The 94,964-nt window shown below is 41.7% G+C and carries 94 protein-coding genes, 1 pseudogene and 2 riboswitches; of the genes and pseudogenes, 68 read left to right on the forward strand and 27 right to left on the reverse strand.

Annotation, left to right across the window (positions count from 1 at the left end):
- Nucleotides 1-17 precede the first annotated feature (17 nt).
- Nucleotides 18-137, reverse strand: coding sequence for an anti-repressor SinI family protein (locus PQ511_RS09895; RefSeq protein ID WP_273851719.1), 120 nt, complete (start codon nucleotides 135-137; stop codon nucleotides 18-20).
- A gap of 22 nt (nucleotides 138-159) precedes the next feature.
- Nucleotides 160-257, reverse strand: a riboswitch (cyclic di-GMP riboswitch).
- Between the two features lie 230 nt (nucleotides 258-487).
- Between PQ511_RS09895 and PQ511_RS09900 the strand changes: the two genes are divergently transcribed.
- The 16 genes from PQ511_RS09900 (at nucleotide 488) to PQ511_RS09975 (ending at nucleotide 28,091) form a co-directional block, all read left to right on the forward strand.
- Nucleotides 488-781 carry a hypothetical protein gene (locus tag PQ511_RS09900; protein ID WP_273851720.1) on the forward strand — a complete coding sequence of 98 codons (294 nt, stop codon included), beginning with the start codon at nucleotides 488-490 and terminating at the stop codon, nucleotides 779-781.
- Nucleotides 782-869: 88 nt separating this feature from the next.
- The gene (locus PQ511_RS09905) at nucleotides 870-1,637 is read left to right on the forward strand and encodes an SDR family oxidoreductase (protein WP_273851721.1); all 768 of its coding nucleotides are present in this window, start codon (nucleotides 870-872) and stop codon (nucleotides 1,635-1,637) included.
- 70 nt (nucleotides 1,638-1,707) lie between these two features.
- On the forward strand, nucleotides 1,708-2,094 hold the full coding sequence (gene gloA2, locus PQ511_RS09910) for an SMU1112c/YaeR family gloxylase I-like metalloprotein (protein WP_273851722.1): 387 nt from the start codon (nucleotides 1,708-1,710) through the stop codon (nucleotides 2,092-2,094).
- A gap of 171 nt (nucleotides 2,095-2,265) precedes the next feature.
- Nucleotides 2,266-7,776 (forward strand): alpha amylase N-terminal ig-like domain-containing protein, encoded by a 5,511-nt coding sequence (locus PQ511_RS09915; RefSeq protein ID WP_273851723.1) that lies wholly within the window; start codon nucleotides 2,266-2,268, stop codon nucleotides 7,774-7,776.
- Between the two features lie 347 nt (nucleotides 7,777-8,123).
- A complete protein-coding gene (locus tag PQ511_RS09920; protein WP_273851724.1) occupies nucleotides 8,124-8,699 on the forward strand; it encodes a transposase in 576 nt (191 codons plus the stop codon).
- A 36-nt stretch (nucleotides 8,700-8,735) separates the two neighbouring features.
- Entirely contained in the window at nucleotides 8,736-9,593 is an 858-nt protein-coding gene (dprA, locus tag PQ511_RS09925; RefSeq protein WP_273851725.1) for a DNA-processing protein DprA, read from the forward strand.
- A 537-nt stretch (nucleotides 9,594-10,130) separates the two neighbouring features.
- On the forward strand, nucleotides 10,131-14,120 hold the full coding sequence (locus tag PQ511_RS09930) for a cell wall-binding repeat-containing protein (RefSeq protein ID WP_273851726.1): 3,990 nt from the start codon (nucleotides 10,131-10,133) through the stop codon (nucleotides 14,118-14,120).
- Nucleotides 14,121-14,303: 183 nt separating this feature from the next.
- Nucleotides 14,304-16,754 carry a cell wall-binding repeat-containing protein gene (locus PQ511_RS09935; RefSeq protein WP_273851727.1) on the forward strand — a complete coding sequence of 817 codons (2,451 nt, stop codon included), beginning with the start codon at nucleotides 14,304-14,306 and terminating at the stop codon, nucleotides 16,752-16,754.
- Nucleotides 16,755-16,887: 133 nt separating this feature from the next.
- On the forward strand, nucleotides 16,888-18,516 hold the full coding sequence (locus PQ511_RS09940; protein ID WP_273851728.1) for a cell wall-binding repeat-containing protein: 1,629 nt from the start codon (nucleotides 16,888-16,890) through the stop codon (nucleotides 18,514-18,516).
- A 131-nt stretch (nucleotides 18,517-18,647) separates the two neighbouring features.
- Nucleotides 18,648-21,395, forward strand: a complete 2,748-nt coding sequence (locus tag PQ511_RS09945; protein ID WP_273851729.1) for a cell wall-binding repeat-containing protein — start codon at nucleotides 18,648-18,650, stop codon at nucleotides 21,393-21,395.
- 171 nt (nucleotides 21,396-21,566) lie between these two features.
- Nucleotides 21,567-23,447 carry a C40 family peptidase gene (locus PQ511_RS09950; RefSeq protein WP_273851730.1) on the forward strand — a complete coding sequence of 627 codons (1,881 nt, stop codon included), beginning with the start codon at nucleotides 21,567-21,569 and terminating at the stop codon, nucleotides 23,445-23,447.
- A gap of 275 nt (nucleotides 23,448-23,722) precedes the next feature.
- Nucleotides 23,723-25,534: a cell wall-binding repeat-containing protein gene (locus tag PQ511_RS09955; RefSeq protein WP_273851731.1), complete on the forward strand. Its 1,812-nt coding sequence runs from the start codon at nucleotides 23,723-23,725 to the stop codon at nucleotides 25,532-25,534.
- Between the two features lie 100 nt (nucleotides 25,535-25,634).
- Entirely contained in the window at nucleotides 25,635-26,903 is a 1,269-nt protein-coding gene (gene dsdA, locus PQ511_RS09960) for a D-serine ammonia-lyase (RefSeq protein WP_273851732.1), read from the forward strand.
- A 167-nt stretch (nucleotides 26,904-27,070) separates the two neighbouring features.
- The gene (locus tag PQ511_RS09965; protein ID WP_273851733.1) at nucleotides 27,071-27,361 is read left to right on the forward strand and encodes a hypothetical protein; all 291 of its coding nucleotides are present in this window, start codon (nucleotides 27,071-27,073) and stop codon (nucleotides 27,359-27,361) included.
- Between the two features lie 87 nt (nucleotides 27,362-27,448).
- Entirely contained in the window at nucleotides 27,449-27,841 is a 393-nt protein-coding gene (locus PQ511_RS09970) for a nucleoside 2-deoxyribosyltransferase (RefSeq protein ID WP_273851734.1), read from the forward strand.
- Nucleotides 27,842-27,887: 46 nt separating this feature from the next.
- Complete coding sequence (locus PQ511_RS09975) at nucleotides 27,888-28,091, forward strand: hypothetical protein (RefSeq protein WP_273851735.1); 204 nt, start codon at nucleotides 27,888-27,890, stop codon at nucleotides 28,089-28,091.
- A gap of 210 nt (nucleotides 28,092-28,301) precedes the next feature.
- Here PQ511_RS09975 and PQ511_RS09980 read toward each other — a convergent pair whose 3' ends face one another.
- The 19 genes from PQ511_RS09980 to sat (PQ511_RS10070) all read right to left on the reverse strand — a co-directional run bounded on the left by PQ511_RS09980 (nucleotide 28,302) and on the right by sat (PQ511_RS10070) (nucleotide 40,905).
- Nucleotides 28,302-29,018 (reverse strand): TspO-related membrane protein, encoded by a 717-nt coding sequence (locus PQ511_RS09980; protein ID WP_273851736.1) that lies wholly within the window; start codon nucleotides 29,016-29,018, stop codon nucleotides 28,302-28,304.
- Nucleotides 29,019-29,130: 112 nt separating this feature from the next.
- Complete coding sequence (gene gvpU / locus PQ511_RS09985; protein WP_273851737.1) at nucleotides 29,131-29,517, reverse strand: gas vesicle accessory protein GvpU; 387 nt, start codon at nucleotides 29,515-29,517, stop codon at nucleotides 29,131-29,133.
- Nucleotides 29,518-29,542: 25 nt separating this feature from the next.
- A complete protein-coding gene (gvpT, locus tag PQ511_RS09990; RefSeq protein WP_273851738.1) occupies nucleotides 29,543-30,457 on the reverse strand; it encodes a YtxH domain-containing protein in 915 nt (304 codons plus the stop codon).
- A gap of 19 nt (nucleotides 30,458-30,476) precedes the next feature.
- Nucleotides 30,477-30,800 carry a gas vesicle protein gene (locus PQ511_RS09995; protein WP_273851739.1) on the reverse strand — a complete coding sequence of 108 codons (324 nt, stop codon included), beginning with the start codon at nucleotides 30,798-30,800 and terminating at the stop codon, nucleotides 30,477-30,479.
- 27 nt (nucleotides 30,801-30,827) lie between these two features.
- Nucleotides 30,828-31,112, reverse strand: a complete 285-nt coding sequence (locus PQ511_RS10000) for a gas vesicle protein K (protein WP_273851740.1) — start codon at nucleotides 31,110-31,112, stop codon at nucleotides 30,828-30,830.
- Nucleotides 31,072-31,353: a gas vesicle protein gene (locus PQ511_RS10005; protein ID WP_226654636.1), complete on the reverse strand. Its 282-nt coding sequence runs from the start codon at nucleotides 31,351-31,353 to the stop codon at nucleotides 31,072-31,074. The genes PQ511_RS10000 and PQ511_RS10005 overlap by 41 nt, the downstream gene beginning before the upstream one ends.
- A gap of 24 nt (nucleotides 31,354-31,377) precedes the next feature.
- Nucleotides 31,378-32,181, reverse strand: a complete 804-nt coding sequence (locus tag PQ511_RS10010) for a GvpL/GvpF family gas vesicle protein (protein WP_273851741.1) — start codon at nucleotides 32,179-32,181, stop codon at nucleotides 31,378-31,380.
- 4 nt (nucleotides 32,182-32,185) lie between these two features.
- A complete protein-coding gene (locus PQ511_RS10015) occupies nucleotides 32,186-32,446 on the reverse strand; it encodes a gas vesicle protein GvpG (protein ID WP_273851742.1) in 261 nt (86 codons plus the stop codon).
- The gene (locus PQ511_RS10020; protein WP_273851743.1) at nucleotides 32,446-33,213 is read right to left on the reverse strand and encodes a GvpL/GvpF family gas vesicle protein; all 768 of its coding nucleotides are present in this window, start codon (nucleotides 33,211-33,213) and stop codon (nucleotides 32,446-32,448) included. The genes PQ511_RS10015 and PQ511_RS10020 overlap by 1 nt, the downstream gene beginning before the upstream one ends.
- Before the next feature lie 13 nt (nucleotides 33,214-33,226).
- Complete coding sequence (gene gvpN / locus PQ511_RS10025; protein WP_273851744.1) at nucleotides 33,227-34,141, reverse strand: gas vesicle protein GvpN; 915 nt, start codon at nucleotides 34,139-34,141, stop codon at nucleotides 33,227-33,229.
- A gap of 23 nt (nucleotides 34,142-34,164) precedes the next feature.
- Nucleotides 34,165-34,431, reverse strand: coding sequence for a gas vesicle protein GvpO (gene gvpO / locus PQ511_RS10030; RefSeq protein WP_273851745.1), 267 nt, complete (start codon nucleotides 34,429-34,431; stop codon nucleotides 34,165-34,167).
- A 56-nt stretch (nucleotides 34,432-34,487) separates the two neighbouring features.
- Complete coding sequence (gene gvpJ / locus PQ511_RS10035) at nucleotides 34,488-34,748, reverse strand: gas vesicle protein GvpJ (RefSeq protein ID WP_224590720.1); 261 nt, start codon at nucleotides 34,746-34,748, stop codon at nucleotides 34,488-34,490.
- Between the two features lie 19 nt (nucleotides 34,749-34,767).
- Nucleotides 34,768-35,226, reverse strand: coding sequence for a gas vesicle protein GvpQ (gvpQ, locus tag PQ511_RS10040; RefSeq protein ID WP_224590718.1), 459 nt, complete (start codon nucleotides 35,224-35,226; stop codon nucleotides 34,768-34,770).
- A 25-nt stretch (nucleotides 35,227-35,251) separates the two neighbouring features.
- Nucleotides 35,252-35,731, reverse strand: a complete 480-nt coding sequence (gene gvpT, locus PQ511_RS10045) for a GvpT/GvpP family gas vesicle accessory protein (protein WP_273851746.1) — start codon at nucleotides 35,729-35,731, stop codon at nucleotides 35,252-35,254.
- A gap of 38 nt (nucleotides 35,732-35,769) precedes the next feature.
- Nucleotides 35,770-36,027 (reverse strand): gas vesicle structural protein GvpA, encoded by a 258-nt coding sequence (gvpA, locus tag PQ511_RS10050; RefSeq protein WP_224590714.1) that lies wholly within the window; start codon nucleotides 36,025-36,027, stop codon nucleotides 35,770-35,772.
- Nucleotides 36,028-36,521: 494 nt separating this feature from the next.
- Nucleotides 36,522-37,277: a sulfotransferase domain-containing protein gene (locus PQ511_RS10055; RefSeq protein ID WP_273851747.1), complete on the reverse strand. Its 756-nt coding sequence runs from the start codon at nucleotides 37,275-37,277 to the stop codon at nucleotides 36,522-36,524.
- A gap of 73 nt (nucleotides 37,278-37,350) precedes the next feature.
- Nucleotides 37,351-37,956, reverse strand: a complete 606-nt coding sequence (gene cysC / locus PQ511_RS10060) for an adenylyl-sulfate kinase (protein ID WP_273851748.1) — start codon at nucleotides 37,954-37,956, stop codon at nucleotides 37,351-37,353.
- Between the two features lie 15 nt (nucleotides 37,957-37,971).
- On the reverse strand, nucleotides 37,972-39,723 hold the full coding sequence (locus tag PQ511_RS10065) for an SLC13 family permease (RefSeq protein ID WP_273851749.1): 1,752 nt from the start codon (nucleotides 39,721-39,723) through the stop codon (nucleotides 37,972-37,974).
- Nucleotides 39,724-39,744: 21 nt separating this feature from the next.
- Nucleotides 39,745-40,905, reverse strand: a complete 1,161-nt coding sequence (gene sat, locus PQ511_RS10070) for a sulfate adenylyltransferase (protein ID WP_273851750.1) — start codon at nucleotides 40,903-40,905, stop codon at nucleotides 39,745-39,747.
- Between the two features lie 245 nt (nucleotides 40,906-41,150).
- Between sat (PQ511_RS10070) and PQ511_RS10075 the strand changes: the two genes are divergently transcribed.
- From PQ511_RS10075 to PQ511_RS10180, 22 genes are all read left to right on the forward strand, one after another.
- Nucleotides 41,151-41,561 (forward strand): BlaI/MecI/CopY family transcriptional regulator, encoded by a 411-nt coding sequence (locus PQ511_RS10075; protein WP_273851751.1) that lies wholly within the window; start codon nucleotides 41,151-41,153, stop codon nucleotides 41,559-41,561.
- Nucleotide 41,562: 1 nt separating this feature from the next.
- Nucleotides 41,563-42,405 carry a M56 family metallopeptidase gene (locus PQ511_RS10080; protein WP_273851752.1) on the forward strand — a complete coding sequence of 281 codons (843 nt, stop codon included), beginning with the start codon at nucleotides 41,563-41,565 and terminating at the stop codon, nucleotides 42,403-42,405.
- Between the two features lie 54 nt (nucleotides 42,406-42,459).
- Complete coding sequence (locus tag PQ511_RS10085; RefSeq protein WP_273851753.1) at nucleotides 42,460-42,864, forward strand: DoxX family protein; 405 nt, start codon at nucleotides 42,460-42,462, stop codon at nucleotides 42,862-42,864.
- Entirely contained in the window at nucleotides 42,864-43,541 is a 678-nt protein-coding gene (locus PQ511_RS10090) for a DsbA family protein (protein ID WP_273851754.1), read from the forward strand. The genes PQ511_RS10085 and PQ511_RS10090 overlap by 1 nt, the downstream gene beginning before the upstream one ends.
- 319 nt (nucleotides 43,542-43,860) lie before the next feature.
- Nucleotides 43,861-44,550: a response regulator transcription factor gene (locus PQ511_RS10095; RefSeq protein WP_273851755.1), complete on the forward strand. Its 690-nt coding sequence runs from the start codon at nucleotides 43,861-43,863 to the stop codon at nucleotides 44,548-44,550.
- Between the two features lies 1 nt (nucleotide 44,551).
- Nucleotides 44,552-45,556 carry a sensor histidine kinase gene (locus tag PQ511_RS10100; RefSeq protein ID WP_273851756.1) on the forward strand — a complete coding sequence of 335 codons (1,005 nt, stop codon included), beginning with the start codon at nucleotides 44,552-44,554 and terminating at the stop codon, nucleotides 45,554-45,556.
- 96 nt (nucleotides 45,557-45,652) lie between these two features.
- The gene (locus PQ511_RS10105) at nucleotides 45,653-46,336 is read left to right on the forward strand and encodes an ABC transporter ATP-binding protein (RefSeq protein WP_273851757.1); all 684 of its coding nucleotides are present in this window, start codon (nucleotides 45,653-45,655) and stop codon (nucleotides 46,334-46,336) included.
- Nucleotides 46,333-48,915 (forward strand): ABC transporter permease, encoded by a 2,583-nt coding sequence (locus tag PQ511_RS10110; RefSeq protein WP_273851758.1) that lies wholly within the window; start codon nucleotides 46,333-46,335, stop codon nucleotides 48,913-48,915. Before PQ511_RS10105 ends, PQ511_RS10110 begins: the two co-directional genes overlap by 4 nt.
- A gap of 232 nt (nucleotides 48,916-49,147) precedes the next feature.
- Nucleotides 49,148-49,558, forward strand: coding sequence for a ferritin-like domain-containing protein (locus PQ511_RS10115; protein ID WP_224590697.1), 411 nt, complete (start codon nucleotides 49,148-49,150; stop codon nucleotides 49,556-49,558).
- Between the two features lie 98 nt (nucleotides 49,559-49,656).
- A riboswitch (cobalamin riboswitch) is annotated at nucleotides 49,657-49,840 on the forward strand.
- A 136-nt stretch (nucleotides 49,841-49,976) separates the two neighbouring features.
- Nucleotides 49,977-50,960: an ABC transporter substrate-binding protein gene (locus PQ511_RS10120; RefSeq protein WP_273851759.1), complete on the forward strand. Its 984-nt coding sequence runs from the start codon at nucleotides 49,977-49,979 to the stop codon at nucleotides 50,958-50,960.
- Nucleotides 50,944-51,984 (forward strand): FecCD family ABC transporter permease, encoded by a 1,041-nt coding sequence (locus tag PQ511_RS10125; protein ID WP_420541682.1) that lies wholly within the window; start codon nucleotides 50,944-50,946, stop codon nucleotides 51,982-51,984. The genes PQ511_RS10120 and PQ511_RS10125 overlap by 17 nt, the downstream gene beginning before the upstream one ends.
- Nucleotides 51,985-51,986: 2 nt before the next feature.
- On the forward strand, nucleotides 51,987-53,456 hold the full coding sequence (locus tag PQ511_RS10130; RefSeq protein ID WP_273851761.1) for an adenosylcobinamide amidohydrolase: 1,470 nt from the start codon (nucleotides 51,987-51,989) through the stop codon (nucleotides 53,454-53,456).
- Entirely contained in the window at nucleotides 53,453-54,418 is a 966-nt protein-coding gene (gene cbiB, locus PQ511_RS10135) for an adenosylcobinamide-phosphate synthase CbiB (protein ID WP_273851762.1), read from the forward strand. Before PQ511_RS10130 ends, cbiB begins: the two co-directional genes overlap by 4 nt.
- The gene (gene cobD / locus PQ511_RS10140; protein WP_273851763.1) at nucleotides 54,393-55,469 is read left to right on the forward strand and encodes a threonine-phosphate decarboxylase CobD; all 1,077 of its coding nucleotides are present in this window, start codon (nucleotides 54,393-54,395) and stop codon (nucleotides 55,467-55,469) included. Before cbiB ends, cobD begins: the two co-directional genes overlap by 26 nt.
- Nucleotides 55,448-55,990: a bifunctional adenosylcobinamide kinase/adenosylcobinamide-phosphate guanylyltransferase gene (locus tag PQ511_RS10145; RefSeq protein WP_273851764.1), complete on the forward strand. Its 543-nt coding sequence runs from the start codon at nucleotides 55,448-55,450 to the stop codon at nucleotides 55,988-55,990. The genes cobD and PQ511_RS10145 overlap by 22 nt, the downstream gene beginning before the upstream one ends.
- A complete protein-coding gene (locus PQ511_RS10150) occupies nucleotides 55,987-57,474 on the forward strand; it encodes a cobyric acid synthase (RefSeq protein WP_273851765.1) in 1,488 nt (495 codons plus the stop codon). The genes PQ511_RS10145 and PQ511_RS10150 overlap by 4 nt, the downstream gene beginning before the upstream one ends.
- Complete coding sequence (gene cobS, locus PQ511_RS10155) at nucleotides 57,471-58,262, forward strand: adenosylcobinamide-GDP ribazoletransferase (RefSeq protein WP_273851767.1); 792 nt, start codon at nucleotides 57,471-57,473, stop codon at nucleotides 58,260-58,262. The genes PQ511_RS10150 and cobS overlap by 4 nt, the downstream gene beginning before the upstream one ends.
- The gene (locus PQ511_RS10160; protein WP_273851768.1) at nucleotides 58,220-58,831 is read left to right on the forward strand and encodes a histidine phosphatase family protein; all 612 of its coding nucleotides are present in this window, start codon (nucleotides 58,220-58,222) and stop codon (nucleotides 58,829-58,831) included. Before cobS ends, PQ511_RS10160 begins: the two co-directional genes overlap by 43 nt.
- Nucleotides 58,783-59,217, forward strand: coding sequence for a bifunctional adenosylcobinamide kinase/adenosylcobinamide-phosphate guanylyltransferase (locus PQ511_RS10165; protein WP_224590674.1), 435 nt, complete (start codon nucleotides 58,783-58,785; stop codon nucleotides 59,215-59,217). Before PQ511_RS10160 ends, PQ511_RS10165 begins: the two co-directional genes overlap by 49 nt.
- Before the next feature lie 18 nt (nucleotides 59,218-59,235).
- The gene (locus PQ511_RS10170; protein WP_273851769.1) at nucleotides 59,236-59,826 is read left to right on the forward strand and encodes a cob(I)yrinic acid a,c-diamide adenosyltransferase; all 591 of its coding nucleotides are present in this window, start codon (nucleotides 59,236-59,238) and stop codon (nucleotides 59,824-59,826) included.
- A gap of 3 nt (nucleotides 59,827-59,829) precedes the next feature.
- Complete coding sequence (locus PQ511_RS10175; RefSeq protein ID WP_273851770.1) at nucleotides 59,830-60,315, forward strand: ECF transporter S component; 486 nt, start codon at nucleotides 59,830-59,832, stop codon at nucleotides 60,313-60,315.
- Nucleotides 60,312-61,043: an ATP-binding protein gene (locus PQ511_RS10180; RefSeq protein WP_273851771.1), complete on the forward strand. Its 732-nt coding sequence runs from the start codon at nucleotides 60,312-60,314 to the stop codon at nucleotides 61,041-61,043. Before PQ511_RS10175 ends, PQ511_RS10180 begins: the two co-directional genes overlap by 4 nt.
- Before the next feature lie 80 nt (nucleotides 61,044-61,123).
- Here the strand turns inward: PQ511_RS10180 and PQ511_RS10185 are convergent, their stop codons facing one another.
- From PQ511_RS10185 to PQ511_RS10200, 4 genes are all read right to left on the reverse strand, one after another.
- Complete coding sequence (locus PQ511_RS10185; RefSeq protein ID WP_273851773.1) at nucleotides 61,124-61,288, reverse strand: hypothetical protein; 165 nt, start codon at nucleotides 61,286-61,288, stop codon at nucleotides 61,124-61,126.
- Nucleotides 61,289-61,556: 268 nt separating this feature from the next.
- A complete protein-coding gene (locus PQ511_RS10190) occupies nucleotides 61,557-61,721 on the reverse strand; it encodes a hypothetical protein (protein ID WP_273851774.1) in 165 nt (54 codons plus the stop codon).
- Between the two features lie 216 nt (nucleotides 61,722-61,937).
- Nucleotides 61,938-62,555, reverse strand: a complete 618-nt coding sequence (locus tag PQ511_RS10195; protein WP_273851775.1) for a cell wall hydrolase — start codon at nucleotides 62,553-62,555, stop codon at nucleotides 61,938-61,940.
- A gap of 156 nt (nucleotides 62,556-62,711) precedes the next feature.
- Entirely contained in the window at nucleotides 62,712-63,623 is a 912-nt protein-coding gene (locus PQ511_RS10200; protein ID WP_273851776.1) for an Nmad3 family putative nucleotide modification protein, read from the reverse strand.
- Nucleotides 63,624-63,851: 228 nt separating this feature from the next.
- On the opposite strand from PQ511_RS10200, the gene PQ511_RS10205 reads away from it, so the two are divergent.
- The 8 genes from PQ511_RS10205 (at nucleotide 63,852) to PQ511_RS10240 (ending at nucleotide 71,556) form a co-directional block, all read left to right on the forward strand.
- A complete protein-coding gene (locus tag PQ511_RS10205; RefSeq protein WP_273851777.1) occupies nucleotides 63,852-65,201 on the forward strand; it encodes a cell wall-binding repeat-containing protein in 1,350 nt (449 codons plus the stop codon).
- A 191-nt stretch (nucleotides 65,202-65,392) separates the two neighbouring features.
- Nucleotides 65,393-66,364: a cell wall-binding repeat-containing protein gene (locus PQ511_RS10210; RefSeq protein WP_273851778.1), complete on the forward strand. Its 972-nt coding sequence runs from the start codon at nucleotides 65,393-65,395 to the stop codon at nucleotides 66,362-66,364.
- A 191-nt stretch (nucleotides 66,365-66,555) separates the two neighbouring features.
- Entirely contained in the window at nucleotides 66,556-67,956 is a 1,401-nt protein-coding gene (locus PQ511_RS10215; RefSeq protein WP_273851779.1) for a cell wall-binding repeat-containing protein, read from the forward strand.
- 244 nt (nucleotides 67,957-68,200) lie between these two features.
- Nucleotides 68,201-69,298 (forward strand): YARHG domain-containing protein, encoded by a 1,098-nt coding sequence (locus tag PQ511_RS10220; RefSeq protein WP_273851780.1) that lies wholly within the window; start codon nucleotides 68,201-68,203, stop codon nucleotides 69,296-69,298.
- Nucleotides 69,298-70,131 carry an N-acetylmuramoyl-L-alanine amidase family protein gene (locus tag PQ511_RS10225; protein WP_273851781.1) on the forward strand — a complete coding sequence of 278 codons (834 nt, stop codon included), beginning with the start codon at nucleotides 69,298-69,300 and terminating at the stop codon, nucleotides 70,129-70,131. Before PQ511_RS10220 ends, PQ511_RS10225 begins: the two co-directional genes overlap by 1 nt.
- Nucleotides 70,132-70,461: 330 nt before the next feature.
- Complete coding sequence (locus PQ511_RS10230; RefSeq protein ID WP_273851782.1) at nucleotides 70,462-70,620, forward strand: hypothetical protein; 159 nt, start codon at nucleotides 70,462-70,464, stop codon at nucleotides 70,618-70,620.
- A gap of 157 nt (nucleotides 70,621-70,777) precedes the next feature.
- A complete protein-coding gene (locus PQ511_RS10235) occupies nucleotides 70,778-70,906 on the forward strand; it encodes a hypothetical protein (protein ID WP_255647916.1) in 129 nt (42 codons plus the stop codon).
- Between the two features lie 455 nt (nucleotides 70,907-71,361).
- On the forward strand, nucleotides 71,362-71,556 hold the full coding sequence (locus PQ511_RS10240; RefSeq protein ID WP_273851783.1) for a hypothetical protein: 195 nt from the start codon (nucleotides 71,362-71,364) through the stop codon (nucleotides 71,554-71,556).
- A 38-nt stretch (nucleotides 71,557-71,594) separates the two neighbouring features.
- On the opposite strand, the gene tagU is transcribed toward PQ511_RS10240, so the two are convergent.
- A complete protein-coding gene (gene tagU / locus PQ511_RS10245) occupies nucleotides 71,595-72,500 on the reverse strand; it encodes a polyisoprenyl-teichoic acid--peptidoglycan teichoic acid transferase TagU (protein ID WP_273851784.1) in 906 nt (301 codons plus the stop codon).
- A 257-nt stretch (nucleotides 72,501-72,757) separates the two neighbouring features.
- Here tagU and PQ511_RS10250 point away from each other — a divergent pair, with 257 nt between their 5' ends.
- The 20 genes from PQ511_RS10250 to PQ511_RS10345 all read left to right on the forward strand — a co-directional run bounded on the left by PQ511_RS10250 (nucleotide 72,758) and on the right by PQ511_RS10345 (nucleotide 91,365).
- Entirely contained in the window at nucleotides 72,758-73,525 is a 768-nt protein-coding gene (locus tag PQ511_RS10250) for a tyrosine-protein phosphatase (protein ID WP_273851786.1), read from the forward strand.
- A gap of 273 nt (nucleotides 73,526-73,798) precedes the next feature.
- Nucleotides 73,799-74,539, forward strand: coding sequence for a YveK family protein (locus tag PQ511_RS10255; protein WP_273851787.1), 741 nt, complete (start codon nucleotides 73,799-73,801; stop codon nucleotides 74,537-74,539).
- The gene (locus PQ511_RS10260; protein WP_273851788.1) at nucleotides 74,529-75,230 is read left to right on the forward strand and encodes a CpsD/CapB family tyrosine-protein kinase; all 702 of its coding nucleotides are present in this window, start codon (nucleotides 74,529-74,531) and stop codon (nucleotides 75,228-75,230) included. Before PQ511_RS10255 ends, PQ511_RS10260 begins: the two co-directional genes overlap by 11 nt.
- Before the next feature lie 11 nt (nucleotides 75,231-75,241).
- On the forward strand, nucleotides 75,242-75,877 hold the full coding sequence (locus PQ511_RS10265; RefSeq protein WP_273851789.1) for a sugar transferase: 636 nt from the start codon (nucleotides 75,242-75,244) through the stop codon (nucleotides 75,875-75,877).
- Nucleotides 75,878-75,923: 46 nt separating this feature from the next.
- Nucleotides 75,924-77,030, forward strand: a complete 1,107-nt coding sequence (locus PQ511_RS10270) for a glycosyltransferase family 4 protein (RefSeq protein ID WP_273851790.1) — start codon at nucleotides 75,924-75,926, stop codon at nucleotides 77,028-77,030.
- Nucleotides 77,031-77,038: 8 nt separating this feature from the next.
- A complete protein-coding gene (locus tag PQ511_RS10275; RefSeq protein WP_273851791.1) occupies nucleotides 77,039-78,238 on the forward strand; it encodes an O-antigen polymerase in 1,200 nt (399 codons plus the stop codon).
- Nucleotides 78,235-79,275, forward strand: a complete 1,041-nt coding sequence (locus tag PQ511_RS10280) for a hypothetical protein (protein WP_273851792.1) — start codon at nucleotides 78,235-78,237, stop codon at nucleotides 79,273-79,275. Before PQ511_RS10275 ends, PQ511_RS10280 begins: the two co-directional genes overlap by 4 nt.
- 30 nt (nucleotides 79,276-79,305) lie before the next feature.
- Nucleotides 79,306-80,040, forward strand: coding sequence for a sulfotransferase family 2 domain-containing protein (locus PQ511_RS10285; RefSeq protein WP_273851793.1), 735 nt, complete (start codon nucleotides 79,306-79,308; stop codon nucleotides 80,038-80,040).
- Nucleotides 80,041-80,071: 31 nt separating this feature from the next.
- The gene (locus PQ511_RS10290) at nucleotides 80,072-81,298 is read left to right on the forward strand and encodes an oligosaccharide flippase family protein (RefSeq protein ID WP_273851794.1); all 1,227 of its coding nucleotides are present in this window, start codon (nucleotides 80,072-80,074) and stop codon (nucleotides 81,296-81,298) included.
- An 11-nt stretch (nucleotides 81,299-81,309) separates the two neighbouring features.
- Entirely contained in the window at nucleotides 81,310-82,494 is a 1,185-nt protein-coding gene (gene sat, locus PQ511_RS10295) for a sulfate adenylyltransferase (protein ID WP_273851795.1), read from the forward strand.
- Between the two features lie 18 nt (nucleotides 82,495-82,512).
- The gene (locus PQ511_RS10300) at nucleotides 82,513-84,288 is read left to right on the forward strand and encodes an SLC13 family permease (protein WP_273851797.1); all 1,776 of its coding nucleotides are present in this window, start codon (nucleotides 82,513-82,515) and stop codon (nucleotides 84,286-84,288) included.
- A gap of 19 nt (nucleotides 84,289-84,307) precedes the next feature.
- Nucleotides 84,308-84,907 carry an adenylyl-sulfate kinase gene (gene cysC / locus PQ511_RS10305; protein WP_273851798.1) on the forward strand — a complete coding sequence of 200 codons (600 nt, stop codon included), beginning with the start codon at nucleotides 84,308-84,310 and terminating at the stop codon, nucleotides 84,905-84,907.
- A 22-nt stretch (nucleotides 84,908-84,929) separates the two neighbouring features.
- Nucleotides 84,930-85,658, forward strand: coding sequence for a 3-deoxy-manno-octulosonate cytidylyltransferase (gene kdsB, locus PQ511_RS10310; RefSeq protein WP_273851799.1), 729 nt, complete (start codon nucleotides 84,930-84,932; stop codon nucleotides 85,656-85,658).
- Complete coding sequence (kdsA, locus tag PQ511_RS10315; RefSeq protein WP_273851801.1) at nucleotides 85,651-86,478, forward strand: 3-deoxy-8-phosphooctulonate synthase; 828 nt, start codon at nucleotides 85,651-85,653, stop codon at nucleotides 86,476-86,478. Before kdsB ends, kdsA begins: the two co-directional genes overlap by 8 nt.
- A gap of 14 nt (nucleotides 86,479-86,492) precedes the next feature.
- Nucleotides 86,493-87,476 carry a KpsF/GutQ family sugar-phosphate isomerase gene (locus PQ511_RS10320; RefSeq protein WP_273851802.1) on the forward strand — a complete coding sequence of 328 codons (984 nt, stop codon included), beginning with the start codon at nucleotides 86,493-86,495 and terminating at the stop codon, nucleotides 87,474-87,476.
- Complete coding sequence (locus PQ511_RS10325) at nucleotides 87,477-88,004, forward strand: KdsC family phosphatase (protein ID WP_273851803.1); 528 nt, start codon at nucleotides 87,477-87,479, stop codon at nucleotides 88,002-88,004.
- Between the two features lie 41 nt (nucleotides 88,005-88,045).
- A complete protein-coding gene (locus PQ511_RS10330; RefSeq protein ID WP_273851804.1) occupies nucleotides 88,046-88,483 on the forward strand; it encodes an HIT family protein in 438 nt (145 codons plus the stop codon).
- 14 nt (nucleotides 88,484-88,497) lie between these two features.
- Nucleotides 88,498-89,322, forward strand: a complete 825-nt coding sequence (cysQ, locus tag PQ511_RS10335; RefSeq protein ID WP_273851805.1) for a 3'(2'),5'-bisphosphate nucleotidase CysQ — start codon at nucleotides 88,498-88,500, stop codon at nucleotides 89,320-89,322.
- Between the two features lie 102 nt (nucleotides 89,323-89,424).
- Complete coding sequence (galU, locus tag PQ511_RS10340) at nucleotides 89,425-90,312, forward strand: UTP--glucose-1-phosphate uridylyltransferase GalU (RefSeq protein WP_273851806.1); 888 nt, start codon at nucleotides 89,425-89,427, stop codon at nucleotides 90,310-90,312.
- A 123-nt stretch (nucleotides 90,313-90,435) separates the two neighbouring features.
- Nucleotides 90,436-91,365: a manganese-dependent inorganic pyrophosphatase gene (locus PQ511_RS10345; RefSeq protein WP_273851807.1), complete on the forward strand. Its 930-nt coding sequence runs from the start codon at nucleotides 90,436-90,438 to the stop codon at nucleotides 91,363-91,365.
- 1,433 nt (nucleotides 91,366-92,798) lie between these two features.
- On the opposite strand, the pseudogene PQ511_RS23715 reads toward PQ511_RS10345, so the two are convergent.
- Nucleotides 92,799-92,999, reverse strand: a pseudogene (locus PQ511_RS23715) (ATP-binding protein); the annotation flags it as partial.
- An 80-nt stretch (nucleotides 93,000-93,079) separates the two neighbouring features.
- Nucleotides 93,080-93,478: a hypothetical protein gene (locus PQ511_RS10355; RefSeq protein ID WP_273851808.1), complete on the reverse strand. Its 399-nt coding sequence runs from the start codon at nucleotides 93,476-93,478 to the stop codon at nucleotides 93,080-93,082.
- A gap of 283 nt (nucleotides 93,479-93,761) precedes the next feature.
- Here PQ511_RS10355 and PQ511_RS10360 point away from each other — a divergent pair, with 283 nt between their 5' ends.
- Together PQ511_RS10360 and PQ511_RS10365 are read left to right on the forward strand one after the other, a co-directional pair.
- Nucleotides 93,762-94,397: a hypothetical protein gene (locus PQ511_RS10360; protein ID WP_273851809.1), complete on the forward strand. Its 636-nt coding sequence runs from the start codon at nucleotides 93,762-93,764 to the stop codon at nucleotides 94,395-94,397.
- 336 nt (nucleotides 94,398-94,733) lie between these two features.
- The gene (locus PQ511_RS10365) at nucleotides 94,734-94,928 is read left to right on the forward strand and encodes a hypothetical protein (RefSeq protein ID WP_273851810.1); all 195 of its coding nucleotides are present in this window, start codon (nucleotides 94,734-94,736) and stop codon (nucleotides 94,926-94,928) included.
- Nucleotides 94,929-94,964: the final 36 nt, after the last annotated feature.

Here is a 94,964-nt window from a genome sequence, read left to right on the forward strand (position 1 = left end):
CATATGCCGCTTCTGCGTCAGTTACTTTGATGACGAAGAAAAGACTGAATCTCGGTGATCGAGATACCAAGTTCCTTCGCTTCCTTTATTAACTTCACCCATTCGTCATCAAGCTTTTCCTCAGTATGTACGCCCATATAACTCCTCCTTCAAATCTTTCCAGGTAGTACAGCCATCATAGAAGTTCTGCAGAAATCTTCCTTAGATCTGTTTACTTTGCGCCCACTCTTTTTCAAAAATGGTTGCCCTTTTCTGGAGGATACGCTGTACGATTAACGAGTCATAACGATAGTAACTACTTTCATCATAGGACATTAAACCTACGAAAGGTGTAGAATTTTGAAAAAAATAACAATTTATTATAGCTTTTTTTGTAGGTAAACGTGGGAAGCTGTATCCTTTCCCATTTCTATTAAAAGGATTAGCTACATATTTTTCAAAATGATGGAAAAGATAGCATTAGAAATACTTTTGAGGAGGAATGAATTTGAAAAAGTGGATGCTATCCATTTTTACCTGCTTACTTGCTTTTAACCTGACAGCGTGCTCTGATGCAAACGAAGAAGAAGGACCGGTTGAAGATCCAGAAATGCAGGAAGATAAGCCAAATGATGAAGAAAATGTAAATGAAGATGATGGAACAATTGATCAAGAAGATGATGATACGATGAATAAAGACGGAAAGCAAGAAGGTGATCCAGATGAAGATGGAAACATGGAAGAAGGCGATATGGACGACATGGAAAAACAGCCGAATGATGAAACAGAAAATCAGCAGTAAGAGGCCTTAGAGGGTCTCTTTTTATTTTGGAAAAATGGTCTAAAAAAACGAGTGAGCGGGAATAAGCAAGAAAAAGGAGGTTGAGAAGATGCAAAAAGTAGCGATCGTAACAGGTGGAGGCTCAGGTATTGGAGAGGCAGCAGCAAAGCGTTTTGCGAAGGAAGGAATTCGCGTTTGTTTATTTGACCTTAAAGAAAGTCGAGCGGAAAAGGTTCAGGACGCAATTAACAATGATGGAGGGGAAGCATTCGTCGTAGATGTGGATGTGTCCGATGAGGAGAGAGTTACATATGGTTTGGAAAAAGTGATGGAGAAATGGGGACGCATTGATATTTTGTTTAACAATGCCGGGATCAATGGAACGCTTAATCCAATTGAAGAGATGAAAGTAGACGAATGGGATCAAACGATTGAAACGAATTTGCGCAGCACGTTTTTAATGGTAAAGCACGCCATCCCTTATATGAAGGAAAACGGTGGTAGCATGATTATTACAAGCTCCATTAATGGGAACCGCACGTTCTCAAATTTCGGGATGTCGGCCTATAGCACGTCTAAAGCAGGACAAGTTGCTTTTATGAAAATGGCTGCGCTTGAACTTGCGCAATATCGCATTCGCGTAAACGCCATTTGTCCTGGAGCAATTGAAACAAATATCGATCAAAATACCGATAAGAAAGAAAGTGTAGAAGACATTGAAATTCCAGTCCAATATCCAGAAGGAAGTCATCCTCTAGAACAAAAGCCTGGCTCCCCGGAAAAAGTAGCTGATGTCGTTTATTTTCTAGCTTCTGATGCTTCAAGTCATGTTACAGGAACAGCTATGTATGTCGATGGCGCAGAGTCCTTGTTGTAAGCAGGAAAAGAAGGATTTTTAATTGACTCAGACTACTGGCAGGATTAACGTTTACGGTGAGGTGAAGAAAATGTTTACAAAAGTGCATCATGTGGCGATTATTTGTTCAGATTACGAACGATCCAAGAAATTTTATACGAATACGCTAGGTTTACCGATCATTGAAGAAACGTATCGGAAAGACCGAGATTCATATAAACTTGATTTAGCCGTAGGGGAACATACTCAAATTGAACTGTTTTCATTTCCTAATGCGCCTGAAAGACCAAGTTATCCCGAAGCGAGAGGATTAAGACATGTTGCTTTTGAAGTAACAGATCTAGAGGAAGCTGTTCAGCAGTTAACAAAAAAGGGGATTTCCTCACTGGAAGAAATCAGAGTGGATGACCTAACAAAGAAGCGATTTACATTTTTCGCAGATCCAGATGGTTTACCGATTGAATTATATGAGAAATGAAGAAATATTCTAAAAATAAGTTGATTCCTTCCAAATCCTGTGGCAAAATAGATCGTGAAAGCGTTTGCTTGATTTGGGGGAGTTGGCTTATTTTTTTTGGAAATACAAACGGTTTCCTTCCTTTTATAAGTTTGTGCAAACGTTTTCGCATTTCGTATAAGGGGGAAAAGGATGAAAAGGGGTAATCGAAGAAGACTTTCACTGTCACTTGTTCTTGTTCTTGTGCTTCAACTGCTTGCTGGGGTCATTCCGGTAGCTGTGAAAGCTGCAACGAGTCCTGTTATAGACGGATCGTCCGCGACATTTATTTTTGAAGGAGACGGAAGCGAAGAATCTGTCCTCGTTGCCGGTGATTTTACAAATTGGCAGGAAGGAGCGCTCCCGCTGGAGAAGGTAGATGGCGTCTGGAAGGTAACGGTAGATGACTTAACCGATGGCCTTCATCAGTACAAATTTATCGTGGGGGATGAATGGATGAAAGATCCTTTGAATCCAAATGGCAGCGATAACAGTACGTTTACCATTGGTAAAGTGTCAGATGACCGCATCGTTACATTAGTAGGAGATTTACAGGACGAGCTTGGTGCATCGAAGGATTGGGACCCTGCAGCAGCAGAAACGGTGATGGAAGCAAAAGGAGATGGCTTTTATGAATTCTCTGGTGAACTTCCAGCTGGGACCTATGAATATAAAGTAGCGATCAACCAGTCTTGGGGAGAGAGCTATGGTGACGGTGGGAATAACCTTAAACTAACGCTTTCTGAGAAAACAAAAGTGACGTTTTATTATCACGATGAGACTCATGCCATTGCAAATTCAACAACATATACGCCTAGTGAAAAGCAGCCACGCCTTGTTGGTTCCATCCAGCCTGCTATTAATGCTGGTGAAGAGTGGAGTCCAGATCAGTCAACGGCGCTTTTCACGGATGATAATTTTGATAACGTGTATTCCTTTTCGACCAGCGTGCCAAAAGGAAACTATGAATATAAAGTTGTGCTTGGGAGTCAATGGGGAGAAGATTATCCCGCAGACAATGCCAAGCTCAATGTGATTGAAAAAGCGGACATTACGTTCTTTTTTAACACAAAGACGAAAGAAGTAAGCACAGATTACAGTGCAGCTGGATCAGATGGGGCGGTTTCTAAGACAAGTCTTCTACATAATTCATGGGAAGAAGCTTATCGTGCACCGTTCGGGGCTGTGCCAGTAGGGAAGAAGGTTACGTTACGTCTAGCAGCGAAGAAAGATGATTTGACGAAAGCCGATCTTTATATGAAGAATCAAAATACAGGGACTAGCAAAGTGGTTTCAATGGAAAAGGCGGCTACTTCTGAAGGGAAAGATTACTGGGAAGCAAAAGTAACGTCAGAAGAAAAAGGACTTTATGGCTATAAATTTATCGTCCGCGATGGTTCTGCTAAGGCGGAATACGGAGAAGATACGAAACAGGGGGCAGCTGGTAAAGCAGTTGATGCTAATGCAGAGCTCTATCAACTAACAGTCTTTGATCCAGGATATAAAACGCCAGACTGGATGAAAGAAGCTGTCGTGTATCAAATTTTCCCGGACCGATTTAACAATGGAAACAAAGACAATGACGATGCGAAGGAAACGGCGCGAGGTCCGGAACCAATTGAGCATCAGGAATGGGGAGAGCTTCCGGATAACCCGAGGCTTGCAGAAAGTGGAGATTATAACGGAGATGGAATATGGAGTAACGACTTTTTTGGCGGTGACATTGAAGGAATTCAGAAGAAGCTGGATTACATTCAATCTCTTGGGGTTAACACGCTTTATTTAAATCCAATCGCGAAAGCAGCGTCAAATCACAAATACGACGCAACAGATTGGAAAACGATTGATCCAATGTTTGGAACGCCGGAACAATTTAAAGCATTTACAGATGAATTGGAAAAACGGAACATGCATCTCATTATGGACGGGGTATTTAATCACGTTGGTGATGACTCCATCTATTTTGACCGCTACGGAAAATATGAGGTGGTTGGCGCTTATGAATACTGGTCTCGCATTTATGACCTCATGAATGAAAAAGGCATGAGTGAAGAAGATGCGAAAGTAGAAGCGCGTAAACAGCTTGAGAATGAAGGACAAACGTTTAACGATGAGTATGGATTCCACAATTGGTTTAACATCAAAAATGAAAAAGTCACGGATGAAAACGGAAAGGAACGGTATGATTACCAGGCTTGGTGGGGTTACGATTCCCTTCCTGAAATCAAAAGCATTGAAGGCGATGCCGTTGATTATGATAGCGAGTTAAATAATGAAAAATTCGCCGATTACATTATGTATGACAAAGACTCCGCCTCTAAGTCATGGTTAACAAACGGTGCGTCCGGCTGGCGCCTTGATGTGGCGAATGAAGTGGATATGGAATTCTGGCGTGAATTCCGTGAAGAATTAAAGTCTGAAGACATGGCCGGTGCCGGAGCGACGTTGAAAGAAGGAGAAGAGCCATTGATTCTGGGCGAAATTTGGGATGATGCCTCGAAGTACTTCCTCGGCGATCAATATGATTCGGTGATGAACTATCGATTTGAAGGAGCGATTCTCGATTTCTTGAAGAACGGGAATGCAGCGAGTGCAGACGAAAAGCTAATGGCGGTACAGGAAGATTATCCGGATGAGGCGTTTCATGCGCTTATGAATTTAATGGGGTCCCACGATACGCCGCGTGCGATTTACGTCCTTGGGGGCGGCACAGATACGTATGAGCGAGCAGAATTTGATCCGAAATATGATCATGAGCTTGGCGTGCAGCGCCTAAAGTTAGCTGCCGTGCTTCAAATGGGTTACCCAGGTGCTCCAACCATTTACTATGGTGATGAAGCTGGCGTAACGGGTTCAAAGGATCCCGATGATCGCCGCACCTATCCGTGGGGTAAAGAAAATGCAGACTTAGTGAAGCATTATCAAACAACAGGTGCAGTTCGTACGGAGCATGCTGATCTTTTAGCTTATGGAAAGCTTACAACGCTACAGGCTGATGGCGATGTTTATGCATTTGCGCGAACGAGTAAAGACGATGCAGCTATTATTGCAGTGAACCGCGGCAATAAAGCGCAAACGATCGAGCTCGAAGTAAAAGACGTTGTGAAAAATAAGATTTCGTTTACGGATGGTCTTATGAAGGATTACAGCGTAACCGTGAAGGATGGCAAGGTTTCTGTCACACTTCCTGCGATGACGGGTCGTATGCTTGTCGCGGATCAAGGACAGAATTTTGACCTTCCGAAAGCAGCGACTGACTTAAAAGCCACTGCCGGAGAGGGAAATGCTACCCTTTCATGGACAGGCGATGCGGCGAAATACAAAGTGTATCGCTCAACCCTTCAAGGAGCGATGTATGAAGAAGTGACCGTAACCGATCAGAAAGAAGTAACGGTCGATGGATTAACAAACGGGCAGTCTTACTTCTTTGCCGTAACGGCGCTTGATGAAGATGGAAATGAATCAGTGAAGGTAGAAACGACTGAAGCGACCATTCCACACATTGAATGGAAAGATGGAAAATATGACATTTCTTCTGTCACTGCCATCGAAGACCAAGTGCTTGATCTGGCAAATACCTTTGATATTGAAGCAGGTGTGAAAATCGATGGAGCTACGGAATCAGGACTTGCAGAAGGGTTAATTGGCAAGCTTCAAGTGAAACGTGGTGACGGCGAGTGGCACGAGTCGAAGGCCACATACACAGGCCAAGATGGGGCGTTTAATAAGTTCAAAGCGAATTTCCGTCCGATTGAAAAAGGGACGTATGCGTATCGACTTGCTTTTTCAACGGATCGTGGGGTGACTTGGAAAACAACGAACACGGAAGAAGTAACATTTACTCAAAATCAGGATGATACGAAGGCTCCTGCAAATGCGGTGCAACTGGATGAGCCACTAAAAGAATCTGGTCAGGTAACGTTAAACTGGAAGCTTGAAGCTGCTGATGGTGCGTACCTTTTAGCCGTTGAGCGGAATGGTGAAACGCTTGAGTTAATGGATGATGCCGAGGCCATCACCTATACTGATTTCGCTGTAGAGAACGGAAAGACGTATACGTATCGCATCGTGGCGTATGATCAAGCTGGAAACCAAACTGCTTCCAATGAGGTAAAGGTAACACCAGATATCGTGATGGTCGACGTAACGTTTAAAGTGCACGCCCCAGAGGATACACCGCTTAGTGCAAAAGTAACAATGCCAGGCGATCAAAATGGCTGGAGTACGAGTGCGTGGGAAATGTCTCGTAATGGAGCGGTATCTCCAGATTGGGAGATTCAAAAGTCGTTCCCAGAAGGAACCATTTTAACGTACAAATATGTAAAAGGAGAATCATGGGATCAAGAAGGTCTTGCCGATCACACGCGTAACGATAAGTCAGACGATGATGTGAGTTATTATGGTTACGGAGCGGAAGGCACGGATCTGAAAGTAACGGTCACAAACCAGGGCAGCAATAAAATGGTCGTTCAAGATGAAATCCTTCGTTGGATCGACATGCCAGTGGTCGTCAATTCTCCTGAAAATGGAAGCATTGTAGATGGTGACACGGTTACGTTTAAAGGAAATGCCATTAAAGAAGGAAACCTAACAATTAATGGTGAAAAAGTGCCTGTGAATGATGATATGACATTCACTCATGAAGTAAAGCTAGAAAATGGTGAAAATGAAATACCGATTACGATCGAACCATCAGAAGAAAACAAATCCGAAATCTTTAAGAACGATGGTGGCGCGATTGGAAAGAACACGAAGAGCTATACGTGGAGCGTAACGTCTAAGGCTGGAGAAGCGGAAGCGAAGGAGCCTGTGAGGTTGTTTGGAGACAATCGTTATGCGACAGCGGTTGAGATTTCAAAAGAAGGTTGGGAAACTGCGGATACTGTCGTAATTGCAAGAGGAGATAACTTTGCGGATGCTCTAGCGGGAGCACCTCTCGCGTATAAAGTAGATGCACCAATTCTGTTAACACGTGAAAAAGGGCTGGAGAAATCAGTTATCAACGAAATTAAGCGTCTTGGTGCAAAGAAAGCAATCATTCTTGGCGGAAAATCAGCCGTACCGAAGTTTATTGCTTATCAGTTAGAAGGTCTTGATCTGAAAGTAAAACGTATCTATGGAGACGACCGTTTTGAAACTGCGGCTAATATTCAGGCAAGCCTTGGTGGGAACCCTGATAAAGCCATTGTTGCAGATGGAATGAACTTCCCGGATGCTCTTTCCGCCGCATCCTATGCAGCAGAAAATGGTTACCCTATTTTATTTACAAAACAGAATGAAGTTCCAAAAGCAACCAAAGTTGCGCTTCGTAGCGTTGATCACACGATTGTCGCTGGTGGTGAGGCCGTCATTAGCAAGAAGGTAATGGGGGAGTTACCAGATGCTAAGCGCTATGCGGGTGAAAATCGTTTTGGAACGGCGGCATCGATCGCTACGGAATTGAATCCATCCAAGCACGTCTTTGTGGCAACAGGCATGGATTTCGCTGATGCCTTAACAGGAGCCGTTCTTGCGGCGAAGCAAGATGCGGCGATGCTTCTTGTTAAACCGGATGAACTACCTGCTGAAACATCGGAAGCATTGAAAGCGTTAAAAGCAGATACGTTTACGATCCTTGGTGGCGAAAGTGCTGTTAGTGAGAAGGTTGTAGAGGGGATGAAGTAATAATGTGGGGGTCAGGCTCGTGCCTGACCCCATCAAAAGACAAAACCTTAAAAGTGTCCGCCTCAGGCGGACACTTTTTTTGTGCAGATCTTTCTCTAAAATGCTTAAGAAGCTATAAGGTATAAGGGGTTTGAGAGGAAAAAAGAGTCAGGGGGTCAGGTTCGAACCTGACCCCATCCAAACTCCCCCTATTACCTCACCCTCTATTTTCCTTCAAAACAACCAAAAAATATTTCTGAATAATTTATTAATTTACTATTCCCAAATTCTAGAAAAGTGGTATACTACAATTATCACCCCCGATATAGTAGAAATTCCCCATTTTCCTTTCTAGAGGAGCAATTCGAATGGCTCGAAAACAACGAATCTGGTTTCCAGGTGCAAAGTATCACATTACCTGCCGTGGAAATCGAAAGGCGTCACTGTTTGAAGAACAAACTGATCGATTAAAGTATTTTCAAATTCTAGAACACGCTCGTCTCGCTTTTCCGTTTCGCCTACACGTATACTGTCTCATGACTAACCATGTGCATCTCTCCATTGAAACCTTCGATCATCCCCCTGGTGAAATCATGAAAGTGATCAACTCCAACTATGCTAGATATTTCAACGACAAATATGAGTACACAGGCCATGTCTTCCAAGGTCGCTATAATGCTGAACTGCTTGATTCAATTGATTATGAAATAGACGTTAGTAAATATATTCACCTTAATCCAGTGAAAGCCCGGATGGTAGCAAAACCAGCGGACTATTTGTGGAGCAGTTACCATGCTTATATTTCATATCAAAAGAATCCTTATGTTCACCCTGACTACATACTCTCACTATTTCAAAAACCTTCACGGGAAGCTTATCAGCGCTATGTCGAAAACGAAGACCCAACTTTACCTCCAGATCTACTAAAACAATTGCCGCAGTAAAAACACTAGAATGAATAACGAAAGAGAAGTGAATGAATGGAGCACTGGATCTGGCTAAGTTCCCTTCCTTACGTGGGCCCAGTTACCCAAAAGAAACTACTGGCCACTTTCGGAACTCCGGAACGAGTCTATGAGGCCTCTCCGTCTGAACTCAAGGAAACAAAAATTTCTCATCGTGCTTATGAATCTATCTTAAACGCACGATCGCTTGAGAAACCAAAGCGCATTCTTGAACTCGTTCAGCAAAAGGAGATCTGGCTACTACCCCGGGATGACCCGCTTTACCCAAGTTACGCCAAAAATGTTGCTGAATCGCCTGTTCTTTTGTATTACAAAGGCCAAATTAGGCCGAATCTTCCTTCTGTTGCCATCGTTGGTTCTCGCTCTTGTTCCGATCACGCACGGCGTGCTGCAAAGGAGTTATCCACCAGACTCTCAAGCCTGAGCATCCCTGTTGTTAGCGGACTCGCGAAAGGAATCGATGAAGCTGCTCACGCTGCCTGCCTCGCAAATCGTGGGCAACCGATTGGAATAGTTGCACATGGTGTTGACAACTGTTACCCGAAAGAGCACCGCTCGCTCTACGAAGCAGTTCTAAATGAAGGCGCTGTCATATCGCAGTATCCACCTGGCACAGCACCTACACCAAAGCAATTTATTCAGCGAAACGCGCTAATCAGTGCATGGTCAAGTCACGTAGTGATTATGGAAGCTAACGTGAAAAGTGGTGCGATGACGACCGCTCACTTCGCTCGAAAGCAAGCAAGAGAAGTCTTTGTACTCATAAGTAAGGACGCTCGATTTAGGCAGGGAACAAACTGTCTAACAAAACAAGGTATACGCCCTTATTATAGCTTTCAATCGATTGAAAAAGAATTCAACAAATTCTCTTAAACTGTTAACGACCCCTCGCAAGTTTTCCGTGATTTGATCCCTCAAGGATCTTCAAGAACATCTACCCAACTAGAGCATGATGGATCCAACCCATCAGGGATGAGATGTAAGATAGAAGAAGATAAACCTGCCTCTAAACCACCTGATCGAGCCATCGATCGGGTGGTTTTTCTTATGGATAAGCAAAGATCGAAAACTAGTTCTTTAGGCTTGTACATCAGCGGATTAATAAAACGTACTTAACAAGTAAATCTATTGTCATATACTAAATTTATTAATTCTTTACAATAAAATAGGTTTCATCCAGACTGCGTTTCAAATCGAGAGGTGTCCCGTCATCGAGGACAAAAGCCGTGGAAATAGGGGTTTTGTCTTTGGAGGGGGTCAGGCTCGAACCTGACCCCCTTCCAAAATGTAAGCGCATTCTAAATTTAGACAATTTACGCTATTTTTACACATATGAGTCAAAAGTTATTGTATACTGACAATTGGTGGTACTATCACCAAAATTCGACTACATATCCGGGGGGATGAAATTTGAAACGAAAGCCAACCAGTCGTTTTATTAGCTTTGCGCTAATATTCTCAATGGTTCTTAGTTTTTTTGCGGCTCCTGTTTCTCAGTATGCTTCAGCAGCTGAAGAGACGTTTCAAGACTTAATTATTTCAGAGTACATTGAAGGTGGGGGCTATAACAAAGCACTTGAACTTTACAATGGAACAGGAAATGAAATTGATTTAGCAAATTACACTCTTGAACTCTACTCCAATGGGGAGACAGCTCCTAAGTATTCTTTACCTCTAGAAGGAAAACTTGCTGATGGAGAAGTGTTTGTCCTAGCCCACGATCAATCGATTCAGCCTATTTTAGATCAGGCTGATGTAACGAATCAATCCGTTGTGAATTTTAATGGAAATGATGTTGTTGTCCTCAAAGAAACAGACGCAGTCATTGATTCTATTGGACAAATTGGTTCAGATGCTGATTTTGCAAAAGATATGACGTTTGTTCGTAAAGAGTCAGTTACATCTGGCGATACAGATGCGACTGATGCAGTTGACATGACGCAAGAATGGACTCAATACGAAAAAGACACAACAGACTACCTCGGTGCCCACCTCTCTGACGGCACAGCTCCAGACCCTGACCCAGAGCCAGAACCAGAACCAGAACTCTCAACCATTACTAATGCAAGAGAAGCAGCAAACGGTACACCAGTAAAAATTAAAGGAACGGCGACTGCAGCCTTTGAAACAGGTGGCCAAACCAACCTATTTATCCAGGATGACACTGCTGCCATTGTTGTACGTGCTGCAGGTATTACAGCTCAGCCTGGTGATGAAGTAACAGTAGAAGGCAAGATGTCGGCTTATTACGGCATGCAGCAAATTCAAACAGACGCTTCAAAAGTCGTAACGACAACAGAAGACAAAGGCATCCCGTCCCCTCAATCACTCGTATCCACTGATCTTTCTCAAGAAAACGGTGAACAGCATGAAGCTGCATTCACACAATTTAATGATGTTTCAATTAAATCAGTCGACAGCAATGGTAATTTCACTGCTGAAGATGCTTCAGGCGAATTTGTTATTAAGCCAATAGACAAATCGCTTCTTGAAGTAGGAAAAAACTATGAAATTCTTAAAGGCGTCATCGACTACAACTTTGATGAGTACAAACTCGTTCCTCGTAGCGCAGCTGACGTCATCGAGAAAGCTTTCTCAGTAACAGCAAACCCTGCCTCAGGATCTGTTATTGAAGGCACAATGGTCACTCTTTCAACAGCAGAAGAAGGCGCAACCGTACATTACACAACAGACGGTAGCGAACCTACGGCTGAAAGTGCAGAGTACACAGCACCCATCGAGCTAACAGAAGACATAACCGTAAAAGCTGTGGCCGTAAAAGACGATATGACAAGTGAAGTGGCGACATTTAACTACACTGTCCTAAAGTCAGCTAACGGCATTAGCATTCATGACATTCAAGGTGCAGGCCACACTTCTCCTTATGATGGAAAAGCGGTAACGAAAATTGCTGGGATCGTCACAGCAAAAGACGGCAATAACGCTTTCTTTATGCAAGAAGAAAACCCTGACGACAACATTGCCACTTCAGAAGGAATCTTTGTTTACAAAAGCGGCGGCGCTGGCGTAAACGTTGGTGACAAAGTAGAAGTAGACGGTCAGGTAAAAGAGTATCGTGAAGAAGGCTACAGTGATGCAAATGACCTTCTTACAACTGAAATCTCAGCTACAAATGTAGCGGTCACCTCTTCAAGTAACGCATTACCAGAGGCAATTGTGATTGGCGAAGACCGCACACCGCCAACAGAAATCATAGAAGATGATGAAATGCAGTCATTCGATCCTGAAACTGACGGACTGGACTTTTATGAAAGTCTTGAAGGCATGCTTATTGAGATTCCAGATGCTACGGTAACAGGTCCAGTGAAATACGATGAGCTTCCTGTCTACGTGAACGCTAGTGAAGACCAGCTGTTCACTCGTGCAAATGGCCTTTTGCTAACAGCAGACGATGCGAACCCAGAGCGTCTTCTTATTGACGTTGATGGCCTTGATATTGACGTTGCAACAGGGGATCGACTTGACGGATCCGTAACTGGAAACGTGAGCTACGATTATAGCAACTTCAAAATTCGTCCAACTGGAACGTTCCCTTCTGTTATTGAAGGTGACACAGAACGTGAAGTCACAACATTAAAATCGTCAACAGGTGATCTCACAATTGCTTCCTACAACATTGAAAACTACTACCCTGGTGTTGGGGAAGAGAAAACAGGAAAAATTGCTGAATCGATTGTAAAGAACATGAAAACACCTGATATTGTCGGTTTGGTTGAAGTACAAGATAACAACGGCCCAACAGATGACGGCACGACAAGTGCAAACGAATCTTATGAAGCGATTATTAAAGCGATTGAAGAAGCAGGCGGCCCGACATACAAGTTTACTGAAATTGCACCTGCAGATAAAACAGATGGAGGACAGCCGGGAGGAAACATTCGCGTTGGGTTCATCTACAACCCAGAACGCGTAGACTTCCCTGAGAAAAAATCTGGTGATGCAACAACTTCAGTTGGCGTCGATGAAAATGGACTAACGCTGAACCCTGGACGTATTGATCCAACAAATGAAGCTTTTGATGATTCCCGTAAATCACTTGCAGCAGAATTTGAATTTAATGGTGAAAAAGTCGTCGTTGTAGCAAACCATTTTAACTCAAAAGGCGGAGATGGCGCACTCTTTGGCGCTGATCACCCTGTCGTTTTAGGAAGTGAAGTACAGCGTGTGAAACAGGCTTCTGTTTTAAACAACTTCGTAAATGACGTCGTGACGAAAATGGATAATGGCAACGTTGTTGTTCTTGGTGACTTGAATGACTTTGAATTTTCGAAGCCAATTCAAACGCTTGAAGGCGACGTACTAACGAATATGGTCAAAAAGCTTCCAACAGAGCAACGCTACTCCTACAACTATCAAGGAAATGCGCAAGTGCTCGATCATATTCTCGTATCGAACAATCTAGCAAAACGTACGATGATTGATAGCATTAACATTAACTCTGATTTTAGTGAAGCAGATGGACGCGCAAGTGACCATGATCCAATGCTTGCGAAGATTCAAATGGAAAACAGCGTGGACCGTACTTCAGGAGAAACGCGTTATGAGACAGCAGTTGAAATTTCGAAAAAAGGTTGGGAAAGTGCTGATACTGTTGTAATTGCAAGAGGCGATGAGTTCCCAGATGCTTTAGCAGGAGCACCGCTTGCATACAAATATGATGCGCCAATCCTTTTAACCGAACAAAACAAATTAAACACAGCTGTTAAGAAAGAAATTAAACGTCTTGGTGCGAAGAAAGCGATCGTTCTTGGTGGAACATCTGCCATTTCTTCTTACGCCGAATATGAACTAAAAGGTCTTGGTCTAGAAGTAGATCGTATCGGAGGAGCAACCCGTTATGAAACAGCTGTGAACATTGCAGCGAAGCTTGACGGGACGCCTGAAAAATCGATCTTGGCGAATGCCTTTAATTTCCCAGATGCCCTTTCAGTTGCTTCATATGCATCGAAAAATGGTTACCCAATCGTGCTAACAGATGACGATAAACTTCCAGCTGTTTCGAAGAAAATTTTAAACACAACAGATGAGCAAATCGTTGTTGGTGGAGAAAGTGCAATCAATGAAAAAATCAAAAATAGTCTTTCAAATGCGGTTCGCATTAGCGGAGATAACCGCTATGCAACGTCAGCTGCTATCGCAACTATGCTAACGCCTGATGCAGATACAGCGATTGTGGCTACTGGTGTGAAATTTGCGGATGCCCTTTCTGGTTCTGTCCTTGCAGCAAAAGAAGATGCAGCGATCCTTCTTGTGAAGAAAGATGAAGTTCCTGAGAAAATTTCAGAAGCAATTGACGAAAATGACATTCATAACTTCCATATCCTCGGCGGTGCTAACGCTGTAAGTGATGATGTTATGAACGATCTAAAGAACAACTAAAGTAAGGATAGGGCGGAACTTCTCCGCCTTCTCCTTTTCTACGAAACTAGTTATAAAGTAATGTTTTGAATTTGTTAATTATTGTGACAAAAAGGACCATTCACCTAGTAGTCTAGGATATAATGAAAATCGCGGAGACAATCCGACAAAATTTGAGTATTCGAAAGGGAAGGGATTACGTACATGAATATGAAAAAACCTCTTTTCGGCGTTCTAACAACAGCTGCACTTGCAATGGGGATTGCAGCAGCATCACCGTCAACACCTGCAGAAGCGGCAGCGGGCGATTTTGATCTGACAATCATGCATACAAACGACACACATGCGCACCTTGATAATGCGCCAAGACGCCTAACGGCTGTCGAGGAAATCCGCGCAGCTCGTGAAAATACGATTCTATTAGACGCTGGGGATGTTTTCTCTGGTACCCTCTTTTTTAATAAATACAAAGGACTCGCTGACGTTCAATTCATGAACATGATGAAATACGATGCAATGGTTCCAGGTAACCATGAATTCGATGAAGGTCCTAAGACGTTCTCTGAATTTGTAAAGCAAACGAAATTTCCAATCGTAAGTGCAAACATTGACTACAGCCAGGACCCGGATCTTGGGCCATTATACAAGGATGAAATGGCGATGACTGGTGACGATGGCACGATTTATCCGGCTGTAATTCTTGATGTGAACGGAGAAGAAGTAGGGGTATTTGGATTAACGATTGAATCGACAGACGAGCTTTCAAGTCCTGGTGAAACAATTTCTTTCCAAAACCATCAGGAGCAAGCAGAAAAAATGGTGGAAATGTTCCAGGACAAAGGCGTCAATAAAATTGTGGCTCTGACGCACCTTGGAAAAACGGTAGAAGTTGAGCTAGCTGAATCTGTAGCAGGCATTGACGTAGTGGTTGGTGGCCATAGCCATACGAAGCTTGAAGATGCAGTAGTCGTAAACGGTGATAAGGAGCCTACGCTTGTTGTACAAGCAAATGAATACAGCAAATACTTAGGTGATCTTGAAGTAACGTTTAATGCTGACGGCGTGCTTACAGATTGGGATGATGAGTTACTGGACCTTAGTGAAGGGGAAGCATTTGAAGCAGATCCAGAAGCAAAAGAGCTTTATGATGAATTGAAAAAGCCACTTGAAGAAATTGAGAAAGAAGTCGTTGGCCAATCTGACGTTTATCTGAACGGTAAACGAGGAGATGTACGAACAGGTGAAACGAATCTAGGAAACTTAATTACTGACGGTATGCTGAACAAAGCTCAAGAATTTACTGATGCAACCATTGCCATCACAAACGGCGGAGGTATTCGTGAATCAATCGATGAAGGGCCAATTACACTAGGTGAAGTGTTAACAACAATGCCATTTGGTAACAACCTAGTAACGCTTGATATGACGGGTCAAGAAATTATTGATTCATTAGAACACGGCGTAAGTGGTCTTGAAACAGCGGAAGGTCGCTTTGCTCAGGTAGCAGGTCTTCAGTATTCTTTTGATAAAGATCTTCCATCTGGCGAGCGCATTCTTGATGTAAATGTGAAAACAGAGAATGGCTATGAAGATATTGACCCAGAAACAACGTACACAGTTGCAACGAATGCTTATATCGCTCAGGGTGGCGACGGTTACGATGCAATGGGCGCAGCGGCAGCTGATGGTCGTATGAACGAGCTTTTCTTTGTAGACTTTGAAGTGTTCACAGAGTATCTTGATGAAATTGGTACAGTGAAAGCAAAAGACGAAGCACGTATCGTTGAAGCAGATGCTGAACGTATTCAGGGTGAAACGCGTTATGAAACATCTGTGAAAATCTCACAAGAAGGCTGGGAGTCAGCGGATACAGTTGTACTTGCACGAGGAGACTCTTTCCCTGATGCATTAGCAGGAGCACCACTGGCTTATAAATACGATGCGCCAATTCTTTTAACAGAAAGCGGATCACTGAACAAAATGGCGAAAGAAGAAATTGCGAGACTTGGTGCGAAAGACGTGATTATTCTTGGTGGTAAAAGTGCAGTTAGCAACTATGTCGAGTTCCAGCTTGAAGGTATGGGTATCGAAGTGGAACGCGTTGCTGGAGAAAACCGTTTCGATACAGCTGCAAACATTGCAGCACGTCTTGATGGATCACCTGATAAAGCCATCGTCGCAAATGGCATGAACTTCCCTGATGCTCTTGCGATTGCACCATATGCAGCACAGAATGGTTACCCGATTCTTTTAACAGAAGCGGATGAAATTCCAGCTGCAACGAGCAACGCTCTTAAAGACATTGATGAATCGATCATCGTTGGTGGCGAGACAGCTGTTAACGGTAAGCTTGAGAAAAAGCTTCATGCTGAAGATCGCTATGCTGGAGAAAACCGTTTCGGTACAGCGGCTGATATTGCAACAAATCTTAACCCTTCCGCACGCGTGTATGTTTCAACAGGTATGAACTTTGCGGACGCTCTTTCCGGATCCGTTCTTGCTGCGAAACAAAATGCAGCGATGCTTCTTGTAAAACCAGATATGCTTCCTAAAGAAACAGCAGACGCAGTTGAAGATATGGAAGCTTATGACTTCAATGTTCTAGGTGGCGAAAATGCCGTTAGCCAGAAAATCGTAGACGAATTGAAAAAGTAATCATACAAAGCGTAGGGGGCGTCCCCTGCGCTTTTTTTAATTTATTTTTTGTATAGGCAGGTATTGAAGCATGGAAAGCTAATGTATATAGTGTCATTCGTTATAACGAATTTGATCTGAGGGAGGGTTCTGATTGAAGAGATTTGGCAAGCGAAAAATCAGTCCACTGTTACTGCTCATTCTCGTGATCACCATGCTTATGCCATCTCAAGCGTTTGCGATTGCAAGCGTCGATGACGAAAAAAATGCGGTTCACTACGCTGCGTTTGGAGATTCATTGGCTGCTGGCGTATTGTCAGATAATACGATTGGTTTAAGTTATACAGACTACATAGCTCAAGATCTACAGCGGGTGGATCTCTTAGGAAGCTACGAAAAGCCATATGCGGTACCTGGTGCTACTTCTCAAGATATGCTGGATGCTCTCATGGATCGTGATATGCAAATCAAAATCGCATCGAAAGATATGATCACAATTACGATTGGAGCCAATGATTTTTTGCAAGTGCTCAGTAAAGAACCAGAGCGGTTACAAAACCCTGAAGAAGTCAAAAAGATCATCGCTGATCTCTCGGAAAATTACGTCTCCATCATGACCATCGTTAGAAGTGTTAACCCTTCAGCTGAGATTTATTTAATGGGCTATTACAATGGTTTTTACGCTTTCCCTGAGGCCCAGCAGCGACCTCTCGTGGAGATTATGCAAACAGTGAATAGCATCATTAAACAAATTGCATCCGATTCGAACAGTCATTATGTTCCGACTTACGATGCCATTTCAACTGATCCATTGACGTATTTGCCAAATTCTAAAAATGTTCATCCATCGCCAGCGGGTTATATGGCGATTGCAGATGAGTTTTGGGAACAAGTGAAATTAAATTTGCCAACCAACGTGACGCGAATAGCGGGAGTTAATCGCTACGAAACGGCAGTTAAAATTTCTCAGGAAGGGTGGAAGGAACATGCTCAGGGAGTTGTCATTGCGCGCGGTGATGATTTTCCAGATGCCCTAGCTGGTGCGCCGCTTGCCTATGATTTGGATTCCCCGATTTTATTAACGCATTCAAAAGCTCTTGATCCAATCGTGAAGGAAGAGATTGAGCGACTTCATCCAGAATTCGCGATTCTTCTCGGAGGCGAGAAGGCGCTTTCTAAAGATGTGGAAGATGAACTGGGCAAAATGGGCATTCCAGTTGAACGAATTGCTGGAGATAACCGCTATGAAACGGCTGCTAAAATTGCAGGTACCTTACCTCATTCAGATAAAGCCGTTATTGCGAACGGAACAAAATTTCCTGATGCTCTTGCCATTGCTTCCTATGCGTCTGAAAATACGTATCCTATCTTACTCACAAAACAAGATGAGATTCCCGAGGATACGGCAGAGGTTTTAAAACGTTATCCTGAAAGCATTGCAGTTGGTGGGACGGCTGTTCTTTCCGAAAGTCTCGTTGAAAAGTTACCGAAAGCCAAGCGCTATGGCGGAGAAGATCGCTATGAAACAGCTTCGATTATTGCCATGGAGCTAAATCCTTCGCACAAAGCCTTTGTGTCTACTGGATTAGAATTCGCGGATGCGCTAACCGGTAGCGTTCTAGCTGCTAAAAGAGACAATAGCTTTCTCCTTGTGGATCCGAATAAGATGCAGGATGCCGTATTAGATGCTAAAGAAAATCTTGAAATCTACCATTTTACGATTCTAGGTGGACCAAAAGCCGTTAGTCCAACGATCGAAAAACAGCTGATCGGCGTGAAATAAAGGGTAACCCAAAAGGGAGCAGCTCGTTGCTGCTCCCTTTTTTACATGGAAATATGCAGAATTATGGCAAATTTTAACTCGCTAGTGATAGACTTGTAGAGTATGTGATGCTCAAGTTTAGGGGGAAGATGATGAAAAAAAGCATCTATGGGATTGGATTACTACTATTTAGTTTTTTAATGATGTATGGAACGAATGAAGCAAGTGCCATGCCTGCACTAGAAAAAATGCAGGAGCTTGTGCAGCCATCAGGGGAAACCTTTAACGCTTCACTCAGTGGAAATGAAAGTTTGAACTGGTGGACGACGGATGGTGATGTGATTAAAAAAGGAGAGGACGACTACTGGTATTACGCTACAATCGTCGGTCAGAATCTCCAAGTAACGAATGCGAAATATGCGATTGATGCCAAACCTTCTGATGCGGCAAAACTCGAAGAAGTTTTACGGCTTCAACCGTCTGATACAAAGCAAAAAGAGATACCGAATCCAGATGAAGAATTTGATTTATTAAGCGTCGGTAAGCAAGAGAATACGCTTGTATTATTAGTCGAATTTAGCGACTCGAAAGCCACCTATTCTGAAGCAGAGTGGCGAAATCGCTTTTTTGGAACGCAAGGCAGTACGCTCAATGCTTACTATGAAGAAGTTTCAAATGGGAAATTAGGATTTAAAGGGGTCGCTGAATCCAGTGGAACGAATGATGGCATCGTGAAAGTAACACTTCCTTATGCGCATCCTCGTCCTGAAACGGCCTATAATCCGGATAGCACCTACACAAAAATGGTGAAGGATGCCTTAAAAGCCTCTAATGCAAAGGTGAACTTTGCGCAATTTGATCAAAATAAAGACGGCTCCCTTTCTTCAGGGGAGCTACATATTGTAACGATCGTTGCTGGTGGCGAAGCAAGCTATGGCGATACGGGAAAAGTGGTTTGGGGACACATGTCTAGCTTATTTGAGAGCGAGGCACCAGTGCTCGATGGAGTGAAAGTTGGCTCGTATCAGGCTGGAGGCGGCTACACGATGTTTGGGGAAAAACATGGTGATCACATGGCAACGGTTGGGATCATTGCACACGAAATGGGACACGACCTTGGTTTACCAGATTTATATGATACGGACGGCTCTTCAGAAGGCGTTGGCATTCATAGTTTAATGGGTGGTGGCTCCTGGACCACCCACGACAATCAATATGAAGGGGCTATTCCAACCCATCTGGATCCATGGTCTAAGATGGTGCTTGGATTTATCCGACCTGTCGAAATTCGAAACAATGGCACTTACGAAGTGGCGAATTTTAAAGCGGACCAACCTGCCGTATTAAAATTAAAGACAACCGATGAATCGGAATACTTTTTAATTGAAAACCGACAGTTTACTGGATTCGATTTAGGGTTAGCAGATGAAGTTGTCTCTCCTGGTATTGCCATTTGGCATATTGATGAGCAGCAGCTGAAGAATCGCCAATATAACACAAATGAATCACATAAAGCTGTTGACCTCGAAGAAGCCAATGAAAGTAGACTTGGGTACGCCGAGCTTGATCAGCAGCATATCTTTCGGTTGTATTATGATCATTATTTTAGTGGAAATGGCTTTGACCGCTTCGCTACCACATCTTCTCCAACGAGTAAAGTGTATTCTGGGGCAAGTTCAGGTGTCGCGGTGACCGTACTTGATCCAAACAGTGAGGCGATGAAAGTTTCGGTTAAAGTACCTCAAGGAGACGATCAAGAGCCGCCACAATGGTCAAAGGCAGAACTGAAAGCGACCACGATCCAAAATGATCGTCTGACGTTAAACTGGTCAGAAGCAACAGATGATTCGGGTATTGCGTCGTACATTGTCTATAAAGATGGAACGGTTTTAAAAGAAGTTGATGGTTCCACGAGAAAGCTCACGGTTAAAGGGCTTGCGACGGATAAAGAGTACAATTTTAAAGTAGAAGCCGTTGATAATAAAGGCTTTGCCACCTCTAACGGACCTGCATTAAAGGTGAAAACGTCTGCAAATACCGTTGAACGAATCGAAGGGCTAAACCGATTTGAAACGGCGGCTAATGTAAGTTCTAAAACTTACAATCAAGCGGAAACGGTCGTGATTGCGAGAGGTCTAGATTTTCCAGATGCATTGTCAGGCGCACCGCTTGCGTATCAGTTAAACGCACCAATCCTGCTTGCTAAAACCAATGAGCTTCCAACAGAGACCAAAAAAGAAATAGGTCGTCTTAAAGCCAAGAAAGCGATTATTCTTGGCGGAGAAAGTGCCATTTCTCTTTCAACAGAAAAAGCCATAAAGGCACTAGGATTAGAAGTGGAGCGGATTAGCGGTGATAATCGCTATGACACGTCAGCGAAAATTGCAAAGCGCATGGGTGGTGATCCAGAGAAAGCGATTATCGCATATGGGCTTAATTTTCCAGATGCCCTGGCGATTGCCCCATATGCCGCGCAACAAGGCTATCCGATTTTATTAGTCAATAAAGACACAATTCCGTCAGCCACAAAACTGGCGTTGAAAAACATTGACGATACAATCGTAATCGGGGGAGAAAGTGTGATCACGAAGAGCGTGTATGATGGACTTCCATCCCCTGAGCGTATTGCCGGAATCAACCGTTTTGAAACGGCTGCGAAAGTGAAAACAACGTTTTATCCAGATGCCAAAACGGCTTACTTGGCCACTGGTTTTGGCTTTGCGGATGCGCTAGCGGGTTCTGTTCTCGCTGCGAAAGAAGGTGCACCACTTTTGTTAGTGAAATCAAATGAACTTCCTTCAGAAACGATGGAAGCGATAAAAAATGTGAGGGACTTTCACTTGCTAGGTGGACCGTCCGCTATAAACGAGAAAGTGCAGCAGCGCTTGTATCAGGAATAATGCGACAAAAGATGCATTCCATGATTAAGAGATACAGGGAATTTGACCTGTATCTCTTAATTTTAGGAAAAAATAACAGGATATTGCTTAAACTTTGTTGAATTATAGCCGATAGTATAGGCAGAGTGTCGATATTTGGTCAGCAACTTAATTGGAATGAGGAGGATCTGGATGCAACCTTCATTGGTCAAGAAAGCAATAACGGGATCTGCGCTCGTCGCGGGCGTCATGTTTGTTCAACCTGATGGGGCAGAAGCGGCGTTTGGGGATCAAGAGCTTAAGCTAGGCATGAACAACCAGGATGTGAAAGAGCTACAGGATGTATTGAAGGCAAAAGGGTATTTTACTTACCACACATCAACTGGGTACTATGGTCCAATTACTGAGGATGCTGTAAGTCAGTTCCAAAAGGCAGTTGGTTTAAAGGCAACAGGCGTGGCGACAACGGATACCCTTCAGAAGCTAGGGGCAAGTAAGGTTAGCAAGTCATCAGCTTCCACATCGTCATCCGTTTTACAAGTTGGATCGCGTGGTCAAGACGTGACGAATCTTCAAGCCAAGCTGAAAGAAGCAAGCTACTACTCCTACAATGTGGATGGCATTTACGGTCAGATCACACAAAAAGCCGTACAGGACTTTCAAAAGGCGAAGGGACTTTCTGTCACAGGAAAAGCCGATGCTACGACCATTAGCGCTCTTTCCAATACGAGCACAAGTTCAAAATCGTCTGGCTCAACTTCTGACCTATCAGTTGGGATGCGGGGAAGTGCAGTAACAGATCTTCAGACGAAATTAAAAGCAAAAGGCTATTATACATATACTGTTGATGGCATTTTTGGACAGATTACAAAGACGGCAGTTCAAAACTTCCAAAAAGCAAATGGACTCTCGCAAACGGGTGTAGCGGATAGCAAAACCTTATCGGTCCTGGCTGAAAGTAGCGATACAGCGAAACCTGCAACGAGCGGACTGACGGTTGGATCGCGAGGAAGCGCCGTAACAAATCTCCAACAGATGCTAAAAGACCGTGGTTACTATTCTTATAACATTGACGGGATCTTTGGTAGTATTACGCAAAAAGCAGTCAAAGAGTTTCAAAGTATCGTAGGATTATCTGTAACAGGCGTTGCTGACGATAAAACGATTGATGCATTGAAGTCAAGAAGTTCACAAGAGACATCGACTGTCCTGAAGGTAGGGTCAACTGGAAGTGCGGTAACAGACCTCCAGAACAAATTAAAAAAAGCCGGCACTTTCCATGCGGAAGCGACAGGATACTTTGGACCTGTCACTGAGAAAGCGGTCAAGGACTTCCAGAAAGCAAAGAAACTGCAGGTGACAGGCACTGCGACAAAGGAAACAATGGATGCGCTTGACGGCTTAACAGAAAAAGTCGTTTCATCACCTTCCACTGGAGAAGACTACGGAGATTTACTGAAAAAAGGATCAACAGGGTCACTTGTGAAAGAACTCCAATCCAAGTTGCAAGCGATTGGCTTATACAGCGGTCCTCTTGATGGTGATTTTGGAAATGGAACAGACCGAGCGGTTCGAAATTTCCAATCGCGTAACAAGTTAACGGTCGATGGCATTGTTGGACCGGCAACTTGGGAAAAGCTAAAGCAATCAACGGGTTATGAAGGAAATAACAATGACGGTAACAGCGACAGCGGGAGTTCCAATTCAGACTTTAGCGTGATGGATCTCATCGCAGACGCATCGTTATACATAGGTGTTCCTTACGTTTGGGGCGGTAACACCCCAACGCAAGGCTTCGATTGTAGCGGTTTCCTCGTCTATGTCTTTAACAAGCAGGGTGTTTCCTTGCCAAGAACGATGGCCCAAATGTGGAACGTCACAACGGCAGTAAGCTCCCCATCTGTAGGTGATATCGTATACTTCACCACCTACAAACCAGGTGCTTCTCACGGTGGCATTTACATCGGCAACAATAAGTTTATCCACGCTGGCTCATCGACAGGTGTTACCATTAGCGACATGACATCAAGCTATTGGGCGCCGAGGTATTTGGGAGCGAAGCGCGCGCATTAAAGAGGGGTCAGGTTCGTGCCTGACCCCCTCAAAAGACAAAATAACGAAAGTGTCCGCCTCAGGCGGACATTTTTGTATTTTAAGAAAGGTATAATCCTGAAAACAACTTTTATCAACGGTGCTTTCAATCTGATAACCTCATGAAGATACATATTGGCATCGGCATCCAGGAGACCAGATAAAGGATAACCAAATTTATGATAAAAATTGGAATCTATTTCTAGTAATGCTAGAATGAAAGGAGTGTTTAATAAGAAGTCTAAGAGGGGGAAATGATGGGGAAACAATTAAAGAGTTTACTAGTAACATGCCTAATCTTAACGCTAGTGATGCCATCAATGGCAGCAGCGGAGAAAGAAAAGGTGACTTATAATGACATGAATCGGTTGCTAACAGAGAGTGCGTTAGATCATAATATTCCACCAGAAATTGCGAAAGCGGTGGCATTGAAAGAGAGCGCATGGAAACAATGGTCAGATGACGCCCAAACCAAGCCATACGTTAACTCGAAAGATGGCGGTATTGGTTTAATGCAAGTGACCAGTCATGTTTGTGAAGGTGATGAAACAAAAGGGTGCTATGATCCTGAAAAACTCGGAAATGATGTGCGATACAACATTGATGCCGGTTTAGATATTTTAAATGAAAAATGGAGCTACGGTGTTGATGGCATTATTCCAACAATTAATACAAATGATCGAGATATTTTAGAACACTGGTATTTTGCGATTATGGCCTACAACGGGACTGTCCCTGTTAATAGTCCTTATTTCCGTGATTCTAGTGATGGAACAAGGAATGTAGATACGTACCAGGATAGGGTTTTTACTATCATTGAAGATCGAAATTATATGGATCTGAATACGGAAGCGATCCATTTTGAGCGAGATGATTTTACTTATGATGCTGAGAAAGATGATCCAATCGTATTCAATAAGATGCATTATACAGTGAAAAAAGAACTGACTCGTTCAAGATCGTTATTAAAAAAAGGAGATAAGGTTTCTACTGTAAAAGGCAAGATTCTGAAGGATTCTCCAAGCGGTACAAAAGAGACGAAGATCAACGAAGCTCAAACAGCGACTGTTCTGGATAGCCAATTTTACATCGACGAAACGAAAAACAGCCCTACGGAACATTGGGTTCGTTACCAGGTGAAACTTGCAGATGGAAGAACAGGCTATATGGCTTCAAGTAGCTTGATTCCGTTAACCGAACGCCTTTCAGGGAGCAATCGATACAATACCTCAATAGAAATTTCCAAAGATGGCTGGCAAGACGGTGCAGACACAGTAGTAATCAGCCGCGGTGGAAACTTTCCAGATGCTTTAGCTGGTGCTCCACTAGCTTATCAAGAAGATGCGCCAATTCTACTGACGCCTGATGATAAGTTAACAGGTGAACTTAGAACCGAAATAAACCGTCTTAATCCAAAAACGGCGATCATTCTCGGTAGTGAAAATGCGGTTAGTCAAGCCATTGAAAATGAGCTTTCTACGATGGGAATGAACATTAACCGAATTGGTGGGAAAGATCGATTTGAAACGGCTGAGCTCATAGCAGCTGAACTTCATTCTACTAGTAACAAAGCTGTTTTAGCATTAGGCATGGATTTTCCCGATGCGCTCGCCGTAGCACCATATGCTGCGAAAGAAGGCATGCCCATTTTATTGACAAAGAAAGACTCACTACCTGATGCGACAAAGGACGCCCTTACAAGTGTTAAAAGCACCATCGTAGTTGGCGGTTCTGCTGTTGTAAACGAACATGTTTATGAACAATTATCAGGTGACCGCGTACGTCTTGCTGGGAGTAATCGATTTGGCACATCAAAGGAAATTATGGATTACTTTGGTGATGGATCGTCGACAGGCTTTGTAGCCAATGGCTACGGATTTGCTGACGCTCTAACGGGTGCAGTTCTTGCCGCTAAAAATGATGCCCCATTAATCCTCTCAAAGAAATCTGAGCTTTCAAGTCAGATGGAAACCACGATTGTTGACCAACAACTCAGTCGTTTTGTTCTATTAGGTGGACAAGCCGCTATCCAAGTGGATTCCGAGCTTGCTAATCTTGCGGTAAAGTAATGATAAAAAAACCCTCTGATTTCGATCAGAGGGTTTTTAACTAGCGGTAAGGGGGCAGACCCCTCTTTGTCACCCATTACAATAAAGGAGTGAAGGATCCATGACTATAGCTGGAAAATCTCTTGAACAGTGGAAACGTGAGCATCCTCTATTAGATGAGCTACTTCAGTTTGAGGAAGTCTGCTGGAGAAATCCTCAAAAAGGAAAAATTCCTCAAACAACGGATATCTCGATGGCGGATATTCTGGACGCAGAAGCTCGGATGAAGCGTTTCGCGCCGTATTTTCGCAAAGTGTTTCCAGAAACGAACGGAGTCATTGAATCGCCAATCTCAGATATTAGCAACATGAAAGAGAAGCTGGAAGAAGAAGAGAAGATCAAAATTCAGGGAGACCTCCTTTTAAAACGAGATGATATTCTTCCGATTGCCGGAAGCATTAAAGCGCGTGGCGGTATTTATGAAGTGATCAAACATGCAGAGAAACTAGCGCTTGGCCATGCGATTTTAACGAAGGACGACGATTATTCTATTTTAGCGGATAAAAAATTCACCGAGTTCTTCTCGGCTTTTTCGATCTCCGTCGGTTCAACTGGAAACCTCGGGTTAAGCATCGGCATTATGTCGGCCAAACTTGGGTTTAATGTGACTGTTCATATGTCGAGTGACGCGAAGCAGTGGAAAAAAGATCTCTTACGTGAAAAAGGCGTTCAAGTGGTGGAGCATCAGGCAGACTACGGCGCAGCTGTAGAAGAGGGACGAAAACAGTGTGAGAAGAAGCTCACGTGTTATTTCATTGATGACGAGAACTCGAAAGACCTTTTTCTCGGATATGCTGTCGCCGCTCTTCGGTTGAAAAAACAGTTTGAAGAACGAGGCATAAAAGTGAATGCTGAAAATCCACTACACGTGTATCTTCCATGCGGAGTAGGCGGAGGGCCTGGTGGGATTGCGTTTGGTCTTCATCAAGTATTCGGGGAGCACGTTCACTGTTACTTCGCCGAACCAACGCATTCACCGTCGATGCTTATTGGATTGATGACAGGCTTGCATGAGCAAGTTTCCGTGCAAGACTTCGGGATCGACAATAAGACAGCGGCTGATGGTCTCGCAGTAGGAAGACCGTCTGGTTTCGTTGGGCGTGTCATTCAACCAATGCTTGAAGGTGTCTACACGGTGACTGATGAACGGATGAAGGAACAATTACGATGGGTTTACGAAACGGAAGGAATTAAGCTTGAACCTTCCGCTCTCGCTGGGATGAGTGGTCCACTAGTTACAGCGAAAGAAGGGAAGGGTTTGCCTGGCACTCATCTTGTGTGGGCAACAGGTGGTAGCCTGGTGCCGGATGAAGTGTGGGGAGAGGATTAGGGGGTCAGGCTCGAGCCTGACCCCTCTTAAATACAAAAAAACCAAAAATTCCACATATTGAGGACAGATTGTTTTATTCTCCCTATTAGTTTGAAACATTTCAATGATCCATTTCGTACTTATATGTAGATTAGTCGTTAAACTGGACTTAATAGGGGGGCGAGAAGTTGGAATTGTTTTTGGAGATTTTAGCATTAGCAGGGGACTTATTTTGGTGGGGTGATCCCCCAAGTGACCAGCGAATCGAAGCGAATATTGCCTCACTAATGGCATACAGCTGGTTTGTAGAGCTTATTGAGAAGCCCCAATATGACAAGTTAGTTCGTGAGAATCCATCTGTCCGCTATGTAATAGGGAAGATGAGGATGAAAAAGATGAAACGATCCCCCATGTATGAAGAGCGGAAAGAACGGAAGTTAAAAAAAGAAATTCAAAAACAGCTGGCGGCAAGCAGTTGAAAGAATGAACAGGAAGGAACAGGGGCAGTTAAAGACGGCTCCGCCTTTAATGACATTTGTTTCACTACGAAAGGGGTGACAACTCCATTGAATTTTTATATTGCTTCAAGTTTCCAAAATAAACAACACGTGCAAGCAATCGCTACTGAACTGAAGAATTACGGCTACAAGCATACATACGATTGGACGAAAAATGAAAAAGCGGTTAGCATAGATGATCTTGCTTCTATTGGAGAAGCAGAACTACAGGCAGTGAAAAAGGCTGATTTCTTGATTGTCATACTTCCAGGTGGCAAGGGGACACATGTTGAACTTGGCATAGCGCTTGGTCGAGATATCCCTGTTTATCTCTTCAGTGAACAAGGGTTTCATCATATAGAAGCAAGCTCCTTTTACTACACGAATGGGGTCACGAGTGTGGAAGGAAGCGACGAGCAGCTCGTTCAAACCATTTTAGAAAAGCATTGCTTTTCTACTTAGTCTGTCCAATATAGGCAGGCTTGAATAAAAACGAGGAGGGGTTATCTTGGCAAATAAAAACATGACAGAAGAAGAAATGGAAAAGGAAATCATCCGGCTACAAGAAGTAGTAAAGGAGCAAAATGAAACATACAAAAAGCTTACCGGAGAAGAATTACTCCAAAAAGTGAAAACGGATGGCAAAGGAACGGTTATGGTTGATTCGAATGATAGTAAGCAGCGAAAATTGTGGGGCATTGATGAAGAATAAATAAGTAGAATCGATTGGGGGTCAGGTACGTGCTTGACCCCATAAAAAGACAAAACCACTAAAAGTGTCCTCCACCATAGGACACTTTTTCACATTTTTGAGCGCCAGTTTTAGAGTCAATCCCTTATACAGTAAGCGGTTATAGGCAATGGAAGTGGTAGGGGGGGCAGGCTCGAGCCTGACCCCCCTACCAACACCTTCCCACTTCCATCAAACCGCCTCTGCTCTCATCCTCCGCCCGCGCACCTCTCGCACGACTTTCCAAATCACAAACACACCAAGTCCAATAATCAATATACTCAGCGTATACGTTAACTGCACCGGTTTATCGTCTTTCACAAAGATGCCAAAGTAACCCCATAAAAACACAATAGGATAAATCAAATCGTCGTTGTAGAGGCTGAAGTAGACGGCGAGACCTGCTCCGATGATGAGCATAATAATTGTCCAGGCGAGCTCATTCATTCCAAAGATCAGCGCAACGTCATTTGCTTCTGCCACAACAAACACATCTACGATCGTAGCAATCGATGTCCAGGCGAGGTAGAACGAGAACGGCACGCTGAAGAAAGAAGAGCGCTCAGGGTTTTTCGTGATGATTGTGTAAAGGATGGCGAGTGTAATCAATGAACCGGCGATAAACAAAAGCGCAACCGACTCACTTACAAGTAGTGCCGTTCCTGATAAAAGCATGCTAGAAGCAAAAAGGTAGGAGATCTTTACATAAAGCACCTGATCACACTCACTTGCTGTAAACTGCCGAACGAGTGAAATAAGAAGTAGCAAATAGATGACGAACCAGATGGCGAACGTGTAGCCAGCAGGGGCAATGAGAACATCATTTCCACCTGCCATATCTCCTGAAAAAATAAGGGAAGAGGCAAGCAAATACAAGTAGGCAGCAATCGTTACGAGTTTCATGGTCATGACCGGTTTCCTCCTTTATAGGTCTGGTTACTCGTATGCTACCCTGATTGAAGAAATTCTATGAAAAAAGAGACAGAGAATGGCGAAAAGCCCTCTCTGTCCCTGTTCAATGCTATTTCGAATTTGAAATTTTCCCTAAGAAAAATCCGTCGATTTCACTTAACTTTCCTCGCCACACGATCTTTCCCTGTGAAGGCGTAGGCTTGCTGTCGCCAAGGTAAACCTTTGTATTCTTTAAATGAATAAAATTGGTTTGCGCGTCAGCGGTATCTTCTAGAGACTGTCCGGCATCTGCAAGTTTTTCGCTTAATTTCTGAGCAACTTCATTTCCATTTCCTATAGAATCACTCAACGTATCAAAATATTCTTTTGCTGAAATCGTTGTTCCAGTAATCAATGCGCCATTGACATTTAACGTAATATCGAGCGCAAAATCATGTTTGTTCGATGCGTGTGTGAAAAATTCAAGAATACTATCTTTGCTTGATTCAGAAGCCATGTTCACTTCTCCTTTCGGCAGGTGATTAAGAAGACGTGTCGTCATTACTAGAAAGTGTCGTTACTTTCTCCCGTTCACGGTTTTGGTCATCGTTTTTATCATTCGTTTTTTTCGAACTGTTTGATTTTCGAGAAGTGCTTCGTTTCTTTTTGTTGGACGAGGATTTCGGTTCCTCTGATTCTTCCTCATCATCTTCCTCGTCATCCTCATCATCTTCTTCACTATTTTCAGTATCGGCTTTTAATTGCTTATTCCCAGGTGTTTTCGTTTCGTTTTCTTCCTCGTCTTCACGATCTTCATCGTCTTCGTCCAGATCGTCTTTCTTATTCTTAGCTTTACGAGACGTTTTCTGTTTCTGCTTTTTTGAAGAAGGTTTACTTTCTTCATCATCCTCATCCTCGTCTTCGTCTTCCTCCTCAACATCTTCCCCAAGGGCACGTGTGAGGCGGTCTATTTTTTCTTCAATCTGACTAAGACGATTTTGAAGTGATTCATTTTCTTCTTTCAACGAGTTGTAGTCCTCGTTAGAAGAATCCTGCTCCTGATCAGATTGAGTTTGCTCTTCAGCTTCAATCGTTGGTGCTGCTTCATTAGAAGCGAGGATTGTTTCATTCGTCTCATTCAACTCTTCATTTTCTTGATCTTCTTCTTTATCACGTTTAAAAAGATTAGCTGTTGAAGTTCGAATCGAGCCAGCAGCTTGCTTTGATTTTTCTTTCGTTGCTCGTCCAAAATCTTTTCCTTTGTTTTTTAGTTTTTCTTGATCAATTTTGCCAATTAATTTCTTCCCATTCTCTGGAGTGGCGAGGTAGCCAACGGTAGCACCAAGAATACTTCCGGTAACGGTTCTTGTAAGGGGGCCGTTCATCCCCGTCTTTTTCTTATCCGTTCCATTCTGTTGCTGATCCTGGCCTTCAACTTTCGTGTTTTGTTCTGTCATGATAAATCCCTCCAATAGTTTATTTTTCAAAGCTAAGACGATTTTGAGTTACATTGTTTTCAAGAGCGTCCAATCGTTCTTGTAACTTTTTATTTTCCTGTTCAAGCGCGGCCGTTTTGTTATCGGCAGCTTTCGAGCTAAGGTAGGGGTCATTTTCCCACCAGTCCATGCCAATTTCCTTCGCTTTATCAACGGAGGCGACGATTAAGCGAATCTTAATCGTAAGAAGTTCGACATCAGCGATCCCGACCGTAATGTCTCCAGCAATCACGACACCTTTATCAAGCACTTTTTCTAATACATCGACAATCGTATTTGACTGCATCTGATGCTCAATAGCCATCTGAATGCCTCCTTTATCTGGAGCGAATTAAAGCAAGTTGCCAAGGGGGCCAAGATCAATATTCAAATCCTCTGCATCAAGGCCAAATACATCCTTTAACTCTTCCATTTTTTCTTCTAAATTCATTAACGCCACGCCAAGGTTCTCAACTTGCTCATCGGTTAAGGTACCGCCTTCGACGCGTCTCATCGCATGCCGTTCCACAATTTGTCTCAATAGTTCAACGACGGTAAGCACAAGCTGGGCGATTCCTTGCTCGGCATTATCAGGGTCAACGTTGATGCGACCACTCGTCGGGTTGTGTTGCTGCATAGTCCAATGCCTCCCTATCTCGATCAAATTGCTCTGAATTAATCGTGTTTCGCGTACCTTGTTTGTGCTGAACGAGTGTTTCAACAGAAGAAATCAGCACGCGCAAGTCGAGGTAGACGAGATCAACTCCGGCAATGGAAATGATTAAGTCTCCCTTAATCGCCACCCCTTTATCAAGAATGACATCTAATATATCGATTAAGGCGATGTCTTTGTTTTCAATCGTTTCTCGTACCGTCATGGAAATTCATCCTCACTGTCTTCTTTAAGAAAAGCTAGAAAAATGGTAGGGTGGCCACGGTCCAGATACTTCAAACTTCCAACCAATTTCCTGAAAGTCTCCATCATATTGCTCGACGTTGCCTAAAAACTGCTCAACGTTAGACGTAGGGAGGAGGAAGACGCTATTCCACGCCATCTTTTCCTTGCGGCCCGTTACATCCTTACCCCAGGTTTTCTTAATACTGCCGAAGAGAGAAACGCTCTTAAGCTTTTCATGAATGTCTTCACAGAAACGATTTTTCTCATCTTCAAGTTCTTGATTAATGAGCTCGTCCATTTTCTTTTTCTCGAAAAATTGTCTGCCACGAGGTAAAGCACTAATTTCTTCTCGTTTCGCTTTAATGACCGGATTGCTTTCACTTACTTGCTGCTTAATCTGCTCATCATCGCAATAGATTTTAAGATTCCATTCTTCATTTCCATCAAGAAGGTCAAACGTTTCCTTCAGCTTTACCATGTTTTTTTCAACTGTTTCTCGTAAACTTTCTTCATTTTTATAGAGCGTACAAAATTTTAATGGGACGGTCGTATACTGCTTTGCGAGCTTTTGAACCGTTTCGTGATGATGAAACGCTTTTTCTTGCAACCATTCCATATCATTGTTGATTTTGTCGCTAATCGTTTCTTCTGAATAGGCCGTGTGATCCAGGTGACAAACGATCGCTGTCACGTCATCTTTAGGAAGCATAAAGATCTCATGCTCACCATCAAACCCTTTTATAGAAGGGAGGGGGTGAGTGGCTTCATGTGTTGGGATCAAACCGTATAAGTAGAGGAGGTCCCCCATATCGTCACCTTCCATCTTTTTTCGTTAATTCTTCCCATTGCTCCATTTCTCGGCGCTTTGCGATTTCATATCGCAACAGCAATTCTTCTTCTTTTTCCGTATAAGCGTCTTCTGGTAGTTCGCCAAGCTCATACATCATCTGAAGCTGAATCAACTTCTTTTGAATGGTGGGAAGATCGTATAATTCTTTATCTGCTTCTTCTTTGATTTTTTCACCGACTTTAATGACAAGATCAAAAGGCGCGGTAACCAGTTTGTGTATCATTACGCTTCTTCTACCTTTAAGTGAATGTTGACAAAATTGTAGGCCGGCCATGGCCCGGTATAGTTAAAATCGACTTTGTCCTTCCACTTTTCATGAGCATCATTTACTTTCTGATCAAATGCTTCCTCGCGATCACGGTCAATGAGAAAGGAAGCATTTAAGAGCATTTTTTCACCAAGGGGGTCATTCACTTTCGCTGCCTCGGCTGTTTCTTCTAATGGAACGAAGATTTCCTGTTCAATTTCTTTTTGAAGAGAGGCGAAGAACTTCTGCGCCATTCCTCCAAGCTGAATGCGTTCATAATAGCCAGCTGCTTCTGATTTACCTTTGACCGATGCTGCCATTTTCTCAACCTCTGGATTGTCGTTCACAGCGGCTTCAAGCCATTCTTTCTTACCCATTACTTTTAATCCCACTTCGATTTTGCCTTTAATATTTGGAAAAAGATTCACGAATTGTGGGTAGAGATTCTCGAGGAGTACCTTCACATCATCTTTCGATTTAAATACGTTCCCAAAGCTAATTGGAATGACCGTATCTTTCTGACTCATCACTTGAGAAACGGCATTCTGGTGGGATAAGAGATTACCTTTCTTAGGATGATAGATTTTCATCGGTACTTCAGCGGCTACCATCGCGGCATCTTTATAGCGAATCGTGAAAAGATCACGCGTTTCATTTTCAAGTTCAACCGTTCCGAAATCATCCTCTTGATCCGTTTGAATAGCACAAAAAATGTAGATTCCTGTTGTTTCTGCTTCACTCATCGTTGACACTCCTTTATTCCTCAACAACCTTCATCTTTTCACACGCTTCAATAATCACTTGTTCTACCGAGTCTTGCTTCTCTTCCATGCATTCACTCATCGTATGAGCGGTTATATCCAGACAGAGACGTTGAAAATCAGCGTTTTCACCGTCGATCGGAATATCAGAATCAATCGCAAGCGTGGCGATCATAATGGATGCGCGTAAACTAGGACCTTGCCCAGTGGAACAGTGACTGCGCAGCACTGAAATCAAGTTGGTCACTGCACGTGCTTCGGGCATGACGAGATTCGCCTTTTCCGATACGATTAGCGCTTCTCGTTCAGCATCTTTGTAATCGACGTTGATTGTAATCAACCGGTCGAGCAAGGCATCTTGCGTCTGATAAACCCCCGCATATTCAGCGGGGTTACTTGTGAAAATAACCGAGAATGCGGGATGGACGCGGATAAAAGGTTCCGTTAGCTTGGAGCCGTATAATGGGAGAATGCCTTCTTCAAGAATGGAAAGAAAAAGATTATTTGTTGTTGGTTGCGAACGGGTAAACTCATCATAGACAAGCGTATAGCCATTTTTGACAGCTTCCAACAAACGCCCATCCCGCCATGTTTCCGTGACGCTTTCGTCTTTCTTATAAACAGAGCGGACGTATTGATCGACCACTTTTTTACTTGTATAGCCAGTGAAATCCCCAATTAAATCTTTGTTGTTTAATTCATGATTTCCGTGAATGAGCATCACCGGTCGATTGCGCTTTTTGGCTAAGGCAAGAGCAAGAGACGTTTTCCCAGCGCCAGATGGACCGATATAGTGGACAGGATAGCCGGCTTTCAAGTATTGAAGGGAACGTGAGAGCAGTTCCTTCGTTTCATCATCCTGTATGAGTGCTCGTTTATCTTTTTTCTTATGGTTTGTTAAAACGGTCACATCACAACCCTCCTGCTCGTCGCCTACATTTCTTGTCCGATTGCACTTCGATAGCGCACGTCACGTCTTGTAAACGAGACCACTTCTTTGTCATTATTTAAGAGCACTTCATACGTTCCCAGCATTTCGTCTTTTGCATACTTTTTCATGTATTCCTTTTCTTCAATCACTTCCGCAATGACTTTCCAGCCTTCATGTTCGTTCATTTCGACGGAAGTGATCTTATGGAGAGGAGCCACATGCTGGTTAAAAAAATCTGCGACTTGACTCATCACTTCTTTGATTTCCATAGGATCCTCCTAGTTTAATAGGGGAGGTGGAAAGACCACCTCACATTTAATTTCAATTAAAGACTAAATTGGGCGTTGCGTTCATTGGGCTGATTTGCGAGACCTTCTTCTTGCACGTCATCACGGAGGAGCCCAACAGCTTCAGCGTATCTGAGCCACGTATCAACACTCGCAATGACGACACGGGCTTCAATTGTGAGAATTTCAATTCCTACAACAGAGACGCGCGCAAAGGCGTCAATGACAATCCCCTTATCAAGAATACGGTCGATTACTTCAGCAAGACTCGAACTATCAGCACTTTTCTGAATAGCCATCATCATTCTCCTTTCGTTTCTAAGATGTGATTCGTTTAATGTCTTTTGAGGATTTAATGTTTTCCGAGCGTTTGATTTCTGTCGAGCTTTTAATGTCGAGTGAACTTTTGATATCATTCACACCTTTAAGACTTCCAACGCCTTTCACTTTTGTCTTTTTCTGATCAGAATCGGACATTTTTTCCTGGAACTCTTCGCCGGCTTCTTTTGCATTTCCGAGCTTTTCACGTACCGATAAAAGCACATCTTGTACTTTCTCTTTCGCATTTTCCGCTTTAGAATGAACGTTTTCAGCGTTCTCTTCTTTCGCTTTCTGTAATTTCTCAGAAGCGTCATTTACCTTTGAATGGACACCTTCCTCCACGTGATCGCGCATATCATCAGCGAACTTTTCCTTCGCTTTGTCGATCACCTTTTCTTTCAGAGGATCAGGCGTATGCTCTGCCACTTTCTTTGCAATTTTCTTACCGATACTCATCGAATTCCCCCTTAAGGGAGGTCTGTTATTTTGAATCTACTAAGCTAGAAAGCATGTTTTCTATACGATCTAATCGTTCGTTTAACTGCTTGTTTTCTTCTTTAATTTCATCAATTTCCTCATTGGAGGAGGAAGCGGCAACTTCATCGTTCGCTTGTTGTTGCTCGCTGTTCCCTTTTTTCGACCCAGGGAGGAGTCGCCCTTCGTATTTACTCATGTAGCCAGTCGCCGTTTGTCTTAACGTAATGAGCGCCTGTTCAGTAATGAATTCCTGAGCGGACCGTCTTAATTCTTGTCCGGCATTGCGGACGGCTTCCGATTTGCCAAGACTATCCAGCACTTTTTTTCCTGTCCCAGGACTCGAAAGTAGACCGACACCGGCTCCAACGACCCCACCGATGATCGCCAAATTCATCGACGAGCGCTCATTTGTTTCTTCTTGTTCCCCATTTGACGGCTGGGATAAGATTTTGCCACTTGTATGATTGACTTCATTTTCACTCATATTATTCCCTCGCTTCTATTTGATAGGTAAGAACAAATTTAAATACTGAACTGTGGTGAGCGATCTTGCTGCTCTGCGAGACCTTCTTCTTGCACGTCGTCTCGAAGTAACCCGACGGCTTCTGCATATCGAAGCCATGTATCCACACTTGCGATGACCACGCGGGCTTCAATGGTTAAAATTTCAATCCCAACAAGAGAGACTCTCGCAAATGCATCAATCACAATTCCTTTGTCGAGAATACGGTCAATCACTTCCGCTAAACTCGAACTATCAGCACTTTTTTGAATACCCATGTTTTCACTCCTTTGTCCGTAAATAGTTGGTATGAGACTTTTGAACTGGATTTTTTTAGTAGAGTTGAACGTTGATTAATTCGGAATATACCTCGGTCGGACGCCCTTGAAACCATCACAAATCCGCAAAAATCTTAAAAGAGACATTTTTCAAACATCTTTTTGGAATTTTCAACACTTTTGTAATAAAAGTTTCTATATTTCATAAGGGTTTGTTCAATTTCGAGAAAAGAATTAAGACAAATATTACAAATAAATAACAGTTAATGGACTTTTTTTGATGATTGAAAGCGCTGTCCGAAAAGTAGTACAAAAGGCAGATTGGTGGGGGTTGAAGGGGGAAAAGGAAGAGGAAAATGATGGGCGAAAAAGTGAAGAGAGAGCAGAAGGGGGGTCAGGCTCGAGCCTGACCCCCTTTACAAACAAAATAAGCAAAGAGTCCCTCAGAGAAGGACTCTTTGAATTGATGACGTGCATAAAGTAAAAGTAAATCCCTACTCATACCCTAATTGTTCAAGTAAATCTCCAGCACATGCTTGAAAGAGTGCTTTGAGTTCGTCATCCATCTCATCTTTCCATCCACCGCTTTTTCCTTTGCGGAAAGTAACGGAAGCTTCTGGTCGAATGTTTGAAATCATTGCGGTGATCCAGTCTTCTCGATGATGGGAAAGGTTAACTCCATCAGATAAGAAATCAAGCAAATCGCTAGTGGTTTTCCGCTTCATTTGTTCAGAACCAATCATATCTTCGAAGCGTATGGCGTGCACGTTTGGACGGTTTAACCAACCTGAAAAGCTTTGATACCACTCTCGAATGCCTGGGTGATCTGGCATTCCATTCTCTAAAACTGACCCTCCTTCGATTAGAAACTTGATACGATCACGATGTGTGAACCCTTCTTGTGTGAAAGTACGATAAAGATGGTCGATTTGCGTACCAGGAATGAAGTGAGCATAGGAAATCAATACATCTCGTGGGTCACGCAGTACAAAGACCTGTTTCATGTTGAGTTCGTTGAAGAACCTCTCCCATTCCACTGAGTAATGAAGATGTCCATTTGCAAAAGAGTGTGGGGGAAGATTTTTAATTGGATGGAGTGTTTCATCAGTCTGATAATGAAGATGTTCGTATAACCCAATTTGAGAATTGTATTGGATACCAGGAATCCCAAGAAGCAGCTGTTTTAAGAGATGGGTACCGCTTTTGGGAATTGAATTTAAGAAAAAGCGTGGAATGACAATCTGACTCAAAACTTAAAACCTCCTTATTTTAAAATAATCTAATGGCACTTTTTGACCAAAAAGAACGTAATTGTATTGGTATTTAATTCTTTAAATACTTATGTTTCTGCAAATATGACACAATCAACTGGACGGCTTCTTCTATTGTAAGTTTTTCTGTATCTAGAACGAGATGAGGAGCAGTTGGCGGTTCATAGGGAGAGTCGATACCAGTAAACTGATGAATCTTTCCTTTTCGGGCCTTTGCATATAGTCCTTTAGGATCCCGTTTTTCACATGCTTCAAGGCTAGCCTTCACATATATTTCAATGAACTCTCCCTCATTGAACAGAGAACGAACCATCTCCCGGTCTTTTTGAAAAGGAGAAATGAAGGCTGTCAGGGTTATGAGACCAGCATCGACAAATAGGCGAGATACTTCACCAACTCTCCGAATGTTTTCGACCCGATCACCATCGCTGAAGCCAAGGTCGCTGTTTAACCCATGGCGCACATTATCGCCATCGAGACGGTACGTATGCGCACCTGCAGCGTGTAAAACATTCTCAAGCTCAGCCGCTATCGTCGATTTACCTGATCCAGAAAGACCTGTAAACCAGAGAACGGCGCCTTTATGACCCTTTATCTTTTCGCGATCCTGCTTTATCACACTTCCTTCGTGCCAGGTAATATGTTTTTCTTCCATCAAATCATCCTCCTTTCCTTAAGCGAGTAAATAAAATCGAACAATGACTAAAGTGGTGACCATCACGATTACCGTTAAAGGGAATCCAATTTTCAAAAAGTCGTGGAACCGATAGCCGCCTGCGCCATAAACGATTAAATTGGTTTGATAGCCAATTGGTGTCATAAAGCTTGCGGAGGCAGCGATCGCAACCGTGATCGCGAGTGGCAGGAGTTCGACTTCAAGCGTTCGTGCCACCTCCATCGCGACAGGAAACATAAAGACGGCAGCGGCACTATTTGTCATCATTTCGGTAAAGATATTCGTTAATAAATAAAGACTGAGCAGCGTAGCAAGAAGGCCAAAAGGGTGGGTGATCGTAATTAAGAAATGAGCCATGGAAGCAGCGACGCCTGAATTAAGTAGAGCCGTTCCAATCCCAAACGAACAGGCGATCATCAAGAGAACGTTCCATTGAATGAGATCACGTGCTTCACCAGGTGTGACAAGCTTTGTTAAAAAGAGAAGTAGAGTGGTCAAAGCCATCGCGGTAAGCATCGAAAGAACGTTGAACGTGACGAGTGCAATCATCATTCCAAACCATATGATCGATAGCCAGCCCATACGAATATCTCGTATGTTCAAAAGCTTATGATCGATTGGCGTAATGGCGTAGAAATCGTTTTTCTTATCAAACGCTTCTCCAGCCACCATTAACAGCACGTCACCAGGCTTTAACACAATCTCACCGATTTTTGTTTGTAAACGCTGGTTATGCCGATGAACGGCAATGACCGCTGCTTGATGATGACTTCTAAAATTGGTGTCTTTCACTTTTTTAAAAAGGTGTGACGAATGATGGGTAACAATGGCTTCAACAAGCCGGTGTTGAGCTGGAAAAGAGGAGCCGGAACTCTCTTGAAGTTCCAGTCCTTTCATCCGCTGCAGTTCGGTAATGGTGGAAATGTCACCGCAAAACACCAAACGGTCACCTTCCTTTAAAATCGTGCTGCCAGATACAGGCGCTATCACGCGTTCATTTCGTAAAATGCTGACGAGAAATAATCCTTTTAAGCTTCTTAGCTGGGCTTCTTTCACCGTAAGATCCATATAAGGAAATTGTGCTGTTATAAGCGCTTCACCGGTGTATTCTTTCAGGTCTGGCTCAGAGAGATGAGAAGGATGACACTCTGGAAGCAGGTGACGACTAAAAATAACCAAATACAAAAGTCCAAGACATGTGATTGGAATCCCAATCACGCTAAGTTGAAAAAAAGAAAAGCCAGCGTAGCCGTTTTCAACAAGAAGGCCGTGAACAACCAAATTGGTTGATGTTCCGATTAGTGTTATCGTGCCGCCTAGAATCGTAGCGTAAGAAAGTGGAATGAGAAATTTAGAAGGCGAAACCCCGTTTTCCATACACCATTTTTTCACCATTGGTGTGGAAGCGATGACGATCGGCGTATTGTTCACAAAAGCTGAAATCATCGCAATAGGAATGAGCAATTTTGAAAGACGTTTCTTTGGTGATTGCGTCCCTTTTAAGAGACGCTGAAATGTTCGATCGACAATGCCGCTCCGCTGAATACTCCCAGCAATGATGAATAGAAGGGCGATCGTAAGCATTCCCTCATTTGAAAATCCAACCGTCGCTTCCTCTGGGGTAATGATTCCTGTTAAAAGAAATAAAACGAGAACGGAACCGAGAATCATCTCAGGCCGTCCCAGTTCAAAGAAAAGACCGATGAGCATTGCGACCATGGTGATGATGACAATATAAAAGGCAGTCATGATGAGAGTAGGATGCCAGCATTAGGTGTCTTCGGAGTCATGCTGTTGCACCTCTTTGATCAAAAGATCGATCACTTCAGGTCGAGAAAATTCCTTTGGAGGGTGCTGGCCATTTTTTAACATCTCTCGCACTTTTGTTCCGCTCAGGTGAAGGTGAAATTCGCCATCGTGCGGACATGTTTTAGTCGTTGCCATGTTTCCGCATTTCTCACAGTAAAAAGCGTGTTCAAAGGCCATGATCTCAATACCGATTTCATCCTTTGGAAACTGATCAAAAATAGCCTGAGCAGCAAACGTATCGTAAAAGTCTCCGACGCCTGCGTGATCTCTACCAACGATAAAATGCGTACAGCCAAAGTTTTTCCGAACAAGACTATGAAAAACGGCTTCGCGCGGACCGGCATACCTCATGGCGGCAGGAAAAACAGAAAGAATGACGCGATCGGTCGGGTAGTAGTTTTCTAAAAGAGATCGATAGCTTTTCATGCGAATGTCAGCAGGTATATCATCTTTCTTCGTTTCCCCTACGAGCGGATGGATTAGAAGACCATCCACCGTTTCGAGTGCCGTCTTTTGAAGGTATTCATGGGCGCGGTGAATCGGATTGCGCGTTTGAAAACCCACAATCGTTTTCCAACCTCGTTGTTTGAAGGATTCTCTCAGTTCAGCTGGCGTTTGAAAATGGTCCTGAAGCGCCTTAGGATGCTGAAGAAGCGTGATCGGTCCTCCAAGATTGAAGGCAGGCTGCTCGTACGTTTTTTGGACACCAGGATGAGCTGGATCGTTCGTTCCATAGACCAATTGCGCTTCTTCCTGTTTGTCGGTTTCAAAAATATCTTCTAATTCCAATAATCCGTAGATCTCGCCGTCTTCTCCTTTTAAGCAAACAGTAGGACTAAAAGAAATCTGGTCACGTACTTCTTCTGAAACGGAAAGCGTAATGGGCAAGCTCCAGATTGTCCCATTTGCGAGCCGCATATTTGTTAAAACGTGCTGGTAATCGGTTCGATTCATAAAGCCAGGTAACGGACTGAAGGCCCCGATTGCGATCATATATAAATCAGATAGATTCCATGGAGTTAACGTAATCGCTGGATACATGGAAGCTTTCTCAAGAAGCGCTAGTCGATCCTCTTCACAAGGTATGCGGTTCACTAAGTGACCGCCATGTGGTTCAATCATCTATTTTCTCCTTTCTTGCTCGTTCACAGAATCATACATAGTGATGCTATTTGATGCTACTAGCTTATGAAAGAAGAGAGGAAGAAGAGAGGGCTAATAGGAAAATAGGTTTTGTTTTTGCTTTTGGGGGTCAGGCTCGAGCCTGACCCCCTTTACACACAGCTGTCCCCCCTTAAAGAACACTCCCAATGCCTCTTGACCCTTTAAACCTTTTAAACTACACTATGTAGTGTGAGGTGGACGCGATGAAAATTCAGCAGTTCAAGACAAATGAAACAGGGTTGAATCGCTTCTTTGGTTCGCTTGAAGCGAAGATATTGGATATTCTCTGGAATGGACCTGAGATGTCGATTAAAGATGTGAAGAAAAAGCTTGATGAGGAAAAGAGCACGAATTTTAACACGGTGATGACGGTAATGAACCGTCTCGTGGATAAAGGAGTGCTAGAGAAGAGGGTAGAGAAGCGAACCTCGATGTTCAAGCCGCTATTTTCTAAGGAAGAATTTTTACAAACGCAGTCGAAGGAGCTCACGCAAGATTTAATGGATGAGTTCGGTCCACTTGCTGTGAATCACATGCTTGATGCCCTTGAGGAAGCGGATCCCGTTCTGATTGAAAAGCTTGAGCAAAAAATCAAGCAGTTAAAGGAGAAGTAAGATGAAAATCAAACGGCCGGAACTCGTTTTTACGCTGTCTTTTTTTCTCGTTGCCGCTCTGATCGTTCAAATGGCGATGTACAGTCTTCATCTTTTCTCAAACTGGAATCTGATGTTCACCGTTCTTGAAGCGTGTCACAATCTGTTTCGAGCGATCGGGATATCATCGATGAACGTGATGCTAGAAATGCTCATTCTTTCAACAGTTGGGCTTGTTTTGATCACACTGGTCAAGCAAATCGTGCGCTACGTTACTTTTTCAAAGCGCTTGACCGTGCTCTCGGATGAGTCAATGACAAACCACATCATTGAGCAATTTGACCTGCGTCATTCGCTTAATGTGATCATAAGCGACGCACCAATCGCCCTTACATATGGTTTCATAAAACCAAAAATCGTTCTTTCAACGGCGCTTGTAAACATGCTGACGGAAGAAGAGCTTCGCGCTGTTATTTGTCATGAACAGTTTCATCAGCAGCATCGCGACCCGTTAAAAAAGTTTTTCATCACGCTTCTCTTTACCTCGCTTTGGTATGTGCCGATTCTCAAATGGGTATCGAAACACTATCAAACACTTAGAGAAATTGAGGCCGATCGATTTGCGATGCAACAAACGAATAATGTGGTCGACCTGAGTAGTGCGCTCTTAAAATTATTAAAAAATGAACACCGGTTGCGCCACGCTTTTGCCGTTTCGTTTGCCGATACGTCGGTCAACGATCGCATTCAGCACATTCTTTCTCCTGAGAAAGAAGTTCACGCTACGCTACCAGTAGGAACCATAGTCTATTCGATTTATATCGTCTTAGGGTTAACCGTCATGTTTACAATGGCGACACCCTAATTCTTTTTCGGATATAAACACTACGTGATGTAGTGTAAAAAGGAGAATTCAGCTATGACATTATCATCGAACGCCGGCCTGATCGTCCTTCGTCTTGCGCTTGGCCTCATATTTACTGTTCATGGATTTGATAAGTTTGCAGGTGGGATCGAGAATACTGCAGGATTTTTTGAGAGCATTGGGATCAGTGGGGGATTAGCTTACGTCGTTGCTACGATTGAACTGATCGGAGGTATTCTCATGATCTTAGGACTAGGAACGCGTGTTGTCGCGGCATTTTTTATCGTCGTTATGCTTGGCGCGATTGTGACTGTAAAAAGCGGAACCGGATTTATTGGAGGCTATGAGCTTGATCTCGCGCTTCTTGGTATGTCACTTGCGCTCCTCATAAGCGGTGGCGGAACCATTTCTGTCGACAGCAAACTTTTTTCAAAAGAATCGAAAGGGGTACAAGGATAATGGCAAATTCGAAAAATAAAAAGAAGAACCCAACAACGAAGTCAAAAGCGTGGATGTACGGATTAGCGGCTGCGGTAGCTGTGGTGGTTGTCATTGTGATCGTAATGGCGAGCGGTTCTAATTCAAACGGATTGAGTGAAGAAGCAATGAACCAGCCTTTTCTTGGAGATGAAAAGGCCAAGGTGGAAGTGATTGAATTTGGTGATTACAAATGCCCTTACTGCAAAGCGTTCGAGCAATCCTTCTTTCCACAAATTGATCAGGAGCTCATCCAAACAGGCGATATAAAATTTACGTTCATCAACTATCCGTTTATTAATGTGGATTCCAATCGCTCGGCGGAATTTGCCGAAGTCGTGTACCAAGAGCTGGGCAACGATGTTTTCTGGGAATTTCATCACTTAATGTACGAAAAGCAAACGGAAGGAACGGAGCAGGAGGATATTTATACAGGAGATTACCTCGTCGAAACGTTGAAAGAAATCACTGATGAAGAACAAGCAGAGCAAGTACTTACCGCATTTCAAGATGGTGCAGGAGAAGAGGCAGTGGAGTACGACCTGAAACGTGCGAAGGATCTAGACGTCAGCGGCACGCCTGTGCTATTCGTAAACGGTGAACCGTTTGAAGGGCAGACGATCGAGGATTTGAAAGAAATGGTTGAGGAAGCGAAGTAGGGATAGATAATAGAAGCTGTTAGTGGTTCACCTTGTGTGAGTCACTGACGGCTTTTTTTGTGAAGTACAAATGGATATGTGATGTAAATATTGTACAATTGAAAGTGAGGGAGAAGGGCAGGGGGTCAGGCTCGAGCCTGACCCCCTCAAATGACAAAACGTAAAAAGTGTTCCTCCTACAGGGACGCTTTTCAGATTGTATAAAAGCACTCAGTGCTTCGAAGCCTTATGAGTAGAGGGTTTTAAGGGATTGGTAAAGTAAGGGGTCAGGTTCGAACCTGACCCCATCAAAGAACAAACCAAAGTGAGGTGCTTATAGTTGAAACTTTTAATGGTTGAAGATGATAAAACGATTGCGACAGGGCTTGAATATTCTTTGCAAAACGAGGGGTATGAGACGATTGTTTGCCATGATGCTGAATCGGCAAGGAACGTGCTTACGGAGCAATTACATAAAATCGATTTGTGCTTATTTGATTTATCCTTACCAGATGGGAGTGGGTATGATCTGTGTGAGTTTGTGAAGAAACGTCGGGACGTTCCGGTTATTTTTCTGACAGCCTTTGATGATGAAGTGAATGTGGTGATGGGTCTTGATATGGGGGCGGATGATTACATCACAAAGCCGTTTCGCATTCGTGAGCTGCTTTCACGAATTAAGTCGGTGTTGCGTCGTTACAGTAAGCAGCCACAGCCACAGTCAACAAACATCATTACGATCGAAGATATTCGGATCAATATGCTCGAAGGGAAGGTATACAAAAAAGGAGAGGAAGTGCTCCTCACGGCTCTCGAGTACAGGCTTTTCCTTATTTTCGCCAATCATGTTGGCCAAGTTTTAACGAGAAATCAGCTACTAGAGCGGATCTGGGATGTGGCTGGTGATTTTGTGAACGACAATACGTTAACAGTTTACATTAAGCGTCTCCGAGAAAAGCTGGAGGACAACGCACAAAGCCCAAAAATCATTAAAACCGTTCGTGGTTTAGGGTATAAGGTGGGTGATTAAGGTGTGGCGTAATCGTGAAATTCAACTTTTTATTCTCATTCTTTCAGGGATTATTGTGCTCGCCACCGTACTTGCTGCGTTTACACTCTCTGTTAGCGCGGCGCTCTTCACCTTCATTACTTCGATCCTGCTTGTCGGTAGCTTTGTGCTTTTCACAAGATGGCGCTACCGCGAAATTGAGCAGCTTTCGGGCTACTTAAGGCAAATTAGTAATGGCGATTACACCTTAGATGTCAGAAACAATCATGAGGGCGAGCTTAGCATTTTAAAGAATGACATTTATAAAGTGACCATGATGCTCTCAGAGCAGCACGGCCATTTACAGGAAGACAAAGTGAAACTAATGAACGCCATATCAGACATTTCTCATCAGCTTAAAACCCCGCTGACTTCCATGCTGGTGATGGTGGATTTAGTGAGTGATCCGAATTTAGATGAGAAGAAGCGGGTCGAATTCACGACGAACATTCGCGTTCAATTAGAAAGAATTGAATGGCTCGTTTCTTCTTTATTAAAATTATCGAAGATCGATGCCGGGACAATTACGTTTAAACAAGAGCACATTTCTCCGCGCCAGGTGATCCAGAAGGCCGTTCAGCCTATCCTCATTCCAGTCGATATTAAACAGCAAACTCTCACGATCACGGGAGATGACGCGGTCTCGTTTGTTGGTGATTTCAATTGGACGGCTGAGGCGCTCCTAAATATATTGAAAAACTGCGTCGAGCATACCAAAGAAGGAGGAACGATTGCCATCTCCTATACCGATAATCCGCTCTATACAGAAATGACGATTGCTGACAATGGAGACGGCATTCCGAAAGAAGATCTCCCATATATTTTTAAGCGGTTTTACAGGGGAAAGAACGCTGGTGATGACAGTGTTGGCATCGGTCTTGCGATGGCATATAGCATTGTGACAAGCCAGAATGGTGATATTGAAGTAAAAAGTGAGAAAGGCGCAGGCACCGAGTTTACGATCAAGTTTTACAAGCAAGTGGTTTAAAAAGAGCCAGGTGACCAAACTGTCACTTAAGAGTCACTTTACCGTCATTTTAGGCAGATAGACTAAAGGTACAACAAATTAATGGGGGAATCTGCAATGGATATTTTAAAAATAGAAAATCTGTCTAAAGTGTACGGTAAAGGAGAAACGGCCGTGAAGGCGCTCGATGATGTCTCGTTTACAGTCAAAAAAGGAGAATTTGTGGTCATTATTGGGCCATCTGGTTCAGGAAAATCAACGTTGCTGCATTTGCTTGGCGGTGTGGATCGACCGACAAGCGGCAATGTTCTTGTTGATAACACAAATATTTATGAGCTAGATGAAACGCAGCTGGCCATTTTTAGAAGAAGACAAATTGGACTGATTTATCAATTTTATAACTTAATCCCAATCTTATCTGTCGAAGAAAATATTACTCTTCCCATGCTATTAGACGAACATAAAGTTGATCCGAAACAGCTGGAGAATATCGTCAACACGCTTGGCCTGCAAAATCGACTGGGCCATTTGCCAAACCAGTTATCTGGAGGACAGCAGCAGCGGGTTTCCATTGGAAGAGCGCTCATTAGTAATCCGTCGATTATGCTCGCGGATGAGCCGACCGGAAATCTGGATAGTCAAAACAGCAGCGAAATTATGGAATTACTGAAAATGTTTAATAAAACGTATAATCAAACGCTGATTGTCATTACACATGATGAACGCATCGCGTTGCAAGCTGATCGCGTTATTTCCATTGAAGATGGAAGGATTGCCAAAGACGAGGTGATTCGTCCATGAACATCGTCAACAAATTAACTGTCAGGCATTTAAAAGAAAACAAGAGGCGGACGCTCGTGACGATCATTGGCGTCATTATTTCTGTCGCGATGGTGACAGCGGTCGCCACGCTTGGCGTCTCATTCATGGATCTCCTGCAACGACAGTCGATCGCCACCGACGGCGAATGGCACGTCCAATATAAAAACGTCGATACGGATCAAATTGAGGCGATTGAAAGTGACGAAGCGACCAGTCGTTTGATTCTTGCCAATGATTTAGGGTATGCCGAATTAGACAAACCACAAAATGAAAGCAAGCCTTATTTATTTATTAAAGAATACAATGAGCAAGGATTTAACAACTTTCCAATCGAAATTAGCGAAGGACGCTTGCCAAAAAATGACAATGAAATTGTCTTGTCGGAAGATATTGCCGCAAACTCTGGCATGAAAAAAGGCATTGGCGATCAGCTTACGTTAGACATCGGGGAACGTCAGATGGAAGGCGAGGCACAGCCGTTTTCTCAAAATGATCCATTGCAAAAGGATGTGGAAGGCACAAGTGAGGCATTTGAAAAAAAGGAATCAAAGACGTACACCATTGTAGGAACAATGAAACGTCCTACATGGGAACAACCGTGGGCACCTGGTTATACAGCGATTAGTTACGTCGACCAAAACCTCATGAATAGCAAGGATACCGTTAATGCCGTTGTGATCTTGAACAAAGTGAAACGATCTCTTTATGAACATGCAGAAACGCTTGCGAAACAAAACAATATTGAAAACGTCACGTTCAATGATGAACTGCTTCGCTACTATGGCGTGACGGATAATGATAACCTCTTAAAAACAATGCTCCTGTTATCAGGTATTATTATGGCTGTCATCATTATTGGGTCCGTGGCGTTGATTTACAATGCATTTGCGATTAGCGTTTCCGAACGCTCTAGACATTTAGGCATGCTGTCGAGTGTTGGAGCAACGAAACGTCAAAAGCAAACTTCGGTCTTTTTTGAAGGAGCGATGATTGGCTTAATCAGTATTCCGCTTGGTATTCTTGCTGGACTTGCTGGAATAGCGGCTACGTTCATGTTCATTAACGGATTTCTCGATGGAGCTCTCGGCATTTCCGAGAAGTTTCGAGTCGTCGTGACACCGCTATCCATTCTCATCGCCTGCGTGATTTCAATCATCACGATCTTTATTTCATCCTATTTACCAGCTCGAAAAGCATCAAAGATTTCTGCCATTGATGCCATTCGACAAACGCAGGATATCAAGCTAACTGGAAAAACTGTCAAAACGTCAAAGCTGGTTCGAAAATTATTTGGAATTGAAGCGGAAATCGGCTTAAAGAATTTAAAACGGAATAAAAGAAGGTATCAGGTGACCGTGTTTTCACTTGTGATCAGCATTATCCTGTTCTTATCTGTGTCCTATTTTACGTCGAATTTAGAAAAATCAGTTGAGCTATCTCAGCAAAACATTAATTTTGATATTCAAGTATGGGGAAGCGGAGTAGATGAAAGGGACCTTGAGCCTTATACAAGACTTAAGAATATAACGAAATCTAGCATCATGAAAGAATTGAGCGTCAACACGTATGTCGATCAAGACGCGATCCCTGAAGCTTTAAAAGAAAATGTTCCGCAGGATGAGAGCCTTCTCAAGGATGGAAAATATCCATATTACATGGTTTTGCATGGATTGGAAGAGCAAAGTTTTCAGGACTATGCGAAAAAAGTTGGCGTTGATGCAGAGGAGCTCAAGGCTTCAGAGAAACCAACTGGCATTGTCATTAAGACCATCTCTTATTTGGATCAAGAGACAGGTCAATTTAAGGAAAGCAAGTCTATTAACATTGAAGCTGGAGAAAGCATCGACCTATATACGATGAACTATGAAACAGAAGAAGAAACGTTCCGGAACAAAGTCGAGGTTGGCGCGTTAACAGATGAGGTGCCAATGGGAGTGAGTACGACGAGCGCCGGTGGAGTTGACGTCATTGTGTCTGAGGAAACAATGAATCAGTTGATCGATAAAGACCTCCAAGAAGACGTCCAAACTTACCTCTACATGAATAGCTCAGATCCAATGGCAACACAAGAAGCGATTGAAGATGAGAAAGGAACGAATCTGAGTGTCTATAATGTTTTCCAAAGTAGACAGCGTGACAAGCAGATGATTCTGTTTATGTCGGTGTTCACATATGGCTTTATTTCGTTAATTTCCCTGATCTCTATCGCAAATATTTTCAATACGATTTCGACAAGCATTTCTCTGCGTAAGCGAGAATTCGCGATGCTAAAGTCCGTCGGGATGACCCCCAAAGGGTTCAATAAAATGATGAACTATGAAAGCATCTTCTATGGCATGAAAGCAATCCTCTACGGAATTCCAATCAGCATTGCTCTCATGTTCCTGATGTACCTCTCATTTAGAAGTACGTTTGTCTATGGGTTCACCCTTCCATGGATGAGTCTTCTCTTCGTTATCATCGCGATCTTCATCATCGTCGGAGCCGCCATGTTCTATTCGATTAAGAAATTAGAGAAGAACAATATTGTGGATACGTTAAAGCAGGAGAATGTGTAAGTATTTTATTGAGTGGTGGGGTCAGGCTCGAGCCTGACCCCACAAAAAGACAAAAGCAGCAAAAGTGTCCTCGATGCAAAGACACTTTTGCTGCTTTTTGCATGGACGAAATTCCCTTCGAAGCGATGACAGAGAGAGGTGATCGATGTGAACGAAAACGAAGGGGGTCAGGCTCGAATCTGACCCCCCTCCCATATACTGTGCCTATCACATCCCCAAAAGGAGTTCGATCATGTACCCATACTATCGCACCCTCGAAGAAGACATTGCGACGGCCATTAACGGAGAATATAGCGCCATTCAGTGTTACAAAAAGTTAGCTCAGCTCGCTCCAAATGAAACGGAGCGAAATCGTATCCTTGAAATACGAAAAGACGAGAAAAGACACTTTAAATTGTTCAAGTCCATTTACACCCAACTGACGGGTCAAGAGCCTTCCCCTCAGCTAACCGAGGAATGTCCGACAAACTATTGGGCGGGCCTTGATGCCTCTCTGAACGATGAGCAAAACGCAGCCGATTTCTATCGAAGAGTGGCCGATCAAACGAATAATCCTTTTATCAAAGAGGCCTTTACTGGAGCAGCTTTAGATGAGCAAAACCATGCTGTCTGGTTTTTGTATTTCTTAACGAAGAGAAGATAGTAAGAAAGTCGTGCGGTGCCAGGGAGGAGCCTGACCCCCAAAAAAGACAACAGTTCCCCCCACTCAGACAATCATGTATAATGAACGTGTTACGAAATTTCATAGTGATCGATTCAGGTGTCTTTTCAATAAAGACTTAATAGGGAAGCTGGTGCAATTCCAGCGCGGTCCCGCCACTGTAAATGGTCGCTTGCTGCAGCATCCACTGTTCGCACAACGAATGGGAAGGAGCAGCACGCGATAACCATGAGCCAGGAGACCTGCCTGAATCAAGCGCGAACAGCCTACGAGGATAGGGATGTGCGAACGGATTCAGGTGCCTTTATGGACCGTTACTTCCATTCGACCATCTTCATGCCCTCCGGCGTGGGGATTTTTTTTAGTTTAGAGACATCACACTACAGGAGGAGAAACACACATGAAAAAGCTTTATTCACTACTCGTTTTCCTTTTTCTCGTGACAGGCATCATCGCAGGTTGCGGTGCAAACGAGGAAAACAGTGCAACAAATGATGGAACTGCTTCAACGGAACAAGCTGAATCTACAAAAGATAGCGCTTTCCCGGTAACCATTACCGATGCGCTCGATGAGGAAGTCACGATCGAGAAAGATCCTGAGAAAATCGTCTCCCTCATTCCAAGTAACGCGGAAATTCTCTTCGACCTTGGCGCAGGAGAAGAAGTAGTCGGTGTTTCTGATTTTGCGAACTATCCCGAAGAAACGGCTGACATTGAAAAAATTGGCGGCATGGAATTTAACGTTGAAAAAATCATTTCACTGAAGCCGGATCTTGTACTTGCCCACGGCTCAAGCGCGCATAACTCAGAAGCCGGTCTTCAACAGCTTCGAGACGCAGGTATCACTGTTCTCGTTGTGAACGACGCGACAAGCTTTGACGGCGTGTATGATTCGATCGAAATGATTGGACAAGCTACAGGAGAAACCGAACAAGCTGAAACAACCATTAGTGACATGAAGCAGCAGCTTGAAGACATTCAAGCAAAAGCGGAAAGCATCAGCGAAGACGATGAGAAAAACGTCTTTGTTGAAGTTGCACCTGCACCGGAGATCTTCTCCCCAGGAAAAAACACGTTCATGGATGACATGCTGACAATGATTCACGCCAAGAACGTGACGCATGACCAGGACGGCTGGAATCAAATTGATCAAGAAGCGATCATTAAAGCAAACCCAGACGTGATCATCACAACGTACGGTTATTATACAGAGAATCCGATCAAGCAAGTGTTAAGCCGCGACGGCTGGCAGGACGTAACGGCTGTGAAAGAAGAGCAGGTTGTCGATGTGCACTCTGACCTCGTGACGCGCTCAGGCCCTCGTCTTGTTGAAGGAGTAGAGGAACTTGCAAAAGCGGTTTACCCGGATGTTTTTGCTGAATAAACGCTTCATTGCCTACCCGATTGCCACAGCGCTATTAATCGTCGCCATGCTACTTGGCATTTCCATCGGTACCGTTTCCGTTCCGGTGCTCACGATTTTAAAATTAATCGGAACAGAAGTGCTTCACCTTCCTTCCTTAGGAAAAACGGATCCGATGTTTACGACGATTGTGATGGATATTCGCCTGCCGCGCGTCATTTTAGCAGGTCTTGTGGGGGCGTCTCTTGCGATAGCAGGAGCCGCCTTTCAAGGTTTACTACGAAATCCATTAGCCGATCCGTATGTACTCGGCGTTTCATCAGGTGCATCAGTCGGCGCCGTGCTCGTGCTCTTTTTAAACTTATCGATTCCGTTTGTCGGCATGTTTACACTCCCGGTCATGAGCATCGCCGCATCGATTCTGACAATTTTTCTCGTACTCTTTTTCGCGCGACAAATCGAACGCTCGATGCGCGTTGAGACAATCATTCTCACCGGTATCGTCTTTAGCTCGTTCCTAGGCTCGCTGCTGTCTCTTATGATCGCGCTAACGGGAGAGGAATTAAGACAGATCATCGGTTGGCTTCTTGGAAGTGTGTCGATGCGCGGGTGGGAGTATATCGGAATTATGCTTCCCTTTTTCCTCATTGGCTCCGGCATTCTCCTTTTTAGCACAAAAGAGCTCAATGCCATGTCATTTGGGGAAGAACGTGCCCAGCATATTGGCGTCAATGTCGCCAAACGAAAACTATGGATTCTGATCGGTGGCTCCATTTTAACTGGAGCAGCCGTCGCTGTGTCTGGAACGATCGGCTTCGTTGGCCTTGTGATCCCGCATTTAACGCGCCTTCTATGGGGACCGGATCATCGCCATTTACTTCCGCTCTCGATTTTACTCGGCGCCGCTTTTCTGATCGTTGCCGACTTGATCTCGCGCACAATCATTTCACCAACGGAGCTTCCGATTGGGGTCATCACATCGCTCATCGGTGCGCCCGTGTTTGCGATTATATTAATTCGAAGACGGAAAGAAAGTAGAGGATAAGCATGCTAAGCGTACAATCTGTTACAGGAGGATATCCCGGTCACGACGTGCTCGACAACATCTCATTTGAGGTGGAAAGAGGCGAGCTGCTCGGAATCGTTGGGCCAAACGGAAGCGGCAAAACGACGATTTTTAAAATGATTAGCGGTATTTTAAAGGCAAAGTCCGGATCGATTTCGCTAAAAGAAAAGCCGATCGCAAGCTACTCAGCGAAACAGCTGGCACGTGTGCTCGCCGTCCTGCCTCAGCACGCAGAACAGGCTTTTCCCTATACCGTGAAAGAAACCGTTTCGCTCGGCCGCTACGCCCACCAATCCGGCTGGTTCCAATCGTGGAGCGAACATGATGAGGAAGTCGTACAACGCACGATGGCGCAAACCGGCATTTCAATGTTCCAGGATCACTACGTGAACGAACTTTCAGGCGGCGAGCGCCAGCGCGTCTTTCTCGCCCAGGCGCTTGCCCAAGAACCAGAAATTCTTTTGCTAGACGAGCCGACAAATCACCTGGATCTTTCTTATCAAAAAGAACTGCTCGACCTATTAAAAAAGTGGACGCGCGAACAGGGCATAACGGTGATTTCCATTTTTCACGACCTGAATTTGGCCGGACTATACTGCGACCGACTGCTCCTACTTGAAAACGGGAAAATCAATCTGCACAACAAACCGAATGACGTCTTAAACGAAGCGCGCATTCAGTCCGTTTATCGTACAAAAATTGAGAAACATCCACATCCAACCGTGCCAAAGCCGCAAATGCTGCTGCTACCGGAAAAGCAAGCGGAGGATTTAAGTGATCTGCACATTACCGAGAAATGTCTCACGCATCAAAAAGATATGATCAAGCTCCATGCACGGTTCCCTCTTCGTACGATGTCTTCAGGCGTCGTCGGCTCAGGAACAGGCTGGTACCGCACATTCGTGAACCGTCACGTTGATAAAACGTATAACTGCTCCGACCACAAAGGGGAGATGACCCGCTTTCTCGAAGATCACGGCATCGATCCAACAGAAACGGTCGGCATGATGACGGCCGTTCGACTGGAAGACGTCGCTTATCGCTTCATCGAAGACGAGGGCGTTTCCGTTTTTGTCGTCGTCACCGCTGGCGTTGGCAATGCCGTTGATGCCTCGAAAAGCCGTGAACACGTCTATGAGCCGCTCCCTGGCACGATCAATACGTGGGTTTTTGTGAACGGCACGCTTACCGACGAAGCGTTAATCCAAAGTATCATGACGGCAACCGAAGCGAAGGTCAAAGTGCTACACGACCAGCAAGTAAAAGACGCGGTGACAGGCACCACGGCGACGGGAACGTCTACCGACAGCATCCTCATTGCAGCCACGCAGCGGGGCGAGCATCAGGCGTATGCGGGCACCATCACTACGCTTGGAAAATTGATTAGCGAAGGCGTTTACGCGTCTACGACAGAGGCGCTTGAACATTATCGCAAGAGGCTGTCCCGATGATTCTGAATCACCTGCTAGCGATCACGGTGGCGTTTTTCCTCGATCGTCTGATTGGTGATCCGCCAAAATGGCCGCACCCAGTGAAAGGATTTGGCATGCTGATTGGCTTTCTCGATAAACATTGGAATCACGGAAACCACCGCAAGCGAAACGGGGTCTTCATGATAGGTACCGTACTGATCATCGTTATGGCGATAACTGGTTTTACGGTGTATCTCGCTTACGCCGTGCACACGCTCGTCGGTATTTTCTATGAAGCCGTTCTAATCGCCACCACCATCGCTCAAAAAAGCCTGAAAAGTGCGGCGCTCGACGTCTATCAGCCTCTTCAAACGAACAACATGACGAAAGCGCGCGAAAAGCTTTCCTGGGTCGTCGGACGTGACACTGCACACCTCGACGAAAGTGAAGTCGTGCGCGGCACGGTTGAAACGGTCGCTGAAAACACAAGCGACGGCATTACTGCACCGCTATTCTGGGCGCTCATTGGCGGAAGCGTTGGCGCGATGGCCTACCGAGCCATCAACACATGCGATTCTATGGTCGGCTATCGAAACGAAAAATACGAAGCATTTGGATACGCTTCAGCGAAGCTTGATGATGTCGTGAACTGGATTCCCGCTCGGCTTACCGGTCTTTGTATGATGCTTGTCCAAAAGCCTGCGCACACCTCGAGCGGTCGGGCGTGGCACGTCCTGTTTCGGGATGCGAGACAGCATCCGAGCCCGAACAGCGGCTGGGGCGAAGCGGCAACGGCCGCCATTCTTGGTGTTCAGCTTGGTGGGGTAAACACGTACAAAGGCATTGTCTCGAACCGCGCGCGAATGGGAGACCCGATCATGAAGCTAAGCGCGATCCACATTCCAAAAGCCATCACCATTATGAATCGCACAACCATTCTCTTTTTACTCTTACTCTGGATCGGAGGGCTACTCTTTGACGCTACCATCACATGGCGCTAACGCTCACTACTTATACGAAGCACTCCAAATCGACCAACTTGAACGAACGATTGATTTCAGTGCGAACCTGAATCCGCTCGGGCCTCCGCCTGCTCTTAAAGAAAAATGGCAGGACGCTTTTGAACTGATGACAACGTACCCTGATCCACATGCGGTGACATTAACCGCTAAGCTCGCCAGTCACCATGATGTTCAGGCGAACCAACTTCTGATCGGAAACGGTGGGGCTGAGCTCATTACCCTTGTCGGACGTTTTCTCGCTGAGAAACGCGTTTGCATCGTTCAGCCGGCTTTTTCTGAATACGAAGAAGCGTGCCTGAGTTCTGGATGCGAAGTCACGTATCACACGCTCGCGGAAGGGGAATGGACGTTAGGTTCTCACTTAACGGAAAAATTGCCGTACGTCGATGCGGTGTTTCTTTGCACGCCAAATAATCCAACCGGCGTTACTTACGATCCTGCTTCCGTTCTTTCAATATTGGAAGCTTCCCAACAGCACGATTGCACGGTGATCATTGATGAAGCCTTCGCTGACTTTTTATCCGATGAATCATCGTTTTCATCTCTTCTCGACACGTTTTCGAACTTGATTATCCTTCGTTCATTAACAAAAATGTACGCCATTCCAGGACTTCGTCTCGGCTATGTGATGGCGCATCCTCGCGTGATCGAAGCGATCAAAAAGCTTCAGCCGCACTGGAGTGTGAATGCTCTCGCACTGAGAGCTGGCGAGCTCTGTCTTGAAGAACATGATTATGTAGCACAAACCCATCATCTCATCGAACAAGAACGAGAAAGGTGCTTTCAATTTTTTAATCAAAAGAACTTTATTTACTCGAAATCAAGCGTCAACTTTTATCTCCTGCGCGACCCAGAAAGAGACGATCAAGAACCGCTCATGCGCTTTTTAATGAAAAATGGCATCATTCCAAGACATACGGAAAATTTTCCTGGTCTTGATGGCAGATGGCTACGATTTGCGGTTCGAATGCCTGACGAAAACGATCGGTTAATGGAGGTGTTAGCGACATGGCGCAGCTCATTTTTATAACAGGTGGCGTGCGAAGTGGAAAAAGTCGCTTTGCGGAAAGGCGAGCGGCTTCGCTCCGTGAGCAAGGTACGCTTCACTATCTCGCATGCGGAGAGCCGAGCGATGAGGAAATGAAGGAACGCATCAGACGTCACCAGCACGACCGCGCCGCTAAAAATGTTCCATGGGAAACAGTGGAATGCCCAACGGATATTGGAAGCGCGGCAGCAAGTTTGAATGAACACTCTGTCGTCCTTCTTGATTGCGTGACGACGCTTCTTTCAAATGAACTGTTTCAGAAAGACGGCACACTGCAACAGGAAACGAAACAAAAAATTCAGTCTGGCATCGAAAAACTTAGGGAACGCGCAAACGCCCTGATCATTGTGAGCAATGAATTAACATTTGAGCCGTTAACCAGCGGCGTTGAGAGTTATGCTCGGCAACTTGGCGAGCTCCATCAATGGATTGTCTCTGAAGCAGACGAGGCGTATTTAGTGGAAAATGGCGTGCCGCGACTCATGAAAGGAGCAGGCGTATGAACGGCATCATGATTCAGGGAACGGCATCAGATGTTGGAAAAAGCCTAATCGTGACGGCGTTCTGTCGCCTTCTTGCAAACGAAGATTATGCGGTCGCCCCGTTTAAATCGCAAAACATGTCCAATAACTCGTACGTCACGATAGAAGGAAAAGAAATTGGACGGGCGCAGGGCGCTCAGGCGGAGGCGGCGCGAACAGAGGCGAGCGTCTGGATGAATCCGATCTTGCTCAAGCCTCGCTCCGACCAGCATGCAGAAGTCATTAAGTTCGGCACCTCTTACAGGACGCTATCCGGAAAAGATTACCGTCAGTCGTACTACGAGATGGGACTTGAAAGCATCTCCCTTGCGCTTGATCACTTAGCGAAAGCGTATGACGTTGTCGTGATGGAAGGGGCGGGCAGTCCAGTTGAGGTGAATTTAAAAGATCGTGAGCTTGTGAACATGAAAGTAGCGGAGATGGCGGACATTCCCGTTTTGCTTGTCGCTGATATTGACCGCGGTGGCGTGTTCGCGAGCATTGTCGGCACGCTCGAACTGCTTGAGGAGGAAGAGCGCTCGCGAGTAAAGGGAATCCTGATTAACAAATTTCGCGGTGATCCGGCGCTTTTCGAAGACGGCATCACATGGCTTGAAAAACGAACGGGCATCCCGATTCTCGGCGTATTGCCATACGTTCATCATCGTGTTGAAGGCGAAGATTCGCTCTCACTCCAGGATCGCTTTTTACATAAAAATGGCGCGGTAGAGATTGCGGTGATCCAGCTCCCGTTCCTCTCCAATTATAGCGACATAGAGCCGTTTAACGAGGAAGACGTCACGGTGCGATGGGTCCAGGACCCACGTGAACTTGGCGAACCTGACGCCATCATCATTCCCGGAACGAAAAGCACGATGAGTGATCTCGCATGGTTAAAGAAAAAAGGGTTTGACGAAGCGTTACAAACGTTCCAAAAACGTGGTGGGCACATCGTTGGAATCTGCGGTGGCTATCAAATGCTAACGGACGAATTAATCGATGAGCACGGATCCGATACTGGAAATCCGGGTGCGAAAATGAGCGGACTTGGCCTCATACCAGCGAAAACGTTCTTTCACGAAAAGAAAACCACGATCCGCGTTGAGGGTGCGCTTCACGAGGCAACAGATCTCGATGCGCCGATGAGTGGCTATGAAATTCATCTTGGTGATACGGCTTTTACCCAACCGGCAAACCCTTTCCTCAAGCTCGGTGATCGTTCAGAAGGTTACTATGGAGAAAATGGTCGCATCATTGGGACGTACTTGCATCATCTTTTTCATAATGATGCGTGGCGAACGCTGTGGTTGAACGGTCTTAGAGTAAAAAATGGCCTTCCTCCGCAGAAACAAATCAACCGCAGGGAACTGAAAGAAAAGACGTACGACGATCTCGCAAATGACCTGAAGTCGCATTTAAAATGGGAGCGCATCAAAGAATTGATGTTCACAGGTGCGGAGCGATGAACGTATGGCAGGGAATGCTGATTAACCTTCAGTTTTTTACCGTCATTCCCATTCGGCGTGAAATCCCAATGGGGCAAAAGCAGCTAACGCGATCGGTCCAAACGTTTCCGCTACTCGGACTGTTTCAGGGATTGCTCGCGTCAGGCCTTCTTTACGCGCTCCTTCAGTGGACGCCGTTCTCAACGCTTTCGATCACGTTTTTTGTCTGGCTGTTTATGATCGTCTTAACAGGCGGCCTACATCTGGACGGGTGGATGGACGCAAGCGACGCATTTTTTTCTTATCGTGATCTTGAAAAACGCCTGGAAATTATGAAAGATCCGCGCACCGGTGCGTTCGGGGTGCTTTCCGTGATCATCCTTCTTGCTGCAAAATTTCTGTTTCTCTACGAAATCGCACAGAGAGCAAGTGATCTTACGTATCTTTTCGTCCTGCTCGTTCCCTTTTTTAGCAAAAGTGTGATGGGGATCTTTCTCGTTCAGATTCAGCCGGCAAAAGCAGAGGGACTTGCCGCTTTTTTTCAAAAAGGAGTAAAGCGATCTTGCTTATGGATTTATCCGATTTATTGGCTGCTGATCATTGGCATTGCTGCTATGATTTCACTCAAAGCGATGGGACTAACGGTTCTCCTTACCCTGATGACTCTTATTGTGGCGCTATGGATGAAACGAAAAATCGTCAGCTGGTTTAACGGCATAACAGGAGACGTGCTTGGGGCGAGCGTAGAAGGAATGGAGGGACTACTATGGATGAGCGTGTGGTTATTACATTATTTCGTCATGGGGTAACGGAAGAGAACAAGCGCGGCGCCTATATTGGATGGACGAACCCTTCCATTAGTGAGGATGCCGAGTTTGCGGACGTGACAGATGACTATGACTTGATTGTAACGAGTGACCTTGAGCGCTGCCTGCAAACGACAAAACGACTTTTTCCGCATCGAAAACCAATCGCGATGCCGCTTTTTCGCGAAATCCTCTTTGGCGAATGGGAAGGGAAAACGTACGTCGACCTTGAACATGATAAGCAGTATCGGCGCTGGGTGTCTGATCCGCTTGCGGAAGCGCCGCCTGGCGGGGAAAGTTTTACAGAATTTACGGAGCGAATTGATCAGGGATTTCGAGCACTTGTTGAACAACTGAATGTGCAGTTGAATAAAAAGGTGATTCTAACGACGCATGGTGGGGTCATTCGCTACTTGTTAATGAAATATGCGCCTGAAAAGAAGTCGTTCTGGGACTGGAAGGTTCCACACGGTTCAGCGGTTGAACTTGAATGGAAACGAGAAGATCTAAGGAGGGACGCGCGATGCACTTCGTTACGGGTGGTGCCTATAACGGCAAATCAAAATGGGTGAAGAACTTCTACGGATTAACCGAAGATCATTGCTGGAAATCGGCTTATGATCAAACAAAAATTCCGCTTAATGTGAGTCGCTTTTATGGCGATGTGGTCGTTCTAGAAGGAGTAGAACAGTGGCTCAAGGGGTTAACGGTCGAATCAGGACTTGAAGAATGCCGAGCGATCTGGCAGTCGCTACTTGGGATCTGGCGCACGTGGGAAAGCGAGCGTCATGAACGAACCGTCGTCATCATAGGCACGGATATCACAAAAGGCATTGTACCGATGGAAAAAGAAGAACGCGATTGGCGTGATCTAACCGGATGGGCGTATCAAGATCTCGCAGCCGTCGCCGACCGCGTTGACGTCATCTGGTATGGCCTAAATCAGCAGCTTAAATAATCAAAGGGGGAAAAAGGGATGAGAATTTATACACGAACAGGTGATGAAGGAAAAACGAGCATTATTGGAGGCCGCGTCGATAAAGATGACGTGCGCGTCGACGCTTACGGAACGGTTGATGAAGTAAACGGCTTTGTTGGACAGGCAATTGTCGAGCTAAGTGATATTGGAAATGAGTCGCTAAACGATCTAGTAGACGACCTCGAAAAAATTCAGCATGAGCTGTTTGACTGCGGTGGCGACCTTGCGAACGTCTCGCCAAAGCGCGAGCTGAAGCTGAAAGAAGAGTCGATCACTTATCTTGAGAACCGAATTGATGCCTTTATTGAAGAAGCACCGGCTCTTGAAAAATTCATCCTGCCAGGCGGAAGCAAGCCATCTGCAACGATTCACATCGCTCGAACAATTACGCGTCGCGCCGAGCGTCATGTGGTGACATTGATGAAGCAAGCCGAAAACGTACCAACAGTTCCGATGAAATACTTAAACCGTCTATCCGACTACTTTTTCGCACTCGCACGCGTCATCAACTTCCGCTTAAAGGTAAAAGACATCGAGTACGCAAGAAGCGCCAAGGTATTCCGCGGCGGAAAGCGTAAAGGAGAGTAAGTCATGTCTGGAAAACGCGCAAGTCTTCTTGCGATGTTCATAGCGCTCTCCGTTGTTGGCGCCATTCTAAAAATGCCATCTGCCGTAGGAAGTATCGCACTCGATGCCTTTCCAGCGCTTATTGCGGCAGTTCTAATAGGAAACAGAAGTGGCGCACTGATCGCAAGCTTCGGGCATCTGTTATCTGCGCTGATCGTCGGATTTCCGCTTGGGCCGATGCACCTTGTCATTGCAGGGGAGATGGCGGTGCTTGTGTGGTTGTTTGGAATGTTATATGAAGCGAAAAAGACGAAGTGGGCTTCCGCTACGTTTGCGATCGGAAACGGACTTGTCGCGCCGCTTCCGTTTCTATTTATTCTGGGAACGGGCTTTTACGTGGCGATCGTTCCGAGTTTGATGATTGCCTCAGTGCTGAATCTTGCTCTTGCGCTCATTTTAATTCCGCGGCTTGTACCGGTTTTTGAGAAAAGGGGACTGGCAAGCTTATGAGAGATGGTACAGTTATTGGAGTAGGTAACGAGACGCTAATCATCACGAGTGACAACAGTGGCGCGATTGGCATGAAAGAACAAGATCAGGTAGCAGTGCCATATGACGTTGTTTCTTACTATGCGTTTCGCGTTGCGGTGATGGAAAACATCGCTCTTGGCGGCGTTCCTGTTTCCGTTGTGCTGCATAATTTTTGCGGTGGTTTGGAGTGGGAAGCACTTGTGAGCGGTTTGGAACGTGGGAAGCGAGAGCTTGGATTTGACCACGAAATCACGATTACAGGAAGCTCGGAAACGAATATGCCGATGCTTCAGTCAGCGCTCGGGGTAGTCGTGATTGGGAAGCAAAAGCTCGAGTTACCGGAAGTTCGCTTAGATGATGCGACGAAATTCGCGGTGATTGGCAAACCGCTTGTTGGAGAAGAAGTGGTGAACGAAGAAGTTTCAATTGCCCCGCTTGAACTGTTTCGCTGGATGAGTGAGCAGGAAGGTGTTCAAGCCGTTCTTCCAGTTGGATCGAAAGGGATTCTTTATGAGTTGGCTGAGCTTGTAGATGGTGTGGAAGTTGAGGAGAGTATGGTGCGTTCTGAGCTTGATCTCCGGAAATCTTCTGGGCCAGCGACTTGTTTTATCGTGGCCTATGATGGAGCGGTGGGAGAGCAACTGTTAGAGCGATCTGGTAAGCATTTTAATAGAGTGGAAATTGAAAGGGGTCAGGCTCGAGCCTGACCCCCTCAACAAACAAAACCGAAGCATTGTCCGCCTGAGGCGGACAATGCTTCGGTTTTTATCTATAACATATCTATTTCCTACAGCACGTGCTTACGATTTTCTTTCGCATATTTTGCTTCGAGCTCTGTTAACGTGAGCTCATGTAACCAGGTAAGATCTTTTCGATTGTCTGGTGTATTGAGTAGTTTACGAATGAGGTAGGTTCGACGGTCGATGATGCCCTTACGGAACTGTTCGCCCATGAAGACAACCTCCTTCCTTTGAGGCCGGTTCTTAATTCAATCATTCCCATCACATCTCTTTAATTGGCATTGATCTAATCAAGAGATGTGGAAATTTTCGGGTTGATTGGAACCGAGTATCCATTCTAACTTATATTGGTTTAAAGTCAACCAAGCCAAAAAGACATTTATCTGAGCAACATCTTCAAAAGTACATGGATATAAAGAAAAACAGCGTATTGTTCACCAAAGGTGCAATGCGCTGTTCCTTATCTATTAAATAAAACGACTACAAGGTTTGTTTACGGCGATCATTCGCATACATCTTCTCAAGCTCAGTTAATGTGAGACTGTGTAACTTACTAAGGTCATTTCGGTTATCAGGTGAGTTTAGTAGCTTACGAATTAGGTAGGTTCGACGATCAATCATGCCTTTACGGAGTTGGACTCCCATGAACACAACCTCCTTCCTTTACTATACCATTTGACTCTAGCATAACGTGTTTTCGCTCTTGTGTGTGTTAAGAAATTGTGAAGAAATTAACAAAGAATGTGTGAAGAAGTGAAAAGCGGTGTGAAGGGGGTCAGACTCGAGCCTGACCCCCTTCACAAACAAAAATGCGATAAAGTCCACCACAGGCGGACTTTATCGCATTTACTCTCTCATCCTTTACCTCGCATACACATGCTGCCCAATCGTCTTAATCACATCACGCGAATAAATCCACTCATCCGACACACCGCTTGGATTGTAGTAATACGTCGCGCCGTCAGATGGATCCCATCCGAAGTACGCATCCTTTGCAGCTCGGTATGAAGACGCATCAGGCGTGAGCCAGTACTGGCCATCATTAAGTGCCGTAAAAGCGTTTTGCTGGTAAATCACCCCGTATGTACTGCCTGGAAATGATGATGACTGAACGCGATTTAAGATTACAGCCGCAACCGCCACCTTGCCTTCATAAATTTCACCGCGGGATTCGCCGTGTACGACATGCGCAATCATTTCAAGGTTATTCAGCATGTTCAGCGTATTTGTTCCTGCAACGCCATCCGCGCTCAGTCCAAAGTCTGCCTGAAAATCACGAACCGCTTGTTCCGTTACTGAACCATAATAACCCGTGGGAGTCGTATGGAAGTAATCGAGTTTCTCCAACACCCTCTGCATGTGCTCAACCTCTGATCCTCTCGAACCGGTGTCCATCATCGCAGCCGCATTGTCCTCTAAGAAGAATAAATAAAAGCAGGAAGCAAGAACCAGAGAACCAAGTACATGTACAAATTTCATTAGCAAGCCCCTCTCAATAAGTTAACCCTCATTATAATACAGGAAATAGAGGGAAGATATGGAACGGAGTACCTTTCTTCATTTTTACCAATTCCCATCAAAAGTCTAGTTTTATCCAGATTCTAACTTTCATTAAGGCACATGTACCCAAAAAAATCACACGCTTTTGATCCCTTCACGAAAAACATTCCCTTGATTCCGCATAAACAGGTCTCTGATCCAGGCTTCTCCATCAGCACCTGGATTAGCACAAACAAATTCCTGCCCAATCCCCGTCGAAACGGTGCACCCATGATCATCCTGTTGCCAGGTACTGTGGTGCACCTGACTAATATTCTGATACATAAACGAAGGCAACCGCCATGTGCCATGCTTCCCATCCAGTCGCTCAGACAGCCGCAACCCTTCATTTAATGTCTTAAAATACCCACACCCAGGTATCCCGAGGTCTTCAAACAACCACTCATCCGGCACGTATACATAATTTAATTTTGAAAAAGCCCCCTTCGTCACATGAGGATGACGAGCTAGCCCGTATTCTTCCGAAGCCGCCTTGGCATCCGCATACGTTTCAATCCGCTTTTTTACCTTCATCCACCCATACAGAAAATGTCCTTTTCGAGCTTTCCCAATCGCCTTAAACCCTCCAAAGAACAGAAACAAATCCCCATCCCCCACATCCATTTTCCGCAAATGTGGCGCTGCATTCGCCTGGCCAAATCCTCTTCCAATCTGAAGCTGACTCGTTTCTGGAACCCATGGCGGCTTTCCAAGCATCGGATCAAAATGCGCATAAATATCCGGGTCATCGATCTCCCGCTGTCCTTTACCCACCTTAATCTTAGAAGTTCGATAGATTTTTTGATAAACATCACTCACATTCGTCCCAACGACACTCCCTAAATACCTTCGCTCAACCGGAATTTCATCATACCGAATCCTCGCCTGAAAGACCGCTTTCCGCTCAGGAATCGGCAGCCAAACGTATTTCCCTGTCGCCTCATCATACGGCGATAACCTCCCGCCGCTACCCGCATCAAATCCTTTTCGACTTAGCACAAGCTTCATTAGTACCGCTCCTTTTTTGGAAGTGACTGGATACTCCTTTCGTCACACTCAGCAAGCATCCCTTTTAATTGTAAAAATAATCTAAAAATTTATTTGAGCTTTTACAAAAACAACATGAATCCCCTCTAGCCACAGCGACTGATCTCCTATATACTTCACACTGAACAAGGAAATGGAAGATTTTGTTTGGGGGATCGGTTAAAAAATTAACAGATTGGGGAGATTGAAATGAAGAAATCGGTTGGCTTGCTGTCGGTTATGCTGGCAGGAACGATGCTAGGTGCTCCAGCGACCTCGGCTAACGACACTGCTCAAAAGGACTTTCACTTTATGGAGGAAGTAGAACCAAACAATGCTTTTGACTGGGCGAATCATCTACCATTAAATGACTATGCGATCGGTAAACTAACGGACCGTGATCAAGACTACTATAAGGTCGTCATTGATGGAGACGAGGCGCTTCCTGTTGACCTTTTCGCTGATACATATGAAGATGCGAGCTCGCTTGATCTCAAGGTGACAATTTACAACAGCTCTCAAGATGAGGTCACACCAGACTACAAGGATACAGCAGAAGGTTTCTACGCCGGTTTTGAAGCACTGTCTCCTGGCACGTATTACTTTGCTGTTTCGGATACTAGCAACAAAAACAATGGGGAAGAATATCATTTCACCGCTTCCATCGCGACAGGCGAGCAAGAAATCACGCGCATTGAAGGCGACAATCGCTATGAAACAGCGGTTGAAATTGCAAAAGCTGATTTTGAAAAAGGGGAAGCACCTGAAGTTGTTCTTGCGACAGGTCTCGATTTCCCAGACGCCCTTGCTGGAGCGCCACTAGCGTATCAGATGGATGCTCCGATACTTTTAACAAAAACCAATACGATCCCTGATGAGGTAAAAGAAGCGTTAAGTTACTTTGATGTCAATCACGTCACCATTTTAGGCGGCGAATCTGCAATTACGGAAAATGTGGAAAACGAACTGAAAGACATGAATATTGCCTCGAGCCGTATTTCAGGTGAAAACCGCTATGATACTGCTGCCCAAATTGCGAGTAAACTAGATCAGAGCGAAACTGCGTACGTGACGTACGGCGGCGACTTCCCGGATGCCTTATCCGTTGCTTCCATCGCTGCACAAGAGGGAAGCCCGATTCTATTGACGAAAACGAATGAGCTTCCTGCGGAAACGGAAAAATCCCTATCCGGTTTTGATCACACCTATGCCATCGGTGGAAAAGCCGTTATCGATGATGACGTGCTAACAAAACTCCCAGAAGGCAAGCGAATCGCAGGCGACAATCGTTATGAAACATCCGTTGAAGTTCTCAAACAGCTCGATGTACCGGTGAAATTTGCTACGCTAGCGACAGGCATGAACTTTGCGGATGCGCTAGCGGGCTCTGTCTATGCGGCCGATACGTCTCAACCGATTGTCCTGACAAAAAAAGACAAACTCTCAACGCCAGCTGGGCAACTTTTCCTTGAAAAGGAAACAAAAGCCTACACGATTTTAGGTGGAAAGAATGCCATTGGAGAAGGCGTTGAAGACGACCTTAACATCCTATTTGATTAAAAGATTAGAAGACTTGGACAAACGTCCGAGTCTTTTTTCATGAACTCTACCATTCGACAAAAAATGCTATAGTCAAACAAATCATTTCTGTATATAATCCTCTTAGCGTAAGTATCGGAGAGGTGATGAAGGAGCAGGGGACATGCTCGTTTTGCATGAGAAAATGAGAATGATAGGGGAAAAAGAAACGAATGAAGAAAACACTTGGTCTATTATCAACTGTTATCCTTGCGGGAAGCTTGATTGCTCCTGCTGCTTCAGCTGCAACAGATGGTCCTGAGTTTATGAGAATCGAAGGAGCGGATCGCTACGAAACAGCGGTGAAGATCGCGAAAGCCGACTATGACAAAGGCGATACACCTGAAGTGGTTTTTGCGACAGGTCTAGATTTTCCAGATGCTCTTGCTGGAGCTCCGCTTGCTTATGAGATGGATGCACCGATCTTATTAACGAAAACAACATCAATTCCAACGAAGGTAAAAGAAGCGTTAACCTACTTTGGCGTGGAGCATGTCACAATCCTTGGCGGCACAACGGCGATCTCGAAGGATGTTGAAGCGGAGCTAAAGAAAATGAACATCGATTATGACCGCATCTCAGGAGAAAACCGCTACGATACAGCAGCGAAAATCGCATCTGAACTTAGCCCTTCTCCATTCGAAACAGCGTATGTTGCAAGTGGAGCTAATTACCCTGATGCCCTATCGGTTGCTGCGATTGCATCGCTTGAAGGCAGCCCGATCCTTCTGACCAAAACAACATCATTGCCAGCTGAAACAGCGGAGGCATTAAAAAACTATACAGAATCGTTTGCGATTGGTGGAACGGCAGTGATTAGTAACGACGTTCTGAAGAAGCTACCAAATGGTCAGCGCATTGCCGGAGCGAATCGCTATGAAACTTCTGTAAAAGTAGTGGAAGAGCTTTACGGACCGCCTTACGCAGCAACGCTTGCGACTGGAGCAGGTTTTGCAGATGCGCTAACTGGGTCTGTTTATGCAGCAAATGGTATTGAGCCAGTTGTATTAACGAAAAAAGACGGGCTATCTGATGAAGCGAAAGAACTTTTCCGCGAGAGTGGTACAGAATATTACACCATTCTTGGTGGTAAAAGTGCCGTTGGTGTTGGCGTAGAAAACGACATCACGCATTTATTTGATTAAGGCCTACAAAGGGTTCAGACACATGTCTGACCCTTTTTTTATTTTTATTCCATTCGACAAAATTAGCCTATAGCGCATCCGCCTTTTCTCCTATATAATCCTCTTAGTGTTAAGAAATGGAAGGGTGATGAAGGAGCAGGGGACATGCTCGTTTTGCTTAAAAAATGAGATTGATAGGGGAAACGATACGAATGAAAAAAGCACTTGGACTATTATCAACTGCTATCCTTGCAGGAAGCTTGCTTGGAGGACCTATTGCCTCTGCTTCCACCCACGACGCGCTTATGAAAAAAGCGCAAAAGATTTCCATGAACGACGAGTATGATGACTGGGAATACACATCTGAAGTAGAACCAAACAATCATTTCACTGAAGCCAACACACTACTAAATGATGAAGTAGCAACTGGTAAACTAACGGATCAAGATCAGGATTTTTATAAAGTGGAATTCGAAGGTGATGAACCATTGTCTTTGTCTTTTGGAGCGGGTACAGATGAAGAAGAACCAACAATGGAGCTTTGGGTTGATCTTTATGATGAAAATCAAAACAAGTTAACGCCTGACTTTGAAGATGGCGAATATGGCTACTACGGTGCAATTGAGGAGCTTGAGCCAGGTACTTACTATTTCCGAGTAACGGATACAGCGAATAAAAATAATAACGTCGACTACTATTTTTCGGCCTTCACGTATTCAAATGACCCGGTCGTCATGAGAATTGCAGGGGAGGACCGCTATGAAACAGCGGTAGAAATCGCGAAAACTGGATTTGAAGAAGGCTATACACCAGAAGTGGTTCTAGCAACAGGACAAAACTTCCCTGATGCGCTAGCCGGAGCACCGCTTGCCCTTCAATTAGGAGCGCCAATCCTTCTTACCCCAACAAAAGAGTTACCTGCTTCCGTAAAAGAAGCCATGACGTACTTCGGAACTGAGCACGTGACGATCCTTGGTGGAAAAACAGCCATCTCAACCAGCGTAGAAAAATCACTCACAAAAATGGGAATCGATTTTGATCGCATCGAAGGAAAAGACCGCTATGACACAGCTGCTAAGATCGCAAAACAAATCGATCCTTATTACAGCGATACCGCATTTGTCACGTACGGAGGCAATTTCCCAGATGCCCTTTCCGTCGCATCCGTTGCAGCAAGCCAGGGCAGCCCAATCCTTCTAACAAAAACAAAAGAGCTTCCAGCCGCTACAGCAAAAGTAATCAAAAACTACAATGACACGTATGTGATCGGTGGAACTGCCGTCGTCAGCAACACCGTCTTCAATAAGCTTCCACATCCAAAACGAATCGCTGGAGACAACCGCTACGAAACGTCTGTTCAGGTAGCGAAGCAGCTGGATCTGCCAGGCTACGCGGTTAACCTTGCTACAGGTGAAAACTACGCGGATGCCCTATCCGGCTCCGTCCTAGCCGCAAACTTCTATGAGCCAGTGCTCTTAACGAAGAAAAATGAGCTGCCAGAGGAAGTAAAAGACTACTTCGTTAAAAAAGAATCTTTCTTCTTCACTATTTTCGGTGGACCGAATGCGATTAGTGATGATGTGGAGGATGAGATTTGGGAGATGTTTGAATAAAGAGGATGTTTCAATAAGGAGTGAACGGTTAGCACTAGCTGACCGTTTTTCTTTTGTTTTTCATCGTTTGTCTTTGAAGGGGGTCAGGCTCGAGCCTGACCCCCTTCAAAGACAAACCTCTCACAAAATCCACCCCACACGGACATGTGAAAACATACCCTCATACTAAAGTGCTATCCCTACCAAATGTCCCATATACTGGTTGAGGGAAATTGACATGCGATTTGTTAAGGGGGCAGAAAGCGTGGATCATTGCACCAACTGTGGGAAGAAGTTAGAAGTAAAGCGAGGATTTTGTACAGGTTGCGGTCAGCCGGTCCAACAAGTTATGAAGGTAACTCCCTCCAGAGTAAAAAGAAGTGGACCATTCAGAATACCTATTATAGGAATTGCATTATTCGTCCTTATTGGTTTGCATGTAAGTGGCGCCTTCTATATTGGAGGGAAATATAGCGATCAAAAACCATCAGCCGTGAGCAATGATTCCACTCTCCAAAAAGAAGAAAAGGTACTTAATGACAAGAAAGGTAACACAGACCAAAAACAAGCCAAGGAAGGGACCAAAGAAAAAACAGAACCCAATCAAGAAGCCAAATCAGAGAAAAAAACATCCGAAGCAGATATGAAAATCCTAGACATCGACACTGCCATCAAAGAACTTAACAATCTTTCCATTCATGCCAACGGGCGAGACATTTCCTTAGGCGAATGGGAGATCACAAAGAACGATGGAAAACTCTTAATCCAAGCGGATAAAATTCCACCAGCTAACCTGGAACACATATTCACGCTCTACGATCAACAAAATTTATCCCCAATCAAAAAGTGGTCAGTCGAAGTGTTGCAGGTTGCCTATGAATTAGAAAAACGAATGCAGGTAGATTGGAACATCAGCGTCGGAAATGATTGTGTCGCTCAGTATCCAAAAACACTTCCACCAGCAGTTATTAGCGGGTACTCTGGCTCCTGTGGTTATTCCATCCCTGTTCTAGAGGCGTCTAACTGGGGAGAAATGACGTTATTTGTTGATGAAAAAATGATGTCCCAATACACAGCCGATCCTGTGTTTGATTATATCGAGAGCACTAATTCCTATCTTCTACCTCACAGTGATGTGATCAAACTATCCGAAAGTGAACTCACTTCTTTCAATATAGACGAACTCCGTTTAGCTCGAAATGAAATCTTCGCTCGTCACGGATATGTTTTCAAATCAGATGAACTAGAAAGTTACTTCGCAGAAAAAACCTGGTATTTCCCAGATCCTTACTATGATGGCTCCTTAAATAACGTTGAGGAATACAACGTGAAATTAATTGAGAATTTGGAGGAACTTTATTAGTGAGAGGGAGAAGAAAAAAGTCGATACTCCTTGCTTCGTTTATTGTTGTTTGCCTCTTCCTATCCTTTTTAATCTTCCATAACGCGCTGGAGACGAATCAAGTTGAAGAGGGTCAAGTGTCAGCACAGCCTGTGCTCGAAGGAGATCAAACAAAAAAAACTGTCGCTCCGGAAAATGAAGCTAAACCCAAAAGAGCACTCCCTTCTCCAAGTCCTAAGAAAAATTTCACCATCGTCATTGATCCCGGCCACCAGCACCATGCCAATAACGATCAAGAGCCGGTTGCTCCCGGCAGTAAAGAAACGAAGGGAAAGGTGTCTTCAGGCACGAGTGGGATCAGTACTGCAAAACCCGAGTACGAACTAACGCTCGAAGCAGGTCTGATTTTAGAAGAATTACTGTCGGAGCGTGGTTTTGAGGTCGTATTAACTAGAAAAGAGAATGAAGTAGATATTAGTAACAAAGAAAGAGCAGAAATGGCGAACGAACATCAAGCAGACTTGTTTATCCGATTACACGCGGATGGATCAGATGATAGTACCGTAAAAGGATTTCACATTCTCACTCCAGCGGAAGGCCACCCGATGTTTAACCAAAGCTTTGAAGCTTCCAAAGTCATCTTCAGTGCTGTACAACGTGATCAGTCAATCGATACGAACGGTATTTCATTTCGAAGTGATATCACAGGATTTAATTGGTCAAAGGTCCCGACACTGCTGATTGAAATGGGTTTTATGACAAATCAAGAAGATGATCAAAATCTCTCGGATCCAAATTACCTTCGCAAACTCATGACGGATGTAGCGGAAGGGGTCGTAGCTTATAGCAAATAAAGAGAAGTTGGAGTTAGATACGAGCATGCTCCTCCTTCTTAAAGACATCAGCCACGTACTGTAGTCCCCCACAAGGACAGTACGTGGCTTTTTCATCATTTTCGGTTTCTAGATCCCAAGCTATCATTTATTAATAGAACTATTGGGCAGCTCTAACCATACCCTCCACTATGCCATAGAACTCTAATGAGAAATCGTAATACGTGAAAAAGCACGAGCTATAAAAAACTCTAACCACATTTTACAGGAAATTAACAATCAATTCACACAACAAATTTCAAAATAATGGTATAATCGCGGAATAGTTTTATAGAATACGGAGGGTATCGAATGATTGAGCAAAATCATGCTAACGATATGTGGAAAGAGCTACAAGATTTTATAAAGCAAGTAGAGAAAGAAAATACTCATCAACAGGCGAGCGCAAAGCCATATATTGATCAAATCAAGTCCATTCTTATACGAGAATTGTGTTCAGTAGATAAGTGATTCATTCTCTTTATATAGAGACATGCAAAGATTCTCAAGATTAATGGAAAATTATTCATCAAAATGATATTTTTTCTTAATAACGCTTTCAAAACTACTCATTATATGTGTATAATGAAAAATGTGATAATTTTACCATTTTTTCAGGGGGAATTGGATGAAGGGGACCTGGCTAACACCAGAAGAGATTGCTTGGAGAAAAAATAGAAATAAAAATATTGGATATGCATTAATACCTGTTTTCGCCATAATGATTGGGGCACTCATCACCTTAATCGCAAATTAAAAGACGGATCTTCATGGAAGATCCGTCTTTTAATAATCTATTTTATTTCAATACAAGTTAGCTTATCACATTCATCGCAATCTTCGCCCACCCAAATACTGCAATCCAGAGAGGAATACTTAACGAAACGGCCCATACAAAACCTTTAGCAAAGTTGCCTTCTTCCTCGTAGTACATGTCCTCATCTCCCTCATATGAGTTATCAATCAGTTAAATCAGGTTGACTTCCTACTAGTATAATTGAAAACGCTTACGAAAGCTGTCGTTTCTTGAAAAATATTTTCATATTCACTATTAGATTTTGGCTTCGTCTTTCTATTTTACCCGATTAAAGCAATTTTATTCATATGTATAGGTATCGAAGCTGATTGTAACGACTTGACCGTCATACCTACTGGTGAATTAACGAATTTATTACATAATTTAGCTTAAAATCGAAAGGAATGGGGAAAAGAATGAAAAGAACTGGATTAGAAAGGAACCTAACGATGAAAAATCAAAGTGAGTTATTTCCATGGGATGACCTTAAGCAATTTATTGAACGAGTAGAAGAGGAAAAGCAGCCAGTGGGAGAAGCAAAACCTTACATAGATCAGATTAAACAAATTCTATTAAGTCACAGAGCAGATCATTCGGCGGGTATTGAATAAAAAAAGCCATGCTCTTCAACCGAGCATGGCTCCATCTATTAACTTATTTCAAGATGTTCTTTCAATTTCTGCGTAATGCTTTGTTTCTCTTCATCTGAAACAATATAGTACCAGAGTCCATCGATCATTTCGCCACTACCTTGAACTTCAAATGTCGTCATATTGTTACGAGCTCCTCGGTAGTTCTTGAAAATATCATTCATTTCTTCAAAAGTCATATTCGTCTTGACGTTACTACCAACGGCTTTTAAGAGATCGTCAATCTTGTTGATGCTTCCAACACTTGCGCCTTCATCAATAATCGACTTAATGATTTCGCGCTGACGATCATTTCGACCAAGATCACCCTTTGGATCTTCATAGCGCATTCGAGAAAAAGCGAGCGCTTCTTTGGCGTTTAAGTCAATTTCGCCTGCAGGGAAGGAGTAGCCTTCGTAGTCAAATGCAAATGGATTGTCTACAGTGACACCATTAAGCGCATCAACAACATCTTTGAACGCTTCCATGTTCACTTTAAAATAATAATCAATTGGAACATCCAAGAAATTCTCGACGGTATCCATCGTCATCTCGACACCACCATAGGCATAAGCATGGTTCATCTTCTCAACCGTCCCACGACCAATAATTTCTGTACGTGTATCACGTGGAATGTTAAACATGTACATAGAATCATCGTGAGGATTCAACGTAATCATAATCATCGTATCGGAACGCCCTTGATCATTCTTACGCTCATCGACACCCATCAATAAAATAGAGACAGGATCTTTTTCTTCCATATTGACTTTTTCCGTACGCTTGTCTGACGTTTCTCTGCTAATTGGCTCATGCATATCACTCGCAGTATCTTTCACTGAATCATAAAGATAAAACGCATATCCCCCACCAGCTAAAACAACAACACCAGCAATAATACCTAAAATAATTAAGAATTTTTTCATACGCTCATTCCATCTTTCCGTAGAATAATAGACTTGCTTTTCTTCATGTGAAATCCTAACCCCTATTATATGTCGAACTATTTCGTAAAGTAAATACCTTCCAAAGCATGTTAGAAAAAGTTCAATAAGTTTAGGTTCTCTTAAAGAAGTCACTTACATTGGACGATATAATCAAAAGAGAAGTTACAAATGAGAGAGAAGAGTATGCTAATCTAGAGGAAGTACAAAATGCTCGTAACAGAAAGGGGAAGTAAGCAATGATAGATATCCATTCACACATATTACCGGGAATTGACGATGGAGCTAAAAACATCGAGGATAGTCTAGCAATGGCAAGACAGGCGTTCAATCAAGGAATAACGAAGGTGGTAGCGACGCCCCATAATAAAAATGGCAAGTTCGACAATGGAAGAGAGCTTATTCTTCAAGAGGTAAAGATACTGAACAAGGAACTTCAATTAGAAGGCGTTGACCTAGAAATTCTTCCTGGACAGGAAAATCGGATCTATGGCGAACTGGTCGAGGAGCTGATGGGGAGCGACTTATTAACCGTTAACGAAAACGGTGTCTATATGTTAATTGAGTTTCCTTCCAGTCACTTACCACGTTACGCCAATAAGCTCATGTTTGACCTTCAAGTAAATGGGATTGTGCCGATTATTGTGCACCCTGAGCGTAACCGCGAAATTATGGAGAATCCTGAACGTCTTTATAATCTTGTAAAAGAAGGGGCGTTAAGTCAATTAACAGGAACGAGCGTAACGGGGAAGATGGGCAAGAAGATTCAGAAGTTCTCACTGGATTTAATTCAACACAATTTATCTCATTTCATCGCATCAGATGCGCACAATACAACTTCCAGACCGTTTGATCTGCTAGAGGCATTTGAAACAGTAGAAAAAGAGTTTGGGATTTCAACAAGATACATGTTACAGGAAAACGCTGAGGACATGGTAAAAGGAAGAATGGTGGCAAAAGAAGTACCGCAGCAAGTACGTAAGAAGAAAATATTAGGGTGGTTTTAAATTAATGAAAAAAAGGTCCTCATTGTAAAAAGGATCTCTTTACAATTCCTTAATAAAAAATTTTTCGTCAAAGTTTGTAGATAAAACGATACTGCAAGCCCTTTCTTCTACAAGATTCGACACGAAAACATAGTATATTCGTACCACGACAAATTTCATGTGGGTATTAGTGAAAAAAAAGGCTAAATTTAACTGTATTTCTGTGTTATAGTGAAATCTGTATTAAAATTAGTTACGTATTAAAAATAATTTATGAACGCGTTGGAGGCATTTATGGAAGAAACAATTAGTTTAAAGGAAATTTTCTCGGTTCTTAAAAAGCGTCTTACTCTCATTCTATTAATTACGCTTCTTGCTACAGCAACGAGCGGTGTTGTCTCATATTTCCTACTTACCCCAATCTATCAAACATCAACCCAAATTCTTGTGAATCAAAAAGCAGATGAAGAAAATACCTTTGATTATAACCAGGTAAGAACGAATGTTGAACTTATTAATACATATAGCGTCATAATTAAAAGTCCCCAAATACTTGAAAAAGTTGGGGAGGATTTAAATCTTGATTTATCAACCAATGCATTAAAAGAAAAAATCTCAGTAAGTAACGCGCAAAACTCACAAGTCGTTTCCATTGATGTAAAAGATGCTGATCCAGCACTAGCAGTAAAGATTGCAAATACAACAGCTAAAGTATTTGAAAAAGAGATTAGTAACATCATGAATGTAGATAATGTGAGCGTGCTTTCAGAAGCAAATTTTGAAGGGACACCTAGCCCGGTTAATCCTAAGCCTGTTTTAAACATGGCCATTGCGCTTGTAGTTGGATTAATGGTTGGTGTTGGTCTTGCCTTCTTACTCGAATACCTTGATAACACGATTAAAGATGAAAATGACATTGAAAAGGTTCTTGGCTTGCCTGTACTTGGAACAATTGCAGTGATTGAAGATAAGGAAGTGGGTTCATCAAAGAGCCATGGAAAAAAATCTTTAAGGGGTGAAACGGTTGAGTCGTAAAAATCGAAAGTCTGTCCAGGTTGATAAAGAAAGAAGTCTCTTAACACACCAAAATCCCAAATCCCCCATTGCTGAGCAATATCGAACGATCAGAACGAATATTCAATTCGCATCTGTTGAAGAAGAGATCCGTACAATAATGGTTACTTCTTCGGGACCGATGGAAGGGAAATCTACAACAATCGCTAACCTTGGAGTAGTTCTTGCGCAACAAGGTAAAAGCGTCTTAATTATTGATGCCGATTTACGTAAGCCAACGGTTCACTACACGTTCAGAACAATGAACACAAGAGGGATTACCAATATTCTCACACGTCAGGTTCAGTTGATAGAAGTAACACAGGAAACAGAAGTACCGAACCTAAATGTCCTTACGAGTGGACCCATTCCACCGAATCCATCAGAACTTCTTGGTTCTAAGGGGATGGATAACCTAATCGAAGAAGCACTTCGACATTATGACGTCATACTATTCGACTGCCCTCCGATTCTTGCGGTGGCTGATTCGCAGATTGTGGCGAATAAGGTGCAGGGGACTGTGTTGGTTGTTAGTAGTGGGACTACTGAGAGGGAATCAGCTTTAAAGGCAAAAACTCTGTTAGAAACAGTGGATTCTAAAATACTTGGAGTTGTATTAAATAGAAAAAAAATTAAGGGAAGTAGTTACTATTATTACTACTCGCAAGGATGAAGGTGGTTTAAATGGCGAAAAAAAACAAGCGAAGCGGTTTTGAATTAGTAAAGAGACTAATAGATTTGACTTTTGCAACATTAGGCTTAGTAATTACGATGCCGATTTTTTTGTTTGTCACCTGTTTATATTTGTTTGGAGAAAATAAAGGTCCTGTTTTGTTTAAACAAATTAGAATAGGTAGAAATGGAGAAAGGTTCAAGATATATAAGTTTAGATCTATGGTTCAAAATGCCGATTTAAAGTTGAAACAAAATGCAAGGCTATATGAGAAATACTTAAAAAATAACTATAAACTAGAACCTTCTGAAGATCCTAGAATTACAAATGTTGGGAAATTCTTAAGAAGTACCAGCTTAGATGAGTTACCTCAACTTATTAATATACTGAAAGGTGAAATGAGCTTAGTTGGACCTCGACCTGTGGTTGAAGAAGAATTAATAGAATATAAAGAGAAACAAGAAAGTTTTCTTTCGGTAAAGCCTGGTTTGACAGGTTTTTGGCAAATTAGCGGTCGAAGTAACGTTGGTTATCCAGAAAGAGTAGATTTGGAGTTGTTTTATGTGAATAATAAATCTCTATTTCTTGATATTAAAATCTTACTGAAAACATTTATAATTGTATTTATTAAACGTGGTGCATATTAAATACACACACTTCTCTAAACCATTTTGAAAGAGCCGGTGATGAAATGTGAAACGAAAGATAATATTACATGTTAGTCAGCCTACACATGGTGGAGTTATTGAATATATCAGGTTGTTTTTGGAAAATTCTAGCACAGAACAATTTAAGAATTTATTGATTTGCCCTCTTAATACTTCTAAGATCATAGGAAACTTTAACTCTCCAGTTATAAATATTAATATGGTTAGAGAAATATCTCCAATTAAAGACCTGGTTGTAATAATGAAATTAAGAAGGGAAATAAAAAGAGTAAAGCCAGATGTTTTATATTTACATAGTGCTAAAGCTGGCGCACTAGGAAGAATTGCTTCATTTGGATTAAAACATAAAATCGTATACAATCCCCATGGTTGGTCATTCACTATAGATTGTTCCCAAATTAAGAAGCGCATGTATGCATTTGTCGAAAAATTCTTATCTGTAAAATCAGATTTGATAATTAATATATCAGATGATGAATTTTTAAAAGCTAAGGAAGCTGGGCTCAATCATAGTAAAATGACTATTATTAATAATGGTATAGATGTATATAAATATAAGAAAAATACTAAATTAATTTATAGTGAGCGTATCGTTATAGGATTTGTTGGAAGGTTAGATCAACAAAAAAATCCAGTAATCTTAATTGAAATTGCCAAGAAATTAATACACACTTATCCCAATGTATTATTTTACATTGTAGGAGACGGTGCACTCAGAGAAGAATTGGAAACAAATATATTTAATGAAGGACTCTCTAAATATTTTTATTTTACTGGTTGGGTGGATAATGTCGAATCAGAAATTAGAAATTTTGATTTAGCATTATTGACTTCAAAATGGGAAGGATTTGGGCTAGTTGTTTGTGAATACATGGCAGCAAAAAAACCTGTAGTATCAGTAGAAGTAGGCGGAGTAAAAAATATTATTACCAATAATATAGACGGTATTCTTATCAAAAATTATGATGTGGATGCTTTTGTGGAGTCAATAACTAGTTTATTAGAAGATAAGACATTTTATAAGTATATTGTTAATAATGCATACAAAACAGTGAAAAGTAAATATAGTATTAAAACTACAATTGAAGCAAGTGAAAAACAATTGAAAAAATTGATGGAATTAGAACGTTAGGTGAATTAATGGATTATATATACATATTGCTGTTTGTAAATATTTCTTTTCTTGTTATAGCTATTGTAAAGGAAAAATATCTGTTTAGTTTAAATACAATATTTAATGCATATGCTTTATTATATTTTTTTTATGGCTTATTTGTATTTAATTTTCGTCCTTCTGAAATGAATATAAAAACTGAATTAATAACTTTAGCGATTATTGCGGTAATTTCATTCAACCTAACATACTACATTTTCAAGAAAAAAATAATAAAACCGCTTTTCAAATTTGAAGAGACAACTTTATCCAATTCGGTTGGAATAATTTTAATGGTTATCGGTTTAAGTGCTGAATTGATACTAATTCTCAAGGTTGGACCTATAAATTTTTTAACAATGGATAGATATGAGAGGTTTCCTATTTTAAAGCAAAATGATTATCTGGTTTATTTAATTAATTTAATAAATATAAGTTTAGCAATTTTCTTGAATAATTATCTGAAGTATAAAGATGACTTTTCGAAAAAATTATTATATTTTTGCACACTCCATAACATACTATATTTTATTTTAATGATATCCAGAAGTCATCTATTATTAAATTTTATTATTTTTGGATACCTACTGGAAAGGTATAATAAGTTAAAAAAGAAAAGTATTATTATATATGGTTCTGTTTTAGTATTTGTAATGTTTTTTTATAAAAGCTTTTTGTATAGTGTATTATTAGGGAAAAGTGAGATTTACTTTAACTATGGAGAAGTGGTTAACTGGATTAGGAATTCCATATTACTTTTCAATTTAGGTATTGATAGTAATGATCTACCTAATAATAGTTATTTACTAGCATTAAAATCATTGTTTGTTTTATCTCCAAAAGAGGATGCTCTTTCAGAATGGTTCGTATATACTTTTTTTCCTTCTCAAGCAACTGAAGGCTTTACTATGGGTTTTTCAGGGTTGATTGAAGGTTATTTATATATGAATACCTTAGGGGTAGTTTTGCATTTCGCTCTAATAGGATTTATTTGTGCAATGTTTGAAAAAAGAGAGACTGATCTGTTTACCATTATTAAAATATTTTTATTGTACACATTATATAAAGTATTCCGATCTGAAATTTATAATTTTGTGAAATCTTCATATTGGTATTATATAGTCCCGATTTTGGGAGTATACTTCTTCGATTATTTAGCTAAAAGCGTTATAAGGAGAAAAAAATGAAAGTTCTATTTGTAGAACCATATGAGTATTACAGTTCTTTAGGTGTTGAAAAATATTTTCAAGGACACGAATTATTTTTCAATGGGGTAAAAAAATATAATAAAGAATTTGATCAAGAATATGATTTAGTAGTTTCCTATCTATTTCATTCCGAGGCAGCCAATCATCTGGTTTTAAGAGCTAAAAAAGAGGGTGTAAATACTATGTTTTTAGTGGATGGGGTCTTTGACTGGGCCAATTCATTTGAGAATCCTAAACATAAAAAATTAAATTTAAAGCAATTCCATCCTATACCACATGATTATATTTTATGTATTGGAGAGTGCGAAAAAAAATATTTTGAACAACAAGGTGTTATCGCAGAGAAATATTTACCTAAACGTATTTTAAATAATCAGAAGCCAATCTCATTACCTATTGAGGAAAGGGTCCTAATTACAACCGCCAACAATCCTTATTTTTCAAATTTGGAAAAAGATAAATTAATTGATCTTCTAAAAGAAGTGATTACACAACTCAAAAAAAAAGAAACTAAGTTTATATTTAGAATATTCGATAAAGTTTTGTTGGATGAGTTATCTATTTCGGAGGATGATAATTTTATTTCTGAATCTTTTGAAGAAACCCTATCAAAAGTGAATGCGGTAATAACTACGCCAAGTAGCATTATTTTGACTGCGATGTTTCATGATAGAAGTGTTGGAACATTGATATATAGAGATGTTCCACTGTTTTTGCAAAGTGGATGGTTAATTCACCAAGGGTGTGATGTCTCTACAAGTTTAGATAATTTAATTTCAATGGATAAAGATAGAATGTACTTCCAAGAATTCCATTTAAAAAACTACCTAGAAGAAACTCCATTTGATTTAGAAAAGATGGTCACTAAGCACAGTAGAAACTATGATTTAGAAGAATTCGTAAACAATAACATGTACAATATGTTAAATTCAAAATTCAATATCAATTTTGAATTTAAAGTTCGCTCTGCATTTTCAAGATTAAAGAAACTCAAAAAGAAAATTTTTAATAAATAGTATTAAAATGATATTAAGGTGGGTTGAGAGTTGAGGTTAATAGGAAAAATAAGTAAAAGCATTAAATCTAATTCGAAAATAAAGATCTTTGTTAAAGAAAAAATCATATTGCTCCCATTATTAAGTAAAATTAACTTCATTATGAAATTTACATATCCGTATTCCAGTTCAGCAGATAATAATAAAGTGATATTTGTTCATACACCTAAAACTGCAGGGAAAGGAATAGCTAAAGCATTATTTAAAGAAGATTTTATTGGGCACCATTTGTTAGAGCAATACAAGAAGACAGATGTTGAAAAGTACAATTCATACTATAAATTTGGTTTTGTTAGAAATCCATGGGATAGGTTGGTTTCTGCATATTTTTATTTAAAGCAAGGCAATACAGGGCCATATGGTGATAGATTCACAGAAAAATATTTAACTCACGAGTCTTTTGAAGAATTTGTCTATGATTTATCAAAAAGAAAAGATATTTTTCTAAAATGGGTTCACTTTATTCCACAATTCAAATTTGTTTGTGATGAAAACAATAAAGTGGCAGTCGATTATATTGGGAAATACGAAACTTTAGAAGAGGATTTTAAGGTTTTAAGAGACCATTTTAAAGTGTCTGGGGCGACTTTGGAGAAATTTAATAATAGCAAACATAAGCCATATTGGGAATATTACAACAAAGAGATGGTGGAAATTGTTAGATGTGTATATCAAGATGATATTAATATCTTCAATTATGAATTTCCATATGAAAAATTAAAATGATAATACCTGATTTATTTTGAAGGAGAAAACCTTGGGAATTGGATTTAGCAAAAAAATAAAAAGTAATCAATTTTTTAAAAAAATAATTGAGTCATTTATTGGTAAGTTCTCTTTTGTATTATTCACAATGCTATTCTCACTAATAGTTACCAGACTGTATGGCCCGCAAGTATTTGGTCTGTATACATATGCCTTTACATTAGTCTCTATATTAATGGTATTTGCAAAAGCAGGATTAGATAATGGATTATTGTACTATATACCTAAAGTAGGAAGTAAGTTCATAAGTTTTAGTTTTTTAATTAGTACTATTTTATCTATAATAATTATATTAGTCGGGCTATTGTTCATTGAAAATGATTTCACATTAATTATGTTACCTCTTATAATGCTATTGACTTTAGAACAGTTATTCTTCAGTATTTATAGATCAAACGAGCAGATAAAAGAGTACTATATTGTTAATGGAATTATATCCTTTATAATTAGGATAACTATAGTCACCATATTAATCCCAATAATCGGAAATGAAATTTGGAATGTTGCAATAGCGGTTTATTTATCTTTTTTATTTTCTATTTCATATTACTTTTTTCAATGTAGAGATTCTTTTACTAAAATAAATTATTCTAGGACTTATTTAAAATACTCACTTCCTCTAGTTCTATCTGCATCTATGGCCATTATGATAGATAAGATTGACATAATTATGATCGGAAACATGCTAGATAATACAAGTGTTGGAATCTACCAAATATCTGCTCAAATTGCAAATGTAACTTCCATGTTATTAATTATTTTTAATACCGTTTTTGCACCAAAAATTTCAAAATTATATCACCAAAACAAAATTGATGATTTAAGAGCAGTGTATATAAAATCGACAAAAGTATTAGGCTTGATTTCATTAACTTTCTTAATAGGAGTATTTTTCTTTGGTGATTTTATATTACATATATTTGGAGAAGAAGTAATGGTAGGAAGACAATCATTACTTTTAAGGAGTATTGGGCAGTTTGTTAACGTTGCAGTTGGTAGTGTGTGGCTAATGCTTGCAATGACAGGAAAACCCAAATTTCAGATGTATGCTAATTTTATAGCGTTTATAATCAATGTTGTTCTGAATTTTATATTAATACCAAAATTCGGGATTGATGGTGCGGCTTTTGCGAGTATGGTGACAATTGTATTTATGAATATAATTGGCTATACGATAGTATCAAAGACTTTCAATATCAAAGCATATAAATTTTTTTAGGAGGTAATATAATGAAAATTGCTGAGAAAAAGAAAAATGTAAACAATGTAACCCCACATGGTGGATTTTTGGTAAATAAAGAGTTGATAGGAAGCGAAAAAGAAAAAAAACTGAAGAAAATGCAATCAATGCAATCAATTAAGTTAGATAAATGGGCTATTTCCGATTTAGAACTTATTGCTATAGGCGGGTTTAGTCCATTAACTGGGTTTATGAAAAAAGCAGACTATGAAAGTGTACTAGATAGGTTGCGGTTATCAGATGGTACCCTCTGGAGTATTCCAATTACTCTCACAGTCGATAAGTCAGTAGTGGATAATTTAAACATTAAAGAAGAAATAGCATTGAATGATCATTTAGGAAACACTTACGGAACAATGCTTGTGGAAGAGTTTTATTTATGGGATAAACAAATTGAATCTCAAAAGGTATATGGAACTAATGATATTAACCATCCAGGCGTAAAAAAAATATATGATAAAGGAGAGTATTGTATAGCAGGACCTATTACTTTGATTCAACGACCAAACCACGGAGAATTCAAAGATTTTTACAAAGATCCCGCTGAAACGAGAAAAATGTTTATAGAGAATGGTTGGAATACGATTGTTGGGTTTCAAACGCGAAATCCAGTCCATCGTGCACATGAATATATCCAAAAAAGTGCATTAGAAATTGTGGACGGATTACTATTGAATCCACTTGTTGGAGAAACAAAGAGTGACGATATTTCAGCAGAAATTCGCATGGAAAGCTATGAAGTGATTCTTGAAAACTACTATCCTAAAAATAGAACTGAGCTTGTTATTTATCCAGCAGCAATGCGTTATGCGGGACCTAGAGAAGCAATCTTACATGCTATTGTGAGAAAAAACTATGGTTGCACACATTTTATAGTGGGGCGTGATCACGCTGGTGTAGGCGATTACTATGGCACATATGATGCACAGGAAATTTTCAACCAATTTTCGAAAGAAGAAATCGGTATTGAAATATTGAAGTTCGAGCATGCTTTTTACTGTGAAAAATGCGGAAATATGGGAACTGCTAAAACATGTCCCCATGATAAAGAAAGCCATGTTCATCTTAGTGGTACAAAAGTGCGTGAAATGCTTCGAAATGGAGAAAAGCCACCTAAAGAATTCTCTCGTCCGGAAGTTGCCGAAGTACTCATTAAAGGAATGCAACAGTCTTAATAAGGAATGTGATGTCCCATGACTTGGGAAATGGGTTTTGTACTTATTGTTTTACTAATCATGATGGTTGGGCTAGTTTTCGAATTAGCTCGGCCTGATATGATTGTATTTATCACGCTGACAATTTTTCTGTTAAGCGGAGTTCTGACGCCTGATGAAGCATTAAAAGGATTTTCTAACCAGGGAATGTTAACGATTGCTCTATTATTTATCATAGCTGGAGCTGTACAAAAAAGTGGTATTGTAGATCGCTCAACAACTAAGTTAATAGGGAATAGCACATCACCAAGAAAATCACTTGCTAGAATGTTGATTCCTATTACTGGGTTTTCAGCTTTTTTAAATAACACACCCATTGTTGTAGCATTTACTCCTTTAATCAGAAAATGGTGTACTGATCGAGGCATAGCCCCATCAAAATTCCTTATTCCTCTTTCATACGCAACGATACTTGGTGGAACGATGACTTTACTCGGAACTTCGACCAATTTAGTTGTACATGGATTAATGCTAGATTTTGGAATGGAAGGTTTTTCGTTATTTCAGCTTGGTATTGTTGGACTACCTGCAGTAATTATAGGTCTAATTTATATTATTTTTATTGGGTATAGAATCTTACCAAATAACAAAGATATGACAGATACTGTTAAAGAACATTCGCGTGAATATCTGGCAGAGATGACGGTACAAAATGATTACGAGTCGGTTGATCAATCTGTGAAAAATGCAGGTTTACGAAAATTGAATGGTTTGTACCTTATAGAAATTATAAGAGATAATGAGCGAATATCGCCAGTAAGAGGCTCGACTAAAATTAAAGCTGGAGACCGATTGATTTTCACGGGTCTAATAAGTACGATAGCGGAGCTTCAAAAAGTTAAAGGGCTTATGCTTGAGACTGGAACGGATTTAAACTTGGATACTCTTAAAAACGGTAATGTACAGTTAGTTGAGGCTGTCGTATCTCATCAATCAGGATTGCTTTATAAAAGGTTGAAAGATACTGGATTCCGCAGTCGCTACGATGCAGCAGTTATCGCGGTACATAGAAATAATGAACGTGTGAAAAGTAAGATTGGCGATATAACGCTTAAAGCAGGGGATACCCTATTATTGATCGGTGGGCCAGATTTTCAGAATAGAGTACAACAGTCTACCGATTTTTACGTTACTACCCCATTAGATAAACCAGCTATCTTAGAAAATCAGACAAAAGGCTGGCTTGCAATTGGCACCTTATTAGCGATGATTTGTTTTGTTACGCTTGGTTTTCTAAGTATGTTTAAGGCGATGGCACTAACAGTGGTCTTGCTATTAATAGCTAGGGTAGTTACACCTGAGGAGGCCAAACGTTCAATCCAGTTTAATGTATTACTCTTAATTGCCAGCGCATTTGGTATTGGTACTGCAATCTTGAATACAGGGCTAGCCGCATTTATTGCTGACAACTTAGTTACCTTTAGTGAACCATTAGGAATGATTGCAGTTCTTGTTTTCATGTATATATTGACCAATGTTTTTACAGAAATCATAACCAATAGTGCTGCAGCGGTCATGATGTTTCCAATAGGAATTCAAGTGGCTGAGAAATTGAACGTTGATCCGATGGCTTTTGCAGTGTTAATTGCAGTTGGAGCATCGGCAAGCTTTGTAACGCCAATTGGTTATCAAACCAATTTGATAGTTTATGGTCCTGGTGGTTATAAATTTACTGATTATATGAAAATTGGAATACCATTAAGTTTAATTGTAATGAGTGTCACGGTATTTATGGTTAATCTAGTATGGATTTAATAGAAGGAGCTTAATAAAGATGAAATCTACAAATATTACTTGGCATGAGGCTCAAGTTACTAAGGAAGAACGTCAAAAGCTTAATACACATAAAAGTGCAGTGCTATGGTTTACAGGTTTATCCGGGGCAGGTAAATCTACGCTTTCAGTTGCTGTAGAGAAAGAATTGCATAACAGGGGAATTCATACGTATATTTTGGATGGAGATAATGTTCGTCACGGATTAAATAAAAACTTAGGCTTTAGCCCTGAAGATCGAACTGAAAACATTAGACGTATCGGAGAAGTTTCTAACTTATTCGTAGATGCTGGTGTGATGACACTCACAGCTTTTATCTCTCCATATCGTGAAGATCGGGACATGGTAAGAGAGCTAGTGAATGAACAAGAATTCATTGAGATTTACGTAAGCTGTAATCTTGAGGAATGTGAAAAGCGTGATCCAAAAGGATTATATCAAAAGGCTAGAAATGGAGAAATTAAGGGCTTTACTGGTATTGATGCTCCTTATGAAGCTCCAGCTAACCCTGAAATAATAGTAGAAACAGATAAACAACCTCTAGAGAAATCTGTTGAACAGATTATTCATTATTTAGAAGTTAACGGTTATTTTAATTAGAATAAATTAAGGGGGGAATCTCGTGAAAGTAATAGCTGTCATTCCAGCAAGACATGGCTCTACCCGATTTCCAGGAAAACCATTGGCACAAATTATTGACAAACCTATGATTCAACACGTAGTAGAAAAAGTTCAAACTGCTAAACAATTAGATAGAGTAGTAGTGGCTACAGATCATCAAGAGATTTACGATAAGGTTTTAGGTTTTGGTGGTGAAGCTGTTTTAACACGTACGGACCATGAGTCAGGATCAGACCGAATGGCAGAAGTGGCAGCAAAAATTGATGGAGATCTTTATGTGAATGTTCAAGGTGATGAGCCATTAATTAGACCAGAGCTTATCGATCAAATTGTTTCAATTGCGAGAGAAAATGAGACAAGCGTCGTTACTGCTAAAGTCAAGTTGACAGAAGAAGAAGATATTTCAAGTCCGAATGTTGTCAAAGTGGTTACGGATAACCATGAGAATGCTCTCTACTTTTCTAGATCTCCCATTCCTTATAATCGATCTAATGAAAATATTGATTATTATAAACATCTTGGAATCTATTGTTATCCAAAAAGAGTTCTCCAACAATATGTGACTTTACCTAAATCCACATTAGAATTGACAGAGATGCTGGAACAATTAAGATTGTTAGATAACGGATTTAATATTAAAGTGATTCAAACTTCTTATGATGCTGTTGGTGTGGATACACCTGAAGACATTCTTAAAGTAGAAAAAATATTGGAGGCTCAACATGGTTAAAGAAATTAGATTGAATGACCAGATTGCGTTCGGTGGAAATAATCCCTTTGTTTTAATTGCTGGTCCATGCATGATTGAAAGTGAAGACCTCGTTTTTGAAATCGCAGGGAAAATGAAAGAAATCACAAACAAATTAGGGATTCCTTACGTATTTAAAGCTTCTTTTGATAAGGCCAATCGCTCTTCAATCCATTCAGAAAGAGGACCAGGATTAGAAAAAGGCCTAGAAATTCTATCAAAAGTAAAAAAAGAATTTGATGTGCCTGTTACTTCAGATATTCATGATTATACACAAGCTGAAGCTGCTGGAGAGGTATTGGATATTATTCAAATACCAGCTTTTCTATGTCGCCAAACTGATTTATTAGTTGCTGCTGCTAAAACAGGAAAGATTATTAATGTGAAAAAAGGACAATTTCTTGCTCCTTGGGACATGAAGAATGTTGTAGTTAAATTGAAAGAATCAGGTAACGAAAATATTCTGCTCACTGAGAGAGGTTCAACGTTTGGATACAATAACTTAGTAGTTGATATGAGATCTCTTATCACGATGCGTGAACTTGACGTTCCTGTTGTTTTTGATGCAACGCATAGTGTTCAAATTCCAGGGGGGCAGGGAACAAGTACTGGTGGAAAAAGAGAATTTGTTCCTTATTTATCTCGTGCAGCAGCTGGCATTGGTATGGATGCCCTATTTACGGAAGTTCATCCTAACCCAGATCAAGCGCTTTCTGATGGACCAAACACGTTAAAATTAGATGAAATAGAAGAAATTTTGAAGCCAATAGTAGAAATTGATCGTTTAGTAAAAAGCTTATAAAGGTGGCTACTAAAATGACTACTTCAATTAATCAAAGACAAGATTACCTTACTAGTGTGAAGGAAGTACTTGAAATTGAAGCAAATGCTATTCTTTCTCTGAAGGATAGTTTGAATGGCGAGATCAACCAAACGATCGAAATGATCTTAGAATGTAAAAGTAGAGTTATTGTGACAGGAATGGGGAAATCAGGTCTAATTGCTCAAAAAATTGTTGCTACCCTCTCGAGCACAGGTACACCCTCACTTTTTCTACATCCAGCAGAAGGTTTGCATGGAGACTTAGGGATGGTGACTAAAGATGATGTTGTCATCGCAATATCCAATAGCGGAGAAACGGAAGAATTACTAAATATCTTGCCTTCTTTAAAGCGAATTGGGCCCAAGATGGTAGCGCTTGTTGGAAGAGAAAATTCTACGCTAGCTGATAAATCAGACGTCATTCTTTCAATTGGAAAAGTAGAGGAAGCGTGTCCACTAGGACTTGCACCAACTACTAGCACAACTGTGACTCTTGCAATTGGCGATGCGGTTGCAATTGCTTTGTTAAAAGCTCGTGATTTTAAACCAGAAAACTTCGCGTTATATCATCCGGGAGGTTCCTTAGGTCGCAAATTGTTACTTACGATTCAGGATGTGATTGATGCCAATCCTAATAACCCAACAGTCGATGAGAATAAAGAAGTAAAAGAAGTTCTGTTTGAAATGACAAAGTCAGGGCTTGGAGCTATTTCAATTATTGGGGAATCAGGAAAGTTAGAAGGTATTTTAACTGATGGTGATATCCGTAGAGCACTTGCTGAAGGAAATCATATTCTCGAGACACCAGTTAATAAACTTTACACAAAACATCCTATAACAATACCTAATACTCTATTAGCGGCTGAAGCACTTAAAATAATGGAGGACAAACGAGTGAACGTCCTACCAGTTCTTAATGAGAATGCTGAACCTATCGCAATGGTGCACATTCATGATTTAACAAAGATGGGGTTATAAATGAACTCAACGATTAAGCTAATCATATTCGATGTAGATGGCGTTTTAACGGATGGAACGTTATTGGTCGGGTCTGATGGTACAGAATATAAGGGATTTAATACACAAGATGGAATGGGAATTAGTCTGGCACGATTCGCTGGTATCAAAACGGCTATTATTACTGGAAGAAAATCGAATGCTGTAGACAAAAGAGCTAATGAACTTTCGATAGATTACGTTTATCAGGGTATTCATCATAAAGTTCATTGTTTAGAAGAAATGATACAGGAATTGGGTATCAGATCTGAAGAAGTCTGTTACATAGGCGATGATTTAAATGATATCCCAATTCTCAATTTAGTTGGCTTCCCTTGTTGTCCATCTAACGCAGTTGAATTAGTAAAAAGTAAGTCAAATTACGTATCAACTGCAGCTGGTGGGAAGGGTGCAGTAAGAGAGATTTTAGATTATTATCTTGCTACGTATTTTGATTATGAATTATTAGTAGAGCAATTTATTGAAAGTAAAAAGGAAATAAAACAATAGGCTAGTACAATCGCTAGCCTTTTCTACTGATGAGGTGACATATGAGTAATTGTGTAATATGTGAGAAACACGCATCTAACTCTTCCCTTTTAATTTATCAAGACAATCTTGTGAATGTATATCACGGACCACTAGCCTCTGGACTTCTTGGATATATTCATGTAGAGCCCAGGAGACATGTAGAGAACTTATACGAGTTTACTGAAGAAGAGACTATCCATATCAATCAGATGATTAAGCATTCAACAAAATTATTAAATGAGTATGTAGATGCTGAGCGAGTCTATGTTGTCACGATAAGCGAAGCTGTACGTCATCAACATTTTCATTTAATACCTAGGACAACAGAATCAAATTTAAAAGGACTTTCATTGATTGAACAAGCCACTCAGCAGAAAGCATCTGAAAGTTTATCAAGCATTGTGGTTGAAGATTTGATAAAAAGGTTGAAACCTGAATTAATGAACCTATTATCGTAGAGAGTATGGTGAATATGCTAAATAATATCGATTTAACCTCCATTATACATATTGCAATGAACGCAGGTAATAAAATACTTGATGTATATAATTCAGAAAATTTTCAAGTTGAACATAAAAAAGATGATTCTCCTTTAACACTTGCGGATAAAAAGTCTCATGAAGCTATCGAAAATGGTTTAAATTCACTAGGATTAAAATTACCAATTCTTAGTGAAGAAGGGGATCACTTAGCTTTTGCAGATAGAAAAGACTGGGAATACTTTTGGCTTGTAGATCCGTTAGATGGTACGAAAGAATTTATTAAACGAAACGGTGAATTCACTGTAAATATTGCACTTATTCATAATGGGCATCCAGTACTAGGTGTCATTTATGCACCTGTTTTAGATACAATTTATGTAGCAAAAGAAGACTTAGGTTCATTCAAACTTAGCGAAGTTTCTAATAAAGAATTCAAATCAATTGAAGAGTTTACATCAGTTGCGCTGAAATTGCCTTTAGAGAAGAAAGAAGAGAAAATTTCTGCAGTAGCTAGCCGATCTCACCTTTCTCCAGAAACGGAAGAGTATTTAAATAAGGTAAAAGAGAATTATGGTGAAATCAACATTACTTCAGCAGGCAGCTCTCTTAAACTTTGTCTTGTTGCAGAAGGAAAAGCTGAGGTGTATCCACGTTTCGCACCTACGATGGAATGGGATACAGGTGCCGGGCATGCTATAGTTATTCATGCTGGTGGAACTGTAACACACACCGATTCTATTGAACCTTTAATTTATAACAAAGAAAATTTATTGAATCCGTGGTTTATTGCTAGAAAAAAAGGGTTTAATTTATAAATCATTTATTTCTCAATTTATTGGGGAACTAATTGGTTAATCCAGTTAGCTCGCCTTTTATAGACTGAATATTCAATCTTTAAATTCGAAAGGAAGATACATATGAAAGTAAGAAAAGCGATTATTCCAGCTGCTGGTCTAGGAACAAGATTCCTCCCAGCAACAAAAGCTCAACCAAAAGAGATGTTGCCAATTGTAGATAAACCAACCATTCAATACATAGTAGAAGAAGCTGTTGCAGCAGGAATCGAAGATATCATTATTGTCAGTGGACGAGGAAAACGTGCAATAGAAGATCATTTTGACAAATCTTACGAGTTAGAAGAAACCCTAACTAAGAAACAAAAGATGAAAATGTATGAAGAAGTTCAAGAGATTTCAAACCTAGCCAACATTCATTACATACGTCAAAAAGAACCTAAAGGTCTGGGGCATGCCATTGGTTGTGCAAGCAGTTTTATTGGAAACGAACCTTTTGCTGTGTTACTGGGAGACGATATTGTACGATCAGAAACGCCGTGTATTGGTCAATTAATGGATGTTTACAATCGCTACAATAATTCAGTTGTTGGAGTACAGCAAGTAGCAGATGAGGATGTTTCGAAATACGGAGTCATTGCACCAAAAGGCGGAATGCTAGAAAAAGGTGTTATCCCTGTGGCCTCACTTGTTGAGAAGCCTTCATTAGATGAAGCTCCTTCAAATCATGCTATTCTTGGACGCTATGTTCTTACTCCAGAGATCTTCACTATTCTTGAAACGCTGCCTACTGGTGCAGGTGGAGAAGTACAGCTAACGGATGCTATTAAAGTATTAAATGAATCCCAAGCCGTTATTGCTCATGAGTTTGAAGGGGATCGCTATGATGTAGGCGATAAGTTCGGATTTATTAAGGCAACGGTGGATTTCGCTCTTAGTAGAGAAGATCTTCAAGGGGAAGTATTGGAATATCTAAAAGAGGTTGTTGAAAAGGAACTCACATATAGTTAACAATATGTGAGTTTCATTCGTTAAATCTATTTAATCTTAACAGATAGTATTGAGTTTATAAGAAATCATCTATAAAATATGTAATGGATATTATAAGTTTTTCTTAATTAAAGGAGTCTAACAATGGAAAAAGTATTGATTTTCGGTCACAAAAACCCAGATACAGATACAATTACGTCTGCACTTGTCTATGCAGATCTAAAAAGAAAGCTCGGAATGGATGTTGAGCCAGTACGCTTAGGTGCTGTTAATGGTGAAACGCAATATGCACTAGATCAATTTAATGTTGAAGCACCAAGAATGGTTCAAACCGTTTCAAATGAAACGAATGCGGTTATTCTTGTTGATCATAACGAACGTCAACAGAGTGCTGAAGACATAGAGAAAGTACGCGTTCTAGAAGTTATTGATCACCACCGTATTGCAAACTTTGAAACCGCTGATCCAGTTTACTATCGTGCAGAGCCTGTTGGTTGTACAGCAACGATTCTTAATAAAATGTATAAAGAAAAGAATATTCAAGTTGAGAAAAGTATTGCTGGATTAATGCTTTCAGCAATTATCTCGGACTCCCTTCTTTTTAAATCGCCAACTTGTACTGAAGAAGATGTTCATGCAGCTCGTGAACTTGCTGAAATTGCAGGAGTTGACGCTGAAACCTACGGTCTTGAAATGTTGAAAGCCGGTGCCGATATGAGCAGTAAGACGCCAGCAGAGTTAATCTCTCTAGATGCTAAAGAATTTGGTATGGGTACTGCTAAAGTGGAAGTGGCTCAAGTGAATGTTGTTGATACGCTTGATGTACTTGCTCGTAAAGAAGCAGTAGAAGTAGAAATGAGAAAAGCAATTGAAGAGAAAGATCTTGATTTGTTTGTTCTTGTTGTGACTGATATTCTTACTAATAATTCAACAGTATTAGCGCTTGGGGAGCATGCAGGTCATGTGGAGAATGCTTTTAATGTGGACCTTGTTGAAAATATGGCAGTACTTGAAGGTGTTGTTTCTAGGAAGAAACAGATTGTGCCGGTGTTGACAGAAGAATTTACAGCTTAATACAAAATCAAAGTCAGACAGAATTCTTCAATAGAAGCTGTCTGACTTTTTGTTTATAAAATGAACCCCGTTATGAACTAGGTTATGTGTCTAAGTATTGTTATAGTGTTTGGAAGAAAAGTGGTGAAAATAGTATGTCAAATAGTAAAGTATTACTCACTGGAGGAGCAGGATCAACGGTCTTAAACGTTATTGACTCCTAAGCAGTAGTTTATGATACTCCTGCTAGAGTAATTAGAAATAGGATAGGTGAAGAACCTTACTTATAGGAAATGGTTTCTAGTTTGAGATACCTGGATATGATATTAATAGAATCGTTTAGCTTTTACTTATATAATTAATAATTTCTTTTCTAGTAATTTTCACTTTAGTATTAAGTCATGCTCCAACTCAAAACAGAAGTTAGGGAGGAATATAAGTATGGTAGAGAATTATTCTCTTAATGGACAGACTCTTCAATTCATTTTAGATTTTTAAAAAATGTTGAATCTGGTAAGTCTTACACTATTCAAGAACTAGTTGATCAATTCATATCTTCAACTTACTATAAAGAACAATTTGATTCTTATAAGAAAACTCCAAACAGTTCAATGTGGTATGCAATAAGACGTAGTCGTAATTGGTTAAGGGTGGAGAATAGTGTATATTAAAAAAAGTAAGGATAAGAACAAGAAGCCGGTTCTTTTGGTTCACTACCATTTAGGTTTTTCACAAGAATTGATTAAGTAAATAACAAGGAGAGGCTCTCTAATTCAATGTCTAGCTCAACTGGTTTTCGGTTTACATAAGGAGGTGAATCAGTAGAACTTTCCCGCTGGTATCTTTAGAAATCCTTTAAGACCATAAGTCTTCACGCAAACTGATCCCTTTCTAGATATGAATAATAATACAGTACCTGATCACTTGGATATGGATAAAGACGAAATACCTAACGAAGATGTTTCTTGAACGATGGTATTGTAGGATAAGTTCTCTAAATAGAATTTATAAGCGCAAATTATTATGAATTTGCGTTTTTCACTAATATTATCCATGAAATTACCGATATATAAAGAAACCACCTTATAATAAATGTCGGGAGAGATGAAATTGAGTAGAAAAAGAAATAGGCATTTAGAGACTATTGAAAAGCGTAAAAAGTACCAAGAGATTGCGAAGGCATGGGACAAGTTAGCTGAAAAACAGAATAATAGAATTATCGTTAACGAGAAAATATGGACAGCTTCTGATACTTCTCCAAAACGTTGTGAACACTGTTTAAACATTTCTAGATCTAATCGTTGCAGTGTACATAAGACTCAAGTGGCAGATAACAACTGCTGTGATCGATTTTATTCTCCGAAATTATATTATGGAGGGTCATTTTCACCCAGATAATCTATTTTCGTGTAGTAATGCTACTTGTGTCAATAACGGTTTATAATTCCCTAATATTAGCGCAGCTTAGCTGGCTGTATGCCAGCTTTTACTTTTTCTCTTAACCTGTAAGATCCACCTTTGATATTGAATGTAGTAGAGTGGTGAACGACTCAGTCTAACATGGCTGTAGCCAGCACATCGTTACCAAAAATCTTGCCCCATTCAACGTAAGACTTGTTTGAAGTTAAGATCATTGCTCCTTGTTCGTATCTTTTTGATATGATTTTGTTAGAATACTTCATACGAGAATAGCTTAATACCATAGTGAAAGCATAAACTTCTTTCTGCTCTCCATTTACTTCATATTTGCTAATCTCTCCTCAATCCATTTGAGCCTGTTTACCAGGAGAAATTCATATCGAAGAGTGGCTTGTATTTTAGGACTTGTACGATATGGTCTTACAAAGTCTCTAAAAATAGACATCTTACCCTCATATCCTAATCCTTCTATCTCATCAAACAACACTGAAAAATTCGTCGTTCCTTCTTTTTTTCTCGTTTTAAGATACTCTTTATACGGATCTAATTTGCTTTCCGAACTGGCATGTCTACTCTTCCTTTTAGGTATCTCATCACTTTTTATGTACTTTCGTATCGTCTTGGGATCAATTCCGGTTTCGTCAGAAATCGCCGTTATTAACCAACCTTTTTGAAAAAGTTCTCTAATCATAAAAAATTCCTCAGTCTGGACCATCACTCTACACTCCATGTCTAAAAGTTATATAGAATGATTATCCGTTATTAGTGGGGAATTTGGTACCGTTGTTATAAGGGATTTTATCACCGTTACTAACAGACTAATAGATAAAACTATTAGTCTAAGGGCTTTGCCGTTTTGTATCAGTAAGTGAGTTATAAGAACCGTCACAGTGATTACGGTATAAACAGCCCCCTTTTTTTGAACAATTTTATGTATGAAAAAAGGAAATTTATACTAATTGTCGAAACACTTTAAATTGGGAAAGGAGGTGTAAGTAATGGATTTGAACACAATAATTTGGATTCCTATTTTAACGGCAGTTATTACTACAGCTTTTAATGTTATTTTCCACTTTTTAAAGAGTAGACTTGATTGGTTTGTTGATAAGAAAAAATTTAAAAGAGAACATAACTACAATCAACTTAAAGAGCTATATCTTTATCTGTACGCCATAGTGGTTCAATCAGAATATGTTAGATATTTTTTAAAGAAATACAATAATATTAATTCAACCCAAAAAGGTGCTCCATTTTTACAGATAGAGGGTAATATTAGGCGATTTAAGGATGGGAAATTAACTGAAGAGGATATTAAGAATGATATTACTAATTTTAGTAAACTGGAAATAGCAAATGTAATTATTGAAAAAAGCAAGTTTGCTTCTCCAAAATTATTAAAATTAGCTGTAGCGTATCGATTATGTGATCACTATTATTTGAAAGATTTTGACAACGATAAAACAAAAAACAACTTCCAGGTTGAAGAAGTAAAATTAATATATTTAATAGTACAAACAATTATTAAAGAGTGTAATGAGTTTCTTAAAGAATGCGACATGGAATTTGATAAAAAAGAAATGTCTAATGCAATTATGAATTATAAAGTCTTTGAAAGTAATGATGAGGATGCGTAATGTACATTCTTATTATGTTGAAATGTGGTGACCAGGGGACTGTTCTCTTGATTGACTATCAGTTTTTTTCAATTTCTATAATATAGAAAAAGGGACAGATTCCCACGTCACGCCAGATAGTTAGGACATGCAATTGAAATTTTAGTAAGGAGACCTATCTTTTTTCCATACCCCAACTGAATCAAATGTTTTGATAAACAGTATAGAATTTGATTTATCTAATCTCATAGTTTGGCCTATTTTGTATATAGTACAATGATGACCGTTCATGAATATGTGGAAATTATGAAATAACGAAGAGGCTGAAAATACTGTGAATCAATAAGGAGATAATATATGGATATTAATGAAGCGTGGCGTCAAAAATCCTTTAACGTAATTGGATGGGGATTAGTAGTTTTAGTTTATTTTTTATTAATAGCTATAGTTTTCATAAGTATTGTATTTTGCAATAGAAAAGTGCAGGAAAATGCAAAGAAAAGTGCAGAGGTTTGTCACCCGGAATACTTCTCTTTATTTTCTTTTAGATAATGCGTTTGTTAAGCGGTAACTCTCTCCTTGATAAGA

Source organism: Guptibacillus spartinae (assembly GCF_028610625.1).
Lineage (GTDB): Bacteria > Bacillota > Bacilli > Bacillales > Guptibacillaceae > Guptibacillus > Guptibacillus spartinae.

Bases quoted from the DNA above. Each gene is read 5' to 3' on its own strand.
- PQ511_RS10215 (WP_273851779.1), top strand. From the start codon at position 66,556: ATGAAAAAAGCACTTGGACTATTATCAACTGCTATCCTTGCAGGAAGC.
- galU (WP_273851806.1), top strand. From the start codon at position 89,425: ATGAAAGTAAGAAAAGCGATTATTCCAGCTGCTGGTCTAGGAACAAGA.
- PQ511_RS10165 (WP_224590674.1), top strand. From the start codon at position 58,783: ATGCACTTCGTTACGGGTGGTGCCTATAACGGCAAATCAAAATGGGTG.
- PQ511_RS10240 (WP_273851783.1), top strand. From the start codon at position 71,362: ATGAAAAGAACTGGATTAGAAAGGAACCTAACGATGAAAAATCAAAGT.
- PQ511_RS10085 (WP_273851753.1), top strand. From the start codon at position 42,460: ATGACATTATCATCGAACGCCGGCCTGATCGTCCTTCGTCTTGCGCTT.
- PQ511_RS09905 (WP_273851721.1), top strand. From the start codon at position 870: ATGCAAAAAGTAGCGATCGTAACAGGTGGAGGCTCAGGTATTGGAGAG.
- PQ511_RS10150 (WP_273851765.1), top strand. From the start codon at position 55,987: ATGAACGGCATCATGATTCAGGGAACGGCATCAGATGTTGGAAAAAGC.
- sat (WP_273851750.1), bottom strand. From the start codon at position 40,905: ATGATTGAACCACATGGCGGTCACTTAGTGAACCGCATACCTTGTGAA.
- PQ511_RS10180 (WP_273851771.1), top strand. From the start codon at position 60,312: ATGAGAGATGGTACAGTTATTGGAGTAGGTAACGAGACGCTAATCATC.
- PQ511_RS10170 (WP_273851769.1), top strand. From the start codon at position 59,236: ATGAGAATTTATACACGAACAGGTGATGAAGGAAAAACGAGCATTATT.
- PQ511_RS10275 (WP_273851791.1), top strand. From the start codon at position 77,039: ATGGATTATATATACATATTGCTGTTTGTAAATATTTCTTTTCTTGTT.
- PQ511_RS10075 (WP_273851751.1), top strand. From the start codon at position 41,151: ATGAAAATTCAGCAGTTCAAGACAAATGAAACAGGGTTGAATCGCTTC.
- PQ511_RS10230 (WP_273851782.1), top strand. From the start codon at position 70,462: ATGATTGAGCAAAATCATGCTAACGATATGTGGAAAGAGCTACAAGAT.
- cysC (WP_273851798.1), top strand. From the start codon at position 84,308: ATGAAATCTACAAATATTACTTGGCATGAGGCTCAAGTTACTAAGGAA.
- PQ511_RS10175 (WP_273851770.1), top strand. From the start codon at position 59,830: ATGTCTGGAAAACGCGCAAGTCTTCTTGCGATGTTCATAGCGCTCTCC.
- PQ511_RS10205 (WP_273851777.1), top strand. From the start codon at position 63,852: ATGAAGAAATCGGTTGGCTTGCTGTCGGTTATGCTGGCAGGAACGATG.
- PQ511_RS10360 (WP_273851809.1), top strand. From the start codon at position 93,762: ATGGATTTGAACACAATAATTTGGATTCCTATTTTAACGGCAGTTATT.
- PQ511_RS10115 (WP_224590697.1), top strand. From the start codon at position 49,148: ATGTACCCATACTATCGCACCCTCGAAGAAGACATTGCGACGGCCATT.
- PQ511_RS10255 (WP_273851787.1), top strand. From the start codon at position 73,799: ATGGAAGAAACAATTAGTTTAAAGGAAATTTTCTCGGTTCTTAAAAAG.
- PQ511_RS10000 (WP_273851740.1), bottom strand. From the start codon at position 31,112: ATGCAGCAACACAACCCGACGAGTGGTCGCATCAACGTTGACCCTGAT.
- PQ511_RS10250 (WP_273851786.1), top strand. From the start codon at position 72,758: ATGATAGATATCCATTCACACATATTACCGGGAATTGACGATGGAGCT.
- PQ511_RS10010 (WP_273851741.1), bottom strand. From the start codon at position 32,181: ATGGGGGACCTCCTCTACTTATACGGTTTGATCCCAACACATGAAGCC.
- PQ511_RS10145 (WP_273851764.1), top strand. From the start codon at position 55,448: ATGGCGCAGCTCATTTTTATAACAGGTGGCGTGCGAAGTGGAAAAAGT.
- gvpJ (WP_224590720.1), bottom strand. From the start codon at position 34,748: ATGGCTATTCAGAAAAGTGCTGATAGTTCGAGTCTTGCTGAAGTAATC.
- PQ511_RS10020 (WP_273851743.1), bottom strand. From the start codon at position 33,213: ATGAGTGAAGCAGAAACAACAGGAATCTACATTTTTTGTGCTATTCAA.
- PQ511_RS10160 (WP_273851768.1), top strand. From the start codon at position 58,220: ATGGATGAGCGTGTGGTTATTACATTATTTCGTCATGGGGTAACGGAA.
- PQ511_RS10365 (WP_273851810.1), top strand. From the start codon at position 94,734: ATGGATATTAATGAAGCGTGGCGTCAAAAATCCTTTAACGTAATTGGA.
- tagU (WP_273851784.1), bottom strand. From the start codon at position 72,500: ATGAAAAAATTCTTAATTATTTTAGGTATTATTGCTGGTGTTGTTGTT.
- PQ511_RS10200 (WP_273851776.1), bottom strand. From the start codon at position 63,623: ATGAAGCTTGTGCTAAGTCGAAAAGGATTTGATGCGGGTAGCGGCGGG.
- PQ511_RS10320 (WP_273851802.1), top strand. From the start codon at position 86,493: ATGACTACTTCAATTAATCAAAGACAAGATTACCTTACTAGTGTGAAG.
- PQ511_RS09935 (WP_273851727.1), top strand. From the start codon at position 14,304: ATGAATATGAAAAAACCTCTTTTCGGCGTTCTAACAACAGCTGCACTT.
- gvpA (WP_224590714.1), bottom strand. From the start codon at position 36,027: ATGGGTATTCAAAAAAGTGCTGATAGTTCGAGTTTAGCGGAAGTGATT.
- kdsA (WP_273851801.1), top strand. From the start codon at position 85,651: ATGGTTAAAGAAATTAGATTGAATGACCAGATTGCGTTCGGTGGAAAT.
- PQ511_RS10300 (WP_273851797.1), top strand. From the start codon at position 82,513: ATGACTTGGGAAATGGGTTTTGTACTTATTGTTTTACTAATCATGATG.
- PQ511_RS09945 (WP_273851729.1), top strand. From the start codon at position 18,648: ATGAAAAAAAGCATCTATGGGATTGGATTACTACTATTTAGTTTTTTA.
- dsdA (WP_273851732.1), top strand. From the start codon at position 25,635: ATGACTATAGCTGGAAAATCTCTTGAACAGTGGAAACGTGAGCATCCT.
- PQ511_RS10235 (WP_255647916.1), top strand. From the start codon at position 70,778: ATGAAGGGGACCTGGCTAACACCAGAAGAGATTGCTTGGAGAAAAAAT.
- gvpT (WP_273851746.1), bottom strand. From the start codon at position 35,731: ATGAGTGAAAATGAAGTCAATCATACAAGTGGCAAAATCTTATCCCAG.
- gvpO (WP_273851745.1), bottom strand. From the start codon at position 34,431: ATGGAAATCAAAGAAGTGATGAGTCAAGTCGCAGATTTTTTTAACCAG.
- PQ511_RS09920 (WP_273851724.1), top strand. From the start codon at position 8,124: ATGGCTCGAAAACAACGAATCTGGTTTCCAGGTGCAAAGTATCACATT.
- PQ511_RS10190 (WP_273851774.1), bottom strand. From the start codon at position 61,721: ATGGGAGTCCAACTCCGTAAAGGCATGATTGATCGTCGAACCTACCTA.
- PQ511_RS10355 (WP_273851808.1), bottom strand. From the start codon at position 93,478: ATGGTCCAGACTGAGGAATTTTTTATGATTAGAGAACTTTTTCAAAAA.
- PQ511_RS10105 (WP_273851757.1), top strand. From the start codon at position 45,653: ATGGATATTTTAAAAATAGAAAATCTGTCTAAAGTGTACGGTAAAGGA.
- cobS (WP_273851767.1), top strand. From the start codon at position 57,471: ATGAACGTATGGCAGGGAATGCTGATTAACCTTCAGTTTTTTACCGTC.
- cbiB (WP_273851762.1), top strand. From the start codon at position 53,453: ATGATTCTGAATCACCTGCTAGCGATCACGGTGGCGTTTTTCCTCGAT.
- PQ511_RS09895 (WP_273851719.1), bottom strand. From the start codon at position 137: ATGGGCGTACATACTGAGGAAAAGCTTGATGACGAATGGGTGAAGTTA.
- PQ511_RS09995 (WP_273851739.1), bottom strand. From the start codon at position 30,800: ATGGCTATTGAGCATCAGATGCAGTCAAATACGATTGTCGATGTATTA.
- PQ511_RS10325 (WP_273851803.1), top strand. From the start codon at position 87,477: ATGAACTCAACGATTAAGCTAATCATATTCGATGTAGATGGCGTTTTA.
- gvpU (WP_273851737.1), bottom strand. From the start codon at position 29,517: ATGGCTTCTGAATCAAGCAAAGATAGTATTCTTGAATTTTTCACACAC.
- PQ511_RS10210 (WP_273851778.1), top strand. From the start codon at position 65,393: ATGAAGAAAACACTTGGTCTATTATCAACTGTTATCCTTGCGGGAAGC.
- PQ511_RS10015 (WP_273851742.1), bottom strand. From the start codon at position 32,446: ATGATACACAAACTGGTTACCGCGCCTTTTGATCTTGTCATTAAAGTC.
- PQ511_RS10185 (WP_273851773.1), bottom strand. From the start codon at position 61,288: ATGGGCGAACAGTTCCGTAAGGGCATCATCGACCGTCGAACCTACCTC.
- PQ511_RS09955 (WP_273851731.1), top strand. From the start codon at position 23,723: ATGGGGAAACAATTAAAGAGTTTACTAGTAACATGCCTAATCTTAACG.
- PQ511_RS10090 (WP_273851754.1), top strand. From the start codon at position 42,864: ATGGCAAATTCGAAAAATAAAAAGAAGAACCCAACAACGAAGTCAAAA.
- PQ511_RS10345 (WP_273851807.1), top strand. From the start codon at position 90,436: ATGGAAAAAGTATTGATTTTCGGTCACAAAAACCCAGATACAGATACA.
- PQ511_RS10265 (WP_273851789.1), top strand. From the start codon at position 75,242: ATGGCGAAAAAAAACAAGCGAAGCGGTTTTGAATTAGTAAAGAGACTA.
- PQ511_RS10280 (WP_273851792.1), top strand. From the start codon at position 78,235: ATGAAAGTTCTATTTGTAGAACCATATGAGTATTACAGTTCTTTAGGT.
- PQ511_RS09950 (WP_273851730.1), top strand. From the start codon at position 21,567: ATGCAACCTTCATTGGTCAAGAAAGCAATAACGGGATCTGCGCTCGTC.
- PQ511_RS09980 (WP_273851736.1), bottom strand. From the start codon at position 29,018: ATGACCATGAAACTCGTAACGATTGCTGCCTACTTGTATTTGCTTGCC.
- gloA2 (WP_273851722.1), top strand. From the start codon at position 1,708: ATGTTTACAAAAGTGCATCATGTGGCGATTATTTGTTCAGATTACGAA.
- cysQ (WP_273851805.1), top strand. From the start codon at position 88,498: ATGCTAAATAATATCGATTTAACCTCCATTATACATATTGCAATGAAC.
- gvpT (WP_273851738.1), bottom strand. From the start codon at position 30,457: ATGACAGAACAAAACACGAAAGTTGAAGGCCAGGATCAGCAACAGAAT.
- PQ511_RS10195 (WP_273851775.1), bottom strand. From the start codon at position 62,555: ATGAAATTTGTACATGTACTTGGTTCTCTGGTTCTTGCTTCCTGCTTT.
- sat (WP_273851795.1), top strand. From the start codon at position 81,310: ATGAAAATTGCTGAGAAAAAGAAAAATGTAAACAATGTAACCCCACAT.
- PQ511_RS10125 (WP_420541682.1), top strand. From the start codon at position 50,944: ATGTTTTTGCTGAATAAACGCTTCATTGCCTACCCGATTGCCACAGCG.
- gvpQ (WP_224590718.1), bottom strand. From the start codon at position 35,226: ATGAGTATCGGTAAGAAAATTGCAAAGAAAGTGGCAGAGCATACGCCT.
- PQ511_RS10130 (WP_273851761.1), top strand. From the start codon at position 51,987: ATGCTAAGCGTACAATCTGTTACAGGAGGATATCCCGGTCACGACGTG.
- dprA (WP_273851725.1), top strand. From the start codon at position 8,736: ATGGAGCACTGGATCTGGCTAAGTTCCCTTCCTTACGTGGGCCCAGTT.
- PQ511_RS10080 (WP_273851752.1), top strand. From the start codon at position 41,563: ATGAAAATCAAACGGCCGGAACTCGTTTTTACGCTGTCTTTTTTTCTC.
- PQ511_RS10005 (WP_226654636.1), bottom strand. From the start codon at position 31,353: ATGACGGTACGAGAAACGATTGAAAACAAAGACATCGCCTTAATCGAT.
- PQ511_RS10330 (WP_273851804.1), top strand. From the start codon at position 88,046: ATGAGTAATTGTGTAATATGTGAGAAACACGCATCTAACTCTTCCCTT.
- PQ511_RS10065 (WP_273851749.1), bottom strand. From the start codon at position 39,723: ATGACTGCCTTTTATATTGTCATCATCACCATGGTCGCAATGCTCATC.
- PQ511_RS09915 (WP_273851723.1), top strand. From the start codon at position 2,266: ATGAAAAGGGGTAATCGAAGAAGACTTTCACTGTCACTTGTTCTTGTT.
- PQ511_RS10110 (WP_273851758.1), top strand. From the start codon at position 46,333: ATGAACATCGTCAACAAATTAACTGTCAGGCATTTAAAAGAAAACAAG.
- PQ511_RS10120 (WP_273851759.1), top strand. From the start codon at position 49,977: ATGAAAAAGCTTTATTCACTACTCGTTTTCCTTTTTCTCGTGACAGGC.